The following is a 115,343-nucleotide window of genomic DNA, read 5'->3' on the forward strand; positions in this document are numbered from 1 at the left end:
TCAGCGAAAAACTCCCCGCCCGGAAAGGACGAACACGCTTGCGCAGTTCGCACACCCCGCTCAGCCGGTGCAGAAAAAGAGCCGCCCCGTCAGGGCGAACACGCCTGCGCGGTTCGTGTCCCCCGCAGAATCGGTGCAAGGAAAAAAACGCAGAGGAAACCCTCTGCGTTTCGCATTAAAGCAATTTGAGCTGCTTATCCGGCAGATCCTCATCGGTAAGCAATGCGCCGATGGACGGAATACTGCGGCAGCGGTAGCGCGCGTTATCGCTGAGCGCGGCGTCCTCGGTGCGGCACGCCCGCGTAATGGTATGCTTGCCGCGCAGCACCATGGTCTGCACGCCCTGCGTGGAACGGCTCGCCTTGACATCAAGCATGCTCGCGCGGAACGTGAGCGCACGGTTGGCGGTCGAGAACATGGTGATCTCGCTCTCCTCCTCGATTGGGTGGAAGAACGCCACAGCCGGCGCCTTATCCGAGTACGCGCCTGTCAGGCGGCGTCGGTTGGTCTTGGTCTCGAAGGATTCCATAGAAAACCGGGCTGCCTTGCCGTTTTTGAACACAACGACCATACTGCCCTTGTAATCTCCCGGCAGAACCGCATAAACCGGCATTTCGCCCTCGTCCATCTCGAGCTTAGACGCAAGGTAATCACCGAGCACAGACGCCTTGCTGTCCTCAAAATCGTACAGGTGCGCCTTGTACGCCTGCTGCATATTGGTGAAAAAGATAATTTCGTTCTTGTTAGTCGCCTCGGCAGTCCAGAACACCTCATCGCCCTCTTTGAGCTTATGGTCCTGCGACATGCGCCACGACTGCGGCGTAATCTTCTTGAAGTAGCCCTCGCGGGTGAGGAACAGCAGCACCGGATAATCCTCGATGTGGTCCTCCTCGTCGAACTGCTGCACGTTATCCGCGGTGATGATGCGCGTGCGGCGCTCGGACGGGTACTTCTTGATGATCTGCTCCAGCTCCTTGATGATGATATTGCGGATCTTCGCCTTGGATTTGACGATTTCCTCCAGCTTTTTAATCTCGTTTTCAAGTGCTTCGGTCTCCTGCGTGCGCTTCAGGATATACTCCTTGTTGATGTTGCGCAGGCGGATATCCGCAATAAATTCAGCCTGGATTTTGTCGATGCCGAAGCCTTCCATCAGGTTCGGGATAACATTTGCGTCCTCTTCGGTCTCGCGGATGATTTTAATCGCCTTGTCGATATCGAGCAGGATTTTGCGCAGACCGAGCAGCAGATGCAGCTTGTCCTTCTTCTTGTTGAGGTCGAAGAACACGCGGCGGCGAACGCATTCGGTGCGCCACGCTGTCCACTCATCGAGCAGCTCGGCTACGCCGAGCACGCGCGGCATGCCTGCGATCAGCACGTTGAAGTTGCAGGAGAAGCTGTCCTGCAGGGTGGTCATCTTCATCAGCTTGGCCATCAGCTTTTCCGGGTCGGTGCCGCGCTTGAGGTCGATGGCGATCTTCAGACCGGAAAGGTCGGTCTCGTCGCGCACATCGGCAATCTCGCGGACCTTGCCGTTCTTGACCAGCTCGGCGATCTTGTCGATGATAGCCTCGATGGTGGTCGTGTACGGAATCTCCGTGATCTCGATCAGGTTGTCCTTCTTGTTGTACGCCCATTTTGCGCGTACCTTGAACGAGCCGCGTCCGGTGCGGTAGATGGCACGCATTTCCGCTTCATCGTAGATGAGGTCGCCGCCGGTCGTGAAGTCCGGCGCGGGCAGCGTGGAAAGGATGTCGTGCTCGGGGTTTTTGATAAGCTCGATGGTCGTGCGGCAGACTTCCGCGAGGTTAAAGCCGCAGAAATTGGACGCCATGCCGACCGCAATACCGGTATTCGCGGACACGAGGATATTCGGATAGGTCGTCGGCAGCAGGGTCGGCTCCTTCATCTCGCCGTCATAGTTATCCACAAAATCCACCGCGTCGGTGTCGATATCGCGGAACAGCTCGGCACAGAACGCATCCAGCTTGGCCTCGGTATAACGCGGCGCGGCGTATGCCATATCGCGCGAGTATACCTTGCCGAAGTTGCCCTTGCTGTCCACAAACGGCATGAGAAGCGCCTCATTGCCGCGTGTCAGGCGCACCATGGTCTCGTAGATAGCCGCATCGCCATGCGGGTTCAGCTTCATGGTCTGACCCACGATGTTCGCGGATTTGGTGCGGTTGCCGTTCAGCAGGCCCATCTTGTACATGGTGTACAGCAGCTTGCGGTGGGACGGCTTGAAGCCGTCAATCTCCGGGATCGCGCGGGACACGATAACGCTCATCGCGTACGGCATGTAGTTCTCGCGCAGCGTGTCCGTGATGCGCTGATCGACCGAAGGGTGTTCTTTATATACTTTTGGTTCGTCGGTTTTCTTTTTTGCCATTATGCTCTCCTTTGCAGGATTTTCTTTCTACGTTTTGCGCCGCCCAGATACTCGCCGAACGGCAGATAAGACAGTATGACCGCAATCGCCAATCCGCCCGCAAGCGCAAGCGCAAACATCTGCCACAGCCGCAGATAAGTAACCTGTGGCTGCCGTGTCGTCCATTCGTTCCACAGGCGCAGCACCAGCGGATGTGCCAGATACAGTCCGAAGGAATGCCGCGCAATAAACTGCAGCGGCTTCGGAATCTCCGGCAGCCTGCTGAACAGCGACCACAGCACGGCCCATGTCAGCAGCGTGTAAACCGTTGCGTCCGGCCGCAGACCCATTTTATAGGCTGCCGCAGAATGTTCTTCCGTCAGCAGCACCAGCACCGCCGAAAGCACCCACAGCGGCAGACAGACGCGCAGACGCAGTCGGTCGCTCAGGCCAGATTTCGCCAGCCATGCACCGATGTTGTAGAACAGCGGCCAGCACACGAACAGACTGATCGGCGCCACCGGAAACTGCCACTGCAGCTGACCGACGGTCAGCAGGTAAATGACAATCTCCATACCGAAGGTCAGGCCTGCGGACAGGAGCAGCGTCACCGCCGGATGCCGCTCTACCGCACGGCAGAACAGCTCGCTGAGCAGGATCAGCTGCACCAGTATGAATATGTAATACAGGTGGACGTAACTGCCGCCTGTCAGAATGTTTTTGATCGGATGTGCATGCGGTTTGCCAAACACGGCGTCCACCGCAAGGTAAAGGACCGACCAGATCAGATATGCCGGCAGCACGCGTTTCAGCCGCCGCTTTGCTGTCTGCACCGCAGACTGACCGCTATGCTGCAGCCACGAGTACATGTGTCCGTAGCCGGACAGCATGATAAACAGCGGCACAGCAAACCGCGCTATCTGATTGCAGGATACACCGACCGGGTTCATGCGGCCTGCCGAAACGTGTATCATCACCACGGCCAGCGCCGCAACTGCCCGCAGGCCGTCCATTTGCCGAATCCGCATGTTGCTATCCCCCATTTTTGCCCTTACGAAATATCCGCCAGCTCGAGATAATCCGCGCCGTTCTCGGCAATATACTCCTTGCGTCCGGCGAGGTTGTCGCCGAGCAGCAGGTCGAACATTTCGCTCGTGGCAGCCGCTTCATCCGGCGTAATGCGGATCAGGCGGCGGTTTTCGGGGTTCATGGTGGTCTCCCACATCATTTCGGGCTGGTTCTCGCCGAGACCCTTGGAGCGCTGGATAAGAATCTTTTTGCCCTCCAGCTTTTTGAGGATAGCCGCTTTTTCGCTCTCATCGAACGCAAAATAGCTCTTGTCACGGTAGGTGATCTCATACAGCGGCGACTCCGCAATATAAACGTAGCCCTGTTCGATGAGCGTCGGCACCAGACGGTACAGCATGGTCAGAATGAGCGTACGGATCTGGAAGCCGTCCACATCGGCATCGGTGCAGATGATGATACGGTGCCAGCGCAGGCTTTCGAGGTCGAACGCAGACAAATCCTTTGCCGCCTTGCCGCGCACCTCGACACCGCAGCCGAGGACTTTGAGGAGGTCGGTGATGATATCATTCTTAAAGATTTTATCGTAATCCGCCTTGAGGCAGTTGAGGATTTTGCCGCGCACCGGCATGATGGCCTGAAATTCACTGTCGCGGCCCTGCTTTACCGAACCGAGCGCGGAATCACCCTCGACGATATACAGCTCACGGCGGGACGCATCCTTGGTGCGGCAGTCCACGAACTTCTGCACACGGTTAGCGAGGTCAATATTGCCGGACAGCTTCTTTTTGATATTCAGACGCGCCTTTTCCGCCTGTTCGCGGCTGCGCTTGTTGATCAGGATCTGCTCGGCGATCTTGTCGGCCTCGGCCTTGTTCTCGATAAAGTAGATCTCGAGTCCTTCCTTGAGGAACTCGGTCATGGCCTCCTGGATGAACTTGTTGGTGATGGCCTTCTTGGTCTGGTTCTCGTAGGAGGTCTGGGTGGAGAAGCAGTTGGTGACAAGCACGAGGCTGTCGAAAATATCCTGATAAGTGACCTTGCTCTCGCTCTTGTTGTACTTGTTGTTCTGCTTGAGATACGCATCAATGGCGGACACGAACGCCGAGCGAACGGCCTTGTCCGGTGCACCGCCGTGCTCCAGCCACGAGGAGTTGTGGTAGTACTCGATCTGCGACACCGCCGAGGAGAAGCAGAACGCGCACGACAGCTTCACCTTGTACTCGGCCTTGTCGGCGCGGTCGCGTCCGCGTCGTTCGCCCTCGAGGAACTGCACCGAGGTCAGCGGATTTTCGCCTGCCAGCTCGGTCACATAGTCCACAATGCCGTTCTGGTAGAGGAATTCGGTGGTCTCGTACCTGCTGCCCACCTGATTTTTCAGCACAAACTTGATGTGGCTGTTGACAACCGCCTGCCGCTTGAGCGTATCCAGATAATAATCCACAGGGATGTTGATATCCGTGAATACCTCCAAATCGGGCTTCCAACGGATGGTCGTGCCGGTTTTGCGCGCGTTCGTCGCCTTCTTGGTGTAGCCTTCCTTGGTGCCGGTCTTGTTTACGCCCTTTTCAAAGTGCAGGCCGTACTCGAAGCCGTCACGGATGACGGTGACGTCCATGTACTCCGAGGAATACTGCGTCGCGCAGGTGCCCAGACCGTTAAGGCCAAGTGAAAACTCATAGTTTTCGCCGGTGTCGTTCTTGTACTTGCCGCCTGCGTACAGCTCGCAGAAGACCAGCTCCCAGTTGTAGCGCTGCTCGTTTTCGTTCCATTCGATCGGGATACCGCGGCCATGGTCAGCGACTTCGATCGAGCCGTCCGCATAGCGTGTGGTGATGATCTCGGTGCCGTGTCCCTCTCGTGCCTCGTCGATCGAGTTGGACAGAATCTCAAAGACCGCGTGCTCGCAGCCCTCCAGTCCGTCCGAGCCGAAGATAACGCCCGGGCGCTTGCGCACACGGTCCGCACCCTTCAGCGAGGAGATGCTTTCGTTGCCGTATGACGGCTTTGCTTTGCTCATATATACTTTAACTCCCAATTTCCGAAGTTTTACTTACTTTATTATATCTGTTCAGATATGAAATAGTCATTTATAGCAATTTTACACCATATCATTGTTCATGTCAACGAAAAGCAGAACAATTGTTCCGTTTTCGCAAGCCATAGAAATGCTAAAACCAGACAAATCACTGCCTTGCCCCCCATTTTGCCCGAACGCAAAAATGCGCGCTCTCAGTTCCTGCTGAAAGCGCGTTGTATGGGGCAACACCGCGCAATTAAAGCAGCGGCTTCTTACACAGGCTCCGGCCGCGCTGCCGCGGTACTTTGCGGAAATTGTGTGGTATTGCCTAATGGGTGTCTTGCACCTCTTGTTTTTGGACTGTCCGGGAGCCTGCGCGGTATTCCGTCCCACAGGGCCAGACAGATTTTTGAAGGATTGACTGCTCACACAGTCGGAGAAAAAGATTCCCTATGAAGTATCTATTTCAAAAGGGATGGCAAGTGTTTTTATCACTCAGCTTGCTGTTCCCTTGCTGTGATTACAGGATACAGGAATCCCATGTCTAAAGTATGTAGAAAGTTTGAAGAAACCGTAAACATACCGTTTCTAAATTGAAAATGACGTGACCGCAAACCCGATACGTTCATTCTCAATTCAAAAGTGCTGTAACCTCTTCCAAGGTGTTCGCAAAATAGATTTTCTTCTGCCGTTCTTTGGTGGACAGCTCCATCTCGATCATGTGGTCGAGCAGTGCCTTCATATGGTCGTAATAGCCGTTGAGATTATAGAAAATGCACGGTGCATCCAGCTGGTTCAGTGCCAGCTTGCTCATCACCTCGGCGATTTCCTCGAGCGTGCCCGTACCGCCCGGAAAGGCGATGAACGCGTCTCCAAGCTCGATCATTTTGGTTTTGCGATCGGTCATATCCTCGGTGACGATCAGCTCGGTCAGACCGTCCAGCTGCAGCTCCTGCTCGATAAAAAAGCGCGGCTCTACGCCGATGACCTTACCGCCTGCAGCCAGTGCGCTCTCCGCGACCGCGCCCATCAGACCGACCCGTGAGCCGCCGTAGACCAGTGTATGGCCGTGCTCGCCAATCCATGCGCCAAGCTCGCGCACGGCGGTTTTAAGGGCAGGCTCGCGGCCCTCGTTTGCACCCAGATATACGGTTATATTCATAATTTTGTCCTCCATTATACAGGTGTATGCAGGGTTATCGGCGGTAATGCCGGAAATTCTGATTTGCTAATTTGCACCAGCTAATCGGGGTACGCAAACTGCGTAAGCGGGTTCGTGCGCCCTGCTGGGGCGGTGCAGAAAAAAGAAAAGAGCAGACGTTTAACCATCTGCTCTCTGGAAATTCTATTTTAGCGGAACTTCTTCTTCTTTGCGCGTGCAGCCTCAGACTTCTTGCGGCGCTTTACGCTCGGGCTTTCATAATGCTCACGCTTGCGGAGCTCGGAAAGCGTACCCGCCTTGGCACACGAACGCTTGAAGCGACGCAGTGCGCTGTCAATAGACTCATTTTCCTTGATGCGGATCTCCGACACAGTTTTCCCTCCCTCCGCACGTTCCCCTCATGGGGATCGCTTAGCACAGTTTGTATACATTCGTACACAAAACCGTAAGGATATTATATCGAATTTCCGCGTCAATGTCAACTACTTTTTCCCGTAGTTTTCGATTTTTTCTTTTTGACGCGGAAATCCGGCATTCCTTCTTACTTTACGACAAGGTTTACGATCTTGCCCGGAACAACGATCTGCTTTACGATCTGCTTGCCCTCGATGGCGTGCTGTACCTTTTCCTCTGCCAGTGCGGTGTCAATCGCAGTCTGCTTGTCCGCATCGACTGCCAGCTTAATAGTGCACTTCAGCTTGCCGTTTACCTGTACCGCCAGTTCTACCATGCTCTCGACGGTCTTGGCCTCGTCGTAGGTCGGCCACGGTGCTACAGAGAGCAGACCGGTCTCGCCCATCTGCTGCCACAGCTCCTCGGTGATATGCGGTGCAAACGGATTGAGCAGTGCCAGGAAGGTCTTGTACTCAGCCTTGTTTACGCCCTTGTCGTAGAACTCGTTGAGCATGGTCATCAGCGCTGCGATAGCGGTGTTGGCCTTGAGGTTGTCTGCATCCTCGCCGACCTTCTTGATGGTACGGTTCATAAGAACCTCGTGCTGCTCGGAGTAGGTGTCGCCGTCCTGCACCTTGTCAGCCAATGCCCATACACGCTCGAGGAAGCGGCGGCAGCCCTTGATGGACTTCGGGCTCCACGGAGCAGCCTTCTCAAAGTCGCCGATGAACATCTCGTACAGACGCATGGTATCTGCGCCGTAGGTGTCAACGATCTCGTCCGGGTTGACGACGTTGCCGCGGCTCTTGGACATCTTCTCGCCGTTCTCGCCGAGGATCATGCCGTGGCTGGTGCGCTTTGCATACGGCTCCTTGGTCGGCACTACGCCGATGTCATACAGGAACTTATGCCAGAAACGGCTGTACAGCAGATGCAGCGTGGTGTGCTCCATGCCGCCGTTGTACCAGTCAACCGGAGACCAGTATTTCAGTGCTTCCGGCGAAGCAAGCGCCTTGTCGTTGTGCGGGTCCATATAGCGCAGGAAGTACCAAGAGGAACCGGCCCACTGCGGCATGGTATCGGTCTCGCGCTTTGCCGGACCGCCGCAGCACGGACAGGTGGTGTTTACCCAGTCGGTCATGTGCGCCAGCGGAGACTCGCCGTTATCGGTCGGCTCATAGCTGGTTACGTTCGGCAGCTCAAGCGGCAGCTGATCCTCCGGCAGAGCCACATAGCCGCACTTGTCGCACTTGACGATCGGAATCGGCTCGCCCCAGTAACGCTGACGGGAGAATACCCAGTCACGCAGCTTGTACTGCACCTTGGCATGACCGATGCCCTTTTCACCCAGCCACTCGATCATAGCCGGGATAGCGTCCTTAACGGTCTTGCCGTTCAGGAAATCGGAATTTACCAGAATGCCGGTTTCGTCCTTTGCGGTGAATGCAGCCTTCTGGACATCCTCGCCGCCGGAAACAACCTCGATGATCTCACAGCCGAACTTCTTAGCAAACTCCCAGTCGCGGTCATCGTGCGCCGGGACAGCCATGATGGCACCGGTGCCGTAGCCCATCAGAACATAGTCGGAAACGAAGATCGGGATCTGCTTGCCGTTTACTGGATTGATTGCGGCAACGCCGTCCAGCTTAACGCCGGTCTTGTCCTTGTTCAGCTCGGTACGCTCGAAGTCGGACTTGCGGGCAGCCTCCTCGCGGTACGCGCGAATGTCCTCGATGTTGTTCAGCTTGTCTGCCCACTGCTCGATCATCGGGTGCTCCGGGGAGATTACCATGTAGGTCGCGCCGAACAGGGTGTCCGGACGGGTGGTGTAAACGGTCAGCGTATCGCCCTCAGTGGTCTTGAAATCCACCTCGGCACCGGTGGAACGGCCGATCCAGTTGCGCTGCTGAATCTTAACGCGTTCAATATAATCCACATCTTCCAGATCGTCGATCAGGCGCTGTGCGTACTTGGTGATGGCGAGCATCCACTGGCTCTTGGTCTTGTGAACGACCTCGCTGCCGCAGCGCTCACAAACGCCGTTGACAACCTCCTCGTTCGCCAGAACGCACTTGCAGGAGGTGCACCAGTTTACGCTCATTTCCTTCTTGTAGGCCAGGCCCTTCTTGAACAGCTGCAGGAAAATCCACTGGGTCCACTTGTAGTAGCTCGGGTCGGTGGTATTGATCTCACGCGACCAGTCGAACGACAGACCAAGGCTCTTGAGCTGGCTCTTGAAGCGTGCGATGTTCTTCTTGGTAACCTCTGCCGGATGAACATGGTTCTTGATGGCAAAGTTCTCAGTCGGCAGACCGAATGCGTCCCAGCCCATCGGATACAGCACGTTGTAGCCCTGCATGCGCTTTTTGCGCGCAACGATATCCAGTGCGGTGTAGGAGCGCGGATGGCCTACATGCAGACCCTGACCGGACGGATACGGGAACTCTACGAGCGCGTAGAACTTCTCCTTGTCCGAGTCATTCTCGGCATGGAAGCACTGCTTCTCGTCCCAGATGTCCTGCCATTTCTTTTCTACTTGTTTATGATCGTACTTCAACGGATTCTCCCCCTAAAGTGAGTTTTGGATTTTGAGCGCGACAACGCGGCGGACGTCGTTCCCGGCGCCGCCGCATGTCGGTATTTTACTTGTCCTCGATGCCCAGCTCTTCAAGCGTTACCGGCGTGCCGTCCTTCCACAGGTTCTCCAGATTGTAGAACTTGCGTGCCTCCGGCATGAATACATGCAGTACAGCGCAGCCGTAGTCCAGCAGCATCCACTGTGCGGATTCATAACCCTCGGTGTGGTGCGGCATCTCGTCATGGTCATACTTCAGGTGCCACTCTACATTGTCCGCCAGTGCCTTAACCTGCGTAGTGGAGGACGCAGAGCAGATGACAAAATACTCGGTCAGCTCGGTCAGGCGCTCAACATGCAGCACCTCAATGCCCTGAGCCTTTTTCTCGATCAGCGCTTCGCAAATCGCCTTTACAGTTTCTTTTGCAGTCAAAGTATAAACTCCTTTTGTGCGGCAGAAAAGGGTTTGCCTTTCTGCCGATTATGGTATATTGCCTTTATTATGCCTCGGGATCGTACGTTCCGCCGTCGTCCCCGCCGGAGGAAGCACCGCTGTCCTCTCCGCCGCCGGTGTAATCGCCGCCGGAGTAGTCGCCGCCGCTCTCCTCACCGGAGCCGCTGCCGTTGTCGCCGCCGGAAGAGTCTCCGCCGCTGTCGCCGCCCGAGTAGTCATTGTTATCCGAATAATCGCCGTCCGAGCCGCTGTTGTCGTAGGATGGCTCATCGTAGCTGTAATCCGGTTCTTCGTAATAATCCTCGCTGTAATCGTACGAGCCGGAGGTGTCACCCCATACATTATCTTCCTCGCCCGAGCTTACATAGCCGCCCGAGTAAGTAGTGGTATCCGGTCCGCCGACAATGTCCAGCTTGGAGATCGACTCCTCGTAGGGGTTGAAATACTTGTTTACCAGTTCCAGCGTCTGGTCGTAATACGGGAAGAAGAACGAATACTGCACCGAGGTGCCCGCCGTGCTCATCTTTCCGTAGCCGGGCAGTGTAAAGAACTGAATGCTGCTGTTGTCGATCTGCATGGCCTGCATGCCCATCCACAGCAGCTCTCCGGCGCTGAAGTCGGTCTTGACGTTCTTGAACACGGCCTCTGCGATTGAGCGGATCTTGGTCACGTTCTTGATCTGCAGCACCTGACCTGCCAGCGACTTGAGGAACTTCTGCTGATTCTCTACACGGCCTTCGTCGCCGTTGGTGTACTGTACGGTGTAATCGTTGTTGTGTCTCCAGCGCAGGAAGCCGACGGTCTGCTTGCCGTCCAGATGCTGCTGGCCTTTTTTCAGGTCGATGTGCAGATTCTGTGACGGATCATCGTACTTCATATCGAACGGCACGTCATAATCCACGCCGCCGATCGCATCCACGATGGCTGCAATGCCGTCAAAGTTGACGATAACGTATTTATCCGGCCGGAAGCCCATCAGACGCTCGATTTCCTTGCCCATCTGCTCGATGTTGCCGCCCTTGCCGCCGGTATCCATGCCGTAGGCCGCGTTGATTTTCTTGCTCGCGCCGGTCGCCGTGTTGTTGCACATGGTGTCGCGCGGGATGTTCATGACGTTGATGGTCTTATCCTTGGTATCCATGGTTGCGACCATCAAAGCGTCTGTTCGTGTTTCGTCCTCATCAACTGCACCGACCACGAACGTAAACACATCGTCAATGCGGGTGCCCGAGTTGAGCAGGCTGCTCACATCGACCTTATCGCCGTTTTCCTTGTCCTTGATCGTCGCCTGCGGCGAACGGACGAACCACACCGCTGCAGCAGCTGCACACGCGAACAGCACCAGCACAACCGCCATAACGATGGCAATGCGCTTGCCCTTCTGTCTGGGTGTCAGCTTTTTTTTCTCCTTCGGAGCCTTTCCCTTTTTGCCGCCCGGCTTGGGCGCCGAGATCGGCTGGTGGTTCCCTTCCGGCTTGGGCGCTGCCTGCTGTGCCGGAGTGCTGTCTCCGTTGCGGTTTTTCCTGCCGCCGCTTCCTCCGAATAGTTTCAAACGATTCCTGCCTCCATTTTACTTGTCCCGCCAACTGACACCCTGCCGGATCATATCATTATAAGCGGCAATGGTATCGCTGTGGATGAGTTTTCCGCGTGCGACCAGCTCGGTCAGCGTCTGGTCATAGCAGTAGAGCAGGGCACTGTCGATGTCGATCTGCGCCAGCTCACGCGCCTTGTCCACGCCGGAAAAATCACGAGTTTCTTCGATGTAATCCGCCAGATACAAGATCTTGTCAAGCAGCGTCATATGGTTCTTGCCGGTGGTGTGGCAGGCGATGGCATCGCAGATATCCTCGGGCATGTGGTATTCGGCCCGCGCGATGGCTGCCGCCGTCTTTCCGTGCAGCATTTTCGGCTCGCTTTTTTCGACGGTACAGGGTATTATACCGTATTTCTCGCATAAATTCAACTGTTCTTGCGGAGAAAGATATTTTGTTATGTCATGCAGAATGCCTGCGGTACCCGCTTTTTCCGGGTCCTCGCCGTACTTTTCTGCCAGCATGATCGCCGCACGCTCCACGCCGAGCGAGTGCTCATAGCGGTAACCCTGCAGTCTGGAAAGGATACTTTTACGCATTTCTTCATTACATAACATAACTTTTTCCCGCCTTTCTCTGTATTTCTTGCCGCAAAACTGCAGCTTTGCCGACAAGGAGGAACGAGCCGCAGGCTGTTCCTAAACTACTGATTTTGAACAAGCTGCTGTATTTATCTGTCAAACCTGTATTTTACAGGCTTAATAGCCGTACAAATGCTTTTCTTCGATGTAATCCGCGACCGACTCTGGTGTATAGCATCGCAGTGCACCGCCCTGCCGCAGCTCGGTTGAGGAAATGGTCAGGCTGTCGCCCTGCACCAGTTCTACGGTTGCACCGAGCGAGTCCTTGAGCGCCGCCGCCTTTTCACGCAGCGCGTCCCAGTCCTCATTTTCGCGGGCGCAGACAGCAAGCGAAGCCAGCCGCGCGATCTCGTCCGGCGCACGCCAGATCCTGTCAAACGAGAGCAGCATATCCGTGCCGACGATCAGGTGCAGGTCGGTCTCACCGCGTGCATGAAGCGCGCGGAGCGTGTCCACCGTGTAGCTTGCGCCGCCGCGGTCGATCTCGATGGTGTCCAACTGTGCCCACGGCATATCTGCCGTCAGGCGGCGCACCATTTCGCACCGGTCCTCTGCGGAAGCGGTGTTCTCCGGCAGAGCCTTGTGCGGCGGAATGTTAGTCGGAATGAACAGCACCCGATCTAAATTCAGCGCACGGTGCGCGAGTTTCGCCGCGTGCAGATGTCCCAGATGCGGCGGATTGAACGTGCCGCCGAGAATCCCTGTCCTCATTTTACCAGAACGATCTTGCGCTTGTCCTCATCGCTGGACTGACGGTACAGCACAAACTTGGAGCCGATGCACTGTACAGCGTCCGCGCCGGTGGCCTCGCAGAGCGCCTCGGATACCGTGCGCGGCGTCAGCATCGCACTCTCGAGCACCTTGCCCTTGACCAGTTCATGGGATTCGAGCAGCGCGTCCAGTTCGCGTTCTACCGCGTCGGTTACGCCTTCCTTGCCGATGATCAGCGTGACCGCCAGCGGGTTTGCCATTGCACGAAGCTGTGCGCGTTGTTTTGTGTTAAGCATAAATGTAAACTCCTGTAATTTCGTTATATTTTTTTCGTAGGGCGGGGTGCCCTACGGATTCGCTTATATTTTATCCTTTAAGACTTCTTTCAGCTTATTCAAAGCATTTGCCCGATGAGAGATTGTATTCTTGACCTCTGCGGGCAGTTCGCCGAAGGTACAGCCGTATTTCTCGACATAGAACAGCGGGTCATAGCCGAAGCCGCCTGCACCGTGGTTCTCGCGGAGCAGTTCTCCTTCACATTCACCGCGCACGGTGAGCGTTTCGCCGTCCGCGAGCACACACGCGATTGCGCACACGAAACGGCAGGCGCGGTTTTCCTTATCCTGCATATTTTTCAGCAGGAAGGCATTGCGGTCCTCGTCCGTACCCTCGCAGTAGCGCGCGGAGTAGATACCGGGAGCGCCGTCCAGCGCATCCACGCACAGGCCGCTGTCGTCCGCGAGAGCGGGCAGACCGGTAAATTCTGCGGCGGATTTTGCCTTGATCATGGCGTTTTCCTCGAAGGTTTTGCCGTTTTCCTCGGGTTCGGGCGCACCCTCCGGCAGCGGGATGATTTCAATGCCGAGGCTGCTCACGATAGCGGACAGCTCTGCCAGCTTTTTCTTGTTATGGGAAGCAAGTACAAACTGCATTACAGACTTTCCCCCATCACCTTGGCCTGTTTGCGGCACAGCGTCAGGCAGCCGCGCTTGCCGAGTCCGAGCAGCTTGCGCAGCTCGGTATCCGTGAACGGACGGCCCTCGCCGGTGCCCTGCACCTCGATGAACTCACCCTTGCTCGTCATAACCACGTTGCAGTCCACGATGGCGTGGCTGTCCTCGGCGTAGTTGAGGTCGAGCACGGCTTCATCCTCAAAAATGCCGACCGAAACGGCTGCAACCTGTGCGGTGAGCGGCATTTTCTCGATCACGCCATCGGCCAGCAGCTTTTTGCATGCAAGCCACAGTGCAACAAATCCGCCGGTGATGGACGCGCAGCGCGTGCCGCCGTCCGCCTGAATAACATCGCAGTCAATCGTGATCTGGCGCTCACCGAGTGCTTCGCGGTCAACGACCGCACGCAGCGCACGGCCGATCAGACGCTGGATCTCACTCGAGCGGCCGTCCAGCTTGAGCGACTTGATATCACGTTTTTTGCGGGTATTGGTCGCACGCGGGAGCATCGCATACTCGGCGGTTACCCAGCCGAGGCCCTTGCCCTCGAGGAACGGCGGTACCTTTTCCTCGACCGACGCGGTGCAGATGACCTTGGTGTTGCCCATCTCGACCAGCACCGAGCCTTCCGCGTACATCGTGTAATCAGTGGTAATCTTCACCGGACGCATTGCGCCCTTGGTTCTTCCGTCAGGTCTCTGCATTTTCGTCCTCCTCGGTCTGTTCCTCATCGTTTTCTGTGTTTTCATGAACCGGCGGCAGGATGGCCTCCAGGAATGCCGCACGATCAAAGTCGATCAGATCGTCAATGCCCTCGCCAACGCCGACCAGCTTGACCGGCACGCCGAGTCCTGCCGAAATAGCGATCACGATGCCGCCCTTTGCGGTGCCGTCCAGCTTGGTGAGAATGATGCCGGTCAGCTCGGCAGCCTTGTTGAACTCCTCAGCCTGATGAACCGCATTCTGACCGGTGGTCGCATCCAATACGAGCAACGTTTCGCGCGACGCATCCGGCAGCTCACGGGAGATAACGCGGTCGATCTTCGCCAGTTCGTTCATCAGGTTGGCCTTGTTGTGCAGACGGCCTGCCGTATCCACGATGATGATATCGCTGCCGCGTGCCTTGGCCGCCGAGATGGAGTCGAACACAACAGCCGCCGGGTCTGCGCCCTCGCCGTGGCGAACGATGTCCGCACCGGCACGTTTAGCCCAGATTTCGAGCTGGTCAGCTGCCGCTGCGCGGAAGGTATCCGCCGCCGACAGCATAACCTTTTTACCCTCATTGACATAGCGGGCCGCCAGCTTGCCGATCGAGGTCGTCTTGCCGACACCGTTGACGCCGATTACCAGAATGACCGCCGGCTTGCCGTCCGTATTCAGCGGCTGGTTATCGAGCATGTTGTCGGTCAGCACCTCGCGGAGCAGGTCGCGCAACTCGTCCGCCGTGGTGGTCTTGCGCAGCTTGGCGCGCTTTTCGACCTCAGCGACGATCTTCGCCGCCGTGGATGCACCGACGTCCGACAGGATGAGTGCTTCTTCCAGTTCCTCGAGCAGATCATCATCCACCTTGACAAATGCCGCGAACACGCTGTCCAGCGAGTGGTTCACCGCATCCGATGTTTTCTTTAAGCCCTGCTTAATTTTATCAAAAAATCCCATGCTTATCTCCTTATGTTTATCTTGCAAATCAGGAATCAGTAATTATTGACCGTAGTAGTTGATACGCCAGTTCTCCCAGTCTGTGCGGTCAATCCGCTCACCCCAGAGAACATAGCCACGCGCATGTCCCCAGTGCCGAAACTCGACCGGATGCCGTGCCGCATAGCCGTCCGTCGTAAGAGAGCCGTTCGGCAATCGTCTTTCCACATCCAGCCGGTACGGATATTTTTCGCTTCGCATATCCATTGCCGCAATTCTCCATTTCCCATTCTCAATTTTCCATTACTTAATGGTATTTTTGAGCCGTTTTTCCGCCTCAGCCAGATTGAGCATCAGCATTTTGGAGACGCCCTGCTCCTGCATGGTCACGCCGTAGAGCATATCTGCTTCTTCCATTGTACCACGTCTGTGGGTAATTACAATAAATTGTGTCGAATCTGTCAGGCGGCGAATGTATTTTGCAAACCGCTGCACGTTTACATCATCGAGCGCGGCTTCGATCTCATCAAGCACGCAAAACGGCGTAGGCCGCAGCTTGAGGATCGCAAAGTACAGCGCAATGGCGACAAACGCCTTTTCACCGCCCGAGAGCAGCGTAATCGTTTTCACCGCCTTGCCCGGCGGAGACACGCGGATGTCGATACCGCAGTTCAGGATATCCGAGGTATCGGCAAGCTGCAGTTCGGCGTGTCCGCCGCCGAAGATCTCGCGGAAGGTATCGCGGAAGTACACATTCAGCTTGGCGAACTCGGACGCGAAAATCTCCTTCATACTGACGGTCAGCTGCTCGATGACCTTGCGCAGATCGGTCTGCGCGGTCTCGAGGTCGTCCTTCTGCTCCCGCAGGAAGCTGTACCGCTCCTGCACACGCTGAAATTCGTCCACCGCATCCAGATTGACGTTGCCGAGCGCCCGCATTTTCACGCGCAGCTCCTGCACGCGGCCGCGCGTTTCACCGAGGTTTTCAATCGGTCGGGCGATTTCTGCCGCCGGTGTGGGTGTTAATTCGTAGCTTTCCCACATTTTATCCAGAATCTGTGTTTCCGCGGTTTTCAGCTGGGCCGCGCGGTTTTCCAGTCGGGCGGTCTCGCGTTCGAGTTCAAGGATTTCCTCGTTGCGGCTCTGTGCCGCCTTTTCCAGACGGACCCGTTCGCTCTCGGTCTGTTCGCGTCTGCCGGTCTGCCGCGCAAGCTGTTCGCTGAGCAGCCGGGCGGTGGTGTCGCGTCCGTGCTTGGCTGCACGGACTTGGGTAAGTTCATCGGTCAGGCGTGCGATTTCCGCCGCAAAGCCTGCGATCGTCTGCTCCGCACCGGACACGCCCGCGTCGAGGTCGGCCTTGAGCCGCTCAAGCTCCGCGAGCGCGCGTGCTTCGCTGTCCTGCGCCGTGCGCGTCTTCGCAAGCGCGGTCTGCGCGGCTGTGATGCGCGAAGCCGTCTGCGTCAGCTGTTCCGCAGCGGCGTTCACTGCCGTACCGTGCTCGGCACAGACCTGCTCGGCAGCTGCAAGCGCCTGCTCTGCGGCAGACCGGCGCTCTGTGCAGGCGGCAAGTGTCTGTTTATACTTCTGCTGCGTTGCTGTGAAGTTAGTTTGTTCAGAAATCAGGCTGTCATACCGTTTCTGCAGGCTTTCCAGCAGGAATTTATGCTGTTTTACCGAAGCAGCAAGTCCGGCTCTCTCCTGCTCCGCGTGCCGGCGGTCGGTTTCGATGGCCTGCGCCTGCGCGGCAAGCGATTCCAGTTCCTGTCCTGCAGCCTGCTCGGTCTGTGCCAGCGTTTTTCGCTCCTGCTCGAGTGCGCGCACGCGCTCCTCGGCGGCGTGCAGGCGTTCCGCCCGCGCCAGTGCGCCGGTGCCGCGGGAGGCCGAGCCGCCTGTCATGGCGCCGCCTGCCTGCAGGATTTGTCCGTCTAATGTAACGATGCGAAACCGGTGCCCATACGCCTTTGCCAGCGCAAGCGCGGTGTCCATGTTCTCCGAAATGACCGTGCGTGCCAGCAGATTGCACACAATATTCTTATATTTTTCATTAAACCTGACGAGAGCATCCGCGGTGCCGAAGCAGCCGTTCTGCCGTTCCAGGCCGGTCTCCCGCAGGCTGTTTGTCCGAATGGTATCCAGCGGCAGGAAGGTCGCGCGGCCGCCGTCCGTGCGCTTGAGGTACGAAATGCACTGCTTGCCCACGCTCGTGCTGTCCACCACGATGGAGGACGCCGACGCACCGAGTGCAGTGTCGATTGCCATCACGAACCGCTTTTCGGTCGTGATGAGCGCGGAAACCGGACCGTGCACGCCGTTCATCGCACCCTTTTCGGCCTGCCGCATGACGGCTTTCACCGACCGAGAGAAGCCCTCGTACTCGTGCTGCATGTCGGTCAGCATTTTTACACGGCTCTGCATTTCGCTCAGCGAGGACTGCGCTGCTCGCAGGTCGTTCTGCGCCTGCTCGGCCTTTCGGCGGCAGGTTTCCGCCTGAGCCGCTGCCGTCTGCGCCTGCCTTGCCGTTTCGGCAAGCGTTTGCTCGCACGCGGTCAGTTCCCGCTCGAGATTGTCCTGCGCCTGCTTTTCGGTATCCAGCTGCTGTGCCGCTGCCGCGATTTCGGAATCCAGTGTCATTTTGCGATCGTTCATGCCCGCCAGACCGCTCTCGGCGGCTGTTCGGTCGAGTTCGAGCGCGTGCAGCGTGCGCTCCTGCCTGCGCTGCGCCTGCTCAGCCTGCCCAAGTGCCTGCTCGGCCTGTGTGCGCTGCTGCTCCTGCCCGGCAGACTGTTTTCGGAGTGCATCCAGTTCAGCCGACTGTGCCTTCTCCTGCTCATTCAGCGCAGAAATACGCTCGCGCCGGTCGGCAAGCTGTGCATCCATGCTCTGCACCTGCTCAGCGCGGTGTGCGCTCTCCTGCCGTGTGCGCTCGATATTCTCCTCGCAGTTGCGGATGTTCGCCTGAATAACCGCCTCGCGGCTGATCTGCTCGGCAGCAAACTGCTCGGCTTCGCGCAGCTCATTCCGCAGACGTTCGGTTTCCCTGTCAATCTCGCGCAGTGACTCGGTCAGCTGCTCGGACTGCGCATACAGCGTTCCCTGCTGCTGTTTTGCATCCGCAAGCTGCTTTTCGCAGGTTGTCTGGTCTTTATTCAACTTGGCAGTGTCATTCTTCAGCTGCTCAAGCGACAGCAGCCACAGTGAGACCTCAAGCACGCGCAGCTCATCCCGCAGCTGCAGAAACCTTTTCGCCTTGCCAGCCTGCTGCTCGAGCGGCTCGAGCCGGTTTTCCAGTTCGCCGTACAGGTCGCGGATACGCACCAGATTTTCCTCGGTGGCTGACAGTCTGCGCTCGGCTTCCTCCTTACGGTAGCGGAACTTGGTGATGCCTGCGGCTTCCTCGAAGATTTCGCGCCGGTCCTCACTCTTGAAGGACAGAATCTCATCAATGCGGCCCTGTCCGATGCTGGAATAGCCGTCGCGTCCCAGACCGGTATCCATAAACAGCTCGTGCACGTCCTTGAGGCGGCAGTGCTTTTTGTTGAGGAAATACTCGCTCTCGCCCGAGCGGTAGTACCGGCGCGTGACCATAATTTCGGTAAATTCCGAGCGGAACACATGCGCCGAATTGTCCAGAATGAGCGAAACCTCGGCAAAGCCGACCGGACCGCGCTTGGCTGTGCCGCCGAAGATCACGTCCTCCATCTTCGCGCCGCGCAGAGACCGCGAGGACTGCTCCCCCAGAACCCACCGGATGGCATCCGAAATATTCGATTTTCCCGAGCCATTCGGACCGACGATCGCCGTAATACCGCCGAGAAATTTGATCTCGGTGCGATCCGGGAACGACTTGAAGCCCTGTAAAATCAGGCTTTTGAGAACCATATGCCACCTCTTTATTATAGATAGTTTTATTTTACCACTGCAGTAGTATCTTTTCAACGACTAACTGCGTCACGCAGAAAAAAGAGGTCGATTTCTCGACCTCTTTGCAGTCTGTCGAAAAAGCTGCATTTCGACTCTTTTGCTTCGTGCGGCAGCACGCATAAAATAGAATTTGCGGAGCAAATTCATAAATTCCGAGAGCATGTATCTCGGAATTTATACAAGGGAAGAAAAAATGTGCCTGCAAGGCGCGTTTTTTCTTCGGAATTCGATCGAAAGCGTGGTTTCGATCGAGAGGCTGCTCGGAAAACGTTAGTTTTTCGACAGCCTCAAAAGAGGTCGATTTCTCGACCTCTTTGCCGTTTATCTCTATTGCGGTTTGACGATAAGCGTCAGCATCCCATATTTTCCAAGGCCTTCTTAGCCGCCATCTGCTCGGCTTCCTTTTTGCTCTTGCCGATGCCCTCGGCAAACACATTGGAATTGAGCAGCAGCTCCATCTTGAACCGCTTGTCATGGTCCGGGCCGGACTGCCCTGCCAGACGGTATTCCAGCGTTTCCTGCTTGTTCTTCTGCACGATCTCCTGCAGCATGGTCTTGTAGTCCTTGAACGCGCCGCCCGCCAGCGCAACCTCGACCTTATGCGGGATAAACCGCAGCACGAACGCACGGGCAGGCTCGATGCCGCCGTCCATAAAGATAGCGCCGAGCAACGCCTCGGTCGCATCCGCGAGAATGGACGCACGCTTGCGTCCGCCGCCCATCTCCTCACCGTGCCCCAGACGGATGGCTTCCGGGATACCGATCTCATGCGCGATCTCGTCCAGTGCGCCCTCGCAGACAACTGCCGCGCGCAGCTTGGTCAGGTCGCCCTCAGGCAGATCGGGATAGTGTGTGAACAGGTAACCCGCCGTGACAAAGCCCAGCACAGAATCGCCCAGAAACTCCAGACGTTCGTTGCACTGCAGGTGCGTGCCATGATGCTCATTCGCGTAGGACGAATGCGTCATCGCCAGCTGGAGCAGGCTTTCATCCTTGAATTTATAGTCAATTTTCAGCATTTTTGTTCCTTCTTCCTGTGGATCACTCGGAAACCGTCATGTACTGAATGTTTTCCTTTACCGCATCGATCATGCCGGACTTAGTGTACGCAATCGCCTGACGGACCGCGTTCATCACCGCAATTTCGTTGGACGAGCCGTGCGCCTTGATGACCGGCTTTGCGATGCCGAGGAACGGCGCGCCGCCAATCTTGTCCTGATTAAACACCTCGCGGAAGTCGTCCATGCCTTTTTTGCACAGCAGATAGCCGAGCTTGGTGCCAACAGACGCCATAAACACGCCCTTGATCTCCTTCGACATGAACTTGGCTACACCCTCGATGGTCTTGAGCTGCACATTGCCGGTAAAGCCGTCGCAGACGGCAACATCGCACGCGCCGAGCGGCACCATGCTGCCCTCCACGTTGCCGACAAAGTTCAAACGGCCCTCATCGCCCGCCTTTTTCAGCAGCGCGTAAGCCTCCTTGCGGAGCGGGTCGCCCTTGGTGTCCTCCGTGCCGTTGTTAACAAGGCCGACACGCGGCTTGACAACACCGTTTATCTTCTCCGCATACAGCGAAGCGAGGAACGCGAACTGGAGCAGCATTTCGGCGGTGCATTCGGTGTTCGCGCCTGCATCGCACAGCATGACCTGACCGTTCGCGCATGGCATAACCGGTGCCAGTGCACCGCGTCGGATGCCCTTGATGCGGCCGCCGTACAGTGTTGCGCCGGTGAGCAGTGCGCCGGTGTTGCCCGCGGAAACGAGCGCATCGCCCTCGCCGGCCTTGAGCAGCTTGAACGCTACCGCCATGGACGAATCCGGCTTGCGGCGGAGTACCGTTGCGGGATCGTCATGCATATCGACCAGATCGTTTGCGGGCATGATGGTAATGCCCTTGACATCGGAAAGTCCCTTCTCCTTGAGGACATTCGCTACGACCTCCGGCTTGCCGACCAGCAGCACTTCCTCGCCGTATTCCTTCGCAGCCAGCGCACCGCCCCATACAGCGGATTCGGGTGCGTTATCGCCGCCCATCGCATCAACGATGATCCTCATGTTAAAGCTCTCCCTTCAGTTTTTCGATCTGCTCGAGCGCCCGCTCGGAGATTTTGGTATTCTTCTCCCGCTTGCCCTTGATTTTATAGCCGAGCGGCTCGATAATGCCGAAGTTTACGTTCATCGGCTGGAATTTCGCCACCGTGTGGTCGGAAATATAGGTCGCCAGTGCGCCGGTGGCGGTCAGACGGTCGAGTGTCGGCATCGGTTTGCCGAGCACATCCATCGCGGTTGCCACGCCCGCCACCCAGCCGGAGGCGGTGGACTCCACATAGCCTTCTACGCCGGTCATCTGGCCCGCAAAGCGGATGCGCGGGTCGGCTTTGAGCGCGTAAGTCGCGTCCAGCAGGCGCGGAGAATCCAGAAATGTGTTGCGGTGCATGACACCGTAGCGCACGAACTCGGCGTTTTTCAGCGCCGGAATCATGGAGAACACGCGCTTCTGCTCACCGAACTTGAGGTGGGTCTGGCAGCCGACCAGATTGTACAGCGTGCCGTTTGCGTTGTCGCGGCGCAGCTGCAGGACTGCATACGGATCCTTGCCGGTTTTCGGGTCCGGCAGGCCGATCGGCTTGAGGATACCGAACCGCAGCGTATCAAAGCCGCGGCGTGCGTTAACCTCGATGGGCATGCAGCCCTCGAACACCTTGGAGTCCTCGAAGCCGTGCACCGGTGCTTCCTCGGCGGTGGTCAGCGCATTCCAGAATGCCTCGTACTCCTCGCGGGAGAACGGGCAGTTGATGTAATCCGCCGTGCCCTTGCCGTAGCGGGACGCCTCGTAGGCGGAATCCATGTCGATGCTCTCAGACGTGACGATCGGCGCGGCGGCATCGTAAAAGTGCAGGAAATCACCGCCGACCTTGGCGTGGATGGCCTCGAACAGCGTATCCGAGGTCAGCGGGCCTGAGGCAACTACAACGCGGCCTTCCGGAATCTCGGTCACTTCGCCGTAGACCACCTCGATATTCGGGTGGTTTTTGATCTTCTCGGTGACGGCTGCCGCGAAGGCTTCGCGGTCAACCGCCAGTGCGCCGCCCGCCTCTACGCGGTGCGCATCCGCACAGGAGAGGATAAGGCTGTCCAGACGGCGCAGCTCCTCCTTGAGCAGACCGGCGGCGTTCGCCAGCTCGTCCGAGCGCAGCGAGTTGGAGCACACCAGCTCAGCAAAATCGTCCGAGTGATGCGCCGGCGTATGCTGCACCGGCTTCATCTCACACAGGCGCACGGAGATGCCGCGCTGTGCCAGCTGCCATGCAGCCTCACAGCCGGCCAGTCCTGCGCCGACTACTGTTACCATTTCACTCATTCGGCGCTCTCCTTTGCCGTGGTCTTTTTCTTTGCGGCAGGCTTTTTCGCTGCTGCTTTCTTCTCAGCGGCTTTTTTCGCCTTCTCAGCCGCCTTTTCTGCTTCATACTTTGCCAGAGCCTTGGCGTACTGCTCCTGCTGCTTGGCAGTCAGCTCCTGTACAGCCTCGTCCTTCAGCTTTTTGAATTTATTGGTGGTCTTGGTCATCCACGGCAGGGTTTTCTTCGCAGTGGATTTTTTAGTCGTTGCCTTTTTCGTTGCCTTCTTGACCTTTTCCTCGGTCTCGCCGTTCTTCTCTGCGGCTTCCTTTGCGGCAGCACGTTCCGCAGCCTTGGCGGCACGCGCTTCGCGCATCTTACGGCGCTTTTCGGTCTCCTCGGGCGACAGACCCTCCTTGACCAGCTCCTTGTAGCCGCAGCCCTCACGCAGACAAACGTCCGTGACCTCCTTGGAATCGCGGTCGGTGTGGCGGAACAGCGAGGAATCGCAGTTCGGGCACTTGGTCTTGAGCGGCTTGTCCCACGTCATAAACTGGCAGGTCGGATAGGTGTCGCACGAGTAGTACACATAGCCGCGTGCGGACTTTTTCTTCACGACCTTTGCGCCGCAGACCGGGCACGCCGCGCCGGTGTCCTCGGTGATGGGCTTGGTGTTGGTGCACTCCGGGAAACCGGGGCACGCAAGGAACTTGCCGAACCGGCCGGACTTGATGACCATGTTGCGTCCGCATTTCTCGCAGATAACGTCGGTCACCTCGTCCTGAATCTTGATGCGCTTGCCCTCAAGGTCGATCTCCGCCTGCTTGAGCGCGGCTTCAAAGCCGTCATAGAAGTTATGCAGCAGCTGGATATAGTTCAGCTTGCCCGCTTCGACCTCGTCCAGCTCATGCTCCATGTTGGCGGTGAACTCGTAATCGGCAACCGACTTGAACTCGTCTACCAGCAAGCCGGTAACGCCCTCGCCGAGCGGTGTCGGACGGAGCGCCTTGTTCTCCTTGGTGACGTAATCGCGGTCAATGATGGTGGAAATCGTCGGCGCGTAGGTAGACGGACGGCCGATGCCGCGTTCCTCCATCGCGCGGATGAGCGATGCCTCGGTGTAGCGAGCCGGCGGCTGCGTAAAGTGCTGGGACGGCTCGATCTTCTCGGCGGTCAGCTTGTCGCCCTGATCGAAGCGCGGCAGCGGCTTTCCTGCGGAATCCTGCTTTTTCTCGTCGTCCGTGCCCTCCTCGTAAACCGCAGTAAAGCCTGGGAACGCGACCGTATGACCGGATGCACGGAACACCTGACCCTCGCAGACGATATCGGCGGAAACCGTATCGAGAATGGCGTCTGCCATCTGGCAGGCCACAAAACGCGACCAGATCAGGCGGTACAGCTTGAACTGATCGGGCGTCAGGTACTTGCGGATTTCTTCCGGCAGCAGCTGCACGTTGGACGGACGAATGGCTTCGTGCGCGTCCTGCGCGTTGCCCTTGGTCTTGAACACACGCGGCTTGCCCGGATAATATTCCTCGCCGTAGCGGCCGCGAATGAAGCCCGCAGCGGCAGCGGTGGCCTCGTCCGCCAGGCGGAGCGAGTCGGTACGCATGTAGGTGATAAGACCGGTCAGACCGTATTCACCGAGTTCAATACCTTCGTACAGCTCCTGTGCGATGCTCATCGTGCGGCGCGGCGTCATATTCAGCTTGCGGCTGGCTTCCTGCTGCAGCGTCGAGGTGATGAACGGAGGTGCGGCGGTACGCTTTTTCTTGCCGCGCTTGATATTGCCGACGGTGAACGGCTTGCCGGTAACAGCGTTGACAACATGCATCGCCTGCTCTTCGTTTTTCAGCTCGGCCTTGCCGTTCGCATCGCCGTAGTAGCGCGCTGAAAACTTGCCGCCGTCTGCGGTTTGCAGCAGCGCCTCGATCGACCAGTATTCCTCCGGCACGAATGCGCGGATTTCGTTCTCACGATCCACGACCAGACGGGTTGCAACGCTCTGCACACGGCCTGCGGACAGACCGCGCTTGACCTTGCGCCACAGGAACGGCGACAGCTGATAGCCAACGATTCGGTCGAGAATACGGCGTGCCTGCTGTGCATTTACCAAATCAATATCAATATCGCGCGGGTTCTCGATGCCCGAGCGGACCGCCTGCTTGGTGATCTCGTTAAAGGTCACGCGGCGGGAATTTTTGTCTTTGAGCTTGAACAGCTCCTTGATGTGCCACGAAATCGCCTCTCCCTCGCGGTCAGGGTCAGTTGCGAGATAGACGAAATCGCTCTTGCGGATTTCGCTGCGGATTTCCTTGATGATTTTATCTTTACCCTCGATCGGCACATATTCCGGCTGGAAATCGTGCTCGATATCGATGCTCATTTTCTTTTTCGGCAGATCGCGCAGATGTCCCATCGAAGCCTTGACGACATAGTCCGAACCGAGATATTTTCCGATCGTCTTTGCCTTGGCCGGGGACTCCACGATGACTAACTTAGACATAAAAACCTCCAAAAACTTACTTCGATTGCAACCACGCTTGCAATCGAAAGGCCATACCGAACTCTGTTCGGATATGGCTAAGGCTGCGAAAAGTTCCTCCTTCGTCGAAACTTTTCTCCGCACTTGTATAAAAAGGGTGATACACAAGGTGAATTGCCGCGTAGCGGCAAGAGAAGGTGGTCTGGACCATGCTCCCCCTTTTTATGAATTTCCTGCGGAAATTCTATTGAATGCGCACCCTACGGTGCGGAATGCGTGTATTTCTTTTCTTCTCTCTCCTGCTTATCACCAGGTGCCGAGGATAAGTCTGCCCTTTTCGCGGCGCAAAATCCCATCCATTTCCAGCATGGTGACAAGGCTCATCACCCGCGGTGCTGCCAGACCGCAGCGGTCGATCAGCTCCTCGGGCGTGCTCACACCGTCCCGCACGAGCGTGACGATGGTCTTTTCATCCTCATTTAAGCCGTCCGGCAGCGGTTTTGCAGCCGCAGACGGCTGTTTGGGTTCGGCCTTCGCCTTTTCTACGGCAGCGGCGCGGCGCTGTTCGGCCTGCTGCTCGCGCCTGCGAATGTCCTCCCAAGCACTTCTGGCAGCCGGTTCCGGATACTCGCCGGTCTGACGCCGAAACGCCTGCTGTACCGCCTGCTCGGGCATCATGCCGCTGTACTCGCGCACGAGCACGGTCGGACTGGTCAGCAGCGCAGCCTCGCCCTTGGCGATCAGCTCATTGCACGACTGCGACTGCGGTGCGTCGATCGGACCGGGCACGGCGTACACATCGCGGCCCTGATCGAGCGCGTGACGCGCGGTAATGAGCGCACCCGAACGCCAGTCGCTCGCCTCCACGATAACGGACGCGACCGACAGACCGCTGATAATGCGGTTGCGCTGGTGATAATTGCGTCCGTGTGGCTCAGTGCCGGGCGGATATTCGCTGATGATAGCCCCCATGAGCAGGATATCGCCCATCAGGCTGCGGTGCTGCGGCGGATAACACACATCGGGACCGCCCGCCAGCACGGCGACGGTCAGACCGCCTGCCTTCAGCGCACCGCGGTGTGCCGCGCCGTCATTGCCGAGCGCCATGCCGCTGACGGTTATCATGCCCGTCCGGGCAAGCGTTGTGCCGATCTGATCGGCGACTTTCAGGCCATACGGCGTCGCCTTGCGCGTGCCGACAACGGCTACGGCGGGAACGCTGTCGAAATCCGGCCAGCGTCCGCGCACATACAGCACGGTCGGCGGATCCGGGATCGCCCGCAGGCGGTCCGGATAAGCGCTGTCGCCAATGGTAATGATCTGGATATTCTTTTCCGTGCAGGACCGGATGACCTGCTCGGCTTCGGACGTATCCTTGTCGCACAGCAGATCGACATGGGTCTTGCGCAGCTCACACGGCGCAGCTGTCAGTGCCTGCCGGTCGGCAGCGAACACCGCCTCCGGAGAGCCGAAGGTATCGAGTACCTCGGCGGCTGTGCGCGAGCCGAGTCCGCGCTTGAGCGAAAGCCAAACATAGCTGAGTCTTGACGGCATAGTGCCCGCCTCCTCATTTTGTCATTTCGTAGATCACGATGGCCGCGGCAACACCCGCATTGAGCGATTCGGCACGGCCCTTCATGGGAATGATAACGCGCTTATCGGACAGACGGAGCGCCTGCTCGGTCACGCCCTTTCCCTCACTGCCGATGATAACGGCGGCTTTGGAAAGCGAAACCGAGGAAAGCGGCACGCTGTCCTCATGCAGCGCGGTGGCGTACAGCGGCAGACCGTTCCGGTGCAGCCGTTCGGCGGCCTCCGCAAGCGGCAGCGTCACGCACGGCAGACGGAACACCGCGCCCATCGTCGAGCGCACGACCTTGGGTGAAAACGGATCGGCGCAGCCCTCGCACAACACAACGGCGCCGAGCGCGAACGCTTCGGCGGTGCGTAAGATCGTGCCAAGGTTGCCCGGGTCCTGTAAGCCGTCCAGCAGGAGCACCTGCCCGGCTCCATCCAGCGCGTCCGCCGTCCACTGCGGCTGTGAGCAGGAGAAGATGACATTCTGCGGTGTTTGCACCTCGCTTGCGAGTTTGAACAGCGCATCCGGTGCAGAATAGAGCGATGCTCCCTGCTCTTCCGCCTCTTTGACGAGCGGACTGTCCCAGCCGTCTCTCACAAGCACGGTTTTCAGCTTCGCGCCCGAACGCAGTGCTTCTCCCAGCATTTTTTCGCCCTCGCACAGTATTTCCCCCGTGCTCCGGCGGTATTTTCGTTCCCGTCCCAGCCGCGCAAGGTGCTTGAGCGCGGCATTCTGACGGCTCTGTATCTCAATCAATCCAGTTCCACCACCCTACTCACAAATTTATTTTCGCCCATGATAAACAGAAGATCATCCGGCTCGATGGCCCTATCCGGCTTAGGACTTGCATCCAGTGTACCCTGTTCACCATGACGGACGGCGAGCACATTCACTTTATGCTTCTGCCGCACGTCAAGCTGCACCAGCGATCTGCCGACCCAGCTTTTCGGCGCGTGTATCTCCAGAATGCTGTATTCGTCCGACACGCCGATAAAATCCACCACGTTGGTATGTGCCAGGCGCTGTGCCAGCTTGCAGCCCATTTCGCTCTCCGGCAGGACAACACGGTCCGCACCGACGCGCTCGAGCACCTTGGCATGCACAGTGCTTCTCGCTTTGGCAATGATGTATTGCGCGCCCAGATCCTTGAGCATGACTGTGATGAGGATGCTCGCCTCCATATCCGTACCTACCGCAACAATACAGCAGTCGAAGTTGCGCACGCCGACGGCCCCCAGCACGGCTTCGTCCTGCGCGTCGCCCTGCATGACCTGCGTCACATCATCCGCGATGCGCTGCACGCTCTCGACGTTCTCGTCGATGGCAAGAACCTCCTGACCAAGCTCGGTCAACTCCTGCGCAACGGCGGTACCGAATCGGCCCATGCCGATCACCAGAAAGGATTTCATATCTGTCTCTCCTTTGGATAACTGCTTAATCTACTTCACCATAAAGGCATCATCACGCAAAATGCCGAAAATGTAATTGCGGAATGCTGCCTCAACCAATAAACACATCTGCGTCCGGGTATTTGAGCCTTGGCGGCTCTCTGCGGCGCATGAAAACGGCAACGCCGAGCGTCAGCACACCGACACGGCCCATATACATCATCACGATCAGAATAACGCGCGAAGCCGCCGCCAACGTCGGTGTCAGACCCATGCTCACACCGACCGTGCCGAACGCGGAGACCGCTTCAAACAGGCACTGGTGAAACGGTGCGTCCTCGATTCCGGCGATCGCACAGGCGCCGACCAGACAGAACACGCCGCCTGCCATGAGCAGGGCTACGGCGTTCATGATGCTGCGCGGCGCAATCGTCCGGCCGAACGCCGAAACCGTTGTGCGTCCGCAGAAGGCGCTGATGGCCGTGAGCACGAGCACGGCCGCCGTCACGGTCTTGATGCCGCCTGCTGTTGAGCCGGGCGATCCGCCGATGAACATGAGCAGGCACGACACCGCCTGACTCGGGCCGGTAAGCGCGCCGAGGTCGATGGTGTTGAAGCCTGCCGTGCGCAGGGTCACGGACTCAAACGCCGCCGCAAGCAGCTTGTGCGGAGTATCAAACGCACCGAGCGTTGCCGGATTGCTCCACTCGAACAGCAGCGTCCAGCCGAAGCCGAACAGCAGCAGTCCTGCCGTGGCCGTCAGCACGATTTTCGTGTGCAGGCTCAGGCGGCGGAAACTGTGCTTGTCCCACACGTCACTCCACACGAAAAAGCCGAGACCGCCGAGCACGATGAGCGCCATCACCGTAATGTTCACGAGCGGATCCTCCGCCCAGCCGATGAGCGACTGAAACGGATCGTCCGGTGTGCCCATCAGGTCAAAGCCTGCGTTGCAGAATGCCGAAACCGCGTGGAACACGCCCATTGTGATTCCCTTCGGGAAACCGTAATGCGGCACGAACCGGCAGGACAGCAGAATTGCTCCCGCTCCTTCGATGATAAACGTGCCGAACAGCACGCGCCGTGTCAGACGGACAATGCCGCCGCCGTCCGACAGATTAAGCCCCGCGCTCATCACCATGCGCTCGTGCAGCGTGATCGTTCGCCGCAGGACAAACGACGCAATAGCCGCGACGGACATAAAGCCGAGTCCGCCGATCTGAATCAGCAGCAGGATGACGCACTTGCCGAATACCGACCAGTGCACTGCCGTGCTGACCGTGACGAGTCCGGTAACACAGCTCGCCGAGGCTGCTGTAAACAGCGCGTCGAGAAACGGCGTTATCTGTCCGTCTGCCGCCGAAACCGGCAGCATCAGCACCAGCGCACCCACCAGAATCGTCAGCGCAAAGCCGACGGCAAGCACCGTCGGCGCCCGCAGTCCCAGATGCCGCTTATGCACCATAAAAATCTGCGTCTGCACGATAAATCCCCTCCTTTAACGATGCTGCAGTATGATATATACCGAAAGCCTGAACGCACTGTTCAGGCTTAGACTGTCGGCGAAACTACAATTTCGCTGACAAGCAGGAACGGACCGTGAGCCGTTCCAAAGTCGTCCGAAAGTTCCAATACAGAAACTTTCTCCCTCCAGAAGTCAAAAAAGTCAGGTACACGCCCCGACTTTTTTGCATTTGCAAAGCAAATGCTATTTTACACGCGCTGCTGCGCGAATTGGCTGAAGCTGCATGAATATTGACCTTTTCGACAAACCGAGCCTGACCATACCGTTCAGGCTTCAAACAGGCATACATTATATAATAGTATAACATCGAATTTTTGACTGTTCAATATAATCTTATACCCGAAATTTTTCGATAAGTCAAGCGATTTACGGAATTTTTCCACGCAAGAATAAGCAAGTGCTCTCTGATTTCCAACAGATCAGAGAGCCCGGAGGGGGCTGCCGCCGGCAAATACTCCAACAATCCGGCAGACAGAGATTTATTCCACAGTTCAAACGCATCTACACATGTCCCTTTTCACGGTGAGAGGGAACCGCATTGAACTGTAAAATAACACAGGCAACAAATAGTACGTTTTTTTGCGTACCCATCCAGTATAACACCATATCCTGCACAGTCAATAGTTATTTTTTGCCCAAAGCCTGCTATTCCTTACAGCAAATGAGCCTTCCGGCACAGGTGGCTGCCGGAAGGCTCAGGAGAAAGATTAAGATGCTACCAGATTCGGGAGGAAATATACAATCTGCGGGAATACCGTTACCAGAATTACCACTGCGATGATAATCAGGATGAACGGGATAACGCCGCGGTAGATTTCCTGTATTTTGACCGACGGCGGCACAATGCCCTTGATGTAGAACAGTGCGAAGCCGAACGGCGGCGTCATGAAGCAGGTCTGCAGCATAACAGCCGTAACTGCGACGATCCACAGGCGGTCAAAGCCGAACATATCCATAATCGGCAGGAAGATCGGGAATACGATCATAACGATACCCAGCCAGTCGAGGAACATGCCCATAACGAATACGATCGCCATCATGATTGCGAACGCGCCCCATTTGCCGATGCCAACGCTCGAAATCCAGGTTGCGATCAGCTGGTCACCATCGAGCGACATGAATATGCCGGTGAAGGCAGACGCGCCGAACAGGATGATGAATACCATCGCAGAGGTCTTTGCGGTGTCGATCAGCGAATCGTACAGCATTTTGAAGCTGAACTGCTTGTAGAAAATTGCGAGAATAAGCGAGAACAGTGCGCCAACGCCTGCTGCCTCGGTCGGAGTTGCCCAGCCGGTAAAGATAGAACCGAGCACGCCGACGATCAGGATGACCGGCGGGATCAGGTTGACGAGCGAACCGGTGATGCGCTCACGCAGCGGCATGGCAGCCAGCTCTTCGGTGGTCATCGCCGGACCGTAATCCGGGTGAATGTGGCAGATCACGAACACATAGACCATGTAGAACAGCGACAGGACAAGACCCGGAACGATGGCGGCGAAGAAAATCTTGCCGACCGATACATTCGCATAGGAGCCCATCGAAACCAGCATGATGGACGGCGGGATCAGGATACCGAGCGAACCGCCCGCACACACCATGCCGCACGCGAGAGACGGCTTATAGCCGCACTTCAGCAGCACCGGTACGGACAGCATGCCCATGGTAACAACGGATGCGCCGACGATACCGGTCGTGGCAGCGAACACGGTGGAAACCACGATCACTGCCAGACCGAGACCGCCCTTCAGAGGACCCAGCAGGTAGCGGATAGAGAGGAACAGCCCATCCGCAACCTTGGAATGTGTCAAAAAGTTTGCCATCAGTACGAACATCGGAATGGCGACCATAGAGTAGCTTTGCATCTGGTCGTACACCTTGGTCATGGCGATGGTGATGCCCGGGCCGCCCCAGGCGAGATAACCGATAATAACACCGGCGCCGCCGAGGACGAACGCAAGCTCCTGACCGGCCGCAAGACCGATGATCATGATAAGGAACAGTACGCCAAGCAGGATCGCGCTGAGCTGTGTTGCGCCCACGCCGGACTGCGTGACAAGATTGGTCAGCATTTCCATCATGCAGCGCCGCCTCCCTTCGTATCATCCGTGCCGGAAACGGCTTCACCGATGCCGTGCACGCACTTGAGCATCTCAGAAATGCCCTGCAGTGCGAGCAGCGTCATACCGACGAACAGCGCCAGCTTGACCGGCCATGCCGGCGGCGCCCATACCGAGTAGCCGCGCTCACCCGTGGTATACGAGCGAAGGAAAAATCCGAAGCTCTCGGGCACGAGCACGAATACGAACGGAACAAAGAACACCAGATAGGTAATCAGGTGCAGAATATTCTGCGCAAGCGGTTTAAGCCGTGCATATAGCACATCGACCGCAACAAAGGCCTTCTTCTGGAAGCCGTAGGCGCAGACCATGATAATGTAGCAGCCGAAGGTCATGCAGATGACGTCCATCGTCCAGATCTGCGGACTGTGGAACAAACGGCGCAGCACGACTTCGGTAACAATGACCGCGAGAATGCCAAGAACGGCGAAGGAAGCAATCCTGCCGATCCAGTCATTGACGAGGTCGATCACATCGCAGATGCGTTTGATCACTTTCATATATTACACCTCATCTTCTGAGGCTCCGTGCTCTCAAAAGAGAGCACGGAACACTCTGTCGGTCACTTTTCGGATTCATCGTAGTTGAAGCCCCAGCCGTAGTCACCGAGCATTGCACGGTAGGTATCGGCATGTTCACGGTAATCCTGCATAGAGCTGTATACCATGTTGAAGTTTTCATTCTTCGCAGCTTCTTCTTCGTAAACCTGACGACAGGTCTCACGGATGGTGTTCCAGTCGTCCTGGTTCATCTTGGTGACGATGCAGCCGTCCTCCTCGAGCATCTTCTTGGTGGAATCGAAATCCATCCACAGGTAGCGGGACAGCTGCTCGGAGGTGCAGATCTCAGCCGCCATCTGGATGGCGTTCTGGTACTCCTCGGGAAGCTCGTTCCACGCGTCCTTGTTGATCATAACGCCGTTGACGCCGCCGGACTGATACCATGCAGGCGAGCACCAGTACTTGGCAACCTCTTGTAATTTCAGCGAATCATCCGAGCACGGCGTGGAGAACTCGCCGCCGTCGATAACGCCGCGCTGCAGGGACTCATAAAGCTCACTTGCTGCAACGGTGGTGATGTTGATGCCCAGCTTTTCCGCTGCACGGCCGGCCATAACGCCGCCGAGGCGGATCTTCATGCTCTGCATGTCCTTGATAGAAGTGATCGGCTTGGTCGAACGGATACCGGACTCTGCGTGATTGATCATGATTGGGAAATACGTCATGTTATACTTGCCGTACATATCCTGATAGCACTGCAGACCGCCGCCCTGGGTGATCCAGATGTAGTAGTCCATGCCGGTGAAGTTATCCATCGTGGTAGAGAGCAGCTCAAAAGCGGTATCCTTGCCGCTCCAGTAGCCGCCCCAGTCACCGCCGCACTGAATGGTGCCGTTCTGGACATAATCAAACAGCTGATTTGCCGCACAAAGCGAGCCTTCCGGATAGTTGGTGATGGTGAAGCGTCCGTCGGTCAGCTGGCTGACCAGCTCGGAGAAGCGCTCGTCACAGGTGAAGTGAATGTTGCCGTCACCCCAGGTGGAACCCATCTTCCAGGTGATGACCGGCAGATCACTGCTGCCGCCTGCAACTGCATTGGCGTTTGCCGCATCCATCATGCCGCTGTCCGCGGCATTGCCGCAGCCGGACAAACCAAGGGTTGCCGCACCGACTGCACCGCAAAGCAGACCTGCCATCAATCTTTTGATTTTCATCTTTTTAGCCTCCTTGTTCGTTTCCTCTATCGAAAACGCCGTTTTGCGGGCGTTTGCGAACAAACTGATCATGCGCAAGGAGGGGATCTCGCTAATCGCTGTCGGCCAGTGCCTGCACGGCCTGCACGACCTCCTTCTGCGCATCGGAAAGGTGTTCGTAAATCGGCTGCACCGCTGCACGGAACTTTTCGGCCTGCTCCTCATCGAGCAGCGCCATGTAGCAGCCGCTGCGGGATGCATGCAGCATTGCTCGAACCTCTGCGCTCTGCCAGTGGTCGCGCTGCCACGAAGCCGCCTCAGCGGCGCACCGCTCAATGATGGTCTGCTCCTCCTGTGAGAACGTTTCCCACGTTTCCGAGGACGCGACCAGCACATCCGCGTTGTAGGAATGTCGGTCGTACGTCCAGTACGGTGCAAGCTGATAGTAGCCGCTGTCCACATAGGTAGGCAGCGTGCTCTCGGCGCCGTCAATCCGGTCGGTGCGGAGCGCGAGCGCAATCTCATCCGGCGGCAGCGTCACCGCCTCGGCGCCCCACATCGGAATGACCTGCTTCATCTGCGAGGAATCCTCGGTGCCGAGCCGCAGGTCCTTCATATCATCGAGTGAGGTGATCGCCTTTCCGGTCGTGAAAAAGCACCGGTAACCGGCGTAAAAATAGCTTAAACCGGTAAGGCCCTTGTCCTCGAGCGAGGCCATCACCTGCTGACCGACTGCGCCGTCCAGCACCCGGAACAGGTGCTTGTCCGAGGTGTACTCGTACGGCAGCTGCAGCGCCGCAAGCTGCGGTGCATACGCCGCGGCAGACGAGATTGGCGTGCGTACAAAATCAATTCCACCGTACACGCACTGCTCAAGTGCAGATGCATCGGTGCCAAGCTCGTTATCAAAGCTCGGCAGAATTTGTATCGCGCCGTCCGTTTCCCTGCGCACCTGATCGCAGAAGCGCTGACACGCCTGATTGGCGAGGTAGTTTTCGCTCTGTCCGCTGGCAAGGCGGTAATAGCGGATATGCGGCTCGTCCGTGCCGCCGGTACATGCACAGAGCATGAGCAGCAGCCATCCGGCGATCACACACCGAAAGCGTTTATTCATCTTTCCATCTCCTATTATATAGGGTGACAAGTTCCGGCAACATCGTAAATACTTGCGGTAGACAGGTAAAATCACAGCGCACTGAAAATCTTCCCATTCTTTTTTGTGACATTTGCACAAACACTTTGGCAGGAATAATAAATTTTCGTATAGATTCCGTAAATCCTGCTGCGCAGCTCGTTCAGTTTGCGTTATGATTGCGGTACTCGGTAGGCGTTACGCCCAAATGCCGCTTGAACACCTTCGTGAAGTAGTTTGCATCCGTGTAGCCGACCCGGACGGCAATTTCCCGTACCGGAATGTCTGTCTGCTGCAGCAGCTCAACCGCACGGTCGATACGGTAAGCGGTCAGGTATTCCAGGAAGGTCTGGTTGTATGAGGTGCGAAAAAAGCGTGAGAAGTAGAACGCACTCATGCCCATCGCCTCTGCCGCTTGATCAAGCGACACATCCTGCATGTAATGATGCTCCAGCCACACGGAAAACTGGGTGTAGAACGTATTTCCCGGCTTGTCCCCGCATACCGCCGGACGGCTTTCCGGCAGCAGATTCAGCTTGCGCAGGCAGGCGGTAATCTGGGCGCTGTCAAACGGCTTGACCAGATAATCCGTTCCGCCGGCCCGCATGGCGCCTACGGCGTAGTCGAAGCGGTCGAAGGCAGTCAGGAACACGATGTGCGTTTCCGGCATGGCTTTGTGAATGATGGCTGCCGCATCAAGGCCGTTCATCACCGGCATTTCAATATCCATCAGCACCAGCTGCGGCTGAATTTGACGGGCGCGTTCAACCGCCTCCCGTCCGTTCGCAACTCCCTCGATGAGGGCATCTGCGCCAAGCAAATCGCGCATCTGTCCGCTCAGATTCTGCAGGCTCAGCGGTTCGTCCTCCGCGATCAGTACCTTTAACATATATGTTCTTCCCCTTTCATGCGCAGTATGATGCGGGCGGTCGTGCCCAATCCGGGACAGCTGACAATGCGGAAGCTGCCGCCGGACAGCGCAATGCGTCCCGCGATATTCTGCAGGCCGATGGAACGATGTCCCTCGGCGGTGTTCTGTTTCATTTTGCTGCGCGAGAAGCCGCCGCCGTTGTCCGTAATCTGGATGCGGCAGCCTTCCGGTGCAAGCTGTGTCACAATGCGGATGCGGCCGCCCGCACTGCGGCTGCGCATGCCGTGCACAATGGAGTTTTCCACGATTGGCTGCAGTGTGAATTTCGGCAGTTCACAGGCCGCACAGCGGCTGTCGCAGTCCATCTCGAACGAAATACGTTCGCCGAACCGCAGCTCCTGCAGGGAAATGTAGTCGCGCAGCAGCGCAAGCTCGCGGTCGAGTGTTACCACGCTGTCGTCATGGTCGAGCGTGTAGCGGAAGAAGTTCGCCAGCCGCACCACCATGTCGCCGGTGACGGTCGCCTGCTCGATTCCGGCCATATTGGCCACGCTCTGCAGCGTGTTGAACAGAAAATGCGGATTGATCTGGCTCTGCAGCTGCGCAAAGCGGCTCTGCTCGATCAGCTGCCGCAGGCGTGCTGCCTCGCTCTCCTGCTGACGCAGGGATTTTTCCAGCTGCGCTTCGCTTTCCAGTGCGTGGATCGTCCGCGCGATCTGGTGCTTGAGGTGGTTAAACGAGTCAGCGAGCATACCGATCTCGTCCGAGCGTGCAAAGTTGAAGTCCTCAATGTCATATTCGCCATCCGCGACGCGGCGCGCACCACGGCTCATCTGCTGCACCGGCAGCAGCAGGCTGCGTGCGTAGTACAGCATCGCGCCTGCAAACAGCACGCTGCCGATCGCGGCTACGATGGTAAATACCATGTTCTGCGCGGTACCCCGCTGACCGAGGACCAGATAACCCTCGCGTCCCTCCATCAGAAAGGCCGCCGTCAGCTGGTCGGTGTATTGCGTCAGATAGCTGCCCTGTGTACGCAGAGCTTCGTAGTTCACCGCGTCAAATGTGCCGCCATGCAGCTGCGCGATGAACGTCTCCTGACGGACTCGATAGCTTTTCATCGTGCGGTCGATGACCTGCTTGAGCACCTCGCTCTGTGTGTTGCCGTCGGTCTCTGCGCTGCGCAGCCGCTCCCACGCACAGGCGGTGTCCTGCACGGCGTCCGCATATTTGTCGATCGTATCGGACCCGGGCGCCGCAAGCGTCAGCTCGCTCAGAAGCGCATTTTCCTGCTCCATGGCGTTCATGTAGTCCGTGCAGCGTGCATATTCGGACAGGATATCATTGCTTTTCTCGCGGTAATCGTAAAAATCGTTCATTAACAGTCCCACCACCAGCAGAATGGGAATGACGAATGCGCAGCTCAGCACGATCGCCTTGTTCACAATGGACAGATGCACCCACCATTGACGTACTCTGTGCACAGGCCCACCTCCTTTGTCAGATTTTATCATAAGCCAATTGATAAGCAATGTAAACCTTTTCTGGGCAAAAAAGGTAAAAAATCCGCCGCACCGGCGGTGTGCAAAGAAAAACGCAGGAAGGCATCCCTAACGGACGCTTCCTGCGTTTCCTATTCAGTCTGATCCGGCGGCTTCCTTGTCGAATAACTCGATAAAAATGAAAGCGTTACGGCGACAGCTTCTCCCGGAGCATCGTGAGCAGCTGCTGCATATCGAACGGCTTGGACAGATGGCCGTTCATGCCGGCCTTCTCTGCGTTCTGTCTGTCCTCGTCAAAGGCGTTCGCCGTCATGGCAACAATGGGCAGACCCGCCTTTTCGGCATCCGGCAGAGCGCGGATGGCACGCGCAGCCGCATAACCGTCCATGACCGGCATCTGAATATCCATCAGCACCAGATCATAGTGCCCGGGCGCGCTCTCGCGCACCTTGTCTACCGCAATCTTTCCGTTTTCCGCCGTGTCCACCTCGAACCCGCCTTCCTCGAGCATCGTCACCGCGATTTCGCGGTTGAGGGCGTTATCCTCGACGACCAGCAGCCGTTTTCCGGCAAAATCCGCCTTTTTCTCCGTCTGCTCCGCAGCCTCTGCCGAAAGAAACGGCTCAGCCAGTACGCGGCGCAGCTCGGACATGAACAGCGGCTTGGCGCAGAACGCGGTCACGCCTGCGGCCTTTGCCTCAACCTCGATATCCGTCCAGTCGTAGGCGGTCAGGATGATGATCGGGGTGTTGCTGCCGATCAGCTTGCGGATGCGGCGCACGACCTCAAGGCCGTTCAGATCGGGTATCATCCAGTCGATGATGAAGACATAGAAGCCGTCACCCTGCTCGATCGCGTCCTGCGTACGGACGACAGCCTCATGTCCCGAGGTCGTCCAGTCCGACCGCATGCCGATCATTCGCAGCATTTTGCTGACGTTCAGACAGGTGTCGGTGTCGTCATCCGCCACGAGCGCGCGCAGACCCTCAAGCTGGGGGATACGCTGCGGCACGGTCTGCTCTCCGCTGATGGGAAAGCGCAGGGAAACCGTAAATTCCGAGCCCTTCCCCGGCTCGCTCTCGACCGAAATACTGCCGCCCATCATATCGACCAGATTTTTCGTAATCGCCATGCCGAGACCGGTTCCCTGAATTTTGCTCACGGTCGAGGTCTCCTCGCGCGCAAACTGCTCGAAGATATGCTCCTGAAACGCCGAGCTCATGCCGATGCCGGTGTCACGGATATGAAATTCATAATCCACACTGCCATGCGGTGCGGTCTGCTTCTGAACGATGCGCAGGGTGATCATGCCGCCTACCGGGGTGAACTTGATGGCATTGGACAGGATGTTAAGCATGATCTGGTTGAGACGCATGGGGTCGGCAACAACATCCTCATCCTCCACATCGACCATGTCGATGAAAAGCGAAATGCGCTTGGCGGTGATGCTCGACTGGATGATATCGCGCAGATCGTGTACAAGCTCGGGCAGGTGCACCGGACGCAGCTCGAGAGAAACCTTGCCGCTCTCGATACGGCTCATATCGAGCACATCGTTGATGAGCGAGAGCAGATGCTGGCTCGCCGTCGCGGTCTTTTTCAGGTAGTCGAGCACCTGCTCACGGTTGTCGATATGGGTGGCCGCAAGCGAGGTGAAGCCGATGATCGCGTTCATCGGCGTACGGATGTCGTGCGACATATTGAACAGAAATTCGCGCTTGGCGCGGTTTGCCGCCGTTTCCTGACGGATAGCGCGTTCAAGCTCGGCGTTTTTCTGCTCAAGCGAGGTCTGATATTCCTTTTCGAGCGTTTTCTGCTGCTGGAGGAAGCTCTTTTCCGTGCCTCGGCGCACAAACAGAAGCAGCGTCAGAACGACCGCACAGGCGAGGAATGCCACGATCATATTGACCGGCGTGTTCGTGTAGAGCAGTCTGCCCGGGACATATATATAGTAGTAGAAGTTGCGCCCGTGGCTGTACATGCCGTAATATTGGGTCAGTCCCCTGCGTCCGGCATAGACCAGCCGGTCGGCATGGCCGCTCGAGCGGATGCGGCGGAGCAGATCATTTTCCGTGGTATCCGTACCGATGAGGGACAGATCGTCCGACGCGGTTACGCGGTTGCCGTCCGACAGGAGCACGGTTCCCGTGGTCTCGGCGTCGTAGCCGTCGAGCAGATTCTGCACGGAGAGCACGGATTTCTTTGCGAACGCCGCCCCGGTGTGCCGCCAGCCAAGCACCGCGCCGCGGTCGTCCGAACAGCTGCGCACGGCAACGTCGGCAAACGAGCCGTCGGTCAGCTGCACGCGCCGAACATAGGTGCTCTGCGGATGACCGATCACGGCGAGCACGCGCTCGGCTTCCAAATCGGTTTGCAGGCTGGCATAGCCGATGCCGTCCGTGCTGTACTCGCAGACCAGCCTGCCGTTCGCATCCAGCACCGAAATGCCGGTCAGCCACAGCCGCTCCGCATACTGCCGCAGCTCATCCTCGCCGCAGTCAAGCGTCACGCCCTCCAGCTCCTGAACGGCGATCGTTCCGCGCACGAGCGTCTTAGCCACGGCGGTCTCGTTATACTGCACATAGGAGGAGGACTGCTCCTTTACAAAGTCGATCAGTTCGGTCATGCGCTGCTCACAGTCCCGCATATCCGCGTGCCGGGACAGCAGGAATACCGCGCCGAGGAACAAAAGCCCCGCTGCGAAGCACAGGCACCAGAACGTCCTTCGTAAGACAATGCGTCGGGAATTATTGTTCAAGCTGCTCCACCTCCAGACTGTGTGCGGGTACCTCGAGATATTTTCCGACCAGCTGTTCCATACTGCCGTCCTCGCGCATCTGCGCGACAACCTCGGTCAGCTGCGCCGCAAGACCGCGTGTGTCGTGCCTGGAAAACGCCACGCCGATGCCGGTCGTCAGCAGCGGTTCATCCAGAATGCGGAAGTTCGCGCCGTAGTCCTTCATATACTGCCGGATAGCCTCCTCGTGTCCTGCTACCGCGTCCACATAGCCGCAGTCCAGCATGGCATACTGCACACCGCGGTCAGCGAGGCTGATGACATTTCGGAAGGCCGGGACGTTTTCGCCTCCGCTCAGAAAGATCGCCTCCGGCTTGCCGGTAGCCTGCACCGCGATGGTCTTTCCGGCAAGATCGCTCATTTGCTCGATGCCGCTCTGCGCGCCGACGGCAATGACCTGACGGCTTACCAGATACGGTCCCGCCCACTGATAGTCGTTCTCACGGCCGTCCATGGAAAAGCAGCCCCAGATGCAGTCGATTTCTCCGTTATCGACCAACTCGGTCTTTTGTTCCCAGTCGATCGTGGTGAATTCCGCGCGGTATCCCATGCGGCGGAATGCCTCCTCCGCAATATCCACGTCCAGACCGGTAATGTCGCCGTTATTATCCATATAAACATAAGGCGGATAGGTGTCGCTGCCGACGGTAATCGTCGGAAGTGCGCTGTCGGATGCCGCCTCCGAGGCGCAGCCGGACAGCAGACCCGCCGTCAGCATGGTCAAAAGCGCCAGAGCGCATTTTACCCGTTTGTGTCTGTTCATACCGATGATGGTGCCCTCTCTCTTGTTCGTTGTCTGCGCCGTAGGTCGGCACAATTTATTTTTTATTATAACATGCTGCCGCGCTCCTGCACAACAGAAATTTCCGCCGTTGGCGCTGACGGAAGTTTTCCTTTATTCTGCATCGCATTGGTAGTATAATATAATTGTGCAACCGGTCAAATTCCGGTAAACAAAGGGAGGGAGAGCGACCCGGCTGCGGTCGAACGACTATGAACCGACAGAAAATTCTGATTGTTGATGACTCAGAGCTCAACCGAGAAATGCTCAAGGCGATTCTCGGTGAGGAATATGACTACGCAGAGGCAGAGGACGGCGCGCAGGCCCTCCTCATGATCCAGCAGGATATGCACATCGACCTGCTTCTGCTGGATATCAATATGCCGAAAATCGACGGCTTCGGCGTGCTCGAGCGCATGAATCAGTTCCGCTGGATTGAGGAGCTGCCAGTCATCATGATCTCCGCCACCGAGGACCGTGCGGTTATCGAGCACTGTTACAGCCTCGGCATTACCGACTATATCCGCCGTCCGTTCGACTCCTTCATCGTGCAGCGCCGCGTCAAAAACACGCTCACGCTCTACGCCAACCAGAAGCGGCTGATGGGCATGGTCTCCGACCAGATCTATCAGAACGAGAAGGACAGCCATGTCATGATCGGCATCCTCAGTCATATCGTCGAGTTCCGCAACAGCGAGAGCGCACAGCATGTGCTTCAGGTGCAGACCGTGACCGAAATGCTGCTGCGCAAGCTGACCGAAAAGACCGATGTATACGGTCTGACCGAGGACAAGATCCGCCTCATCACCACCGCGTCCGCCCTGCACGACATCGGCAAGATCAGCATCCCCGAGAACATTCTGAACAAGGCGGGCGCACTGACGCCCGAGGAATTCAACATCATCCGCACCCATCCCGTCATCGGCGCATCCATGCTCGAGGGGTTGACGCAGTACCGCGACGAGCCGCTGGTCAAGGTCGCCATCGAGATCTGCCGCTGGCACCACGAGCGCTGGGACGGCGGCGGCTATCCGGACGGCCTGCTCGGTGAACAGATCCCGATCTCGGCGCAGGTAGTCGCACTGGCGGACGTATTTGACGCGCTGACCAGTGACCGCTGCTACAAAAAGGCATACACCCACGACACCGCCATCACCATGATCCTAAACGGAGAGTGCGGCGCGTTCAACCCGATGCTGCTCGACTGCCTGCAGGAGAGCAGCATGCGTCTCCGGAGCGCACTGCCGACGCTTGCCGCCGATCAGGTGCTCCGCCGCGACGCAAAGCGCCTGTCTGCCGAGCTGCTGCAAAAGAGCGCTGTACCGCACAGCGACCGCGCCCAGCGCGAGCTGAATTATGTCAAGGAAAAGCTGGATTTCTTTGTCTCCTGCTGCGGCGATGTGCAGTTTGAGTATGACGTTCCTGCCGGTACCATCATAATAGCCGACCGGAGCCGTCCGCGTCAGCAGCAGTGCACGATACTGGACGTGCATGAAACGGACAGTCTCCGACTGCTGCGGCCGGCCGATATTGCGCGGCTCAGAGCCGCTCTCAAGGCCACAACGCCCGAGAACAACGAGCTTTCGCTCAGCCTGCTCCTGCCGGTCGGGCGCAAGCAGCACTGGCACAATCTCCGGATGCACACGCTCTGGTCACCGTTCTCCCCCGGTCACTATGTCGGCGTGATCGGCTGTCTGACCGATGCGCAGAAGGTGCAGGGCAGCTGTGCGCCCTTCCGCTGCACAGGCAAAAGCGCAACGGACGAGCCGTCGATCATCGACGATATACAGCGTCTGAGCACGGTCTTTGATGTCGTCCGTCTGGTTGACCCGACAAAATACGCCGTGCTCGATCTCGATGCGGACGGCATTCTGCACCGCACAGGCGAGCGCTGCGCCGCGTTCTGGGATAACGATGCGGGCTGCGCCAACTGCATCTCCGCACGGGCGTTTGCTGAGCATACTACGCTCAACAAGCTCGAATTTACACGAAATGAGATGTATTTCGTCATCGCCAAGTATATTACGATCAACGGCACGCCCTGCGTGCTCGAGCTGATCTCGCGGCTCAACGAGGGCCGCTGGATTGACGCAAACGGCTCGCGTTTTCTGCTTGACCGCACGCGCGGCGAGGATATGCAGCTGTTCCTCGACCCGCTGACCAACGTCTATTCGCGCCGCTATTTTGAAACCTACCGCACCCACCTTGAGGGCATGGAGGGCGTGGCGCTGATCGACGTAAACAACTTCAAGCTCATCAACGATCGCTGCGGCCACGCCGCAGGCGATGCGGCGCTGCGCGACATTGCAAACGCGGTGCGCTCCTGCATTCGCAAGACCGATATTCTGATCCGCTACGGCGGCGACGAGTTCCTGCTGCTGTTTCCGCGCATGACCGAGGAGGCTTTCCTCGACAAGAAAAAGCAGATCCAGCAGGTCGTGCGCGGCATCCGCATGTCGGAGTTCGCGGATGTCCAGCTTTCGGTCAGCATCGGCGGCATCTGCGGCGTGCATCCGATCACAGAGGCTATCCGCAAGGCGGATTATCTGATGTATCTGGACAAGGCAGAGCAGAAGTCCTGAAAAGCGAAATCCCCTGCCGGGGAGACAGAAAATCTGTCCCCGGCAGGGGATTTTTTTGCGTTCTTTCCAAGCGGCAGCCGCGGCAGCGCGACGGAGTCTGCGCAAGGAGCCGCGGCAGCGCGACCGGAGCCTGCGCAAGAAGCCGCGTCTTTAATTTTGTGCTGCCTCCGCTTTCTCGACCGAAACGACCGTGCCGTCAAACGAATCGACCTCGGATACCGTGCCCGTATAAGTCACAGTGACCGAATCGCCCTCTGCGGCATCGTCCAGACCCTTCGGCGTATTGGAGGGATCGTAGGTAAATTCATAGGCGGCACCCTCGGCATCCGTTACAACGAACATGCCGTTCTTCTTCTCATCGAGCGAGCCGGTGAGCGTGTTTTCCTGCTGCTGTTCACTGCTCGAGGACGAGGCCGCCGCAGACGATGCTGTACCGGTATCCTTATTTTCGGCGGGCTTGCTGCCGCAGGCCGAAAGCGATGCAGCCAGCAGAGCCGTGCATGCAAATACCATCAGTGTTTTTTTCATGTAAAAAGCCTTCTTTCTAAGAGAGCATATCTGCTCTCTTTCTCTCTATTAGACGAAGCACGTCTAAAAAGGTTCCGGCTTCTGAAAAATTTTTTTCACGGATTTTTGGGGTGGTCCGCCGCACCCGGTCACATCTGTTCGACGGCTTCCTCGGTCAGCAGCCGCAGCAGCTCGCCCGGCGGCAGAGGACGGGAGAAATAATAGCCCTGAATCATGTCCACGTTCCAGCTCCGCAGCAGCTCCATCTCCTCTTTCGTCTCCACACCCTCCGCAATGATGCGGTAGCCGAGACGGCAGAAGGCGGATACGATGCTCTGGTAGAAAAGCGCGGCGTTTTTGTCCGTGCAGATATGGAACAGCAGCGAACGGTCAAGCTTGATGACCGAGAACGGCAGCTGCATGACCGTGTTCAGGTTGGCGTAACCCGAGCCGAAATCGTCCAGACACAGGCCGATGCCGACCGCCTGAAAGCTCTCCGCCACCCGGGTCAGGCTCGCGGAGTACTCGGTCGCAACCGTTTCGGTAATCTCAAACTGGAAGCAGGAGTACGGCAGTCCGTATTCGTCCAGAATGCGGATAAGGTGGCTTCCGCCATCGCTGTGAATGAGATCGAGCGGCGAAAGATTGATCTTGACGTTCGCAATGCTTGCGCGGAGCGCCGGGTTTTCGCGTAGAAAACGGCAGACGCGCCGCAGCTGAAGCTCGGTGATCTGGCTGATAAGGTGATTCTTCTCCGCAAGGCGGATAAAAATATCCGGTGAAATCCAGCCGAGTGTGGGATGCCGCAGGCGGCTGAGCGCCTCAAGGGTGACAAAGCGCTGCTGATGCAGCGAATAGACCGGCTGATAGTAGACCTCGAACAAATCCTCGTCGATCGCGCGGTGCAGGAACTGCTCGACCTGCTTGTTGTAGTAAAAGCTGTCCCTGTTCTTGCGGTCGTTCTGGATGACCTCAGTCCCGCCGCTGCGTGCTGCGAGAGATTCAAGATATTCCGCATAATCCAGCACAAGACCGCCCGTTCCCAGCTTTTCCGCGCCCACCACGCCGCACAGGATGACCGGCGAGGGCGCGGCCTGCTCGTCATCCGGCTGCGTGTGGAACACCTGCCGCAGGCTCGTCAGGCAGGCTTCGTACTCGCGCAGCGAGAACGTCAGCAGCAAAAACCGCTTGCCTGTCACGCGGAACACGTTCCTGCCCGCGATCTCCTGCATGTGCTCTGCCGCGCGGCGCAGAAATTCATCGCCGCTCTGTACGCCCGAGACTTTGTTCATGTGGTCAAGCTGGTAGGCGTAGACCGTGATGATGTGAAAAGCCTTGTGCGCGTCGGTCAGCTCGTTCATGCGGCGCAGCAGATACTGCTTGTCATTCAGTCCGGTCAGGCTGTCCATGCACGCGCAGGGATTATTGATGGTCAGATACATTGCAAGGATGCTGAGCGAAAGGCCGAAGCCGGTCGTCAGCACCGCGGGATTGACGGCCTGCGCGGCGATGCCGAAGGCGGCGAGCAAAAAGACCGTAAGCAGCGCCGTCAGATTGCGGCGGCTGACCGCATCCCGGTGCACCGCGACAAAAATCGCTGCCGCCGCGATGTGCAGCAGGGCACTGACATACAGCAGCAGATACCACGGACCGTAGCAGTAGCCGGTGCTGTCGAAATAGAACAGCTTTTCGGTGAAGGGGTTGGTCAGAATGATAAAGACCAAAGCGATAGTCGGAATGCCCATGCGCAGCACGGTTCCGGTGGAGATCACACGGCTTGAGCACAGTGTACAGACATAGTACAGCAGCATGAGCGGCAGAATCGCCTGAAACAGATAGAACACGGTGTTCGAGAGCATGCGGCCGACGCCGAAGCTGTACGGAGCGTACAGAATGAAGCATGTACTGACCAGCTCAGCAAGAACGTCCAGACTGACGACAGTCAGCAGGCGGCGGAACATGAGGCTGTTCCGGTCATCCATCTGCCGCTGATGAGAATACTGCCACAGAACAACCAGCAGCACCGCCATCCCGGCGATCAGATAATGTAGATTGGTTGTCATTCCGTGTCCCCTCCCAGTCTGGTTTCATTTCTCTTCAAATAGGCGTCCGCCTCCGCCTTCCACGCGCTGATGCTGCGCGATTTTCCGTCCTCGTCGCACAGGCGGCTGAAGCCGTAGGTCATCGTGATGCGGGCGCGCGGCGCACAGGTGCGGTTGTACCGCGCGACAATCGCGCTGAACTGCCGGTGCAGCTGCCCCGAATTTGCCCTTGGCTCGGGACGGATGAGGGCGAACTCGTTTCCGCCGGTGCGGAAGCACGATACGCTTTCGCCTCCGTCCTCGCACGCGCGGCAGAAGTCTGCAACGCATCGTGCGGCGGCGATGACCGCCTCATCCCCTGCTTGAAGGCCGAAGCGGTCATTGCGCTCGTTCAGACCCTCCAGCCGGATATAGGTCAGCACCGCATCGCGGCATCCGACCTCGCCGGTGCGGATGCGCTCCATGTATTCCTCGAACGCGCGGCGATTCGGCAGACCGGTCATACGATCCTCGCGCTGCATCAGATGGCTGATACGGTGCTCCATGTGAAAGCGCATATCCTCAGCCGCCTGTCCGATCAGTTCACGGAGGAGCAGGATGATGAACAGCAGCACACCAAACTGGAATATTGCATCGTACCAGTAGATGTGCAGCAGGCCGTACAGAACGAGCGCGGCCACGCCGAACACGCCCAGTGCGGCAAACGCCGCAATATGCAGCCGAAGCTGCTGCGAGGGCTGCTCGCGGTACGACCGGAGCAGCACGATCAGCATCGCTGCAACGCCTGCCGCCAGAATCAGGTGCGTCAGCGGCAGCATATCAATAAACCGGATGCCGAAAAGCCGGTACGCCGCGCCCTGTGCAAGCGCGTTGGCGCAGAACAGCGCAATGCATATATCGGGAACAAGCTGCTGTCTGCCGCTTACCGCATTGCGGACAAAATGCACCATCGGGATAGACATCAGCATAAAGGCGTAAAAGGAAACGACACTTCCGGCGGCAGTATCCCGTCCATAAATCTGATACAGAGCGGAATCGGTCAGGCACCACAGGCTGCACAGCAGCAGAAAGACCGCCACATCGAGGAAGCGGCGCTCGTGGATGCCGCGGCTGCTCATGTAGCAGAAGATCAGCAGCGCCAGCACGGCAAGGATGACCATGGCGAGCATCATAACCAGAGAAAACAGCGAGGTCTGGATATGATGACCGGTGATGCTCCGCACCGAGCCGAGCAGAGGCGCGTTAAACCTGCCGGTCCGGTTGGAAAGCTGCGTAAAGGTCAGGCTGAGCGTCTGTCCGCCGATGTTGTCCGGAAGTTCCGCATCCGCCCACAGGCGGCCCTTCATCTGCGTGTTTTTCGGAAAGGCGTTGTCCTCGTAGCGATAAAGCAGCGTTTCACCCGCACGGATTTCGATGCCGTATTCCACGCCACGCGCGGACAGCAGCCTTCCGGCATCGCTGTCGGTCAGCGTGTCGTTATACAAGGTAAGCGTCTGCCTCGGCTCGGCCGGAAGCGTGACCGGGAGCGCAACCTCGTGCCGCACGCCGTCCGTCAGCTGATACCAGCCGGTATCGAGAGTGGAAAGCTCCCTGTCCGGCTCGTGCTGATGCAGTCCGGCAATGAGGAACGTCAGCATTGCCACGGTCAGCAGCAGGGCGGCTGTCTCTGCGGTGCACCGCAGGGTTTTGTGTTTCATGACTGTTCCTCCGTCCGGTCGTCTTCGTGATGGTGCTGCTTTTCCGCGTACATGCGGCTGTCCGCCGTGATGCGCACCTGCGAAGCGTCACCGTCCTCCGGATAGCAGGCGCAGCCGCAGCTGACGCCGACAGAGAGCAGTTTTCCTTCGATAACGATGGGCGCAGAGAGCATTGTCTGAATGCGCTCGGCCATGCGGCCGCGCTGCTCTTCGTCCATATCGGCGCTGACGATAAGCGCGAACTCATCGCCGCCGATGCGGAAGGCATAGTCCCGGCTGCGGATGCAGCGCAGCAACCGCGCGCTGATCTCCTTGAGCAGCCGGTCTCCCATAGCGTGACCGTAGGTGTCGTTTATCGGCTTAAAGCGGTCGAGATCGAGGTAATACAGCACAAACGGCAGCTTTTTCGCCTCACAGATGTTCAGGACCCGGCTGAAATAGCGCTCGTTGAACAGGCCGGTCAGGCTGTCCGTGTTTGCCATGTTTTCCAGCTCGACCTTCTGCCCGATATCCTGCACAACCTGCATGATCACGGAGACCGTGCCGTCCGCGTGCCACTCAACCGGGAGGACGGTCATCACCATATAGGCGTTCTCCGTCCGGCTGCAATACTCGATTTTGAGATTGTCATCCGGTTTGCGGAGCACGCTGCGCAGATAGTCCGGCGTAAGCAGCCGCGAAAGCTTGGCGTTTTCCGTATCGGTCAGCGCGGCATAGCGTTTAGAGATGATTTCGACCATTTCCGAATACTGCCCGGAGGTCGGATAGATCGGCTGATCGAACCGCAGCTCATGATAGCGGTAGCGTCCGGTATCCAGATTGACGACCGCATAGCGATCGACGATGCGGCTCATGCTTTGCAGGAAACGGTCGCTCTTCATTTTTTCACGTTCGAGGTTCAGCCGCTCCGTTTCCTCGTTCTTAAGGCGCAGCCGGCTCTCCATGCCCAGCGCCAGCACCACGATGATGACGGCGAAAAAACTGAGTGCGCCGAGCATGATGAGCGAGGAATTCTGCACGTCATACAGTGCACTGTCCACCTCATCCGCCTGGATGATGCCAACGAGTGACCAGTCCGGAAACGCGGTCGGTATCGCGACCAGATAGTTTCTCGCCCCAGCGCAGGTAAACTGCGCGCTTCCGCTCTTGCCAAGCTGAATGCAGTCCTTAATATCGTCCATGCTGCCGTATTTCCAGTCAGCGTGGTTGGACAGATCGTACAGGTTGGTCATTCCCGCGCACAGCTCGGTCTGCGGTTCAAACTCCAGCACGATGTCGCCGTTCGAGCGCACCACATAGCAGTCGCTCTGTCCGCCGTACATACTGCCGTCAACCAGATCATCGACCACGTCCGTATCATAGCTGACCGCGATACCGGTGTAGGTCACGCCGTCCAGCGTCAGATTTCGGCTCATCGGCATCGCAAACGCGATCTTGGGCACACCGTAGGTTGCCGTATAGGTGGAGACGATTGGCTCGCCCTTGCTGTACATCTCCTGAAAAACGCCGTCGATGCTGTCGGCGCTGCCCTTTCGCCCATCTGCCGTTAGATACTGCGTGCTCTCGTTGAACAGATAGAGGTCGCTGTAATGCCACGACAGCTTGTTGCTCTGCGCATCCGACCAGATGCTGTCAACAGCCGCATCCTCCTTCGCATTCTTCATCAGACTGTCCCACTGGCTCAGCACGGCCCAGTTTCTCTGCACGAACAGCGTGAAGGTCTTGGAGATTTGCGCATAGCTTTCGAGCAGATGATTCGAGCTTTCCTGATAAATCTGCATTCCGATGTAGTTGCTGTAAACGCCAATGCCCGCCGCGAACACTATGGTGAGAAGTGCGGTCAGCAGAGCAATTCTTGATCGCTTTTTCATGTTCTGCCCCTCCTTCGGTAAAATTTATTCATTCCTTTTCCCATGCCATAATTATACTATTTCCCGACCCAAAAAGAAAGCGAAGATTGCGGCGCAGCGGCATTTATTTTCCTCTGCATATCCGAAAAACCCGAAGTACCGTCAGCCGTTTTCGGCCGGTACTCCGGGTTTTGATGTATCCGCATGGCGCGGTCAGTGCATAATGCCCTTCAGCGCGTCGATCAGCTCCTCAACCACGATCGGCTTGGACAAAAAGCCGTTCATGCCGCAGTCGAACGCCTGCTTTCGCTCCTCCTCAAACACGTTGGCCGTCATGGCAACGATCGGGACTGCGGCGCGCGCCGGGTCCTTCAGCGCACGAATGCGCTGGGTGGCGGTGTAGCCGTCCATGACCGGCATCTGCACATCCATCAGCACCAGATCATAGCGGCCCGGGTCCGAGGTACGGACCTTCTCCACCGCGACCGCGCCGTTCTCAGCGATATCGACCAGAAAACCGTACTCGTGCAGGATTGTCATTGCGATTTCACGGTTCAGCTCGTTATCCTCGACCAGCAGGATATGCCGTCCGCGGAAGTCGGCGTTTTTCCCGGGCAGGATGTCCTGCTCATCCGCCGTCTGCATGTGCCCGATGGCTGTCAGCAGGGTGTCGCGCAGGTCGGACAGGAACATCGGCTTGGAGCAGAAGGCCGTCACGCCTGCCGCCTTCGCCTCCGCTTCGATGTCCGACCAGTCGTAGGCGGTCAGGATGATGATGGGGGTGTCATCGTTCAGGCTGCGGATCTGGCGCGTGACCTCGATGCCGTTCATGTCCGGCAGCCGCCAGTCGATGATATAGGCGCGGCAGGGGTCGCCCAACTCGATGGACTGCCGCGCACGCAGCACGGCCTCCCGTCCGGAGAGCGTCCACTCCGCACGCATTCCCACACGGGTCAGCAGCTTTGCCACGCTGTCGCAGGTGTTGAAATCGTCGTCCACCACCAGCGCCTTGAGGCCGGCAAGCTCCGCAATCTTTTCCTCGCGGCGGCTGCCGGTCTGCACGCGCAGCGGCAGGCAGATGATAAACTCGGTGCCTCGGTTCTTCTCGGTCTGCACCTTGATCGTGCCGCCCATCATTTCGACGATATTCCGGGTGATGGCCATGCCGAGGCCGGTTCCCTGTATCCGGCTGACCGTGGAGGTACGCTCGCGTTCAAACGGCTCGAAAATCTTCTGCGCGAACTCCGGACTCATGCCGATGCCGTTGTCGCGGACGCGGAACTCGTACTGCGCACAGTCGCGCACGGTTCCGGCAAGCTGCCGGATACGCACGGAGACCGTGCCGCCCGCGGGCGTAAACTTGATGGCGTTGGACAGCAGGTTGAGCAGAATCTGTCCCAGACGTGTCCGATCACAGTAAACGTCCTCGTCGGCAACGTCAAGCACATCCATATAAAGCTCGAGCTGCTTGGCGTATATCTGTCCGCTGACGATGGTCTTGATATCGTGCAGCATCTCGGCGAGGTTGACCTCGGTTTCCTCCAGATGAAGCTTGCCGCTCTCGATGCGGCTCATGTCCAGAATATCGTTGATGAGCGCGAGCAGGTGACGGCTCGAGGAGAGGGTTTTGGTCAGATAGTCCTTCACCCGTTCCTGATTGTCGATATTGCTGACCGCAAGGGTGGTAAATCCGATGATCGCATTCATCGGTGTGCGGATATCGTGCGACATATTGGACAGGAAGGTGCTCTTGGCGCGGCTGGCGGCTTCGGCGGCCGCAACCGCCTCGGAAAGCGCCTGATTGATCTTCCGGTCAGCCGTGCGGTCGGACATCACGAGGATGTACTTGGTCCGGCCTGCGACCTCGCTGCCCATGGCGACGATGTGGAACCAGCGGCGCTCACCGGTCTGCTGATGGGCATAATCGGCATCCCATTCGCTCTGCTCGCCGCACTGAATCCCCGCGAGGAAGTTCTTATCGTGGTCGGGAGAGTCTTTCGGGTGCAGCGCCCGCAGTGCACGGATGTCCTGCTGCACCTGCTCGAGCGGCACGCCAAGCAGCCGCTCGATGTTCGGGCTGACATAGTCCGTGCGGGAGGTTTCGGCATCCAGCATGAAGAAAACATCGTCCACGTTGCGTGAGAGCCGGGTGAACAGCTCATCCTTGTACAGGATCTCAGTATCTCTCCGACGCAGCGCATCGCGGCTTCTGTGCACGATGAGCGCGATAAGCAGCACCATAAGCAGGCACGCAATAGCGGTCACGATCTCGACCGTCCGGTGCCACAGCGTATCCATGCTGGCGTTAACAACGCTGACCGGGACAAGGCTGAGCATGATCCAGTCCTGGATGCCTGTGTTCTCGTAGACCAGATAGTACCGGGTTCCATGCAGCGTCAGCATCAGACTGCCGTTCCTGCCCTGCGCGAAATCGTCACTCAGCGCGTCGAACGCTTTATCGGACAGATTGGAGCTGCTGCGCAGCTCCGCGAGGAAATTATAGACCGATTCCTCGCTGCCGTTCTCACCGTCAGCCTCGCTGTCGAGCACAACGCGCCCGTCCGGGTAGACAACATAGTTGTGGCTCGTGCCCTCGAAGGCGGAGTTGTCGATCGCGTTCAGCACCGTATCATTATAGTAGGCGATGGCGATCGCATCATAGGTGAAGCCGCGGTAGGTGCCGCTCATCTCCGGGCAGGCAAACACGAGCATCTGCGGCTTTCCGGGCAGCACCGCATTCACAACGACGTCCTCTCCGGCGAAAAGCTGCGTGTCCAGATCGGTCTGCGAGCCAAGGCTGCTCTTTTCGCCGTCCTGCGTCATGCAGCTGCCGTCCGAGGCGAGGAAGTAGAGGGCGGCGCAGCCGGTCTCCTTCTGCATCTCGTTCAGACTGGAACGGATCTGTTCTTCGCTCGAGGCGTTTTTCAGCAAACCGCCCCACAGATGCAGAATCATCTGGTTTCGGCTGACCAGATGGTTCAGCATATTGTCGGATTTACGCAGGATCTCCGACAGATGCGAGGTGCTCTCCCGATAGACCGTCTGCGACATAAACAAGAAATACCGATAGCAGATGCCGCCGAGCAGCACCGCCAAAGCCAACAGTGCGGCGGCAGGGCGGCGCCATTTTTTCAGGAAGCGATATTTTATTTTGCTTCCGCGTGTTTTATCTGCCATTTCCGTTTACCTCAATGTAATATAGTTTTCCGGCTCCGCCAGTACGGCATTCCCCTCGGAGACATACGCGCTCCAGGTGTCCCGAACTCTCGTGTCGCCGCCCTCGAAGGCACGGCTCTCGTCCACAAACAGCGGCGCCATGCTGCCCGCTGTCGCCAGACAGGTTACGGTTACGGTCTCGTCCTCGCGGAGCGGTTTGCCGTCCCGCGTGATCCCGGTCAGCGTAAAGCCGCCGTTTTCCTCCTTGACCTCGATGGCGATGCCGCTGACCACCGGCAGAGAGCCGCGGTTGAACGGCGTAAAGCCGCCCTCGCAGCCCTCGACAAAGGCGCGGACGGTCTCGGTCAGCTCCGCACCGTTCATCGTGCGCTGATACGCGCGCAGATCGTTCGGCATGATCATAGAGGCAGCCATATTCTCGGTGTAGTCTGCCGCCAGCACGCTGCCGGTAAAGCTGTTCGCCGCAGCAATGAGCACATCGGTGTCATACACGCCGCGCAGCGTGTTCGCCATTACGGAGAAGGCAGCGTTGCCGCTGTCCGCATGGAAAACGTTCGAATAGCCCTTGTCCGAGGTCAGCACAGCCGTATCCGCGGCGGGCTCATCCGCAAGCAGCTGCGCGTTGAACGCCTGATACGCCTGCTCTGCTGTGTATTCGCCCGCGATCATGCGCGAGACCACATCCTTGGAGACCGAGAAGAAATCGTTGGAGGCGATGCGGATGTACATATGGTTCTGCTCGACCACCGGGCGCACGTCCTCCAGATAATCGGTCAGACGGAGGCTGACGTTCTGGCTGTAGCTCAGAATGTCCTGTCCGTCATAGACGATGCGGTTCTGTGCTTCCTCGGAGAGCATGACACGGAGCACCTGCATCGCCTTGTCGCGGCGGTTGCTGTCCTGCTCGAGATTGCGGCTCAGCGCAACCTGAAAATACGGGGTGGTCATCAGCCACTGCTGCCCGTCCTGACCGAAGAACGGCAGGAAGGTCGTATCAATGCCCTCATCCTGCAGGATTTTAACATTAGCAGAACTGCTGAAGAACATGGCAAGCTCGCCGCTGCGCATCCGGTCCATGATGTCATCGTAGGTCAGCGTCAGGTCAGCGGCGTTCAGGCCGGTATCGTGGATGAACTGCTCGAGGTTCTTGAATGCGGTCGGCCAAACGGTGTCGTCCAGACCGACTTTCTCGGTGCTGGCCGGGTCGCTGTACGCGGTGCGCCATTTGCGGCCTTCCGCCGAGGAAAGCTCAGAGACAGAAAGTCCCTGAAGCGTTTCCATGCAGGTGTAATCGTAGAAATAGTCCGCATCAAAGCCGCGGATGCCGTGCTTTTCAAACGCTTGACAGGCGGAAACAAAGCTGTCGTAATCGGTGGGCAGCGGAATGCCGTATTTCTCGAACAGACTGCGGTTGACCACAAAGCCGTGCGCGTCCGCGCAGACCGGCAGCCAGTTTACGCTGCCGTCCTCGTTTTTGAAGCTGTTGAGGTAGGTGTTGTAGACCGCGCCCGCCTCGTTGGTCGTGGCGAGGTTCATCAGACTGTCCTTCAGCGGCGCAGCGTCATGCAGCGAGAAGCGGCAGCAGGTAATGATGTCCGGCAGGCCGCCGTTCTCGTTCAAAAATTTGTAAAAATCCAGATCGTTATTGCCGACAATGAACTCAATATTCACATCCGGCAGCTGCGACTGGATATAGGGGGCATATTTTTCGTACAGCGTGGTGTTCCACAGATAGACCTGAATGGTTTCCGCATCCTCCTGCGCTTCGCTCTTTTGTGCGCCGCAGCCGGTCAGCAGACATGCCGCTGTTACCAGTACCGCGAGCAGGAAGGACAGACCCCGCTTCCGCTTTTTCGTTTTCATCAACCAATTCTCCTTACCCGTGACAGCCGCCTCTCCCCGACAGACTGCCCTTCTTTTTCCTCATTTCTCGCCGCAAAACGGCATTATATAAGAATAGCATAGCACTTCACAGGCGGTATTTCAAGGAATTTCGCCTTTTTTCCTGCTAAAACAGGCGAAAACACAGACTATATGCCGTATCCGGAGCGCTTTTGCGGCGAATATCCCTGTAAAACAAGTTGAAATGGGATACCGGCATGAAACACTGTGCGGCTGCAAGGCTGCGAAAAGAACACACCGCCGCACCTCCGATGAGCAAAAAAAGACCCGCCGATTTCTCGACGGGTCGATTGCCCAAATTCAATCTGTACATTTCCAAGGCTTCCTTTGCTGCAAGCCTGTGGTAATTTGGTGTAAGCTATCTGCAGAATCTCGCGTATACACGGTTATTCTGCCTTGTGCACCCGCAATCAGTCCAGCGGCTTCATTGTCGGGAAATTATGACCTGAACGGACAAAGGTCTGCAAGCCCCTGTTGACCCTCTGCGGTCGCTCAACAGCGGTTAAATCGACCTCGATTAAAAGTCTGCGATTCCTTGTTGTTTACAATCCTCTCACTGGCACACGCTTTGGCATACGCGGCATACACAGCGAAGTACCGCCTGCACTCACGCTTTGTTCGCATCTGTCTTCCTTTTACTCGTTCATTATACCACTTTTTCGGCGCTCTGCTACTTGAAATTTCAACTGTACCCATTCGCTCAAAATTCAAAAACCGCTTCCCGAACGCCTCAGCCTGCTTTTCCCAAAATCGCTGATTACTTATAATTCTTATATTCGACCCATTTCCGAACAATTCCCCCTAAAATAGAGCAAACACTCAAACTGACAAGCAGCAGATTTGCAAGTTCCCCAAAAGCCAGAAAAGCGGCTGCAACAAACAGGTTCATTACAAGAACTACTCCTGTTTTTGGTATCTTTGCCACAGTATACATATACGGAATCCAGTCCATAATAAAACCGCTAACACACCGAAACAAAGGATATGTCTCTATTTTTGGTAAAACCATAGATGTAGGTTAATCATGTTTTTTTAATCAGCATTTTGATACTCACTGTCTTCCCCAAATAGCTACCGAATTTGACCTCACGATCAATTCTTCGACAGGTAGACCAATCGGGCAAATGTTATGGCAAGCTAATGATTTCCCGCATCCCTCAAAATAATTTTCCTTATATTGAGTTGAAACATCGTTTCGATGGCTTATTTCCTGTTCTTCATTCAGAATCCGAAAAGCGTTGACCGCTGCAACCGCTCCAGCAAAAGTACCCTTTGAAGAAAAGTTTGGACAAACCTCAAGGCAGCACCCGCACATCAGGCAGCGAGCCGACTGATACCTCGGTTCGTGTGTAAATTCAATCATATAGGCTTCGCTTTCCAACCAAAGGTTTAGTTTCTTCAAGTTCTCAAACAGGAATGACCGGTCAACAATCAGATCCCTGACAAGAGGAAACTTACTGAGTGGTTCCAGCGTAACGGTACTGCTCTTTAGCATATTCAGAAATGTAGAGCAGGCCAGCCGGGGAAGTCCGTTGATCAGCATGGCACACGCTCCGCATTTACGTACCATACAACTGCATTCCCATCCAATAGGAGCAGCCGTATTCCCACATGCATCTGTCAGTGGGCTACGACTATTCAATTCGTTTAAGACAGCGGCAATAGAACTATTTTCACTTCCGCCAAACTCAAATTCCTGCCAATAGCTGTCTGATTTCTGATTCTCTTGTCGCCGAATCCGTACTTTATATACCAAGTTAATCACCGCCTCTCTGGAACAGACATAAAGGAAATTTGTATCTGCTTTCCGTCAAATCGTGCCACCGTCGTTTTGAGAAAATCCCTGTTGTTGCATTCAGGATAATCCTCCCGCCAGTGCGCTCCCCGGCTTTCTTTTCGGGCAAAGGCGCTTTGGAGAACTGCAAGACCAAGCAACGGCAGAGTTCCTTTTAGTTCCTGCACTTTCCGAATCCCTTTTAACAGGGAACTTCCATTTCTAACAACCCCAAGAGAATCCTGCATAGCCTGATTTAATTGTTTTGTTCCCACAATTTCCTGTACTGGTGGAATATCTATCTGCGCCGCACAAGATAAAACTACGCCGTCAGCTTGTTCGCAGGCTGACTTTGCCGCAACACGTCCTCCGTACAATGCGCCCAACAGGGAATTACCACCCAGACGGTTTGCACCATGATATTGGGCACAGCATTCCCCGGCAGCATAAAGATTCTGAATCGACGTTCTGTGCTGCTCATCCACAAGAATACCACCCATGAAGTAGTGGATTCCTGGCAAAACAGGCACAGGTTCCTTCCGAATATCCTTATGCAGATATGTCATGCAGTCATCTGCTAAGCCAGACAGCTTATTTGAAATGACCTCCTTCGATATTTCCGTCATATCAAGAAATACCTCGGATTCATGGCTGACCTTCCATATTTCTCTGGCGGTAATATCACGGGGCATCAGATTTCCAAGCTCCGGGTATTTTTCCTCCATGAAATACCACGGCTGATTGTTTCTGAGAGCAAACAGCCTGCCGCCTTCCCCTCTGGCTGCCTCGCTGATAAGCATACGTTTCCCGCCGCATTCCACAGTAGTCGGATGATACTGGATCATTTCACCATTTGCCAGAGGAACACCAAGCCGGAACAATTCTGCGGTTACTTCTCCCGTATTGGACAGCGAACCTGTTGTATTCCCAAACAATCCGTGCATACCACCGGAGGCAACAATGACCGCATTCCCCGGTAATTCCACAATTTCCTGACTGTATTCATCCCTAATTACACAACCACAGCAAACACTGCCGCACAGTCGAAGCGTCAGGAAAGAATGGTGGCTAAACCGTTCTACCATACCAGCCCCTTCTTTTCGACGAACAGCGTCAATCATAGCGGTCATAATCTGCTTCCCGGTGTCACTCTGTGCAAAGGCAGTCCGTTTCTTTTTCTGCCCGCCAAAATTCCGCAAATCCACATCATCATATCCGCTCATATTAAATTGAACTCCAAGTTTTAACAGCCAGTGCACCAGCTCCGGTGCTGCCTGTGTCATTCCCCAAACTGCATTTGGGTCTGCCAGACCGCAAGCCACCTTTATTGTATCTGTGAAATGTTCTTCGGGACTGTCGTTTTCATCTTTTGTATTCAAAGCTGCGTTGATACCGCCCTCCGCCATAACAGACTGCGCCCGCTCTGATGGAAAGGAGGAAACCAGTTTTACATTGCATCCATTTTCCGCTGCCTGCAAAGCCGCTGAAAGTCCTGCCAGTCCAGCACCTATAATAATAATTGTCTTACTCATAGATATTGCCATCCAATATAGTATAAAATGACTGCTCCAGCAATAAATAGGAGGAGCACCGAAAGGATCAGGTAAATATCGTTCCGGCGTTCTTTATAACTGATGATTCCCAGTGATACGAGCAATGGGCGGATATTGATAAAAATATGAACAAAGATTGCCGCTACGAACAAAAGCTGAGTTACCATCTTTACAGTTGTAAAAGGGAACAGAATATATGTTCCGTTCTGCACTTTTCCAAACAAGCCGATGTGGAAGAACAGCAGAATTAGTATCGCCAGCCCGCTGGCACGTCTCGCCCAAAAGATATTGTTCTGCTTCAGATATTTTTGACCTGCTTGTTTAGCAGTTCGCAGGCTCCGAACTGTCAACAAAATGCCAATGGCGGTATGGACAACAAGAATCGCGACTCCAATCCAAGCAAGAACTTTCCCGGCGCTACTTCCTACCCCAACCAGCATAAAGCTGCCCATGATCCCATGAATCATAAAAATGAGAAGCATCAAAACAGACAAAAATGTATTCCATTTTCTCATAAGACCCACTCACCTCATTTCTTCGCTGTCCATAATTATGTAGTCCATCTGCTCAAGCGTCGTAATATCCATGAAATTATCCGATGCCAAGAACACGTCATACTTTCCGCTTATCACTCTGGACAGCAGCATGTTGTTACTGTACTCCGTCAAATCCACGGAAAAACCGGCCTGTTCCAACCTGTCGCAGAGTTTCTTAGCATAACTGACAAGCGGATAATCCGTCTCAGATACATATAACCGAAAACTAATGTCCGTTTTCATGAGATCTGTTTCATTTGTTTCCGAATCGTCCAGTGCCAATTCTTTTAATTTATTCCGGGTGTTCTCGTTGTCGAGACCATCTGACATCATATTAATACCGAGAACATAAGAGCCTTCCAACTGTGCGGAGGCTTGAGCCGCCTTTTTTGACTTCGGTGTTGCTCCTGTGATTGCATCAATCATAGAGGGCGGTGAGTGCAAAAGTGCACCGAAACCTGCAAGAAAAACAATCGTAACAACTAACAGAATCAGTTTTCGTTTCACATTGCCACCTCGTTTCTTATTTTTTTAAAATCCTCATTGCGTTCAAGACGGCAATTATGGTAACGCCTACATCACCAAATACAGCTTCCCACATTCCCGCAATACCAAGAGCGCCAAGAATCAGGAACACACTCTTAATCCCAAGAGCAATCACTATATTCTGCATGACAATCTGTTTTGTCGCTTTTGCTACTTCAATCGCGTCCACCAGCTTAGACGGTTCATCTGTCACCAGAACTACATCTGCTGCTTCAATGGCCGCATCCGAACCAAGCCCACCCATTGCGATACCAACATCCGCACGAGCAAGGACAGGAGCATCATTGATACCATCACCAACAAAAGCCAATTTGCTTCCCGGTCTCTTTTTACCATCTAAAAGCTCAACCTTTTCCACTTTTTGATCAGGAAGCAGCTGTGCATAATATTCATCCAACTGCAATTCTTCTGCAACAGACTTCCCAATTTTTTCATCATCACCGGTAAGCATGACTGTTTTTTCCACACCGATATGTTTCAAATCAGAAATTGCTTTTTTGCTGTCCGGCTTTACTTCATCTGTTATCAAAATGCATCCGGCATATTGACCATCTACTGCTACATAAACCTTTGTACCAACTTTTTCACAGGCTGTGTACTCCACATGCTCTGAATCCATAAGTTTCGTATTGCCAGCATAAACTTTCTTCTTTCCTGCCATGGCACTGATTCCATATCCGGAAATTTCCTTGTAATCAGAGATAACTGATTGGTCAATTTCTTTTCCATATGCAGAGAGAATGGATTTTGCAATAGGATGGTTAGAAAAGCTCTCTGCCTGGGCCGCATACTCCAGAACCTGTTCTTTTGAAAATCCATTTGCAGGCAGAATATCAGTCACATTGAAAACACCCTTTGTAAGTGTTCCAGTTTTATCGAACACAATAATGCTGACATTATTAAGCGCCTCTAAATAATTACTTCCTTTTACAAGAACACCTCGTTTAGATGCCGCACCAATACCTCCGAAGAAAGTCAGCGGGATTGAAATGACCAATGCACATGGGCAAGATACCACAAGGAAAACAAATCCTCTGCGAATCCACTCTGTCCAACCTCCACCAAGAAGGATCGGTGGCAGAATTGCCAGAATAGCTGCTAAGATTACAACAACAGGAGTGTAATAACGTGCAAATGTAGTAATGAAATTTTCTGTTGGTGCTTTTCTACTGGACGCATTCTCCACAAGATCAATAATCTTTGAAGCAGTAGATTCACCAAATGCTTTCGTTGTCTTAATCGTTAAAACACCCGTCTGATTCATACAACCGGAAAGTGCTTCGTCTCCTTTATGAACGCTTCTCGGAACCGATTCTCCAGTTAAAGCCCTCGTATCCAGCATAGAATCTCCATCCAATACCACACCGTCTAATGGGATTTTTTCACCAGGCTTTACAATAATAATCTCACCAATGGCAACACTTTCAGGAGATATGGTAATCAATCCTCCGTTCCTTCTGACTGTAGCACAATCCGGACGTATATCCATTAAATCTGATATAGATTTTCTGGAACGCTCAACAGCCAACGACTGGAAAAATTCACCGACTTGATAGAACAGCATAACAGCAACTGCTTCCGGATATTCACCAATGACAAAAGCACCAATCGTAGAAACGCTCATCAGGAAATGTTCATCAAACACACGTCCCTTTGAAATATTCCTCACAGCTTGCCATACAACATCCCCGCCAAGAATAATATAGGAGACAATGAGAAAAACTAACTCGACAGGCAGTGGCACTTTCGCAAAAACTGTCAATGCCATACCAATACCATAGATTGCTGCGCCAATCGCTAAACGAATCGTCAACTTCTTGTCCTCATTGTTATAGGATTCATTGGCCTCCTGCTTTTTTTCCGGTATATAAGATTCCTGTACAATTTCAGAAACTTCCACATCGGGCTCATGACTATGAACAATCGTTTCAATCTGACTGGCTATCGTATCTGCGGCTTTCTGAGTAACATTGATTGTAAGCGTCTGCTTCATCAGATTTACCACTGAGGATTGCACTCCATCCAATTCTCCGACTTCTTTTTCAATTTTTGCGGAGCAGCTCGGACAGTCCAAGCCCTTTAACAAATAACTCTTTGTAACGGGGATAATTGTTTCTTCCTGAACCTCCACACCCGGCTCATGGCTGTGGACAATCGTTTCAATCTGACTGGCTATTGTATTTGCGGCAACTGGAGCAACATTGATTGTAAGCGTCTGCTTCATCAAATTTACAACTGAGGATTGTACTCCATCCAATTCTCCGACTTCTTTTTCAATTTTATGATAATAATTTAATAGATTTCTAATTATCTCTTTAGATGTTCTTATATGCCGGTATAGCCCGTTACTTCGGGCTTTTCCGGCACTTTTCATATCGGAAGAACTTCACAAATCTTTTTATTACCCCTCATGTTTTCACTCTCAAAAGTAGTAAAAGTAGTAGTAAATTCTGCGTACTACTTATGCCGCCTTGGTTTCCTCGGCGTTTTCCGCCGCAGTTTCCGGCTTGGCCTCTGTGGTGGTTTTTGCCTTGGCTTGCAGCCGTTCCATTTCCTCCTGTGCGGAATGGAAAGTAGCGTGGGCGTAATAGTTCAGCGTCATTACAATGTTGGCGTGTCCCATGATGTACTGCAATGCTTTGGGGTTCATGCCCGCGTTTGCCATTCTGGTACAGAATGTATGCCGCATGGTGTGCGGCGTCATCACATCGGGCAGCGGCTCCTTGTGGCACTTGTTGTACTTCTTGGCAAGGCACTTGAACATGGCGTCATAGTTGACGGCGGTTTTGGGCAGGCCATCCCGGTTCAGGAACAGGAAGTCCTTATAACCATCAACCTTAATGCACCTGCCGTCCCTGCGCTTCTTCAACACGCGCTCAAACGCTTCATAGGCGGCTGCGCTCATCGGCACTTGACGGAATCCGCTTTCTGTTTTTGGCGCTTCGATATAGTAGCCGTCCTCGGTGCTTCTCAAAAGCTGGTGGTCTACATTCACAAAGCGCTTCTCAAAATTCAGGTCGGCTGGCGTCAGGCCGCAGAGTTCGGAAATACGAAGCCCGGTTTCCAGCAGGATCACCACCTCGTCATAATACTTGGCATAGACAGGATCGTTCTGCATGAAGTCCAAAAGCTCGTTTTCCTGTGTAGGGGTAAGCGGCACCTTTGGTACGGTATCGTCGTTGATAACCTCATTGATCTGGAAGTCAAAAGGATTCTTGCGGAGGCAATCGTCCTGTACGGCCATATAAAAGATGGCTTTTAAGGAACGCTTGCTGTTGCAGATGGTGTTGTAGGCAACGCCCTTTTCCTGCATACGCAAGGCCCATTCTTTTGCGTCGGACAGCTTCACGCTGTCAATGCTGGCCGCGCCCAGCTTATCTTCGGACAGAAGTTTCATTAACTGCTGGCGGCTCTTTTGGGTTCCTTTCCGCACATTCCCGCGCTGCCGGGTGTACTTTTCATAAAGCTGGCACACGGTCATTTTCTTGCCGATGGTGTCTATCCCGTCGTCAAGGTCTTTCTGTATCTGCTTGATCTTCTCGCGCAGGGAAAGACAGGGCCGTTTCCCGGCAGGTACTTTGTCGGTAGGTACTAACTTCCATGAGTAAACAAACTGGGTTTCTCCAAAGGTGTCAATGTATTTGTAAGCGTATCTTCCATCTGATCGCTGGCTCTCTCCAGACTTCAAAAGGCGGCCTTTGTTGTCCCGTCTTTTTTCATCTCGTTCTTTTCTTGGCATTTCGTCATGCTCCTTTCCATGACGGAAAGAGCCTTGACACGCTTATAACCTATTATAACACGAGCAAGGCCCTTTTTCACTATATTGTGTCAAGGGAATCAATAATTTTTTCAAACTGCTTCCGTTTGATCTGGATGCGGTTGCCGTTCAGGATCACCCAGCCAGCGGTGGGGTTTTCCTCGGCAAGCCGACGCAGTTTGTTTTCCCCGATCCGAAAATATTTAGACGCTTCCTCAATGGTGAGCGTGTATTTTTCCCAAATAGGCACATCGTTATTACTCATAACATGGCCCCCTTTCTTTTCAAAACAAAGGTTATTGTTGTGAAAGTGGGCAGAAAGTAACGGACGGCTGCTGGCACAGCTCCACGGGAATCTCACCCCTGCGTGGTTCTCACGCGGCCCTGCTCGTTGCCTGCGACGCTTCAAACGCTCGGACTACGACGGCAAGGGAGTATCATTGTCCTGTCTGCGCGTCGTCGCCCGCAGGCTGCCACACCTGCTTTACGGCCCGGTAAAATCGCTCCGCTTATCCCAATGAGGGAAAACCTCTTGGCGCACCTGCCGCCCGGCTCGGCGCAGACAGAATGTATCCGTCTGCCCTATGACGCGCCGCCATTGTCCTGCGGGCGTATTTGTCAAGGAGCAAAGGGGCCGCCGGGAAAACAGGCAGGCGGGGAAAGGGAAAGCCGCCTGTCTATGGCCGGGGCCTTAACCGTCAGTCGCCAATGGGACTAACGATGGAATGGATCAGCTTGATTTGCAATCGGCGCTTCATATACTCGTCAATGCAGATATGAGGCTGACCGCTGCCGTCATAGAGCGTCCGGGTACACAGCTTATTGATATAGCCGTCATAATGCTGCAAGACACGCTCCACGGCTTCGGCGTTACCGGCGCAGGCCGCGTCGATCACAAAATCAGGCAGAGGGCTTTTGCCCTTGTAACTGGATTGCTTCATCCGCGTTTAACCTCCCTCCGGCATGAACGCCATCAATTTTACACGCAGGTCTTTTAAGGTGCTTGTCCTGTGGCGCTGTACTGCGCTGCGGGACATTCCCATCAGGCGGCCAATTTCTTCGTCAGTCAAATCCAGAACAAAGCGGAGAATCAAAATACTCTGCTCGTCTTTTGGCAGGCTGGCAAACGCTTCGGCCACAAGCTCGTTGTCGATATGTAGGTCATAGCCATGCGAACTGAATGTAAAGCTGTCGCAGGAATACCGATCTACGGTCGAGAGCTTGTCCCAATCAGCCGGGGAAAGAGCGTCCAGCGACACTTCACGGTCGCGGCGGCACTTCATTTCCCGCAGATAATCTATCGCCTCATGGTACAGAACCAGCTTGCAGTAGCGGTCAAACTGGCCCCATTCACCGTATTTGCGGGGGATCGCTTCCATCTTCTCACCCCCTTTCTATGGGGGATGTGGTGGTTCTCTCCCTTTCCGCCAATAGAGCGAATGGAATCTCTCTGGCTGCCCGCTAAACGCCTCCTTTTTTCACTTTTTTGAAATTTCTTTTTGCGCCGGATAGCAGACCGCAGGAAATAACAAAATTCGCCCGGCAGATCAAAGACCCGCTGGGCGAAACAAAAAGCAATATGTTCTTTTCCTACATAGTATAGTACATACGCACAGCCGCTTGTCCCCGCTGCCGGGGGACGGCTTTTTTTGACAGGCTAACCCCTGTCGGAATTTGTCGAAGTAGTTTTCGTTGCATGGCGGCTCCCTCCTAAAGCCGCCATGCCAGAACACGGTGCAGGGGTCGTCGAAGCAAAAAGAAACGGCGGCCTTGATCTACTCAAAACCGCCGTATCCGTCAGTGATACAGGAAAGCGCACGAAATCCTCTGCCCGTCAGCGGTTTTTTTCTTTTCCCCGCTGTGGAGGCAGATGTTTGAATATGCAGGTATGTTTCATGCCGCAAAGGCCACAAAACATACCATGTTAGTCATTCAATTTGAATTAGAGTTCAATTCTTGCTTTCGATGGCTTATCTTCACAATAGATAACTTTAATCGTTGTTCCCTTGTCAGGGACTTTGTTTCCTGCGCCAATCCATTTTCGGCAGATGTAATCTTTGCCGTCTATCGTATATTTGACCTTGATAGTATGCGGAAAGGCTGCGCCATCCATCGCATGAACGCGGGTAGGTTTACGATTCACTTTTAACCACCATTGTTTTATAACTGAAATTACAGTTCCCATTGTTTCTTTTTCCATAAGTTATACCTCCAATGATATTTTTGATTGATGATACCTATTTTCTATTCAGCCTTTTCTTTGTTTGTAGTAAAAGCGGAACGCTGCTGCGCCGGTGGCCGCCAACTGTACCAGAATCAGCACAGCAAACAGACCGAAGCTCTCATAGTAGAACAGTTCATCCCAAAAATATAGTCTGTTCAAATGATGCCATTTATTGTATTCTAAATTTGTAGGTAAGCTGAACGGGTAACTTACCAAGGGATAGCGGCAACAGATGTCTATCTAACCATACTACCATTGAGATCGAAAAGTATGAATTGAAGAGTACAATAATAGGGTTGATTGAGGATCAACTTTTATTTTTTGTACCTTCATGTTAGAAGCCGTTGTGGACTATTACCTAAAAATAATAGATATAACACAAAGAGAATTATTCAATCTGTCCAAGCATAACAGGAAGGAAAAGATTGAAATTCCATAGGTAGTGGCTTCGTTGACGCGACTAAGTTCAATACGGAAAAATCGGTCTGCAGGTGTGTCAAACAGAAGACACTATTTTTTTATATCTGAGACCGATTGTTTCCGATACAATTTATGGAACATTCAGCACATCATGGACAAACCAAGTCTGAGCCGTGACCATAATGGCAAATGTGCAAATAGCAAAGAGAAGTACTTCAGCCACAGCATTGACACGGCTGGATTGAAGTTGCTTTTTCAGATTGGCAGGCAAGATTCTTGACAGCAGACAATAAACTAAAAATCCAATACAGGCTCCAGCGGTATTTGTCATCAAGTCATTGATGTCGGAAGAACCCCAGCCAAACATCTGGACAATTTCAACAGCCAAAGAAAACAGAAAGCCAGTCAATGCAACCGTCTTCATGTGATGATATTTCTTGTACAGCAGCGGCAGGAAAAATCCCAACGGGACAAACAGAATAATATTCAGAATGGTATCAATTGGCCCAGTTATCATACCGATAAATGGAGTCCAAGAAATGTTCGGGCGAAAGGTCATTGTGCTTGTAAAGCCGATGCCTGTGACGGTCAAAAGTCCGAATAAATAATAACCAAAAACAAACACTGCAGCGGTATGGAGAAAACTTTGTGTTCTCCCCAATTTTTTGAGCCACAAGAAATACAGTACGAAGACTGGAACCATAAACACATACCCACTAATTGAGCGGATGAGAATATCAGAAATTGGTATCATTATTATCTCCTTGTCAAATTCAAATTTATTGCCCATTCCAGCATTGAGCATTTTCTCATAAAGCAAACAGAATACTGTCATTAGTAACGACGGTATTCCCATAATGCTAATCGTAAGTCTAATTGTTCAATGTCGATTAGACATTCACTTTTACATTTTGGACAAAAGAGAGGAAAATTTTTAAGTACGGTATCTTCCCGAATTTTGTCGCGTGTTTTATTCCCGCAGACTGGGCAGCGGATGAACTCTGTTTTCTCCATATTGTTCACTCCGAATTGCGATCATTCTTTTTCTTATCCCGATATTTCCGTATGAGTTTATTACGGATAGGAACGCCAACACCAATCAAAAGCACAACTGCCAAAATTGTGAAATCCATACAATCACCTCACATTTCCTTATTCTTCATAACCCGAATGGACAAGAAGATTGAAACCGCATACATCACGACAATAGCAAAAACCGCAAGGAAAACGAGAAGTATCGGAGAAGATTCAACGACTGAAATAATTGAGTTCCCGATAGCTGGCATTTTAGAGAGAAGAAGTAAAGTCACCAAAAAACCGGCCACTGGAATATACATAAATACCCGTCCTTTGATTGAGCCGTACTTGTAATATCCCGGAATCTGGAACACGGTATAGAGTGCAAATAAGAATACTCCTGCAATAGCGGCAGTTACAATATCAAATACGCCAACTGTTTCACCCAGCACTTTCAAGACAAGCGGCTGTGCAATCAAAGAAATAATCAAGGAAAGAAGCCCCATTGCAAGGACAAAAACATAGCGTCCGATCACAAGCTCGCTTTTACGAACAGGTAAAATACCAAACAGACGATCCATGCTGTTTTTTTCTGTGATGGAAAAGGTATATCCCGTCGTCATGGCAATAAAGCACATAGCAAATGATACCCCTGTCAGCAAAGAACGATTGATTGCGGCAAACACAATCGGCAGGAGCAGGGTAAAGCAAATCGTCTTAAAATATGGTTTTACCAATGCAATATCTAATTTTGTGGATTTCAAAATATTACTCATAATCGTCACCTTTCTTGCTTGTAAACACTACAATTTCATCAATGGTGGCAGGATCAACGGTCAGGTTAGGGAAACCGCTAATATCTTCGGTTTTCATCAGAGCCTCAAATCCCGTAGGGAATGTACGAATACCAGCCGCCTTATTTTTCAGATCATCGGACAGTTCCTCAATTCCACCTTTTACAATGCGGAACATATCTACAAAATCATCTTTGCTGCCAGTAAAGTACAGCTCGCCATAACTGATGTAGGTAATATAATCGGCTGCACGCTCCAAATCGCCTGTGATATGGGTGGAGAACAAAACACTATGCTCGCCATCTTCAATATACTCTGAAAGAATTTTCAAAAGTTCATCTCTGGAAACCGGATCAAGTCCACTGGTCGGCTCGTCGAGGATCAGCAGCTTGGCGTCGTATGAAAACGCACAGGCAAGCATTAACTTCATCTGCATACCTTTGGAAAGTTCTTTTACCTTTTTGGTTGGTGCAATGTGAAATTTCCGTAACATATCCGCAAATTTCTGGCTGTCCCAATTTGGATAAAATACCGAAATGGATTTTTCAACCTGCGACACTTTCCAATCATCACTGAAATAATTTGTATCGAAAACAACGCCCAGCTCTGATTTTACTTTTTGTTCTTCTGCGATATTATCCAGCCCCATCACTTTGACTGTGCCACCGGTGCGCTTGAGCATATTCAAAATCAGTTTGATTGTCGTTGTTTTGCCAGAACCATTCGGGCCAATCAAGCCCATAATATATCCCTTTGGCAAAGTAAAGCTGATATTGTGAAGCTGAAAAGAATCAAAAGATTTTGAAAGATTCGTTACCTCTAAATAATTAGTCATCTGTTTTTACCTCCGTTAAAATGTCCAAAAGGCGATGTAATTCCTCTGTGGATAGATTTGCCATTCTTGCAGCTTTTATTGCTTCGGTGAGATTGTTTTCTACTTTGCAAATAAGCTGCTCCTTAATCAGTTCTGAACCAGACCCCATTACGAAACATCCACGCCCCTGCACATTTTTAACAAAGCCCTCTTGCTCTAATTCTGTGTATGCCTTTGTCACTGTTAAGACGCTGATCTTTAAGTCTTTGGCAAGTGTTCTAAGGGAGGGCAAAGTTTCTTCGGCTTGAAGCTCGCCAGATAAAATAGCCGCCTTGATCTGCTGTTTAATCTGCTCGTATATGGGGATGCCAGATACATTTGAAATAATCAGTTTCATTGCTGCATCCTCCGTGTGTTTTAACTGTTATGCTGTTTTGTATAACAGTATAACACGAGAGGCGTATCTTGTCAATATTTCAAAAAGGGGGGGTGGCAATAATTTCCTCTGCCTATGTTTCGGGATATGAATTATAAAGTTTAATCTTACTGCATATAGCAACATTCCATTGAGAAAATATGAAATATACAATGTAAATGGGTGGTGCTATATGGCAAATATCAAAGATTGTCCCGGCTTTGAAACTTTCGGCGCAGATGTAAAAGAGGCGCGGAAAGTCAAGCAGTTATCGCGTAAGACGCTGGCGGAACAGGTCAATATCGACTGGCGCTATCTTGCCAACATCGAAAATGACGGCACGATTCCCAGCCTGCCGGTTATCATACAGCTTATTAAAATCTGCGGGCTTCCCGTGGAACGGTATTTTAACCCGGAGATCATGCGGGAGGAAAGCGCACAGCGGCAGCGGGTCAGCCACAAGCTGAAACTCTGCCCGGAAGAATTTCTGCCGATCATCGAGGGCGCGATTGACGGGGCCATTCAAATTCAACAGAAGAATGACGAAACGGAGGGTGCATGACAACCCTCTGTTTTGTTTTTGGGAGGACGCAAGGCTGCGCCCTCTCTTTTTTTATGCGTTTTTCGGAAAAACCGGGATTTTGCGGGTATTTCTTTGGGGTCAGAACGCTTTTTAGGGGAAGAAGAACAAAGACAGCAAGCATAGGGAGTGTAGCCACACTCCCGGCAAACGGCTTCCCGTTTGTATCTTGGGGAAGTCCCCAAACCCCTGAATGAATGGAGGTGCGAAAGTGGCAAACCGAAAACGGAAGTTTGTGCTGCGCGTCCCGGTGACGCCGGAGGAACGGGCGCTGATCCAGCAGAAGATGGCCCAGCTTGGCACAAAGAACTTTTCTGCCTACGCCCGGAAAATGCTGATTGACGGCTATATCGTCCATATCGACACCGGCCCCGTCCGGGCGCAGACCGCAGAGCTGCAAAAGATCGGCGTCAACATCAACCAGATTGCAAGGCGTATCAACAGTACCGGGACTGTGTACGCGCAGGACTTAGAGGACATCAAGGGGGCGCTGGCACAGATATGGCAGTTACAAAGATCCATCCTATCAAGTCAACGCTGAAAAAGGCGCTGGACTACATCGAGAACCCGGACAAGACCGATGAAAAGCTGTTCGTTTCTTCCTATGGCTGTTCCTATGAAACGGCGGATATTGAATTTCAAATGCTATTAGATCAGGCGTACCAAAAGGGCAACAATCTGGCCCACCACCTGATACAAGCCTTTGAACCGGGGGAAACCACGGCGGAGCAGGCCCATGAGATCGGGCGGCAGCTTGCCGATGAAGTGTTGCAAGGCAAATACCCCTATGTGATTACCACCCACATCGACAAGGGCCATCTGCATAACCACATCATTTTCTGCGCCGTGGATATGGCGAACCAGCGCAAGTACATTTCCAACCGCCAAAGCTACGCCTTTATCCGGCGAACCAGCGACCGGCTGTGCAAGGAACACGGCCTGTCTGTGGTAAAGCCCGGCAAAGACAAGGGCAAAACCTATGCCGAGTGGGACGCACAGAAAAAGGGCAAGAGCTGGAAAGCAAAACTGAAACTTGCCATTGACGCGGCCATCCCGCAGGCCAAAGACTTTGATAGTTTTCTGCGGCTCATGGAGGCGCAGGGCTATGAAGTCAAACAGGGCAAGTTTATTTCATTCCGCGCTCCCGGACAGGAACGCTTCACCCGCTGCAAGACCTTGGGGGAGGATTACACCGAGGAACGGATCACCCAGCGGATCAAGGGCATTGCCATTGACCTGGGGTCGCGCAGAAGAAGCGCCGGGGAAATCTCCCTGCGGATTGCCTTGGAGGACAGTATCAAGGCCCAGCAGTCGGCGGGCTATGCGCGGTGGGCGAAGCTGCACAACTTGAAGCAGGCCGCCAATTCCTTAAACTTCATCACAGAACACCAGATTGACAGCTACGAGGGCTTGGAAAGCAGGCTGGCCGAGATCAGCGCGGCAAACGACGCGGCGGCCTCCGCCCTGAAAGACGCGGAACGCCGCCTTGGGGATATGGCGCTGCTGATAAAAAACCTCTCCGCCTACAAGCAGCTCCGGCCTGTGGCGCTGGAACTGCGAAACGCCAAAGACAAGGCCGCGTTCCGGCGGCAGCATGAAAGCCAACTGATCTTGTATGAGGCGGCGGCAAAGACGCTCAAAGAGGCCGGGGTCACAAAGCTCCCCAACCTGTACGCCCTCAAAACCGAGTATAAAAAGCTGGACGCAGAACGGGAACGGCTGTCCGCACAGTACAGCGAAGCAAAACAGAAATTGAAAGAATACGGCATTGTCAAACAGAATATAGACAGCATTTTGCGGACAGCGCCGGGAAAGGAGCATACGCAGGAACGATGAACATACCGAGAATGAGTTACCCCCAATACCGCAAGGCACGCAGGCTCACCCATGAGTGCTGCAACTACTGTAACGGAAACTGCCTCCTGCTGGACGATGGGGAGGAATGTGTCTGTGTGCAGAGTATTTCCTATTCGCTGCTGTGCCGGTGGTTCAAGGTAGCCGTCCTGCCGCTGGACGCGGCCCTGTGCGCCGAGATCACCAAAGGCCGGGACGAAATCAAACGCTGCGCCGTCTGCGGGGCGGCGTTTACTCCCAACTCCAACCGGGCTAAATACTGCCCGGATTGTGCGGTGCAGGTGCGCCGGAAGAAAGAGGCGGAACGCCAGCGGAAAAGATACCTCCTGTCTACGCATTTAAGGCGGTAAAAGTCCACGGAAATCAAGGGTTTTTCCGCATGGTCGGCAGGCAGGTGGATAAAGTTATCCTGTTCCCCTTAAAACGGGGTTCTAAATGCGGGAAAATGGACAAAAAAGAAGCGCCGGGCGCAGAGGCTTTGACACCTCCGCGCCCGGCGTTTTTTCAGCCTATTAACTGATCTACATAGGTAATCAGGGGATGCAGTTGTTTCAGGCGAAACATCTCAAATAACTTATCTGAACTTACCCATTGAACATCTACAACTTCTGTTTCCTGTAAACGCATTTCTTCAATCTTTATATCCCTATGAAACAGCCAAACATCGTAAAAATCCTGCACATTTTCCCGTCTGGTCTGATAAATCAATTTTTCACTTCCGGGAGTAAGCAGTATTCCTAATTCTTCTTTTACCTCTCGGATTGCTCCTTGCAAGCTGGTTTCCCCGGAAAATACAGAACCACCCGTACATTCCCAATAAAGAGGGTATTGCTTTTTCGGATGCCGCTGTGATAAAAGATACTGCCCCTGCTGGTTGACGATCCATACACTCACAGATAAATGATACAGCCCTTTGGGTATGATTTCTCCACGGCACATTGTTATTCCAGACTTTTCCCGTTTTGCATTATATAAATCCCATTTTTCCATTTTCATACCTCTTTGTGTGGGATCGGTGCTTGCCGAAAATCAAGTAAGTAAATATCCGCAATCCTTTCTATTTCTGTACGCTGATCTGCGGAATACTTATCATAAATCCCACCTGCTAACATACGGGCTGCCTTTGCGCTTTTAATTGCTGGAAGCACATCATCAAACACAATACAGTGTTCAGGTGCAACCCCTAATTTTCTTGCGGCCAATTCAAAGACATCCGAATATTCTTTTCCCCGCTGAACCTCATCTGTTGAACATAGAGCGTCAAATAATTCTAAAATAGAATTGTTCTTTAAGCATGGAATATAGAGCTTTTCCGGCAACCCCGTAGCAACTGCAAGTTTTATTCCATGTTCTTTTAAGCGCAGAAGATAATCAAGGGCATGGGGCAGCAGACCGACATGGTTACTGTATTCCTCGACCGCCATATTATTCCATTCCTCAATAATTCCCTCTACCGTTTCCTGCAATCCAAAAAGATCAATGGTATATTGTGCGGCTTCCTCAAAACTCCTTGCACATATTTCAGTTACATAATTTTCCGGGACGGGAAGATTTCTCTTTTTCAAAAACTGAATATCTATATGCTCCCATACATCCATTGAATCCAGAATTGTTCCATCTAAATCAAAGATTGCCGCATTAAAATCCATTTTTCTTTTCCTTTCCGCAAAATAAATCTTTCAGTTCCGCAGCAGCAGCTTTTATATCAGACTGCGCTATGATGGCAGATACAACAGCCAGCCCGTCAATTCCCATGGGCTTGAAACGCCCTGCATTTCCCTTATTGATACCGCCAATAACAACTATCGGCAAAGAAACGGCTGCGCGGATTTTCTGTAATTCTTCCATTGATACAGAATCAGCGTCGGTTTTAGTTCCAGTAGGGAACATTGCGCCAACTCCCAAATAATCTGCACCATCCTGTTGTGCCTGTATTGCTTCTGCAATGGAAGATGCAGATACTCCCAACAGCATATTTTCCCCAATTACTTTGCGGACGGCAGCCGCAGGTAAATCATGCTGTCCAATATGTACCCCCGTAGCCTGCACAGCCATTGCAATATCTATCCGGTCGTTTATGATAAGGAGAATATGGTATTTATCCGTAACCTGTTTCACGGCAACAGCCTGATTGTAAAATTCTAATGAGGACAATTCTTTTTCTCGGAGTTGTATCATTGTGCAGCCTCCTAAAATTGCCTGTTCTACCGCTTCTGTCAGGCTATCGCAGCTCATTAGTTGACGATCAGTAACAAGATAAAGTGTATAATCAAAGTTCATTTTGCACCTGCCTATTCTTTAGATAAACCATGCTGATACAATTCGTAGAAATGGTGCGTCGGGCCACAGCCTTTTCCAATCGCAAGAGAGTGTTCGATTGCCATTGTGACATAAGCCTTTGCAGATTCGACTGCAAGCGGAACACTTTTTCCCTTTGCAAGCTGGGAAGCGATTGCAGAAGAAAAGGTACAGCCTGTCCCATGAGTATTTTTCGTATCAATGCGGGATGTTTCAAAATGGTAGAAATTTTCTCCATCAAATAGGACATCAACAGCATTTCCTATATGATGTCCACCCTTGACAACAATCGCCTTACAACCCATGGCATATATTTTTCTTGCGGCAGCCTCCATATCCGAAACTGTGGAAATCTGCATATCCGCTATTTTCTCTGCCTCTGGAATATTCGGAGTAAGTACATCGGCCAGTGGAATTACTGTGTCTATCAAGGTGGAAACCGCCGTAGGATTCATCAATGGGCAGCCATTTTTGGCATACATAACCGGGTCGATTACGACATTTTGGGGCTTATATTGTAATAGTTTCTTTGCCACCGCTTTCATACATTCTGGTGTAGAAAGCATACCGATTTTTACTGCGTCCACTTCAATATCTTCAAATACGGCGTCAATCTGTTTTTCAATCATATCCGGGGTAATATCTTGGATGTCGATAACACGGCTGGTGTTCTCTGCAACAACAGAAACAATAACACTCATTCCAAATACACCGTGAGCAGAAAAAGTTTTCAAATCAGCCTGAATACCTGCACCTCCGCTGCAATCTGATCCGGCAATGGACAATACTTTTTTCATTTTGCATTTTCCTCCATTCTCTCGTTCCGATAGGCCATCTTCCAAAAAGCAAGCTCTAACAAACTTGCTTTTTCAAAAATATCAGCCAGATACTTTTTATTTGCTACTGATAACCCGGCACATTTATGCTCTGCAAAAGCAGACCATTCTTTGCAGCTTTCTGCATATTGTTCATCCGCATAATCTTTGATAAAGTCCCAATATCTTGACTGTCTGCTTGTAGGAACAGCCGCCAATTTGCGGAATATATAGCTGTAACTTAGCATACAGGGAAGAACCGCCATTAAAATTTCTTCATTCTTTCCATGTGACGCAATCTCAAACATGAAATCAATGTAATTTTGATTTTCAGGCAAAGGGGCGATCAGTTCAATATCATCATCTGTTATGCAAAATTGCTTTAGATAATCCAGCCGCACTTCCGATTCCGTATCATTTACAAAGTTCAGCATGGAGTAGTAAAGCTGAATTTCTCTTAATGTAGCAGCATGAAAAATTGCCTTTCCGTATATGCGGGCATAGTTTTTCAGATAGATACTATCCTGAATCATATATCTCTTGAATTTTTCAAGAGGTAGCTTTCCAGTTTGCACTTCCTGCACAAATGGGGTAGCTGCACATTCTTCCCAAATGGGGATGTTGTGGGTTAAGATGTCTTTCATAAATGCCATGTTTGATCCTCCTAAGATAAAAAAATAGAGCCTCTAAAACAATTAGAAGCTCTTTCAGACGCAATACGAGCGTAAGAAATTGCTTCCCTACGCCGGTATTAGCCGACAGGTCCAGAGGTCAGGTCTTACCTTTTTCAACTTGTTCAGTTCCCTCGCAAACACATATCATATCTTATTCAATTAAAAAAGGACATTCCCAAAACAGAGAATGTCCAAAAAATACGAATCTGTATTCTTCAGCTCCCTGCGTTGGTATTAGCCAACAGGTTCAAAGGGTCAGGTTTTAACCTTCTCAACTACAAGGTAGTCCCCCTGCTTGAGTATTATTATAGTTAAGAAGTCCCCAAAAGTCAAGTCTACGCATTTAGGGCGGTAAAAGTCCACGGAAATCAAGGGTTTTTCCGCATGGTCGGCAGGCAGGTGGATAAAGTTATCCTGTTCCCCTCAAAACGGGGTTCTAAATGCGGAAAAATGGACAAAAAAGAAGCGCCGGACGCAGAGGCTTTGACACCTCCGCGCCCGGCGTTTTGCTTATTCGTCTGTGAAGTGGAACCGCTGCGCCGCAAAGTCGGCGTCACTCATGGTGTCCAACTTATCGGCGGTCTGGCAGACCAGCGCTGCCATTTCCTTGTCCATGTCCGGCAAAGCTGCCCGGAGATTTGCCGCCGTCCTGCGGCGGTCGGCGTTGTGGTACAGACAGATCAGGTTTTCTTCTTCCACGGTGAAATACATTCCTCATACCTCCATTTCTTTTGATTTTTCCCGCGCCGGGGGCTTCTTTTTCTGCTCCTCCTTGGCGGCGGCAAGCTGCGCCCGGATGGACGGCTTCTTTTGTTTCTGCGTTGTCTTTTGGGTCTGCTTGGGCTTTTTGGCCTCCGCCTTGGTTGCCTCGGCCACATCCAAAAGGGAAATCTGTTCCCCGGCTTTTGCCCTTGCTTCCAGTTCCTCCATAGACGGGGCGTTGTTCATCATGCCGTCGATCATGTTGTAGTTCTGCTCGGTGGACATTTCCGCCGTCTTGATATGGCTTTCTGGCTGGGCGGGGATGGCAAAGGCTCTTGTGCCGTTTGCCATAATAAGATACCTGCCGTCCTCCGACTGGTGGTGGAATCCATACCCGGCGGCCTCCATCTGTTCCCGGCTCCTGTCGGTCAGATAGAAACGGCCTCTCGGCGTCTGGATTTGTTCGCCGGTCATGCACTCGTCCGGCGTGAGCTGCTTTTCCAGCTGGGCGAAAAACTCCGGCACCTGCCGGTAGTCGGCCCCCTCGTCCACATAGTAGGCGGTCTGTTTTCCATCCTGCCGGAACACCACAATATCCCCCATCGAGAGGGAATGTCCCTTGTAATCGGAGGGATGTTCCATGTTGAAGCGGCGGTAAATCTCGTCCAGTGTGATGTCCTTGTCCAGCGGCGCGGAGTAGATAAGCTGGTAATTCTTCCTGTCCACCGAAAGCCCATCCGCCTGCAATTCCTCATAGGAACGATAGCGGAAGTCGCGCCCCTCCGGGCCGGGCGGCACTTGGTAGATGGAAAAGTTGGGCTGCGCCGGGGCCTCATAGTCAGAGGCAACATATTCCTCCACCGTCAGCCCGGCAGCGGCGGCCTCCTGTTCCAGCTCTGCCTCGATCTGTTTTTTGTAGTCCTGCAAGCTCTGGTCGAAGTCGGCAAGCTGCGGCGGCTCCGGCAAGTGGTACTGGCCCTGATTGAGAAGCGGGCGGCACTCTTTTACATAGTCCAAAACCGCGTTGAAATAAGCGGTCTGTTCCGGCGTCAGGGTTTCCCCGGATCGCAGGGGACGCCGGGCCTCCTGCTCCATAGTGGCCAGATTGCAATGCAGCTCCATATATGGGACGAACTCATGCAGCAGCATATCCCGCTGGGCCTTGTCCGCCTCCCATGCCTCCGGCCCCTCATGGTGGAGCACATGGTTTTTCCAGCTTTCATCCTGTGCGTAGTATTCGTGGTAGCCCCGGATATGCTGGATCAGGGAACCGTCGCCGTCGCCAAAGTCCTGCCGTCCCTCGTAGCTGTCCGGCTGGCCCTGCATGGTAAAGTCAATACGGAACCTGGTCTTGTCGTACCAATGGCCCGTATAGCCCGGCTGCTCCCGTTCATGGCGTCTGGCGCTGTCCAGCTCCTTGAAAACGGCTTCGGCTTCATGCAGCGACATTTGCTGGCCGTCTTTCAGATGGGGGCTTTCACTCCAAAGGATCGTGACAACTGGCTCCGCTGCCGGATTCTGCGCGATCTGCCGCTGGGCGTTGGCAACGGCAATCTCACTTTCGATCTCGCTTTTCACAAAGGAATCCATCTGGCCCTTTTGCAGCTCGTAGCCCTGTTCACACAGACGGTTGATAAGCCCGATCACCTTGTCAGTATTGCCCACGGCCTCGGCATAGGCCACGATCAACTGCCGTTCCTCGCTGCCCAAACGCGGGGCGTTTTTCTCTGCCAGCTCAATCAGGGCGGCGGCCCGGTCAGCCGGGGACGCCTCCGGCATGAATGGCTTTCCATTCAAAAGGCCGTCGATCCCGTTCCATGCCTGCGGCTGGGGAATGGCGTTGGCCTGTTCGGTTGCTTCCAGAAAATCATCCAGCCTGTCGCCGGTCAGGGGTTCCATCGTCCCAGCCGGTAGCTCATGGATGGCAAGGATTTCTTTTCCGGCTTCCGCAAGGGACAGGTCGGGATTGTCAAGCTGGCCTCCGTCCAGTTCCTTGTAGTCGGGGCCGTACAGTGTGTAGTCATAGCCAGTTTCCGATGTCTGGATATACAGATATTCGCCGCTTTCCAGACGGTAGGCGGCCTCCTGCGGGGCTTTGGCCTGTTCCAGCGTTCCATCCCCGGCAATGGTAAAGCCCTGCGCCTGCGCTGCCTCCTTGGTTCCCTGCGACACTTCGCCGGTGGATTTCAAATCCGCTTCAATCAGGGTTTGCAGCATGGCTTTTACGCTGTCGGTCATTTCCTGCTGTTGCTCCGGGGACAGCTTGGAAAATACGCTGTCCGGGTCTGGCTGCTCGGCGGCCTGTTCCAGCGGCGCGGCCTGCGGCTGTTCCTGCTGGGCCTGCCGTTCTTTCTGAAGCTGGGCAAGGTGGCCGTCAATGGTGGTAATCAGTTCATGGGCGGTGGCCCGGATGGTTTCGAGGGAGGCTTTCAGCTCTTTCAAGTCCTTGCCGGAACTCCAACCGGCCACATAGCCAAAGGAATAGTCGGAGGTGTCCAGCCCGTAGTGCTGGCAGACGGCATAGGCCACGCTTTCAGCCTGCACCTCGCGGGTGCGGCTGTCGGGGCGGTCGGCCTGCTCAATGGCCGGGGCTTCCGGGTCGATGGCGTGGAGCTTGGAATGGGCGATCTCATGGATGGCAGTCTTTAGGGTCTGTAATTCGCTCATGCCCTCCTGAATGGCGATCCGCTTTTCCGTCAGGTGGTAGTAGCCGTGGGAACCGCCCGGAATATCCTCAAAACCAATGGGAACCGGGGAGGTCTGTTCCAGCGCCTTGAAAAATTCCCCGTAGCGTTCCACGCTGCCGGTCAGTTCTTCCACGCCGATAGAGGGCAGCGGTTCCCCCTCGGTCTGGCTCACATCAAAGACGGAAACGATCTTAAAGGCCGGAACCTGTATTTCCTGTACTTCGGTAACAGGCTTTCCGTCCTTTCCCATCACCGGCCTGCCCTGTGCGTCCAGCTTTTGCACTTCCTTTTTCGCCTTGAACGGGGCTGGGGCCAGTATCTTGATGGCCTTTTCGCCTTTCTTCACATTGCGGTGAAAATCGTCCCGCCACTTGTTGTAGCCCGCCACAAGCTGTCCGCCCTGCATGGCGATCAGGAGGGTGTTGTTGAAGCTGTAACTGTGGAACTTGGACATGGTGGTGAGATAGGCTTTGTAGCGTTCACTCTCGAAAAGCTCCTGTATGCCGGTTTCCAGCCGGTCGGTGATCTCTTTCATGCGCTCGGCGCTGTTCTGGCCGTTTAAGAGAATGGGGGTGACAGGCTGCGGGGCCTTTGCGGGGGTTGCCGCCTCCGGCTGCACCTTGCTTTCCTCCCGCAGAATTTCCGGCGCAGGATAGGCCATCACCCGGTATTCCTCCGGCACTGGCTGGCCCTCATGGACGCGCTGCCATTCGTCGCTGGTTCGCAGGATATAGCCGTAATCGGTAAAGGTTCCCTGTTCCTCGTTGGCGATAAAACTTCCCAGCCGGTCGGTGTCAATGGCCGGTTTCCACGGGTCGGGAACGACAAACAGCCCGGAATCATTCAGATAATATTCCCCCAGACTGCGGTTGTCCTTGGCGTTGATTAAGACAAAACAATCGGTGTTTTCAGCGTAGTCCAAAAGCTGCCCGATGGTCTGCATTTTCGCCGGGGACTGCATGACGGCGTTCAGCTCCGCAAGCTCCACGGCGTCCAGCTTTTGAAGCTGGGCAGCAAGGAAGTTCAGTTCGTCCACGCTGGCGGTCTTGATTAAGTCCTCCGGCAGTTCCAGCGGTTTTCCCTCCGGGGCGGAAAAGTCGCCAATGAACAAGTCCTGCTGGTTGTCGGCGGTGATATGGATTTCCTTTAAGGTTTCCTGTACCTGTTCGGCGGAAGTCGGCAGGGAAAGCCAGTACCCATGCGGCCCGCCGGTCTGCGCCTCGGCGCGGTTATCAAGAAAAATGGAAAATACTTCGTTCACGGGTTCCCTCCTTTCCGGGGTGGCTGTGGTCTGTTGCGGCTGTGCGGCTTCCTCCTGTGTGGGAAGTGCTGCGGCTTTTGCCGGTTCCTCCCCCTCGATGGTATAGCCGGGGAGCAGGCAGCCATTGACCTTAAAACAGTCGGCGTATTCCTTGGGGATGGCCGGGGAAATTTCGGTAAAGTAATGGTCGTGGGCTTTGATCCGGCCATTCAGGTACTTGTCCAGTTCTTCCCGGCTGGAAAAGACTTTCCGTTCCTGTCCGGCGATCTTTTCCATCGGGTTTCCGTGGGGCGCGTTGGTATAAAGACCCCAGCGGAGCGTCCACGAGTAGGGGACGGATTTTTGGGCGGCGCTGTCATACCGGGTGTTCTCGGAAATGGAGTAATCCATCTGGTAAACCATGTTGCTGCGGATATGGCGGTATTCGTCCGGGGCCTCCCACTGGTTTGCGGTGTGGGTGACGGGAAGCGTCCGGGCATATTCAAGGGCTTTGTCCAGAAACAGGGTTCTTCCGGCCTGTTCCTCCCATGCGGCGGCCTGTTCTTTCAGGCGGTCAAACACTTCCTGTTCTGCGGCGGCGCTTTCCGCCCGCAGGGAAAGAAGCTCCGCAAGGGGCAGCTTTACCATTTCGGAAAGATCGGCCTTGCCGCTTTCAAAGTAAATCCGACGCTCGATCCGCATAGTGCTGGCCGGTTCTAAATCGTCGTGGTCGTAGGAGCTGTAAGACATTTTGGGTTCACATCCTTTCTATGGCGGTGATCTGATACAAGGGGTTTGGGGCTTCCCCAAAGAGAAAATCCCCGGCCCGGCAGGTGCGCCGGGTCAGGGATTTTGCCGGGAGTGTGGCTACACTCCCTATGCTTGCTGTCTTTAGTTTTTGCCCCTCTGTTCCACGCGGTAGTTCACATACTTGCCGCCGGTATCGGCCAAAAGCACCGTCCCGTCATAGGTTTTGCCGGTTTTCATGGAGCGCAGACCCTTTACCTTTGCCTTTCCGTCTTTAAGGAGCGCGGCGGCGATCTTCGGGGTGAACGCCTTGCCCCGTTCCTCAAAAAATCGGTCATTCTTCCACATGACAAACTGGCAGCTCCGGTTTCCGCAGTAGTAGTTCTTTTTGCCCTCGTAGACGCTTTCCCCGCAGCGCGGACATTTGCCGATAACCACACGCTCGGTTTGAAACAACTTCTGTGCGTCCTCGCTGATCTGGGAGTAGTTTGCGATCAGGCCCCTTGTCATTTCTGCAATGTCCTGCATGAAGCCCTCCGGGTCGGCCTGCCCCTTGGCAATGGCCGTCAGCTCCGTTTCCCACTGTGCCGTAAGCTGGGGAGAGGTCAGCACCTCCGGCAGCACGCAGGCAAGGTTATGGCCGTCCTTGGTGGGAAGTAGCTGTTTTCCCCTGCGCTCCACAAAGCCCATCTGCACCAGCTTTTCTAAGATGGAGGCGCGGGTGGCCGGGGTTCCCAATCCCGGCCGCTCGGCGTCCTCCGGCAGATCGTCCGCACCGGCGCGCTCCATAGCGGAAAGCAGGGTATCTTCCGTGTAGGATTTTGGCGGTGCGGTGAAATGCTCGGTGACGGCGGCAGTTACCTTGTCAAAGGTCTGTCCCTCGGTGATCTCCGGCAGTTCCCGCGCAGACTCCGGGGCGGTGTCGTCGGCGTCTGTTTTGAACGACGCCTTAAAGCGGCGGTCAAGTTCTTTCCAGCCGGGGGTCAGGATGGTTTTTCCCTTGGCGGTAAAGGTGTTCCCGGTACAGGTGAATGTAGCGGTGACAGCTTCATACACATGGGGTGCGGCCACGGCGCACAGCAGCTTGCAGCACACAAGGGACAGCAGTTTCTTTTCGCCCTCGGCCAGCCCGTCAAAGCCTTTCTGCACAAATTCCATTGTCGGGATAATGGCGTGGTGGTCGTTCACCTTTTTGCTGTTCAGCACCCGGCCAAACTGCGGGGACAGGTCAAGCCCCGCCGCAAAGGAAAGCAGCGGCCACAGGCCGGACACAAGGCTTTCCGCCGTTGGCAGCATATCATCGGTCAAATACTGGCTGTCGGTGCGGGGATAGGTCAGCAGCTTCTTTTCGTAAAGCTGCTGGGCATAGTCAAGGGTCTGCTTGGCGGTAAATCCAAACAGGCGGTTTGCCTCCCGCTGCAAGGTAGTGAGGTCATAGAGGCGGGGCGGCTGCTCCGTCTTTTTCTCACGCTTCACCGATACACAAACGGCCTGCGCCGTTTCACAAGCAGCTTTCAGGGCCTTGGCGTCGGCAGCGTTTCCCATGCGTTCACTGGCCGCCTCCATGCCGCCCGCCGCGATCTGGACGATGTGGTATTTCTCTTTCTGAAAGCTGCTGATCTTGGCCTCCCGGTCAACCAGCATTTTCAGGGTCGGCGTCTGGACACGGCCCACGGTCAGGGTCTTGTGGTAGAGGATGGAGAAAAGTCTTGTCGCGTTGATCCCCACCAGCCAATCCGCCTGCGCCCGGCAAAGGGCCGACTGATACAGGTTGTCGTAGTCAGCCCCCGGTTTCAGGTGGGCGAAGCCGTCCTTGATGGCCGCGTCCTCCATGCTGGAAATCCAAAGGCGCTGAAACGGTTTCTTGCAGCCTGCCATCTGGTAGACGAAACGGAAAATCAATTCCCCCTCGCGTCCGGCGTCGGTGGCGCACACAAGGCCGGTGACATCGGGGCGCGCCATCAAAGAACGCAGGGTGTCAAACTGCTTTTTCTTATCGTCGGGAATGATGTACTGCCATTCCTGCGGCAGAATCGGCAGGTCGTCATAGCGCCATTTTTTGAAACGCTCGTCATAAGTCCCGGCGTCGGCAAGGGAAACAAGGTGGCCGATACACCAGCTCACCAGATAGCCGTTCCCCTCCATGTAGCCGTCCTGTTTCTTGTCCGCGCCGATCACACCCGCAATGCTGCGGGCGACGCTTGGTTTCTCTGCAATTACTAACTGATAGCTCATACTTCATCCTCCTCATTTCCATCTTCACCTGTCATATCCTCGTCCGGCTCCGGGGCTTCGTCCTCGTCGTCCTCGTCCTCTCCAAAGTCATACTCGGCCAGATCGTCATTGCCTGTGGTGTCAACTTTTTCCTTTTTGAATTTCAGGAAGTAAAGGGCTGCGCCGCCGCCCAACAGCACCACCACAAAGAACACCACAAGGCCGCCCATGCCGCTTGGCTTTTCCTCCTGCGGCTTTTCTTCCTCCGGCTGGGGTTTAGGCTCCGGCCCGTTGCAGGCGGTCAGGTTGTTTTTACAGACCGGGCAGGCCGTATTGACGGCCCCGGCTTGACACTTGGCCGTACAGTTGCAGACCTCCGGCTCTTTTTTCCCGTCCTCCAACAAGGCTTGCAGGTCGGCGTCGTCCACTTGGTTGAGGAAATGCACCGCCGTTTCCTTGTCCTCGTTGGCCCGGTCGATCAGGATATAAAAATAATTCCCGGCCTTGGTGGTGACGGTGATAAGCTGCTTATCCCCGAAAAAATCATCCACCAGCGTAGCGTTGCCCTGCGGGGTGACGGGTACGCCCACCGGCTCCATGCCGCCGGTGGTAGGTTCTTCGGTTTCCTCCGGCACTTCTGCGGGGGCCTCGGTGGTTTCCGGCAGCGGCACAGGGTCAGGGTCAGCGCCCCCGGCGTAGGCGGTAACGGTCGTGGTCGCCATGCAGAGCGCAGCGGCCACAGCCAGCGTCAAGGTGCGGAACAGTTTAGATTTCTTCATGGGCGCTGTCCTCCTGTTCAAAGTCCGGGATCGGGGCCGGGGCCGCCTGCAACGCGCCGCCGCGCACAAAGGCGGCGAACTCTTGTGGGGTCATGTTGAGGCCGCGCACAAGCTGGACGATCTGCAAGTTTTCCTGTTCGGTCTTGGCCGCTTCCAGCTCCCGAAGCTGCTTTTGCAGCTCCGCGATCTTGCCCTTGGTTTTCTCAATATCCTTTTCAATGCGCTCCAATTTGTTCATTGCCATAGTCAAAAACTCCTTTCTGGCGTTTAAGGCAAACGCCCGTAACAATAAAAATGCTGCTGCCAGTAGCTTGAATTGAGGTTTGTGTAGGAAATGGGGTCGCCGCAGTGCAGCATGACCGAATTTCCCACATACAGCCCCACATGGGACATCCCGGCAGTGTCGTAAGTGCCGACGAAAAATACAAGGTCGCCGGGCTTGGCCTGCTCCGGGGAAACGGGGGTGCAGATGTTGTAAAGCCCCTGCGCCGTCTGGCGTCCCACATTCCAGCCGGAATGATTGATAACCCAGCTAATGAAACCGGAACAATCAAAGCTGGTGCTTGGGGAGCTGCCGCCCCACACATAAGGATAGCCCACATACTTTTCCGCCTCGGCAATCATGGCGGCAAAGGCTTCGTCCTTTAGCGCCTCTGGAGGAATTTCATAGTAGGTCGGCTCTTTCGGGGTGGAGGCGTGGGGATAACTGCCGTTGGGAAACAGGTCTGGCCGGTTGCCCAAAGTCTGCATATAGGCAGCATAAAAGCCCATCTGTTCCTCGGTGAGAATGTAGATGGGCAGGTGGGACAGGTCAAAGTTTTCCAGCTTCACATTACAGATATAGTAGGTGTAGGGGACTTCCACAGTGTAGGTGTTTCCCTCGCTGTCCGTCCTCGTTTCGGTGCGGTAGCGGGTTTCCGTTTCGATGGTCTGGGTCAGGATGTACTGCTTTTCAAAGAGCATGGCAAGGTCGCCCTGTACCTCTCCCAAAGTGAACACGCCGTTATGCAGCGCGGAGAGGATGGAGGTCAGCACATAGGGGTCATGCTTGATCTCGTCCAGATCGAAACGGTATTCGTCATAGCCGGGGTGCAGGCTTTCGTAGTTGTCAAGTTCATGCTGCAAGTCTGCTTCCAGCGCGGCATAGGCGGCTTCGGCCCCCAGCATATCGCTGTCCTCGGAGAGATAGGAGGTGGCGGCAAGGCCCGTCCCGGTGCTGCCAAACATGGCGGTGCAGGATTGCAGGCCGCCCATCACCAGCAGGAGCATAAGGCCCACGCCGCCGACGATCAGCGCCCCTTTCCAGTGCCGGGCGGCAAAGGACGCGGCCTGTCTGCTTTTCTCTGCGGCTTTCTTGGCTGCGGCAGCCGTGGTCTTGGCGGTGCCTGCCGCCCCCTGTGCGGTCTGACCCGCCGCCCTTGCTGCCTTGGCATATTCCCGTTTGATGTGCTGTTTCTGCCAGAAACGGGAAACGGGGTTCTTTGCCGCCTGCGCCAGCTCCGGGTTGTCCCGCAGGGATTTTTGATACGCAAACTCGGCGTTGGCGGCGATGGACTTTCGCTCGGCCTTGGCGGCGGCCCGGTAGGGTTTGAGCTTGTGGCGATGGACGCCGCTGCGGATCATGCGGCCCGCCTGCCGTTCCGCCAGTTCCTCCCCCTTGTGGCCGCCCTCCACGCCCACATTTTCGTGTTCTACCTCATGGATTTTTCCGTGGAGGTAAAGCCCGGCTTCCTGTATGGGACGGCTGGCCGGGTTTGGTTTGAGCTGGGGAGGGGCTTTCTCCACCTTGTCAAAATACAGCCTGCTTTTGGCCTTGCCCTTGGCCTCGTCATAGACGGTTTCCTTGGTGACGACGCGCTTTTTCGGCAGAGCTTCTTTGGCCGCTTCCAGCTTATCCGCCCGTTTTTCTGCCTTTTTGATATACGGGGCCAGCTCCGGAGAGGCCCGTTCCTCGGCGGTAAACTGCAACCGGGAAACAGGACCAGTGGCCTGCGCCACAGTTTCCCCGGCGTCCTTGGCCACTTTCTTTGCCTTGTGGCGGTCGTGCAGTTCATCCGCCCGTTCCAGTATTTTTTCCGCCGCCCCCTCCGGCTGGGCGGTGTATTCCTGCTCGGCCTCCCGGCTGGACACATTGACGCTTTCGCCGGTGGTCTGGTTATCCAGCGTCAGGCCGTCGCGGGTCATGTGCTGCGTTACCTTGTCGCGGGGTTTTAAGGGTTCCATGACTTCACCTCCTTGTGCCTCATACCGTCGCCCCCTCGCCTAACCGGGTCGTCATGATCTGGTAGATCTGGGTGTTTTTCGGGATGGGGTTCTTAAAGGGCAGGATCACATTTTCGTAAATGAGAAGCCCCTCGCCGGGTTCGGAATTGTCCACATACCGTAATTGCTGGGGCGAAATGTTCAGCCGTTCCGCAAGGATTTTGCGGTCGCCGCTGGCCTGATTGAGCAGGCAGATAAAGTCGCTGTTTTCCAAAATGTTCTCAATTTCCGGGGAGGAAAGCAGGTCTTTTACATTCTGCGTCGCACCTGTGGGAATCCCGCCCCACTTACGAAAACGCTTCCAAATCTCGCAGGAAAAGGCCGCCGTCTGTTCCTCACGCAAAAGCAGGTGGAACTCATCACAGAAATACCATGTCGCCTTGCCCTTGCTGCGGTTTTGGGTGACGCGCCCCCAAATCTGGTCTTGGACAATGAGCATACCGATTTTCTTTAGCTGCTTGCCCAGCTCCTTGATGTCAAAGGCCACAATGCGGTTTTGAATGTCGATGTTGGTTCTGTGGTTGAACACATTTAGGCTGCCGGACACATACAGGTCAAGGGCCTGCGCCACCCGGTCGGCCTCCGGGATATGCTGGTCTAACAGGGCTTTGTGCAGGTCTGCAAGGATGGGCATATTTTCCGGCTTGGGGTCTGCCAGATAAGGCCGGTAGATCACCTGTACCGCCCGGTCGATCACCGTCTTTTCAATGGCTTCCAGCCCGTTCTTGCCGCCCATGACAAGCTCACAGAACGACAGCACAAAGTCGGATTTCAAGGCCAGCGGGTTTTCATCCTCGGAGTAGTTCAGGTTGATGTCCAGCGGGTTCACATAGTTTTTGCTGGTAGGCGACAGCTTCACCACCTGCCCATGCAGACGCTTCACAAGGGGGTAATACTCGGCCTCTGGATCACAGATATACACATCGTCCGGGGTGCAGAGGAACACGCTCAAAATTTCTGATTTACAGCTCATACTTTTGCCGCTTCCCGGTGTCCCCAGCTTTAGCCCGTTGGGACACCTCGCCCGTTTGCGGTCGAGCATAATCATGTTGCCGGTCTTGGCGTTGATCCCGTAATACATGGCGTCGCCGCCCTGAAAAAGCTCCTGCGTCACAAAGGGGACGAACACGGCCACGCTGGAAGTCGTCAGGGAGCGTTCAATCTGGATGTGGCTGGCCCCCAGCGGCAGGCTGCTCATAAGCCCCTGTTCCTGCTGGTAGTCCAGCCGCACAAGGGAACAGTTGTACTTCTGTGCGATCCCAGCAGCCCAGAACACATCGTTTTCCAGCTTTTGCCGGGTGTCTGCGGTGTTCAGCACCAAAAAGGTAAGCTGGAACATCCGTTCATTCCGGCTCTGCAAGGTCTTTAACAGCTCCTTGGCGTCCTGCCCGTAGGTGGCAAGGTCGCTGGGAAGTATATCCATGTCGTAACCGCTGCGGACAGCCCGTTTCTGTTCCTGAATCTTCATGGCGTCAAGGTCGGTGATCTTGCGCTTGACCGTCTTAATGGCGTCGCTCTGGTCGATGGCCTGCACATGGAGGTTCACCACAATGCCGTTTTCCGTGTTGAGAAAGTCGGCCAGCATTTCATCCGACAGCTCCGGGGAGAGGATTTGCAGGAAGCTCACCGCCCCGTATTTGCCGCCCAGCCCGAACATCCGGGCATTGCCGAAGCGGAACGAGGACGGGGCGATAAAGTCCTTGGTAGAAAACCCCGACGGGGCAAGCCACTTCCAGTCAAAGGAGAACGGTTCCCCGTCCGGGTGGAAAATGCTGTGCATGACTTCCAGCCGTTCCTTGGCGTCCAGTCCCCACGCGGAGGCCCCCATGCTCTTGAAATAGCCCAAAAGGTCGGTTTCGATCCGGCGCAGTCTGGCGCGGGCCATTTTCAGGCTGTCCGCCTCAATGGTGTAGGTCATAAATTTCCGCTTCATCAGGCCGTTGTTCCCGTTCACAAGCTGGTCTTGCAAAATGTCGGAATACTCGCTGCGGATGTCGTCGAAGTCGTCTCCTTGCGCCCGGATTTCAAAGCTCTTGGCATACTGCTTGGGGTCGATCTTGCGGTTGATAAAGGAAAACTGCACATGAATGGAGGCGTCCAGATAGTTGTAGAGGTCGCACAGGTTTTCAAAGATGGCGGTCTTGGTGTCCGCCTGCGCCAGTTGGTAGCTGATGTCCGTAAACTCAATGCACTTGGAAAAGGTGCGGGGCGTCACCCGGCATACGCCGTCCTGATACATGGCCTCATAGGGAATACTGGCCTGTGCCGAATGGGGCTTGCCGTCGCCCTTATACTTTCGGATGACGGCCTGAATCTCTTTCTTTTCGGCGCGGGTGAGCTTGACCGGCGCTTTTGCGCTCGTTTCGTTCTTTTGCTTTTTGGACAATGGCGTTGACCTCCTTTTCCATTTGGGATTGCCGCACAAGGGCGGTATAAGCGTTGTTGGTCTGGTAGGGGCGTTCCTTGGGCTGGATGAAGCAGCACTCGACGATCTGGCGCGCCACCACTTCAAGGGGCTGGCCGTGTTTTTCGTAAAGCGCCAGCAGAAAGCCCGGCAGCATAGCGAACACCATAATGAGCGCCGCCGCGCTGGTCGGGACGCGGCCCCGGATCAAAAAGAAAAGCGGGACGCCTACAAGCAGCGCACCGCCAAAACAAATGAGCTGGCGTTTCGTCAGCCCGAATACTACCTTGGATTTGACCTTGGTTAAATCCTTGGGGACAGTTACATAAGCCATAAAAAGTCACCTCGTTTCTGGTACGGACAGGGAAAAATCGCTGTCCACTTCGTTGCCCCACGCATCCCAGCCGGGGATTTTCTGTCTAGCAAACAGTTCTGCGCGGGGCAGGTCGCCCGCAAGCTCTACAATTTTCTCACGGGTAATGTCTGGTTTCTTGCTGTGTTCCTCCACCGGGGAAATGATAAACTGATGGACGCTTTTGGAGTAACGCTTGGGATGGCCCCGCTTGGCAAGCAGGCAGATTTCCGCGTTTCCTCTCGTCCAATAGCCCAGCCCGTAAAACCATGTGGGGCTTTTGCGGTTCAATTTCAGCCAGACAAAGGCCACGGTCTTAAAGGAAAAGCCCCATGCCTTAATCAGACGCAGCGCCTCCGGGAGCTGGGGGAAAGTCGCCCACAAAAACAAGAGGCAGTCTTTTTCCGCCAGCGTTTCCACCGGCAGGGCGCACAGCTCGTCAATGCTCATGGTGGGATAGTGCTTTTCTGCTGCACCCTGTACTGCTTTCTGTTCATATCGCCACGGCGGGTCGGCGTAAAGGATGTTGTAGGTTTTCTTTTGTGTTTCTTCGATGGTTGGTATTCCTCCTGTCTGTCAATGTGCGGTAAATACGGCTTTCGATATGCTGCCGGTCTTGAACAGACAGAAGCAAAGCAAAACGGTATAGCCCATACAGCCCCAGATTGCGCCGGATATGTCGTCGGCGGTTCCGATCTGCTGGATCAGCACCGCATAAATCCCGACAACCACCATGATTAAAAAGGCTTGGAAGCCCAGCGCAAGCAGGGATTTCAAGTAGTTCTGGCCCATGCCGCGCCACTCTGCATTGCCCAGCGTGGCAAGGGGGATCGGCCCCAATGCGGTCACGGCGTAAATTTCAATCATTCTTCCATAGGTCACAAGGAAAATGCAGATGGAAAGAATGTTCATCGTCAGCCCCACAACAAGGGTCTGGAACCACAGGCCCAGCAGCGGCCCGATGTCCATTGCTTCAAGGCGGCTTTCCAGATCAGGGAGCAGCGTGTCAAAATCAATGCTGGTATCTCCGATAATCACCCCGGCGCTCTGGTTGACGACCTGCTGGGTGGCGTCAAATACGCCCATGACGATATTCCATGTGTTTGTCACAATGAGGATGGCAAAGGCGCTTTTGAAAATCCAGCGGAAGAACATGGAGCTGTCGAAGTCGTGCATATTGTTCTTTTCCACAATCATGTCGATCAGCTCATAGCACATCACAAGGGCGAGAATGGCCGCCGCAATGGGGACGATCACCGTTTCGGACAGGTTTTGCAGCATGGAGAAAATGCCGCCGTTCCAGTCCTGCGGGGTACTGCCCACATCCGACGCGATTTCCCCGACTTTGGTATTGACCGTGTTAAACAGGCCGGACAGGTTGCCCATGATACCGTCGATCAGGATTCCTTTGATCCATTCCCCGATTAAATCACCGATCATGTGGGGACACCTCCTTTCCCGCGCCCTCCCCGATCAGAGAGGGCGCGGAGGGTTTTCTAACACACATGGGGGTTATCCCAGCAGCCCGGACAGCAGCGGAACAAGGGTCATACCGATCAGGGCAACACCACCTCCGGCGACAAGCTGCTTGATTCCCTGGCTCTTGCTCGCCGGGTTGTCCGCCCCGTATCCCTCCAAAAGATTGACGCCGCCCCATACGCAAAGCGCGCCGCCGAGGCCCACAACAATGGTCTGCAAAGTATCAACTGCACTATTGAAAAATTCCATAAATTTACCTCCATAAATTCAGATCGTGATGGTGTTTGGGTACAAAAAAGCCGCCATACATAGCGGCAGCCTCACAATCCGCAGACGGCCCGGAGTTACTGGCCGTCCCGCCATTTCAGCACAGCCAGCGAAAAAATCTCGCCCCATGCTTCACACAGTCTGCGGTCTATTTCCCTTACAAGTTCTTCGGCTTCCCCGTCCGTGGGCGGGGTATCATGTTCCGCAATCCACTGGCACAGAACCGCAGCGGAAATGATCGCCCGGTAGATTTCTTTCTCATACCTGAAATAATCCGCAAATGTCCATTCGTCCGAGTGTCCCATCGGTCACGCTCCTTTCTCTATGGCCGCTTTATTCTACGGCAAAATCTTCATCCGACAGCTCAATGTCGTAGAGGTCAAAGGGTTCGTCCTCCGTTATCACGCGCCGCTTTTTCCGGCGCAGGGACGACAGGTAGCTGTCCACATCAAAGGTGTTCTTTTTGTCGGCGTCCGAGAGGTATTGATAGCGGGGGTGGCGGGTGATGTCGTATTTCTCACTGAAAAACGGCCTCACGCCGCGCACCTGCAAAATACACTTGCCTCCGTCCATCGTTGCAATTTCGTCTTGGCTCATCAGCTCCTTTCCGAGTTTTTGGTAATTCAGTCCGTGGGAGGTCTGCGCGCCCCGGTTCTCGCTCTGGTTGTAGCTGTCAATGGTTTCCTTGCCCAGCACCTCCGCAATCTCCTTGGCGTTCTTGCCCCGGCCACTAAGGAACAGCGTACAGTCGCAGTTGTCGGAAATGATTTCCGCCGCGTCCTTGTAAATGGCCTTTAGCTGCGACTGGCTCTGCAAAATAATAGAAGCCGAGATTTCCCGGCTTCGTATGGTGGCAATCAGCTTGTCAAAGTTTGGAATCTGGCCGATGTTGGCGAACTCGTCCAGAATCAGCCGCACATGGACGGGCAGCCGCCCGCCGTATTTGTCGTCGGCCCGGTCGCACAAAAGGTTGATAAGCTGGCTTTGCACCATTGCCAGAATGAAATTAAAGGTCGTGTCCGTGTCCGACATAATCAGGAACAGGGCCGTTTTTTTATCCCCGATGGTATCAAGTTCCAGTTCGTCGTCCTCCATCAGCTCCCGCACCTCCCTGATGTCAAAAGGCGCTAATCTGGCTCCGCAGCTTATCAAGATGGAGCTGCGGGTCTTGCCTGCCGACAGCAGGAATTTACGGTACTGGCGCACCGCAAAATGTTCCGGGTCTTTTTCTTCCAGCCGTTCAAACATCTGGTCTACCGGGGATTGAAATTCTGGGTCGTCCTCGCGGGCTTCACTGGCATTTATCATTTCAAGCAGCGTAGTGAAATTCATTTCATCGTCCGGCGCTTCGTACCAGATATAGCCAATGAGGGCCGAATACAGCAGGCGTTCCGATTTGATCCAAAAATCTTCGGCGCTCTTTTCGCCCTCGCCCTTGGTGTTGCAGATCAGCGTGTTTACCAGCTTCAAAATGTCCTTTTCCGAATGGATGTAGCGAAACGGGTTATAGCGCATACTCTTGGAAAAGTTAATGGTATTCAGCACTTTTACCCGGTAGCCGCACCGCACAAGGAGCTGGCCCACTTCGCCGATCAGACTTCCTTTCGGGTCAGTAATCACGAATGAGGTCGGGTAGTCCTTGGACACGCACTGCATAAGGTTAGGCTTCACAAAGAACCGGGTCTTGCCGCTGCCGGAACCGCCGATCACCAGCACATTTTTGTTCCGGGCGGTCTTGGGGTCTTTGGGCCGGTTGTTCATGGTGAGGCGTTCCGTCTGGGTCAGGAGAATGTTGTTGTCAAACACCGGGTCGATGTACGGGGCTATATCTTTGGGGCCTCCCCAACGGGCGCTGCCGTACTCGACGCCCCGGCGGTATTTCTTGGCGTTCTTGCTCTTGCAGTACACCATCAGCCGCAGTGCCACCGCACCGGCCACGCCCACCGCCAGATCGAACAGGTGGAAGCTGGGGGCGGCGCTTTCAAAGGCAAGGGAAAAGCCGTCCGCAAGGTGCAGCAGCTTTTCCGACAAGTCCGCCCCAGCCGCCAGCCGGTAGGTCTGTCCCAGCTTGCCGAACAGGTACACAAACAGCAGATAGGGCAGGTTGGCGATTATCAGCTTTTTCATTTCCGGCTTCATCGTGACAGCCCCCTTTCCTTGATTTTCTCCTTGGCCTGCTGGCTGCTTCTGGCCGCTGCCTTTTCTTTCAGGACGGCAAGGGTTTTTCGGATGGAGGGGCGTTCCTGCTGTTGGAGCTTCTTGGCTGTAAACTCCTTAAACGCCTGTTCCAGATTGTCCGCCTGCTTGGATTTGAAGATCACGATATACCGGGGCGGATGGGTAGTGCGGTCTTTCCGCAGGGTAAAATCAATGTCGTATTTCTTGGCGCAGGGCTTAAACAGGCCAATGTTGGCGTCGGTGATCTCAATGTTGGACAGGGCGGAACCGTCCTTTTTGAGCTGCCGTAAGCTCTGCTGGCCGTGATGGGCCTTACCCGTCCCTTTCTGCCGGGCGGACAGATATTTTCGGATGGCCGCTTGCAGCACTTGGGCGGTGAGCTTGCCCGTCTTAACCGCTAACGCTATGGTTTTCTGGTCTACTTCTTCCTGCAACTGCTATCCCTCCTTTGGAAAGTCAGCAGGCAGGCGGATGGCTTAAATCCGCACCCGCAGGCCGGAGAGGTCGTCGGCATGGATTCCTACCAGATACCAGTTCTCGGCCATCTCAATGCGGGTCGGCCTCCATCTGCCGCCCACCATCACATCAAAAGTTTCTCCGCAGTGCAGGCCGCCGTAATAGTTCGCAAGGTCAAAGCGGATGTCGTAGCGGTCTGTCTGCTCGTCAAAAATCAAAGCACCCTGTTTCATAGGGCCGTCCTCCTTTCAGATTTTGCCAGTGTTCATGTCATGGGCCACCAGCGCCGTGTAATAGCCGTTGATGGTGCTTGGGGCGTTGAACAGAACCGCCAGCAGGTATTTTTTGATGTTCCGTATTTCCGTGGTGTTTTTGCTGATACAGTCAAAGACAAACTCAATGTGAGAGCTGTTCAGCTTCATCAGCTTGGATTTCACCAGCTCGGCGGGGTAATCGTCCCCGGCAATGCGGATGGTCTTTCGGGCGCTGCATACGGTTTCCACCAGCAAGTCCACGATCTCGTCCAGCATATCCCGGTCAATCCCCTTGGCGTACTGGCAAAGGTGTTCATACTCGATGTTGTCCTTGATGATCTCCCGGTAAATCTCTACGGCGCTCTGTGACTTCGCTCCCGTTCCTTTCCGTTCCGGCGGCGCAGCCGCTTCTTCCCCCAAAGGAGAGGGAGGGGAAAGGATAGGAATGGAATCGGTATTTGATCCATCTGTAATTGATTTCTCTTTACTTGATCTATCTTTATTTAATTGCGTTGGTTTTTCCTGCGTAGGCTTTTCCTGCGTTGGATTATCCAATGTTGGATTTTCCAATGTAGGTGAATCCGGCACAGGCTGGGGCTGTTCGTAAATGATGTAATCCGCCCCGCGCAGGCGGCCTTGGCTGTCACGCTCACGGGAACGCACGATATAGCCCGCCTGTTCCAGCTCCCGGACAGCCGCCCGGATCGCGTCGATCTGCTCCCGGTTGATAAGGGACAAGCCTTTCAGCGTAAAGTCCCAATCCTCCGGCAAGGACAGCATTTGCGACAGCAGGCCCTTGGCTTTCAGGGACAAGTCCTTGTTCCGCAGGTGGTGGTTGGACATCACTGTGTAGCCCCGGTTTTTCTCCACTCGAAAAACTGCCATCTCGTCGTCCACTCCTTTCACTTGAAATTTCACCGCGCCGTCAAGGGCGGTGAGCTTGCCCGGCTGGTAGGGACATTCCTCATACACACAAAACTGGTACTTCCAGTGCGGGCGGTAGAAACGGCAGGTACCGCAATCCTCCGGCGCTCCGGCCTCGCCGCTGTCAAAATGATCTGCGCCCGGCCTCGTCTGCATGAGCTGTTCAAAGGCCCGGTCGCTGCCGGAAGTAAAGTACATAGGCGGTCGCCTCCTTTCTGGTTTTGGGCGCAAAAAAGCGGCGTCCTGATCTCCCCAAAGGGGAAAAGAGAACGCCGCTGTCTGCGGTGTCGTATTCAATTTTCGATGTGTCACTATTTGGGCGGTGGGCTTCACGGGAGGAAGAAGCGTGTCAAAGCTCAATCCGAAAGTAGTAAATCGGTAGTAAATTCAGTTCTTATATCCCGTGAAATGCCCGTATTTCCGGGCTTTTTGGAGATAATCAGAGTTGTTTGCAGAACAATTTGGACAGTCCAACCCTTTTAATAGAAATATGCGTTTCATGATAATCTCCTTATAATTTGTTTAATTGTTCAATTACTCACTTAAACTTCCCACATAAATAGTGGGATTTGTACCTTGAAAACTCTATATTTCAGATCCTAAAAATACCACTTACGCCACCCGGAAGTCTTCACTTAGGGCGTTCTGCATGAATTCTGGCAGTCTGTTGAAGAAGTCGATATAGATTTTTTCAATCAGCTCGTCAGAAACGTGTAAGATTGCCTTGATAAACGCTCCATAGCAAGTACCTTGCCAGCCCCCAAGTGCTGCAACATGGTTTTGCAAGCAATAATCCGCAACGTTCGCTCCCCCAGTATTCACCTGTAATCTCCATACCGCCATCTTCTCATCTCCCCGCTTTCTTCTTTAGTGCTTATCCACCTTCCGCTTCGGGAACCATCCTTTTGCCACTCTTTTTTCCTGTTCTTTCAGTTCCTTAATGCTCCAAAAGCAACTGACGCCCAAAACACCCAGGGAAACCGACCAAAGTATTTCCTGCATTCTTACGGATAGAATCATACACAAAATGCCCAACAGCAAAAATACCGGCCAACAGCGGCTTCCAAAGTAATACTCCGCATATATAACAATAGGATGGAACAATCCAATCAGAAAAAAGGTAAGCACACCAATCAATATACCACTAAAATTCATCATAACTCCTTGTCCTTTTCCTTATACAAACAGCACATTATCGCAGACCGGCGCAACTTATCTTCTGCGTGCAACAGTCGCCCTCAACAACATATCCAATATGCGCAAAGAAGAAGTATTGCAATATAGAACTACAACCTTCCTCTTCCATATTTTTTTAAATATCTGACACATTTTTACGGATTGCATTTTTACACGGATCATAACCTGCAGCAATCAGCGCATCCCTACTCTATAATTTGTTTAATTGTTCAATTACTCAACTATAATATTAAAAAATATTATTTCTGCCAAAGATGCTCAAATCCCTTGTCAATAATCTCTTTCACATGATCATCTGCCAGCGAGTAGTAAACTATCTGTGCTTCTTTACGGAATTTTACCAGATTCGCAAGACGCAATGCCTTTAACTGGTGTGAGATTGCGGATTTCGTTACCCCCAGTAGCACAGCAAGATCACATACACACATCTCACTCTGTTCCAGAGCGTGTAAGATTTGTACTCTGGTACCATCTCCAAATAGCTTAAATAAAGATGCTAACTGGATATAATCATCTTTGGGTTGCATCTTGGATTTCACATCATTCACAATATCCTCATGAATTACATCGCAATTACAAATATAAGACGGTTTAGGCATACACTTACCTCGTATAATTTTAGTTGAATAGTTGTTCAACTAAAATTATATTCATTTATTTTTCTATGTCAATAAGATTAGTAAATATCTTCTTGGATTTTTGTTTTTAACTGCTTAATACTTTTATACCGCATCAAAGAATGTGTAGATGAGTTTGAATATAAATTCAAGGACTCCGAAACAGGAAAAATTAAAAAGTTCAAGATAACAGAAAAAAGGATTGTTACTTTTAATCCCAAACTGGCCAAGAAGCAGATATATGAGATTAATAAAGAAGTTGAAAAAGCAAAACTACTGAAAGCTTCACAGGCAAAGTGCTCAGAATACGGCGACTCTGCAAAATATGTGATTTTTACCACTACAGGTGAACAGCGAATAAGTTTGTAAGGCTAAATTCCACACCCAACAGGAATTTACTTTTACAAATAATTGAACAGACGATTTCTACATTCATCTATTGACTTTACTGCACAGAACGACTACAATACAGCCATATAAGGAAGTGTATTACTATGCCACAAACTGCTTTTCGCCCCAACCACATGCACATTGCGTGGCACGATTACACATCACATGATGCTACTCTACCGATCTCTGCCGCGCCCTTGCGCGAGAAGGCCTCCGTCATCGGCCGCACCGGCTTGATGCTGCTCTCATGCGGCACCGGTGCATGGCGTGTCCGCAGTTCGATGAACACGCTCGCGGAGGAGCTGGGGCTGGTCTGTGCAGCCGACATTGGTCTGACCTCGATCGAATACACCTGCTTTGACGGTGAACAGGCCTTTTCGCAAACGCTCACGCTGACCAGCACAGGCGTCAACACCTCAAAGCTCAACCGACTCGAGCAGTTCGTCGCTGAGTTTGCCGACATCTGCTCCCGTATGAGCGGCGAGCAGATGCACACCCACCTTGACGAAATCGAGCAGGTGCACGGACTGTATTCGCCACTGATGCTCGGTCTGGCGGCTGCCCTCGCCTGCGGTGCATTTACGTTTCTGCTCGGCGGCGGCTGGGTCGAGATGATACTCGCATTCTTTGGCGCGGGTATCGGCAACGCCGTGCGCTGCAAGCTGTCCAAGCACCATCTGACGCTTGTGCTCTGCACGACTGTTTCGGTCGCAGCAGCCTGTCTGGTGTACGCGGGCTGTCTCAAGATTGCCGAGATGACCTGCGGCATCAATGTCCAGCACGAAGCCGGCTACATCTGCTCCATGCTGTTCATCATTCCCGGATTTCCGTTCATCACCAGCGGCATCGACATGGCCAAGCTGGATATGCGGTCAGGTCTCGAACGGCTCAGCTACGCGGTAATGATCGTATTGATTGCCACGATGGCCGCATGGCTGATGGCGCTCGCGCTGCACCTCAAACCGGTAGATTTTCTGCCGCTGAACCTCAGCATGCTGCAGTATATCGTATTCCGCCTGCTCACCAGCTTCTGCGGTGTGTTCGGCTTTTCGATCATGTTCAACAGCCCGGTACCACTGGCGATGTCCGCCGCGGTTATCGGCGCAATATCCAACACGCTGCGTCTGGAGCTGGTTGACCTTGCATCTTTGCCGCCTGCGGCTGCCGCATTTTTCGCGGCCATGATCGCCGGACTGCTGGCTTCTGCGTACAAAAAGCACTCCGGTTTTCCGCGCATCGCGATTACAGTGCCATCTATTGTGATTATGGTGCCCGGCCTGTATCTCTACCGCGCAATTTACAATCTCGGTATGATGAACCTGAGCATTTCCGCTTCGTGGTTCGCGTCTGCCACATTGATCATTCTCGCGCTTCCGCTCGGACTGATCTTCGCCCGCATTATGACGGATAAGATGTTCCGTTACTGCACCTGATTTTCTGCAGACAAGCCAAAACCGCTGCTGTGAGTTTTCCTCATAGCAGCGGTTTTGTTATTCGTTTTACAGCGGCAGCGAGTCCTTGCCAGCCTGATGGATCATCTCCTCACGACAGCGCAGCACAATGCCGTCCACCTGCTCGAGATGGTGCAGGATGTTATGTTCAAACTCCTTAAGCGGCAGCAGAACGCCCAGTTCATCGTGGCTTTTCTGCAACTTGTAGCCGGTGTCCTGACCGTAGAATACCATCGCGGTCGGACACCTCTGCTGGATTTCATTGAATGCGTCCCAGACGATGTTGTACGCCTGTGCTTCGGTCAGACCCTGCTCGACCGTATCCGGCAGCGCGTACAGCGTCAGCACGCCGCGGCGGGACGGCGAATACATCTCCCGCACCTGCATGTCCTTGGTATACTTGTGGCGCAGATGACTGCCATCGGCCAGGTAGAGCGCCGCACGCGGTACAGACAGGTGCTGACGGTAAATATCGTGGAACTTGCGCAGTTCTCGTGCCGAGACGGCATTGCGGTATTCCTCGCGCACCTCACCGTTCGCATCGGTCAGCAGTCTGGGATTCCCGCCGTTTTTGCCATGAAAGCGATACGGAATAAGATAGGCTGTGCGCAGCAGATCGAACATCGTGTTATTGCATAGCGCAATCGTCAGCGCGGAAATATCGCGGTTCTCGTAAGCCTGCAAAAGCGCTTTCGCAAAGCTGCACTCTGCACCGCCGCCATCCTCAAACGATGCATTCTCCTGCTCCATGCAGAAGGTTTCGTACAACTGCTGCTCTGCACCCGGATTGCTCAGAATTCTGTGGAACAGTGCTTCGGCGTGTTCCTCTCTTGGAAAAAGTGATGTCATGATAATTCCTCCTCATGCACTGTCAAGAGCTTGCTTTTTTGCAATACAAGCATAGCCCTGTTTATCTCGTATGTCAATCGTATTTTTCAAATTATAACGTAACCGTCAAACCTCCCGCATCTCCTGTGGCCAACTATTAGGGTAGCATTCACAAAAGAGTCTATGAATATGAACCGTCGTTTTTACTGAGAAATTACTGCCTTTCTCGGAAAGCACGCTTTCAATATCCACTTTCGCATTTCCCATATCCACTTTTTCTTCATTCAAAAGTCCACTTATATGTATTATGAAGCTCGTTCTTCTCGTTCAAAAGCAGATTTCTTAGGAACGCTTCCAGATACTCCGTTGTTTCGTGAATACCTTCCTGCAGGTTCGTATAGTTTGCACGGACAAGTGCATTTCTGAAATACCACGCATTTTCCGCAAATATATCATTGGTAGCAGAAAAACCAAGTGTCCTCAAACAGGATTTGAGTTGCATAATTCTACTTCAGCTTCATCTTTCCCTCCATTCGCATCATCTCATTCTGGTCTTGCGCTTTGGTCACGTTTGCATAAACGCGCATGGTTGTTTCGGCATTTGCGTGCCCCATAATAATCTGAACTGTTTTCAAGTCTATTCCGCCCAGAATCATCCTCGTACAGAACGTATGCCGCAACATATGACATGTGATCGGGGGAAGAGGATTTTCCTCTCGGCCTTCTTGTTCTGCCTCGGCGTGTTCCTCCTGATTGCATTTCGCCGTAATTCTTTTAAGCTGACGGTTGATTCGATGGTTGGAGTATACGCGACCATACAGATCACGAAAGACGAAATTAGTATAGCCATCAACGACAATCTGATTATCTGCATTGAAATCATTTCTTCTTTCATACAGCGCCAGCAGCGTGTCCCGCACTTCTGTCAGCATGGGGATTTCCCGCTTTCCCGTATTACTTTTCGGTACAGTCACAGTGTACTTACACGTTCCGTCCAGAGTAGCAGTATAGTTCATCGTATGATTGATGCTGATCGTATTCTTTTTGAAGTCAATATCATCCCAGGTAAGGCCCGCAAGTTCGCCGGAGCGAATACCGGTTCCAAGAAATACGGTCAAAACAGGCAGCAATTCACGATAATCCAGCGTATGAGCAACGTAAGAAAGCAACCTATCCTGTTCTTCCTCGGTTAAGGCATCTCTGTATTTCGGCTCCCAGTCCTTTCTTTTTTGGAACTCCTGATAAACACCATCAACCGGATTAGCGGCGATATAATGCTCTCGACAGGCCAGCTCAAACACCGGATGGATTACATTGTTCAGATTTCCAAGCGTAGAAAGGCTCAAGCCATGTTTGAGCCTGCTGATATAGAACTGCTTCACATCAGAATATCGAACAGATTGGATCGGTCTTTTTCCCCACTCGTTCTTTACATGCTTGTTATAAAGATAAATGTACCGGACCAGCGTTGTTTCCGCAATCTCGCATTTCATAGAAATATATTCTTGCCAAAACGCATTGACCGTTTTCGTCTTCTTAGGCATTGCTTTTGTGCGCCGGTCGGTAATCCTGTTCTCCATGTCACGCAAACATTCCGGATTTGTATCCCCTTTTGGGGGCGGATCTTCAGGGAGCAGTTTCCAGTTGGTTATGCTTTTGCGACCCCCGTTCTCGTCCGTGTATCGGAAGGTATAGCTGCCGTTTCTGATCTGAGCTTCTCCGGTCAGAAGCAGACGTCCCTTATTATCTCTTCGTTTCCTGGCCATCTCAGCACCTCACGATTCAGTGTTGTCATTACTGAACAGCTGAACCTCATTATTCAGATATTCTTCAAACATTTTTCGTTTGAAGAATACCCGTCCGCCGTTCCAGATCAGATACTTGGCGTACTTATCCTTCGCAATGATCTGTCGAAGTCTTCTTGTACCGATGTGGAAGTATTCAGCTGCTTCGGATAATGACAAAGCGTATTTCTCCCAGATTGGAACCTTCTTCATGTTGTAAGTGACATTTTCATGAGCGGAATACATATCGCCTCTCGCTTGCTTAAAATCCTCAGCCCGCTCCTCCTTCATGGTATCTTTCATTCTTTTCGTTTTTCCTCTGCTCTCAGCTGGGGCATAATCGATTCCATCCTCCCGCTCTGCTGCCCGTTCCTTTCTGGGGTGCTGCATTTCTGGTTCTACCTCCCTCAGCTCTTGTTCCAAAAGAATCCGCAACAACAATCTCATATCTTCGGTCATCTTAATTTTCTCCTCTTCAGCAAGTTATATTTCTCCCTGCACAGCGCAATATCGTCTGCCGCAGTTGTCTTAATATGTACATGATGCTCTTTCAAAATCGTTCGGATAAATGCTGCCGCATCTTCTGCCGACTTGAATGGCTTATACAGGATATAGCGAACATCTTGCAGCTCGCAAATATACCTCTTAACCTTCTGCTCATGATTTCGCTCATCGGTACTTCTTTCTTCGATAGCCAGATTCAACTCCGGGATATACATTTCCATGCGGATTCCCGTCAAGTCATCTGTGTCGAAATTCACTTTCAAATGGTTTTGTCCTGTATACAGCATGACAAGTAATCGAGGGAGTACATAAACAAACTCCTGCTCGCACTTTGGACATGGCACTTTTCGCATCGTTCGATCATAGATTTTTGCTTTCCATTCGTGACCGCAACTGCTTTTCCACCAGTATTCCTGCTTTGACAAGGCCGAAACCTGACCTGCTGTAACCGTTCCGTTCTTCTCGCAATTCCACTCTGCTGCTATTGCCGGGTGGGTCTTTGACAGGCTGTTCAGGTTTTCTTCTACCGCTCGTCCAGTGCAGTACGGGCATCTGCTGCCATCAGTTCTTGATGAAATCCACGCGCTGTACTCTCCTCCGCAGAATGGGCAATGCCACCAGAAAAGTCCCGCTTTGCTGGATGTAACTGCATCTGCTCCGACCTTATTCTTCTCTGACCACTCCTTAGCAAGCTGCGGGTACTGTGAAGCAAAGTCGTTAAAGCCTTTCAGCAGTTTATGATCCTCGCAGTAGGGACAGCCATGCCCATCCGATCTGCTGGAAATCAGAGCATACCATTCATGCCCACATTTTCCTTTCCACCACGCTTTCTTATTGCTGAATGCTGTTACCTCGTCCGGTCTTAGAGGATAATTCTTCTCCGACCATTCTGCCGCGATCTCCGGAAACCTCGATGCAAGGTCATTAAAACCGGCAAGCACACGGTTTCCGGAACAGTACGGACAACCGGGAGAATTTTTTCCGGTTCGGCTATGAGGACTTGCCTGCCATTCGTGTCCGCACTCTCCACGCCACCAAACCTTTTTATTGGAACCATAGCTGACATCCTTCGGCAGCAAAGGAAAATTGTGCGTTGACCACTGTTTTGCGACCTCTGGGAACATAATTTCCAGGCTGTTTTTCATTTTTCTCACCTCGCTTTCCTTTAACGAGATTCAGTATAGACGAAAAAATTCAATATGAGAAATGTGCGAATTTGAAAAAGGGACCTGTCAGGCGATTTTTCATCGTCCTGGCAGATCCCGTTTTGTGCTTATATATTTTGTACCTGTCGCTCTCCCGTCCGGATATAGTTACTGTAGGTTAAAATCTCCCTCTTTTTCATTTCGTTCGACACCGTAACATAAATCTGGAGAGTGGTGGTTACATCCGCATGGCCTAGCACTGATTGTACGACCTTTACATTCAGTCCAGACTCGCACATACGCGTTGCAAAAGTATGCCGCAGTACATGACAGCTGAAACATGGGAGGAGCACCGGCTCATCGTCAATGTCATTGTTTTCAAGGATTTCGCCATTACAATCGCGCATGATTCTGCGCAGTGCCTTATTCAGTGTTCCCTGATGCTGTACCTCTCCGAATCGGTTGACAAAGAAGTTATAAACGCAAAAACCGCCGCACCAGATCACTCTGATGCGACGGTAAAACCTTTGCAAATGTGTAATTTTACAGGCATTCTGCCGACTTCGACACAGATTGGCATACGCTTGGCACACGTTGGCATACAGCCCGGCTTTTCTGTATCATAATCATGCAGAAATTCCTGCAAAAACGGCAATTTTTCGAACTTTTTAGTCCAGCGGCTTCATTGTCGGGAACAGCAGAACGTCGCGAATGGATGCAGCGTCGGTCAGGAACATAACCAGACGGTCGATGCCCATGCCCATGCCGCCCGTGGGAGGCATACCGTATTCCAGAGCGTTGATGAAATCCTCGTCCATCATGCCGGCTTCCTCGTCGCCTGCGGCGCGCAGAGCAACCTGACGCTCGAAACGCTCCTTCTGGTCGATCGGGTCGTTCAGCTCGGAGAATGCATTGCACAGCTCGCGGCCGTAAACAAAGCACTCGAAGCGCTCGGTCAGACGCGGGTCGGACGGCTTGCGCTTTGCCAGCGGAGAAATCTCAACCGGGTAATCGGTGATGAAGGTCGGCTGCATGAGGTTCTCCTCAACGTACTCGTCGTAGCACAGGCTCATCAGGTCGCCCCAGCTCTCCTTGCCCTTTTCGATTTCGAGGCCCTTCGCCTTAACGGCTTCGAGCGCCTCCTCCGGAGTGAGCGCCATAAAGTCGATGCCGGCATACTCCTTGACAGCCTCGGCCATGGTCATGCGCTTCCAGCCCTTGGTGAAGTCGATCTCGGTGCCCTGGTACATCACCTTGGTGCCGCCCAGAACCTTTTCGCAGACATGGATTACCATGTCCTCGGTAATATCCATCATGCCGTGGTAATCGGTGTATGCCTGATACAGCTCGATGGTGGTGAACTCCGGATTGTGCTTGGTGTCCATGCCCTCGTTGCGGAAAATACGACCGATCTCGTATACGCGCTCCAGACCGCCTACGATCAGGCGCTTGAGGTGCAGCTCGGTCGCAATACGCAGATACATATCAATATCCAACGCGTTGTGATGGGTGATGAACGGACGAGCCGCAGCACCGCCCGGAATGGTGTTCAGACACGGGGTCTCAACCTCCATAAAGCCGCGGGAATCCATAAAGTTGCGGATCTCGCGCACGATAGCGGAGCGCTTCTCAAAGGTATCGCGTACCTCCGGGTTGACGATCAGGTCAACATAGCGCTGACGGTAACGCATATCGGTATCCTTCAGACCGTGCCACTTCTCCGGCAGCGGTGCAAGGTTTTTGGAAAGCAGCGTCAGCTCGGTTACAGAAACCGAAATCTCACCCTTCTGGGTACGGAATACCTCGCCCTCGATACCGATGATATCGCCGATATCGAACTTCTTGTAGCCCTTGTATACGTCCTCGCCTACGTTGTCGCGCTTGATGTAAAGCTGCAGACGGCCGTAGCGGTCGCGCATATCCGAGAAGGAAGCCTTGCCCATGATGCGCTTGGACATCATGCGGCCTGCCAGACGAACGGTCTTGCCTTCCAGCTCATCAAAATGCTCATGAATATCGGTGGTATAATGATCGCGCTCAAAGCGCACCTGCTGGAACGGGTCCTTGCCCGCAGCCTGCAGCTCTGCCAGCTTTTCGCGGCGAATGCGCTTCAGCTCGTGCAGTTCCTCCGCGGTCTGCTCGTGCTGATCCTGCGCCTGATGCTGTTCTGCCATATCTTCCCCATCTTTCATATAGATTTACATTTAACGTCCGTTAGGACGAATCGAATTACTTCTCGATCTTGATGATCTCGTACTTTACGATGCCGATCGGTGCCTCGACCTCAACAACATCGCCGACCTTCTTGCCCAGCATAGCCTTGCCGAACGGAGACTCGTCAGAGATCTTGCCGTCCATCGGATCGGCCTCCTGAGAGCCGACGAAGTGGTACTCCTCTTCCTCGTCCTCCTCGAGATCCTTAACAATAAAGCGGCAGCCGGGAGAAACCTCGTCTGCAGCGTAGCTGTCACCAGTTACAACGACTGCGTGCTTGATGATCTCCTCAAGCTCAGCAATGCGGGAATACAGCTTGCCCTGCTCGTTCTTGGCTTCATCGTACTCGGCGTTCTCGGACAGGTCGCCGAAGGAGCGTGCTTCCTTCAGCTGCTCTGCAACCTCATCCGCACGGGTAGTTTTCAGATATTCCAGTTCGTCCTTATATGCGTCCAGACTTTCCTGTGTCAGTTTAATTTCTTTTGCCATGTTTGCAAACCCTTCTTACTCAGTGTCATCGGCTTTCGAGCCGTACAGTACACTATATTATAAATTAAGCACCAATGCCATGTCAAGCGATTCGACCATTTTCTGTCCGATTTTCTGCCGGAGTGCTCGATTATCCCACAGTTTCTATCGCTTTTTGAAGCTGCGGATCGGTTTCCGGCGTCAGGAAGAAAAAGTTCTGCGTCTGCTCATCGGTCAGCTTCACCTCAATGTCCGGCGCAATGCCGACATCCGCAAGGCTTTTGCCCTTGGGCGTAAAGTATTCTTCGACAGACAGATTGACCGCCGAGCCGTCGCTCAGCTGGTAGGTGCGCTGAGCGCGTCCCTTGCCGGTGGTGTGCGTGCCGACGAGTGTTGCGCGGTCGTACTCCTGCAGCGCCGCCGCGAAAAATTCTGCTGCCGAAATGCTCTGGTCGTCAATGAGCACCGCGATTGGCAGGTCAATATGGTCTGCATCCGAGGTGTAAACAGTCTCCGAGCCGTTTTTCATGCGCAGCGTCATAATGGTGCCCTCGCCGAGCAGCGGGTCGAGTGCCGCGCTCATCTCCTTGACACGGCCGCCGCCGTTGTGGCGCACATCAATGACAAGCGACTCGGCGCCGCTGTCGGTCAGCGACTGCAGCGCCGTCTTGAACTGATCGGCACAGCCGTCGTGGAAATTCTCGATACGGATGTAGCCGATTTTATCATTCAGCATTTTTCCCCATGCCATCTTCTGCGTGACAACGGCACGCTGCATGGTCAGCTCCTTGGCGGAGCCGTCTGCCTTCTTGACCGTGACGGTCACATCGGTCCCCTCTTTGCCGGAAATCGCGCTGATAACCGCGCTCGAGCCGTCCTTTTCGGTCGTCAGATCTCCCGTACCGAGAATGTAATCGCCCTTTTCGATGCCGGCCTTCGCCGCAGGCGAATCATCGTACACGAGCGTAACGCGAATACTCGTCTCAGTGCTCGTCACCGAAACGCCGATGCCGCAGCCCTTGCCCTCACCGCTCATGCGGTAGGCTTCGTAGTTTTCCGCCGGAATATACGACGACCACTTGTCTCCCAGACCGGTAATGTAGCCTGCCGCAGCGTAATCCGCAACATTGTCCGCATCCAGCTCACCAACGTATTTATCCGACACCAGCCGGTCGATCTCGCGCAGCTTTTTTCCGACCTCGTTGGTGTTCCAGCCGGTGGAAATCAGGCAGATGACTGCCGTTATCGCGCCTGCCGCGGCACACATGGTCAGCGCCATCCGCAGAGAGACCTGTCTCTCCCGCAGTTTTTTCATGGTTTGTCCTCCTCCACGAGAAAAGGGAGAGCGTTACACTCTCCCCTTTTATATGATTGCGTTAGTTGAAGTAGCTCATCGGGTTCCGCGTCGAACCGTTTACATATACCTCAAAGTGCAGATGCGGACCGGTCGAGTTGCCGGTAGAGCCTACCAGACCGATGGTCTGACCGGCGGTTACCGTCTGGCCAACCGAAACATGGATGGCAGACTGATGGCCGTAAGCCGTCATGACGCCGCCGCCGTGATTGATAACGGTATAGTTGCCGTAGCCGGAAACCCAGCCTGCGGTGGTAACCGTGCCGGATGCAGCTGCTACGATCGGTGTGCCGGTCGGTGCCGGAATATCCTCGCCCTTGTGGAACTTGCGGGTACCGAAGATCGGATGTACACGCCAGCCATAGGCACTCGAATTATTGGTATAACCCGGAAGCGGCCAGGTGAACGTGCCGCTTGTCAGCGTTGCGCTGCTCAGATTGCCCGCCGAACTGCTGCTCGACGAGGACGAGCTGCCGCCATTCTTCTTTGCGGCCGCTGCCGCTGCTGCTGCCGCAGCAGCTTCCTTGCGGGACTGCTCTGCGATCTGGTCACTTACGGTGTCCATCTCGCTGGTGATGCGCTCGTACTCGGCCTTCTGCTCCTTCTGGTACGCCTGCAGGCTCTTCTGCAGTGCCTTCTGCTGCTCCTCGCTGGATTTCAGCTCCTCAGCCTTATACTTCAGGTTTTCCTGATACTGTACCTGCTCGTCCTGGGTAGCCTGCAGATCATCGCGCTTCTGCTGAATATCCTCCTTGGCAGCGGTGTACTCCGCTACGATCTTCTTATTATCGTCCATGATCGCGGAAACAATCTCCAGACGGCTGAGAAGATCAGAGAAGTTGGACGCGTTCAGCAGAACCTCCAGATAGCTGGTCTCGCCCTGCTCATACGTCGTGCGGACAGTCTCAGAAAAACGCTCCTTCTTGCTGTCCAGCGCCTTGATCGCAGCATCCAGCTCGGTCGTCTTGACGTCGATCTGGTCCTGCAGGCGGTCGATATACGCGGTTACCGTCGTAATTTCTTCCTTGGTGAGCTTGATCTCTTTCTGCAGGGCGGCACGGGTCTTTGCAACCTCATCCACCTTGCCTGCCAGACTATCCAGCTCCGCCTTGACCGATGTCTTCTGATCCTCCAAATCGGACAGCTTGCTTTTCAGTTCCTTACTGCTCACCGCACCGGCATAAACCAGACCGGAGGCGATCATCGAGAACACCATCGCTGCAACCAGGATGCCCGCAATAATGCAGGAAATCAGGCGCACGGTTTTCTTTTTCATCATATTGAAACATTCGCTCCTTTATGCAGTCGTTATACATCCATAAACTTGCGGATACTCGTTACCGAGCCGCCGATTCCGAACAGTGCGGCTGCACCTGCGTACACGCCCAGCACCCACCAGCGCAGCACGTCGAACGAGAGCAGATGGAACGAGGACAGAGAAACCGTACCTGCCACGTTGTACAGCTCAGTGTACAGACCCCATTCCGCGAGGAATGCCAGTCCGCCGGCAACCAGACCGAGCACCATGCCTTCGATGACAAACGGCCAGCGGATAAACCAGTTGGTCGCGCCGACCATCTTCTGGATGGAGATCTCCTCACGGCGGGCAAACATAGCCAGCTTTACCGTGTTGGAGATAATGAAGATCGAGATAACGGCCAGACCAACGATCATCGCCGCCGCGATCATGTTGAACACGCGCTGAATCTGAATCAGCTTGCGGATAACATCCTCATCCGCGCGTACGCTTGCAACCCCGTCAACCGCTTCGATTTCTTTGATCGTTGCGTCCGCCTGCGTAGAATCATTCAGGGTAAACACATAGCTGTTGCGCAGCGGATTGTTGTCCGCGTTGTAATCCTCGAGGATGTCTGCGTCGTCGCCCAGCTCCTTGCGGTACTGCTCCAGCGCGACATCGCGGTCCTCGAAGGCGATCGACGCAATGTTGTCGATCTTCTCGAACTGCGTCTGCAGCGTTTTCGCCTCACGCGTGGTGAGCGAATCGTCAATCCAGACTACGATCTGGTTGGACTGCTGCAGTCTCGTAATGTTATTCGTAATGTTGTAGGCCACCAGCGTAACCGTGCCCGTCAGCAGCAGGCTTACGACCATGATCACCACGGCCGCCACGGACATGAAGCCGTGCTTGAAAATGTTGCGCAGGCCTTCCTTCCAATAGTAAGCGATTGATCTCATATCTGATAATACCCACCTGTCTGATCACTGATGACTTCACCGTTGTCGATCACAACAACGCGCTTTTCAAATTCGTCTACCAGACCCTTTTCGTGCGTTACGATCAGCACGGTCGTGCCAAGCTCGTTGATCTTTTCAAACAGGGTCATCAGCTCCAGCGAACGCGCAGGATCAAGGTTGCCGGTCGGCTCGTCCGCGATGATGAGGCGCGGGTTGTTGACCAGCGCACGCGCGATTGCGACACGCTGCTGCTCACCGCCGGAAAGATTCATCGGCTTTTCGTGCGCCTTGTCGGCCAGGCCGACCAGATCGAGCACATACGGCACGCGCTGCTTGATGGCCTTGCCCTTGGCACCGATGGCGCGCATGGCAAATGCGACGTTCTCGTAAACGGTTTTGGTGTTGATCAGGCGGAAATCCTGATAGACAACGCCCAATGTACGGCGCAGATACGGAATCTGCCGCTTTTTCATTCTGCCGATATCGTAGTTGTTGACGATAACGCGGCCTTCGCTCGGCCGAACCTCACCGGTCAGCAGCTTGATGATCGTGGTTTTACCCGAGCCGGACGCGCCGACCAGAAAGACAAATTCTCCCTCGTCTACACGCAGACTCGCCTTGTTCACCGCCCGGGTTCCGTTTTCGTAAACCACGGTGGCTTCACTCATTCGTATCACAGGCAATCCTCCTCGGTGCCAACGCAGAAGGCGTGCGAATGCCCCGGATTGGGCATTTTCGCCTTCCAGCAAACAAAAAAGACAAAGGTGTAAACATATACACCTTTGTCTATTATAACAGATATCATGTTTATGTGCAAGCCGACAAACTGTGGCATTATTGCACAATTTACGCTTTTTCTGTGTAGATTTTATGAACAGACAGCGATTATCTGGTACCTTCTTCGCGGCTTGCAAGGTATTTTCGAACCATGAGCGCTACCTTAAATACGATCGCGTGATCGAACTCACGCAGGTCCAGACCGGTCAGCTTTTTGATTTTCTCAAGGCGATACACCAGCGTATTGCGGTGTACGAACAGCTTACGCGAGGTCTCGGATACGTTCAGGTTGTTCTCGAAGAACTTCTGAATCGTGAACAGCGTCTCCTGATCGAGCGAGTCGATCGAGCCCTTGCGGAATACTTCGGACAGGAACATCTCACACAGCGTGATCGGCAGCTGATAGATCAGACGGCCAATGCCCAGATTCTCGAAGCTGATGATGTTCTTCTCGGTGTCAAATACCGCACCGACCTCGATTGCAGTCGTAGCCTCCTTGAAGGACTTTGCGATATCCTTCATCTGGGAGGATACCGAGCCGATGCCGATCAGGCACTTGACCGACAGCTCACTGAGCAGCGTCTCCTCGATAGAGCCTGCCAGCTTGATCAGATCCTTGATCTCACTGCCTGCCTTGACCTCCTTGACAACAACGATGTCCGTCTCGGAGATATGCAGCACGAAATCCTTCTGCTTGTCCGGGAACATGCCGTTTACCACGTCGATCGCGGCAACATCGGCCGGCGCCTGCTGGCGCACGAGGAATACCACGCGCGGCACGTCGTTGCCGAAGTGCAGCTCGCGGGACTTGATATAAATATCGCCCGGCAGGATATTATCCAGAATGATATTCTTTACGAAGGTAGCCTTGTCGTGCTTTTCGTCATACAGCGTCTTGATATTGTTGATCGAAACCGCAACCAGCGAGCAGATACTGCGCGCCAGCTCGTCCTCGCCCTGTACGAATACAGCGTATTCCAGACGCGACGCACGGTCGCCCGTTGTATGATAAGTATAACCGCCGAAACGAACGATCTCGCCGGCGAAGCCCAGCTCAGTGATTGCTTCCTCCCGCATTTCACCGATACGAGGCAGATCGGTACATGCTACGACCGCACCGCTTGCGTCAACAATGCCGATCGTACGATCCACCGTATCCTTCATCTGCAAAACAATCGACTGGAACAATCTCGAAGCCATTTCCATCACCTTTCCCGTCTTTTTCACGCGCCCCGGCGCTTTACTCCGCATCCGTTCGCCGAAACGCTTACTCTTTATGGTGTTCTCACCGTTAATGGTGATTCTGCCTATGACATTCTTCACAAGAACGCCAAAAGTTCCCTATACATTTTAAGTCATTATATCACATGTCCGCGCATTTTTGTACAAAAAACTCAAAAAAATTTGTAGATTTTTTAAGTTTTTCAAGTTTTCGAGGTAAGTTTTTCCAATTCCTCCTGTGTCAGTTCCCGAAATTCGCCGGGCGCGAGTATTTTATCCAGCCAGAGACCACCCAGCCGCAGGCGTTTGAGCGCCGCTACCGTACCGCCGACTGCCGCGATCATGCGCTTGACCTGATGGTATTTGCCCTCTTTGAGCGTCACACGCACGCGCAGCTCCGGCTCGGTCTCGAGGATTTCCAGCTTCGCCGGCTTGCATTCCGTGCCGTCCCGCAGGGTCATGCCCTGCTCGAAGCGTGAGACTGCATCCGCTGCCAGCGCGCCGTCCACGACCGCCTCGTACTCTTTTTCGACATGGCGATTCGGACTCATCAGCGCATGGCTGAGCGCGCCGTCGTCCGTGATGAGCAGCAGTCCCTCGGTGTCCTTGTCCAGCCTTCCCACCGCAAACAGGCCGCGCCGCAGCTCGGCCGGAAACAGCTCAAGCACGGTATCGTGACGCTCATCGCGGCTTGCCGTGATAACACCCATCGGCTTGTTGAGCATATAGTACCGCTGTGCGCGGTAGCGCTGCACGGTGCCATCCACCGCCGTCTGCGACCGGTCAGGATCGACCTTAAACGCCGGATCCTTCTGCACGGTGCCGTCCACCGAGACGCGTCCCGCACGAATGAATGCCTGCACTTCCTTGCGGCTGCCGCAGTTCAGGTGGGACAGCAATTTGTCCAATCGCATCTGTGGCATTTTGTCCCCTCCGCCAATACATTTCTTTTATAAGGATAACACTTTTTCGCAAATTGCACAATAGCTAAATGCAAAAAAAGTGCAATCCCCCGAAAGTTACCAATAGATACCATAAACCTATGATAACTTTTTCGTTGAATTGCACAGTTATGCAATTTCCAGAAGTCATTGCCAGCTGCTGTCAGGTCTGCGGAATATCCAGCAGGCCATGCACAAATCCATCCGTCTGTGCGGATGTGATATCCGCTGCGATCAGGCGGTTTCTGCGTACCAAAAGGTTGGCGGTCACACCCTGCTCTCCGGTAGGATAGGCGGTCAGCGCGTAGGTATACAGCGTGGCGCGTTTGCCCTGATACGGCGTAAGATCCAGTCCCTGCGCCTGCTGGATAGCGTTGTACTGCTCATATACCTCGTCGAAGGTGTCGGGTATCTGCACCTCCTGTGTGCCGACCGGTTCGTTCTCCACCGACCAGCCGCAGGCGGTCAGCAGAGCCACCCGGTCCTCGTTCGTTTTCAGCTTTGCACTGAGCGCTGCACCTTCAGCGCTGACCGCGGTATCCGCCTCTGCCGTTTTCGGCAGCAGTGCTGCCGCGCCCACCAGCACCAGCCCGACCGCCAGCACGCCCACTACGATTTTCCTCACCGACACCTTTGCCGCAAAAACGATCATGGCATTGTCCCTCCTGCTTTTACTTTATCCTATGTGTACAGAAGGCAAAAAAGAACGCCTCCGAGTATTTCTCGGAAGCGCAGCTTGTATCAGTCCAGATTTTTCTTCTTCAGCATCCACCATGCAAAGAAGCAGCCGACCACCGTAATGGCCAACGGCATCCACCAGACCCAGTCGCCCGGTATCTGTCCTTCGCCGATATTCATACCGAAGAAGCCAAACACGATATTCGGAATCGTCATGATGATGGTCAGGATGGTCAAAACCTTCATGATGATATTCAGATTGTTGGAAACGACGGAAGCATAAGCATCCATCGTACCCGCCATAATGTTGGAATAGATATTCGCCATCTCGATGGCCTGACGGACCTCGATCAGCGCGTCCTCCAGAATGTCGCGGTCGTCCTCATACAGCTTGAGCACGCGGCCGCGCAGCACCTTTTCCATCGTAACCTCGTTGCCCTTGAGGGACGAGGAGAAGTAAACCAGCGATTTACTCAATCCGAGCAGCTGGATCAGCTCCTCGTTTTTGAGGGAGTCGTACAGACGCTTCTCGATGCGGGTAAAGTCACGCTCGATCATACGCAGATTTTTCAGGAATCGACCTGCAATGCGGAGCAGAATCTGGAACACAAAGCGCGTCTTGAGCGAGGTATGCACGCCCTTTACCGCACCTTCCGCGATGGAGCGCAGGATGATGCTGTCCTCCAGACAAACCGTGATGACCGCATTCTGCGCCACGACAATACCCATAGGAATGGTGGTGAACATCTGTCCGCCGTCCTCGACCGAGCTTTTCTCCACCATCGGGATATCGACGATCATGAGAAGCTGCTCGTCCTCGGTATCGACACGCGAGCTTTCCTCCGGGTCGAGCGCCGCGCGAACAAACTCTTCCTCAACCTGAGCCGCCTGCGCGATCTGCTCCAGCTCGTCCGAGCTGGGATGCACCATGTTGACCCAGCAGCCCTCGGTGAACTCGCTCACTTCTGTGATGCGGCCGTCCACCGTTTTGAAAAATTCAACCATATTATACCGCCTTTCAGCAGCGGCACTCCTCGAAAATGCCACCGCGAGTAATATTCATCTGTCTACTTCCAGGGTCCGTACTCACGGTGATCACTCTCCTTTAATATGGATTTCATTTAAGGCAATACCGCATAATTGAACAAGAGCGATTTGCGAATAAATTTTGCGTACTGATGAGGCGCGGTTTCGCAGCAATACTTGCCGTATTGCAAGAAATCGCAACAAAATCAGAATACAAAATTTCCGCAAAGCGCCGCTGCTTTAATTGTGCGGTGTTGCCTTAAAATTAACCTTCCCATACCTGACAAAACAGCCCTGTTACGGGCTGTTTTGAATAGCTATCAGTTAGATTATCGGTTGTCCTTATCGAAGATGCGCATCAGCACATCAAATGCAGCATCGTCAGAGCCAACATCGGACGACGGCTTGGAAGCGGTTGCACGAGCCGGCTTCTTGTCAGCCGCTGCGGTAGCAGCCTCGGTGAACAGGCCGGTGGAGCCGGAAGCCTTGTCCTTATTGCCGTCCATGCTCATCTTTGCGGAGTTCGGAACATTGTCGAAACCGGTTGCAATTACAACAACGCGGATCTCGTCGTCCATGTTCTCGTCGATGAATGCACCGAAGATGATGTGTGCATCCGGATGAGCCGCCTGCTGAACCATGGTAGCTGCAGTCTCAACCTCGTCGAGACCGATATCATCAGAGCCGATAACGGAAACGATAACGCCGTGTGCCATGTCGATCGAGGTCTCGAGCAGCGGGCTGGAAATTGCCTCGCGTGCAGCCTCTGCAGCCTTGTCCTTGCCTGCAGCGGAGCCGGTGCCGATGTGAGCGAAGCCTGCGTCCTTCATGACGGAGGTAACGTCCGCGAAGTCCAGGTTGATGAAGCCCGGAACGGTGATCAGCTCGGAAATGTTCTTAACTGCCTGACGCAGAACGCCGTCAGCAATCTCGAATGCGTTCTTGAAGGTGATCTTCTGCTCGGATACATACTTCAGACGCTCGTTTGGGATGATAACGAGGGAGTCTACATTCTTGTTCAGCTCTTCGATGCCGCTCAGCGCCTGCTCAAGACGCTTCTTGCCCTCGAATGCGAACGGACGGGTAACAACGCCGACCGTCAGGATGCCCAGTTCACGAGCGATCTGTGCAACAACCGGAGCTGCGCCGGTGCCGGTGCCGCCGCCCATGCCGGCAGTGATAAATACCATATTGGTGTTAGCGAGAGCTGCTGCGATCTGATCCTTGCTCTCCTCAGCAGCCTTGCGGCCGATCTCCGGATTTGCGCCTGCGCCCTGACCCTTGGTCAGCTTCTCGCCGATCTGGATCTTCGTGCTGGCCTGCGAATAATTCAGAGCCTGCATATCCGTGTTGATGGAAACGAACTCAACACCCTGTACACCGTTCTCGACCATGCGGTTTACAGCGTTGCCGCCGCCGCCGCCGACACCGATGACCTTAATGTTTACTACGTTATCCAAGCCCTGTTCAAACTCAAAACCCATTGTCGTTGTCCTCCGTTTTATGATAAAGAATCGTTCTTTGATTATCAATTACCGCGTTTGAGGGCACTTCGCCCCTATTGTTTTAATTTTACCTCGATTTATTCTATTTTGCAACAGGAATTAGCGAATTCCTCAAAAAAAACTTAATCTTTTCCGTGTCTTTCCCGCAAACCGGCGGGCGATACGGAAAAAGGCTGTATTTTTTCGCGTTTTCCCTTGTGTTTTCGGTTATTTTCGCCAGTATAGGCAGGAAAAACTCAGCCTTCGCCATCGTAGCTGTCGTCATAATAGCTGTCATCGTAATACGATTCGTCGTAGGAATCGTCGTAGCTGCCGTCATCGTAGGAATCGTCATAGGACGAATCGTCCGAGTAATCCGAATCATCGGAATAATCCGAGTTATCCGAACTGTCCGAGCTGTCGCTGCTCGAATCGGTCGAGTCATCGCCGTTCGTATTGTCGGTCGTGCCGACTTCGCCGTCCGGATTGGTGTACGCCGGCGAGGTCACCGGATTGTCTCCTGCCTGATCGGTACCGGAGCGTGCTACATCCTCCGCCGTCTCCGGCACAAAGTGCAGACGGTTCTGCGCATCCCAGTACAGCCGCCCGATATCCGATGCCGAAAGGCGATCGCTGATAACGGTCTGTGCAAACCGAATACGGTACGTCAGATCGTCCAGTGCGCCTGCACGAATGTCGAATCGCTTGTCATAGCCGATGCGTACATCGGTCAGGTCGTTCAGATTGAGGAAGCTCATCTTTTCGAGCAGACCGGCAGCATCCATGTTCTCCAGCACGTTCAGCATGGCGTCAACGTGTGCATCCGTGCCGGTAGCAAGGAAATCCCCCATCTGTGCATTCAGCGTAACGCCGAGCACGATCGGCAGACCGCCGTCTGCGGCGTTGTTCTCGAGCACCTTGCCGCCCGCACTGATATAAGTGAACGTGTTATCCTCATTCCTCACGGCAGCCGCCGCTGTGCATTCGGTGACAGTCAGCACCAGTCCGTCCGGCAGCCTGCGGCGCAGCTGTGCGCTTTCCAGATACGGGAAGCTGTGCATCAGGTCGGACAATACGCGATTTTTGTTCCACAGATAGAGATTATCGCCCTTTTGAACATCCATACCGGCGATCAGCTCCTCCGAGCCGTACTGCTTGGCGCCTTCCACCGAAATGGTCTTAACCTTGAAGAACACGGTCATCGCCACCACGGCAGCCGCCAGCACAATACCGGTCAGCAGCACGCGTCCCAGCACACGAAAGATTTTCCTGCCGCGGCGCTGCTGCTCCATCCGGTCGGGTGTGTGCTTTTTTCGCCTTCTGCGTCTCATCACAGCATCCCTTCTTTGTTACTTCTTGCCATGGTTTTCGATTGCCCAGAGGATCTCCTGATAGATCTTCTCGCTTGCATCGTGCGCCGCCAGCTTTGTCGCGTCGTGCCCCATCCGGTGCAGACGGTCGCGGTCGCTCAGCAGATTCTGAATCTCGTCGTACAGCACCTGCGGGTTGGCATCCTTCTCGAGCAGAACACGGCAGCCGCCCTCCTGTTCGAGCGCGCGCGCGTTCTTCTCCTGATGGTTCTCCGCCACATACGGAGACGGCACCAGCAGTGCCGGACGGCCGAGCATGCACAGCTCACCGAGAGTGGCCGCACCTGCGCGGCACACGATCAGGTCAGCCG

The 115,343-nt window shown here is 54.2% G+C and carries 104 protein-coding genes and 1 riboswitch (1 of these 105 cut by a window edge); of the genes, 7 read left to right on the plus strand and 97 right to left on the minus strand.

Features of this window, described 5'->3' with window-relative positions:
• Positions 1-175 precede the first annotated feature (175 nt).
• From PG722_RS00860 to PG722_RS01015, 32 genes are all read right to left on the minus strand, one after another.
• Positions 176-2,392: a DNA gyrase/topoisomerase IV subunit A gene (locus tag PG722_RS00860; protein ID WP_270579377.1), complete on the minus strand. Its 2,217-nt coding sequence runs from the start codon at positions 2,390-2,392 to the stop codon at positions 176-178.
• Positions 2,392-3,399, minus strand: a complete 1,008-nt coding sequence (locus PG722_RS00865) for an acyltransferase (protein WP_270579378.1) — start codon at positions 3,397-3,399, stop codon at positions 2,392-2,394. The genes PG722_RS00860 and PG722_RS00865 overlap by 1 nt, the downstream gene beginning before the upstream one ends.
• A gap of 23 nt (positions 3,400-3,422) precedes the next feature.
• Positions 3,423-5,417: a DNA gyrase/topoisomerase IV subunit B gene (locus PG722_RS00870; RefSeq protein ID WP_270579379.1), complete on the minus strand. Its 1,995-nt coding sequence runs from the start codon at positions 5,415-5,417 to the stop codon at positions 3,423-3,425.
• Between the two features lie 631 nt (positions 5,418-6,048).
• Positions 6,049-6,579 (minus strand): TIGR00730 family Rossman fold protein, encoded by a 531-nt coding sequence (locus PG722_RS00875; RefSeq protein ID WP_270579380.1) that lies wholly within the window; start codon positions 6,577-6,579, stop codon positions 6,049-6,051.
• Between the two features lie 188 nt (positions 6,580-6,767).
• A complete protein-coding gene (gene rpsU, locus PG722_RS00880; RefSeq protein WP_031472056.1) occupies positions 6,768-6,950 on the minus strand; it encodes a 30S ribosomal protein S21 in 183 nt (60 codons plus the stop codon).
• A gap of 170 nt (positions 6,951-7,120) precedes the next feature.
• Entirely contained in the window at positions 7,121-9,529 is a 2,409-nt protein-coding gene (gene leuS / locus PG722_RS00885) for a leucine--tRNA ligase (RefSeq protein ID WP_118480385.1), read from the minus strand.
• An 85-nt stretch (positions 9,530-9,614) separates the two neighbouring features.
• Positions 9,615-9,980: a ribosome silencing factor gene (gene rsfS / locus PG722_RS00890; RefSeq protein ID WP_110436454.1), complete on the minus strand. Its 366-nt coding sequence runs from the start codon at positions 9,978-9,980 to the stop codon at positions 9,615-9,617.
• 67 nt (positions 9,981-10,047) lie between these two features.
• Positions 10,048-11,553 carry an LCP family protein gene (locus tag PG722_RS00895; protein WP_270579381.1) on the minus strand — a complete coding sequence of 502 codons (1,506 nt, stop codon included), beginning with the start codon at positions 11,551-11,553 and terminating at the stop codon, positions 10,048-10,050.
• An 18-nt stretch (positions 11,554-11,571) separates the two neighbouring features.
• Entirely contained in the window at positions 11,572-12,135 is a 564-nt protein-coding gene (gene yqeK / locus PG722_RS00900; protein ID WP_270579382.1) for a bis(5'-nucleosyl)-tetraphosphatase (symmetrical) YqeK, read from the minus strand.
• 159 nt (positions 12,136-12,294) lie between these two features.
• On the minus strand, positions 12,295-12,888 hold the full coding sequence (nadD, locus tag PG722_RS00905) for a nicotinate (nicotinamide) nucleotide adenylyltransferase (protein WP_270579383.1): 594 nt from the start codon (positions 12,886-12,888) through the stop codon (positions 12,295-12,297).
• On the minus strand, positions 12,885-13,184 hold the full coding sequence (locus PG722_RS00910; protein WP_110436450.1) for a YhbY family RNA-binding protein: 300 nt from the start codon (positions 13,182-13,184) through the stop codon (positions 12,885-12,887). Before PG722_RS00910 ends, nadD begins: the two co-directional genes overlap by 4 nt.
• A gap of 63 nt (positions 13,185-13,247) precedes the next feature.
• Positions 13,248-13,820, minus strand: a complete 573-nt coding sequence (gene rdgB / locus PG722_RS00915; RefSeq protein ID WP_270579384.1) for an RdgB/HAM1 family non-canonical purine NTP pyrophosphatase — start codon at positions 13,818-13,820, stop codon at positions 13,248-13,250.
• On the minus strand, positions 13,820-14,545 hold the full coding sequence (gene rph / locus PG722_RS00920; protein ID WP_117492600.1) for a ribonuclease PH: 726 nt from the start codon (positions 14,543-14,545) through the stop codon (positions 13,820-13,822). The genes rdgB and rph overlap by 1 nt, the downstream gene beginning before the upstream one ends.
• Positions 14,532-15,500 carry a signal recognition particle-docking protein FtsY gene (gene ftsY, locus PG722_RS00925; RefSeq protein ID WP_118564234.1) on the minus strand — a complete coding sequence of 323 codons (969 nt, stop codon included), beginning with the start codon at positions 15,498-15,500 and terminating at the stop codon, positions 14,532-14,534. Before ftsY ends, rph begins: the two co-directional genes overlap by 14 nt.
• Before the next feature lie 42 nt (positions 15,501-15,542).
• On the minus strand, positions 15,543-15,746 hold the full coding sequence (locus PG722_RS00930; protein ID WP_117752333.1) for a hypothetical protein: 204 nt from the start codon (positions 15,744-15,746) through the stop codon (positions 15,543-15,545).
• A 36-nt stretch (positions 15,747-15,782) separates the two neighbouring features.
• On the minus strand, positions 15,783-19,358 hold the full coding sequence (gene smc / locus PG722_RS00935) for a chromosome segregation protein SMC (protein WP_270579385.1): 3,576 nt from the start codon (positions 19,356-19,358) through the stop codon (positions 15,783-15,785).
• 392 nt (positions 19,359-19,750) lie between these two features.
• A complete protein-coding gene (gene rnc / locus PG722_RS00940) occupies positions 19,751-20,419 on the minus strand; it encodes a ribonuclease III (RefSeq protein WP_118646196.1) in 669 nt (222 codons plus the stop codon).
• Between the two features lie 22 nt (positions 20,420-20,441).
• Positions 20,442-21,458, minus strand: a complete 1,017-nt coding sequence (plsX, locus tag PG722_RS00945; protein WP_117489291.1) for a phosphate acyltransferase PlsX — start codon at positions 21,456-21,458, stop codon at positions 20,442-20,444.
• Between the two features lies 1 nt (position 21,459).
• The gene (gene trmFO / locus PG722_RS00950; protein ID WP_270579386.1) at positions 21,460-22,764 is read right to left on the minus strand and encodes a methylenetetrahydrofolate--tRNA-(uracil(54)-C(5))-methyltransferase (FADH(2)-oxidizing) TrmFO; all 1,305 of its coding nucleotides are present in this window, start codon (positions 22,762-22,764) and stop codon (positions 21,460-21,462) included.
• Positions 22,761-25,247: a type I DNA topoisomerase gene (gene topA, locus PG722_RS00955; RefSeq protein ID WP_188885457.1), complete on the minus strand. Its 2,487-nt coding sequence runs from the start codon at positions 25,245-25,247 to the stop codon at positions 22,761-22,763. Before topA ends, trmFO begins: the two co-directional genes overlap by 4 nt.
• A gap of 285 nt (positions 25,248-25,532) precedes the next feature.
• The gene (gene dprA, locus PG722_RS00960; protein WP_270579387.1) at positions 25,533-26,780 is read right to left on the minus strand and encodes a DNA-processing protein DprA; all 1,248 of its coding nucleotides are present in this window, start codon (positions 26,778-26,780) and stop codon (positions 25,533-25,535) included.
• Positions 26,781-26,793: 13 nt separating this feature from the next.
• Positions 26,794-27,561, minus strand: coding sequence for a TrmH family RNA methyltransferase (locus PG722_RS00965; protein WP_270579388.1), 768 nt, complete (start codon positions 27,559-27,561; stop codon positions 26,794-26,796).
• The gene (locus tag PG722_RS00970; RefSeq protein ID WP_270579389.1) at positions 27,558-28,214 is read right to left on the minus strand and encodes a potassium channel family protein; all 657 of its coding nucleotides are present in this window, start codon (positions 28,212-28,214) and stop codon (positions 27,558-27,560) included. Before PG722_RS00970 ends, PG722_RS00965 begins: the two co-directional genes overlap by 4 nt.
• A gap of 91 nt (positions 28,215-28,305) precedes the next feature.
• Entirely contained in the window at positions 28,306-29,676 is a 1,371-nt protein-coding gene (locus PG722_RS00975) for a TrkH family potassium uptake protein (RefSeq protein WP_270579390.1), read from the minus strand.
• Between the two features lie 749 nt (positions 29,677-30,425).
• Positions 30,426-31,799, minus strand: coding sequence for a TRAP transporter large permease (locus PG722_RS00980; RefSeq protein ID WP_270579392.1), 1,374 nt, complete (start codon positions 31,797-31,799; stop codon positions 30,426-30,428).
• Positions 31,796-32,338: a TRAP transporter small permease subunit gene (locus tag PG722_RS00985; RefSeq protein ID WP_270579393.1), complete on the minus strand. Its 543-nt coding sequence runs from the start codon at positions 32,336-32,338 to the stop codon at positions 31,796-31,798. Before PG722_RS00985 ends, PG722_RS00980 begins: the two co-directional genes overlap by 4 nt.
• Positions 32,339-32,400: 62 nt before the next feature.
• Positions 32,401-33,552 carry a TRAP transporter substrate-binding protein gene (locus PG722_RS00990; RefSeq protein WP_118729921.1) on the minus strand — a complete coding sequence of 384 codons (1,152 nt, stop codon included), beginning with the start codon at positions 33,550-33,552 and terminating at the stop codon, positions 32,401-32,403.
• A gap of 91 nt (positions 33,553-33,643) precedes the next feature.
• Positions 33,644-34,645: a TRAP transporter substrate-binding protein DctP gene (gene dctP, locus PG722_RS00995; RefSeq protein ID WP_118480359.1), complete on the minus strand. Its 1,002-nt coding sequence runs from the start codon at positions 34,643-34,645 to the stop codon at positions 33,644-33,646.
• 181 nt (positions 34,646-34,826) lie between these two features.
• Positions 34,827-35,552, minus strand: a complete 726-nt coding sequence (locus tag PG722_RS01000) for a response regulator transcription factor (RefSeq protein WP_270579394.1) — start codon at positions 35,550-35,552, stop codon at positions 34,827-34,829.
• Positions 35,546-37,018: a sensor histidine kinase gene (locus PG722_RS01005; RefSeq protein WP_270579396.1), complete on the minus strand. Its 1,473-nt coding sequence runs from the start codon at positions 37,016-37,018 to the stop codon at positions 35,546-35,548. Before PG722_RS01005 ends, PG722_RS01000 begins: the two co-directional genes overlap by 7 nt.
• 205 nt (positions 37,019-37,223) lie before the next feature.
• Positions 37,224-39,794 carry a hybrid sensor histidine kinase/response regulator gene (locus tag PG722_RS01010; RefSeq protein ID WP_270579397.1) on the minus strand — a complete coding sequence of 857 codons (2,571 nt, stop codon included), beginning with the start codon at positions 39,792-39,794 and terminating at the stop codon, positions 37,224-37,226.
• Positions 39,784-40,596: a substrate-binding periplasmic protein gene (locus PG722_RS01015; RefSeq protein ID WP_442867809.1), complete on the minus strand. Its 813-nt coding sequence runs from the start codon at positions 40,594-40,596 to the stop codon at positions 39,784-39,786. Before PG722_RS01015 ends, PG722_RS01010 begins: the two co-directional genes overlap by 11 nt.
• Positions 40,597-40,826: 230 nt before the next feature.
• Here PG722_RS01015 and PG722_RS01020 point away from each other — a divergent pair, with 230 nt between their 5' ends.
• A complete protein-coding gene (locus PG722_RS01020) occupies positions 40,827-43,196 on the plus strand; it encodes an HD domain-containing phosphohydrolase (RefSeq protein ID WP_270579398.1) in 2,370 nt (789 codons plus the stop codon).
• A 150-nt stretch (positions 43,197-43,346) separates the two neighbouring features.
• On the opposite strand, the gene PG722_RS01025 is transcribed toward PG722_RS01020, so the two are convergent.
• From PG722_RS01025 to PG722_RS01135, 23 genes are all read right to left on the minus strand, one after another.
• Complete coding sequence (locus PG722_RS01025; RefSeq protein WP_270579399.1) at positions 43,347-43,724, minus strand: hypothetical protein; 378 nt, start codon at positions 43,722-43,724, stop codon at positions 43,347-43,349.
• Between the two features lie 128 nt (positions 43,725-43,852).
• On the minus strand, positions 43,853-45,766 hold the full coding sequence (locus tag PG722_RS01030) for a GGDEF domain-containing phosphodiesterase (RefSeq protein WP_270579400.1): 1,914 nt from the start codon (positions 45,764-45,766) through the stop codon (positions 43,853-43,855).
• Positions 45,763-47,442 carry a sensor domain-containing diguanylate cyclase gene (locus PG722_RS01035; RefSeq protein WP_270579401.1) on the minus strand — a complete coding sequence of 560 codons (1,680 nt, stop codon included), beginning with the start codon at positions 47,440-47,442 and terminating at the stop codon, positions 45,763-45,765. The genes PG722_RS01030 and PG722_RS01035 overlap by 4 nt, the downstream gene beginning before the upstream one ends.
• On the minus strand, positions 47,439-49,313 hold the full coding sequence (locus PG722_RS01040) for a sensor domain-containing diguanylate cyclase (protein ID WP_270579403.1): 1,875 nt from the start codon (positions 49,311-49,313) through the stop codon (positions 47,439-47,441). The genes PG722_RS01035 and PG722_RS01040 overlap by 4 nt, the downstream gene beginning before the upstream one ends.
• A 192-nt stretch (positions 49,314-49,505) precedes the next feature.
• On the minus strand, positions 49,506-52,469 hold the full coding sequence (locus PG722_RS01045) for a hybrid sensor histidine kinase/response regulator (RefSeq protein ID WP_270579404.1): 2,964 nt from the start codon (positions 52,467-52,469) through the stop codon (positions 49,506-49,508).
• Positions 52,470-52,475: 6 nt separating this feature from the next.
• Entirely contained in the window at positions 52,476-54,332 is a 1,857-nt protein-coding gene (locus PG722_RS01050) for an ABC transporter substrate-binding protein (RefSeq protein ID WP_270579406.1), read from the minus strand.
• A gap of 796 nt (positions 54,333-55,128) precedes the next feature.
• Complete coding sequence (locus PG722_RS01055; protein WP_118760362.1) at positions 55,129-55,380, minus strand: MptD family putative ECF transporter S component; 252 nt, start codon at positions 55,378-55,380, stop codon at positions 55,129-55,131.
• A 42-nt stretch (positions 55,381-55,422) separates the two neighbouring features.
• Positions 55,423-56,136: a 2Fe-2S iron-sulfur cluster-binding protein gene (locus PG722_RS01060; RefSeq protein WP_442861181.1), complete on the minus strand. Its 714-nt coding sequence runs from the start codon at positions 56,134-56,136 to the stop codon at positions 55,423-55,425.
• Positions 56,133-57,677, minus strand: a complete 1,545-nt coding sequence (locus PG722_RS01065; RefSeq protein ID WP_270579407.1) for an FAD-dependent oxidoreductase — start codon at positions 57,675-57,677, stop codon at positions 56,133-56,135. The genes PG722_RS01060 and PG722_RS01065 overlap by 4 nt, the downstream gene beginning before the upstream one ends.
• Entirely contained in the window at positions 57,674-58,213 is a 540-nt protein-coding gene (locus PG722_RS01070) for a pilus assembly protein PilX (RefSeq protein ID WP_110436409.1), read from the minus strand. The genes PG722_RS01065 and PG722_RS01070 overlap by 4 nt, the downstream gene beginning before the upstream one ends.
• 9 nt (positions 58,214-58,222) lie before the next feature.
• Positions 58,223-58,741: a DUF6921 family protein gene (locus PG722_RS01075; protein WP_118753575.1), complete on the minus strand. Its 519-nt coding sequence runs from the start codon at positions 58,739-58,741 to the stop codon at positions 58,223-58,225.
• Positions 58,742-58,757: 16 nt separating this feature from the next.
• Positions 58,758-61,154, minus strand: coding sequence for a heavy metal translocating P-type ATPase (locus tag PG722_RS01080; RefSeq protein WP_330674651.1), 2,397 nt, complete (start codon positions 61,152-61,154; stop codon positions 58,758-58,760).
• Between the two features lie 87 nt (positions 61,155-61,241).
• Complete coding sequence (locus PG722_RS01085) at positions 61,242-62,519, minus strand: tyrosine-type recombinase/integrase (protein ID WP_071441245.1); 1,278 nt, start codon at positions 62,517-62,519, stop codon at positions 61,242-61,244.
• Between the two features lie 79 nt (positions 62,520-62,598).
• Positions 62,599-62,802, minus strand: coding sequence for an excisionase (locus PG722_RS01090; RefSeq protein ID WP_009296579.1), 204 nt, complete (start codon positions 62,800-62,802; stop codon positions 62,599-62,601).
• A 433-nt stretch (positions 62,803-63,235) separates the two neighbouring features.
• Entirely contained in the window at positions 63,236-63,478 is a 243-nt protein-coding gene (locus PG722_RS01095) for a helix-turn-helix domain-containing protein (protein WP_004611627.1), read from the minus strand.
• 6 nt (positions 63,479-63,484) lie between these two features.
• Positions 63,485-63,916 carry a sigma-70 family RNA polymerase sigma factor gene (locus PG722_RS01100; RefSeq protein WP_015554803.1) on the minus strand — a complete coding sequence of 144 codons (432 nt, stop codon included), beginning with the start codon at positions 63,914-63,916 and terminating at the stop codon, positions 63,485-63,487.
• 563 nt (positions 63,917-64,479) lie between these two features.
• Positions 64,480-64,737, minus strand: coding sequence for a DUF3592 domain-containing protein (locus tag PG722_RS01105; protein ID WP_270579408.1), 258 nt, complete (start codon positions 64,735-64,737; stop codon positions 64,480-64,482).
• A 48-nt stretch (positions 64,738-64,785) separates the two neighbouring features.
• On the minus strand, positions 64,786-64,920 hold the full coding sequence (locus tag PG722_RS01110) for a hypothetical protein (RefSeq protein ID WP_256186109.1): 135 nt from the start codon (positions 64,918-64,920) through the stop codon (positions 64,786-64,788).
• Between the two features lie 391 nt (positions 64,921-65,311).
• Positions 65,312-66,001 (minus strand): VanZ family protein, encoded by a 690-nt coding sequence (locus PG722_RS01115; RefSeq protein WP_223385979.1) that lies wholly within the window; start codon positions 65,999-66,001, stop codon positions 65,312-65,314.
• Between the two features lie 14 nt (positions 66,002-66,015).
• Positions 66,016-66,195 carry a cysteine-rich KTR domain-containing protein gene (locus PG722_RS01120; protein WP_074021989.1) on the minus strand — a complete coding sequence of 60 codons (180 nt, stop codon included), beginning with the start codon at positions 66,193-66,195 and terminating at the stop codon, positions 66,016-66,018.
• 128 nt (positions 66,196-66,323) lie between these two features.
• Complete coding sequence (locus PG722_RS01125; RefSeq protein ID WP_015542934.1) at positions 66,324-66,974, minus strand: ABC-2 transporter permease; 651 nt, start codon at positions 66,972-66,974, stop codon at positions 66,324-66,326.
• A complete protein-coding gene (locus tag PG722_RS01130; RefSeq protein WP_004611597.1) occupies positions 66,967-67,827 on the minus strand; it encodes an ABC transporter ATP-binding protein in 861 nt (286 codons plus the stop codon). The genes PG722_RS01125 and PG722_RS01130 overlap by 8 nt, the downstream gene beginning before the upstream one ends.
• Positions 67,820-68,203 carry a GntR family transcriptional regulator gene (locus PG722_RS01135; protein ID WP_015564335.1) on the minus strand — a complete coding sequence of 128 codons (384 nt, stop codon included), beginning with the start codon at positions 68,201-68,203 and terminating at the stop codon, positions 67,820-67,822. Before PG722_RS01135 ends, PG722_RS01130 begins: the two co-directional genes overlap by 8 nt.
• A 211-nt stretch (positions 68,204-68,414) precedes the next feature.
• Here PG722_RS01135 and PG722_RS01140 point away from each other — a divergent pair, with 211 nt between their 5' ends.
• The 4 genes from PG722_RS01140 (at position 68,415) to PG722_RS01155 (ending at position 71,005) form a co-directional block, all read left to right on the plus strand.
• Positions 68,415-68,783, plus strand: coding sequence for a helix-turn-helix domain-containing protein (locus tag PG722_RS01140; RefSeq protein WP_004070797.1), 369 nt, complete (start codon positions 68,415-68,417; stop codon positions 68,781-68,783).
• Between the two features lie 229 nt (positions 68,784-69,012).
• The gene (locus tag PG722_RS01145) at positions 69,013-69,342 is read left to right on the plus strand and encodes a plasmid mobilization protein (RefSeq protein WP_002566656.1); all 330 of its coding nucleotides are present in this window, start codon (positions 69,013-69,015) and stop codon (positions 69,340-69,342) included.
• Positions 69,303-70,637 carry a relaxase/mobilization nuclease domain-containing protein gene (locus PG722_RS01150; protein ID WP_270579409.1) on the plus strand — a complete coding sequence of 445 codons (1,335 nt, stop codon included), beginning with the start codon at positions 69,303-69,305 and terminating at the stop codon, positions 70,635-70,637. The genes PG722_RS01145 and PG722_RS01150 overlap by 40 nt, the downstream gene beginning before the upstream one ends.
• The gene (locus PG722_RS01155; RefSeq protein ID WP_112115380.1) at positions 70,634-71,005 is read left to right on the plus strand and encodes a cysteine-rich VLP domain-containing protein; all 372 of its coding nucleotides are present in this window, start codon (positions 70,634-70,636) and stop codon (positions 71,003-71,005) included. Before PG722_RS01150 ends, PG722_RS01155 begins: the two co-directional genes overlap by 4 nt.
• Positions 71,006-71,159: 154 nt before the next feature.
• On the opposite strand, the gene PG722_RS01160 is transcribed toward PG722_RS01155, so the two are convergent.
• The 24 genes from PG722_RS01160 to PG722_RS01275 all read right to left on the minus strand — a co-directional run bounded on the left by PG722_RS01160 (position 71,160) and on the right by PG722_RS01275 (position 95,183).
• Positions 71,160-71,645, minus strand: a complete 486-nt coding sequence (locus tag PG722_RS01160) for an NUDIX hydrolase (protein ID WP_233104350.1) — start codon at positions 71,643-71,645, stop codon at positions 71,160-71,162.
• A 2-nt stretch (positions 71,646-71,647) separates the two neighbouring features.
• A complete protein-coding gene (locus PG722_RS01165) occupies positions 71,648-72,304 on the minus strand; it encodes an HAD family hydrolase (protein ID WP_005361145.1) in 657 nt (218 codons plus the stop codon).
• On the minus strand, positions 72,294-72,935 hold the full coding sequence (gene thiE, locus PG722_RS01170; RefSeq protein ID WP_270579410.1) for a thiamine phosphate synthase: 642 nt from the start codon (positions 72,933-72,935) through the stop codon (positions 72,294-72,296). The genes PG722_RS01165 and thiE overlap by 11 nt, the downstream gene beginning before the upstream one ends.
• Before the next feature lie 11 nt (positions 72,936-72,946).
• A complete protein-coding gene (thiD, locus tag PG722_RS01175; protein WP_004611583.1) occupies positions 72,947-73,750 on the minus strand; it encodes a bifunctional hydroxymethylpyrimidine kinase/phosphomethylpyrimidine kinase in 804 nt (267 codons plus the stop codon).
• Positions 73,747-74,421, minus strand: coding sequence for a TenA family protein (locus PG722_RS01180; protein ID WP_112115377.1), 675 nt, complete (start codon positions 74,419-74,421; stop codon positions 73,747-73,749). Before PG722_RS01180 ends, thiD begins: the two co-directional genes overlap by 4 nt.
• 224 nt (positions 74,422-74,645) lie before the next feature.
• A riboswitch (TPP riboswitch) is annotated at positions 74,646-74,745 on the minus strand.
• A 207-nt stretch (positions 74,746-74,952) separates the two neighbouring features.
• The gene (locus PG722_RS01185; RefSeq protein WP_270579411.1) at positions 74,953-75,153 is read right to left on the minus strand and encodes a transposon-transfer assisting family protein; all 201 of its coding nucleotides are present in this window, start codon (positions 75,151-75,153) and stop codon (positions 74,953-74,955) included.
• A gap of 3 nt (positions 75,154-75,156) precedes the next feature.
• The gene (locus PG722_RS01190; RefSeq protein ID WP_270579412.1) at positions 75,157-79,821 is read right to left on the minus strand and encodes an LPD25 domain-containing protein; all 4,665 of its coding nucleotides are present in this window, start codon (positions 79,819-79,821) and stop codon (positions 75,157-75,159) included.
• A 141-nt stretch (positions 79,822-79,962) separates the two neighbouring features.
• Positions 79,963-82,053 (minus strand): DNA topoisomerase 3, encoded by a 2,091-nt coding sequence (locus PG722_RS01195; protein ID WP_270579413.1) that lies wholly within the window; start codon positions 82,051-82,053, stop codon positions 79,963-79,965.
• Positions 82,050-82,811, minus strand: a complete 762-nt coding sequence (locus PG722_RS01200) for a DUF4366 domain-containing protein (RefSeq protein WP_270579415.1) — start codon at positions 82,809-82,811, stop codon at positions 82,050-82,052. Before PG722_RS01200 ends, PG722_RS01195 begins: the two co-directional genes overlap by 4 nt.
• Positions 82,798-83,055 carry a DUF4315 family protein gene (locus PG722_RS01205; RefSeq protein WP_003509287.1) on the minus strand — a complete coding sequence of 86 codons (258 nt, stop codon included), beginning with the start codon at positions 83,053-83,055 and terminating at the stop codon, positions 82,798-82,800. The genes PG722_RS01200 and PG722_RS01205 overlap by 14 nt, the downstream gene beginning before the upstream one ends.
• Before the next feature lie 23 nt (positions 83,056-83,078).
• The gene (locus PG722_RS01210) at positions 83,079-85,034 is read right to left on the minus strand and encodes a C40 family peptidase (protein ID WP_117440190.1); all 1,956 of its coding nucleotides are present in this window, start codon (positions 85,032-85,034) and stop codon (positions 83,079-83,081) included.
• A 19-nt stretch (positions 85,035-85,053) separates the two neighbouring features.
• Positions 85,054-87,459, minus strand: coding sequence for a VirB4-like conjugal transfer ATPase, CD1110 family (locus PG722_RS01215; RefSeq protein WP_117440189.1), 2,406 nt, complete (start codon positions 87,457-87,459; stop codon positions 85,054-85,056).
• Entirely contained in the window at positions 87,362-87,811 is a 450-nt protein-coding gene (locus tag PG722_RS01220) for a PrgI family protein (RefSeq protein ID WP_117440188.1), read from the minus strand. The genes PG722_RS01215 and PG722_RS01220 overlap by 98 nt, the downstream gene beginning before the upstream one ends.
• A gap of 6 nt (positions 87,812-87,817) precedes the next feature.
• Entirely contained in the window at positions 87,818-88,354 is a 537-nt protein-coding gene (locus PG722_RS01225; protein WP_117440187.1) for an MT-A70 family methyltransferase, read from the minus strand.
• A gap of 51 nt (positions 88,355-88,405) precedes the next feature.
• On the minus strand, positions 88,406-89,269 hold the full coding sequence (locus tag PG722_RS01230) for a VirB6/TrbL-like conjugal transfer protein, CD1112 family (protein ID WP_005946756.1): 864 nt from the start codon (positions 89,267-89,269) through the stop codon (positions 88,406-88,408).
• A 72-nt stretch (positions 89,270-89,341) separates the two neighbouring features.
• Positions 89,342-89,557: a Maff2 family mobile element protein gene (locus PG722_RS01235; protein ID WP_002566673.1), complete on the minus strand. Its 216-nt coding sequence runs from the start codon at positions 89,555-89,557 to the stop codon at positions 89,342-89,344.
• 95 nt (positions 89,558-89,652) lie between these two features.
• Positions 89,653-89,880, minus strand: a complete 228-nt coding sequence (locus PG722_RS01240; protein WP_022381109.1) for a hypothetical protein — start codon at positions 89,878-89,880, stop codon at positions 89,653-89,655.
• A 28-nt stretch (positions 89,881-89,908) separates the two neighbouring features.
• On the minus strand, positions 89,909-91,714 hold the full coding sequence (locus PG722_RS01245) for a VirD4-like conjugal transfer protein, CD1115 family (protein ID WP_022381110.1): 1,806 nt from the start codon (positions 91,712-91,714) through the stop codon (positions 89,909-89,911).
• Positions 91,711-92,187, minus strand: a complete 477-nt coding sequence (locus PG722_RS01250; RefSeq protein ID WP_055200123.1) for a PcfB family protein — start codon at positions 92,185-92,187, stop codon at positions 91,711-91,713. The genes PG722_RS01245 and PG722_RS01250 overlap by 4 nt, the downstream gene beginning before the upstream one ends.
• Positions 92,188-92,229: 42 nt before the next feature.
• Entirely contained in the window at positions 92,230-92,442 is a 213-nt protein-coding gene (locus tag PG722_RS01255) for a DUF5348 domain-containing protein (protein ID WP_117440185.1), read from the minus strand.
• A 15-nt stretch (positions 92,443-92,457) separates the two neighbouring features.
• The gene (locus PG722_RS01260; protein WP_270579416.1) at positions 92,458-93,585 is read right to left on the minus strand and encodes a DUF6017 domain-containing protein; all 1,128 of its coding nucleotides are present in this window, start codon (positions 93,583-93,585) and stop codon (positions 92,458-92,460) included.
• A gap of 414 nt (positions 93,586-93,999) precedes the next feature.
• Positions 94,000-94,230 carry a hypothetical protein gene (locus PG722_RS01265; RefSeq protein WP_118360373.1) on the minus strand — a complete coding sequence of 77 codons (231 nt, stop codon included), beginning with the start codon at positions 94,228-94,230 and terminating at the stop codon, positions 94,000-94,002.
• A 24-nt stretch (positions 94,231-94,254) separates the two neighbouring features.
• Positions 94,255-94,545: a DUF4491 family protein gene (locus PG722_RS01270; RefSeq protein ID WP_442867810.1), complete on the minus strand. Its 291-nt coding sequence runs from the start codon at positions 94,543-94,545 to the stop codon at positions 94,255-94,257.
• Between the two features lie 278 nt (positions 94,546-94,823).
• Positions 94,824-95,183 (minus strand): ArsR/SmtB family transcription factor, encoded by a 360-nt coding sequence (locus tag PG722_RS01275; RefSeq protein ID WP_118360372.1) that lies wholly within the window; start codon positions 95,181-95,183, stop codon positions 94,824-94,826.
• 512 nt (positions 95,184-95,695) lie between these two features.
• Here PG722_RS01275 and PG722_RS01280 point away from each other — a divergent pair.
• Positions 95,696-97,024: a threonine/serine ThrE exporter family protein gene (locus PG722_RS01280; protein ID WP_270579417.1), complete on the plus strand. Its 1,329-nt coding sequence runs from the start codon at positions 95,696-95,698 to the stop codon at positions 97,022-97,024.
• 66 nt (positions 97,025-97,090) lie between these two features.
• Here PG722_RS01280 and PG722_RS01285 read toward each other — a convergent pair whose 3' ends face one another.
• The 5 genes from PG722_RS01285 to PG722_RS01310 all read right to left on the minus strand — a co-directional run bounded on the left by PG722_RS01285 (position 97,091) and on the right by PG722_RS01310 (position 101,734).
• Positions 97,091-97,891, minus strand: a complete 801-nt coding sequence (locus PG722_RS01285; protein WP_118564247.1) for a DUF4866 family protein — start codon at positions 97,889-97,891, stop codon at positions 97,091-97,093.
• A gap of 485 nt (positions 97,892-98,376) precedes the next feature.
• A complete protein-coding gene (locus PG722_RS01295; protein WP_270579418.1) occupies positions 98,377-99,636 on the minus strand; it encodes a site-specific integrase in 1,260 nt (419 codons plus the stop codon).
• Positions 99,637-99,645: 9 nt separating this feature from the next.
• Positions 99,646-100,113, minus strand: a complete 468-nt coding sequence (locus PG722_RS01300) for an excisionase (protein WP_270579419.1) — start codon at positions 100,111-100,113, stop codon at positions 99,646-99,648.
• Positions 100,110-101,303, minus strand: a complete 1,194-nt coding sequence (locus PG722_RS01305; protein WP_270579420.1) for a zinc-ribbon domain-containing protein — start codon at positions 101,301-101,303, stop codon at positions 100,110-100,112. The genes PG722_RS01300 and PG722_RS01305 overlap by 4 nt, the downstream gene beginning before the upstream one ends.
• Positions 101,304-101,431: 128 nt before the next feature.
• Positions 101,432-101,734, minus strand: a complete 303-nt coding sequence (locus tag PG722_RS01310; RefSeq protein ID WP_442861197.1) for a tyrosine-type recombinase/integrase — start codon at positions 101,732-101,734, stop codon at positions 101,432-101,434.
• Between PG722_RS01310 and PG722_RS14130 the strand changes: the two genes are divergently transcribed.
• A complete protein-coding gene (locus tag PG722_RS14130; RefSeq protein ID WP_442867817.1) occupies positions 101,630-101,929 on the plus strand; it encodes a hypothetical protein in 300 nt (99 codons plus the stop codon). The two genes, PG722_RS01310 and PG722_RS14130, sit on opposite strands and share 105 nt — an antisense overlap.
• A gap of 42 nt (positions 101,930-101,971) precedes the next feature.
• Here PG722_RS14130 and lysS read toward each other — a convergent pair whose 3' ends face one another.
• From lysS to murG, 13 genes are all read right to left on the minus strand, one after another.
• Positions 101,972-103,477, minus strand: a complete 1,506-nt coding sequence (gene lysS / locus PG722_RS01315; RefSeq protein ID WP_118753399.1) for a lysine--tRNA ligase — start codon at positions 103,475-103,477, stop codon at positions 101,972-101,974.
• 55 nt (positions 103,478-103,532) lie between these two features.
• Positions 103,533-104,006: a transcription elongation factor GreA gene (greA, locus tag PG722_RS01320; RefSeq protein WP_117489347.1), complete on the minus strand. Its 474-nt coding sequence runs from the start codon at positions 104,004-104,006 to the stop codon at positions 103,533-103,535.
• A gap of 130 nt (positions 104,007-104,136) precedes the next feature.
• Positions 104,137-105,300, minus strand: a complete 1,164-nt coding sequence (locus PG722_RS01325; protein WP_270579422.1) for a S41 family peptidase — start codon at positions 105,298-105,300, stop codon at positions 104,137-104,139.
• Between the two features lie 61 nt (positions 105,301-105,361).
• Entirely contained in the window at positions 105,362-106,618 is a 1,257-nt protein-coding gene (locus PG722_RS01330) for a murein hydrolase activator EnvC family protein (protein ID WP_270579424.1), read from the minus strand.
• A gap of 29 nt (positions 106,619-106,647) precedes the next feature.
• Positions 106,648-107,535, minus strand: coding sequence for a permease-like cell division protein FtsX (gene ftsX / locus PG722_RS01335; RefSeq protein ID WP_118360337.1), 888 nt, complete (start codon positions 107,533-107,535; stop codon positions 106,648-106,650).
• On the minus strand, positions 107,532-108,212 hold the full coding sequence (ftsE, locus tag PG722_RS01340) for a cell division ATP-binding protein FtsE (protein WP_110436343.1): 681 nt from the start codon (positions 108,210-108,212) through the stop codon (positions 107,532-107,534). The genes ftsX and ftsE overlap by 4 nt, the downstream gene beginning before the upstream one ends.
• A gap of 208 nt (positions 108,213-108,420) precedes the next feature.
• Positions 108,421-109,512, minus strand: coding sequence for a PucR family transcriptional regulator (locus PG722_RS01345; protein WP_270417587.1), 1,092 nt, complete (start codon positions 109,510-109,512; stop codon positions 108,421-108,423).
• Positions 109,513-109,736: 224 nt separating this feature from the next.
• Positions 109,737-110,456 (minus strand): pseudouridine synthase, encoded by a 720-nt coding sequence (locus PG722_RS01350; RefSeq protein WP_270579425.1) that lies wholly within the window; start codon positions 110,454-110,456, stop codon positions 109,737-109,739.
• A 181-nt stretch (positions 110,457-110,637) separates the two neighbouring features.
• Positions 110,638-111,126: a DUF4830 domain-containing protein gene (locus PG722_RS01355; protein ID WP_270579426.1), complete on the minus strand. Its 489-nt coding sequence runs from the start codon at positions 111,124-111,126 to the stop codon at positions 110,638-110,640.
• Positions 111,127-111,215: 89 nt separating this feature from the next.
• Positions 111,216-112,157: a magnesium transporter CorA family protein gene (locus tag PG722_RS01360; RefSeq protein WP_110436341.1), complete on the minus strand. Its 942-nt coding sequence runs from the start codon at positions 112,155-112,157 to the stop codon at positions 111,216-111,218.
• Positions 112,158-112,507: 350 nt separating this feature from the next.
• Complete coding sequence (gene ftsZ, locus PG722_RS01365) at positions 112,508-113,662, minus strand: cell division protein FtsZ (protein WP_118360333.1); 1,155 nt, start codon at positions 113,660-113,662, stop codon at positions 112,508-112,510.
• 257 nt (positions 113,663-113,919) lie between these two features.
• The gene (locus PG722_RS01370; RefSeq protein ID WP_270579427.1) at positions 113,920-114,993 is read right to left on the minus strand and encodes a cell division protein FtsQ/DivIB; all 1,074 of its coding nucleotides are present in this window, start codon (positions 114,991-114,993) and stop codon (positions 113,920-113,922) included.
• A gap of 18 nt (positions 114,994-115,011) precedes the next feature.
• Positions 115,012-115,343 carry the 3' portion of an undecaprenyldiphospho-muramoylpentapeptide beta-N-acetylglucosaminyltransferase gene (gene murG / locus PG722_RS01375; RefSeq protein WP_270579428.1) on the minus strand. 808 nt of this gene lie beyond the right edge of the window, so the window shows 332 of its 1,140 coding nt (coding positions 809-1,140); its start codon lies off the right edge, out of view — the gene reads right to left on this strand; its stop codon occupies positions 115,012-115,014.

It is taken from the genome of Butyricicoccus sp. OF27-2pH9A, from assembly GCF_027693185.1.
GTDB classification, from domain to species: domain Bacteria; phylum Bacillota; class Clostridia; order Oscillospirales; family Butyricicoccaceae; genus Agathobaculum; species Agathobaculum butyriciproducens.

Coding starts and splice junctions, on each gene's coding strand:
- PG722_RS00860 (WP_270579377.1), bottom strand. CDS start 2,392: ATGGCAAAAAAGAAAACCGACGAACCAAAAGTATATAAAGAACACCCT.
- PG722_RS00865 (WP_270579378.1), bottom strand. CDS start 3,399: ATGCGGATTCGGCAAATGGACGGCCTGCGGGCAGTTGCGGCGCTGGCC.
- PG722_RS00870 (WP_270579379.1), bottom strand. CDS start 5,417: ATGAGCAAAGCAAAGCCGTCATACGGCAACGAAAGCATCTCCTCGCTG.
- PG722_RS00875 (WP_270579380.1), bottom strand. CDS start 6,579: ATGAATATAACCGTATATCTGGGTGCAAACGAGGGCCGCGAGCCTGCC.
- yqeK (WP_270579382.1), bottom strand. CDS start 12,135: ATGCGTAAAAGTATCCTTTCCAGACTGCAGGGTTACCGCTATGAGCAC.
- nadD (WP_270579383.1), bottom strand. CDS start 12,888: ATGAGGACAGGGATTCTCGGCGGCACGTTCAATCCGCCGCATCTGGGA.
- PG722_RS00910 (WP_110436450.1), bottom strand. CDS start 13,184: ATGCTTAACACAAAACAACGCGCACAGCTTCGTGCAATGGCAAACCCG.
- rdgB (WP_270579384.1), bottom strand. CDS start 13,820: ATGCAGTTTGTACTTGCTTCCCATAACAAGAAAAAGCTGGCAGAGCTG.
- rph (WP_117492600.1), bottom strand. CDS start 14,545: ATGCAGAGACCTGACGGAAGAACCAAGGGCGCAATGCGTCCGGTGAAG.
- ftsY (WP_118564234.1), bottom strand. CDS start 15,500: ATGGGATTTTTTGATAAAATTAAGCAGGGCTTAAAGAAAACATCGGAT.
- PG722_RS00930 (WP_117752333.1), bottom strand. CDS start 15,746: ATGGATATGCGAAGCGAAAAATATCCGTACCGGCTGGATGTGGAAAGA.
- smc (WP_270579385.1), bottom strand. CDS start 19,358: ATGGTTCTCAAAAGCCTGATTTTACAGGGCTTCAAGTCGTTCCCGGAT.
- rnc (WP_118646196.1), bottom strand. CDS start 20,419: ATGCTGAAAATTGACTATAAATTCAAGGATGAAAGCCTGCTCCAGCTG.
- plsX (WP_117489291.1), bottom strand. CDS start 21,458: ATGAGGATCATCGTTGATGCGATGGGCGGCGATAACGCACCCGAATCC.
- trmFO (WP_270579386.1), bottom strand. CDS start 22,764: ATGAGTGAAATGGTAACAGTAGTCGGCGCAGGACTGGCCGGCTGTGAG.
- topA (WP_188885457.1), bottom strand. CDS start 25,247: ATGTCTAAGTTAGTCATCGTGGAGTCCCCGGCCAAGGCAAAGACGATC.
- dprA (WP_270579387.1), bottom strand. CDS start 26,780: ATGCCGTCAAGACTCAGCTATGTTTGGCTTTCGCTCAAGCGCGGACTC.
- PG722_RS00970 (WP_270579389.1), bottom strand. CDS start 28,214: ATGAAATCCTTTCTGGTGATCGGCATGGGCCGATTCGGTACCGCCGTT.
- PG722_RS00980 (WP_270579392.1), bottom strand. CDS start 31,799: ATGATGGAAATGCTGACCAATCTTGTCACGCAGTCCGGCGTGGGCGCA.
- PG722_RS00985 (WP_270579393.1), bottom strand. CDS start 32,338: ATGAAAGTGATCAAACGCATCTGCGATGTGATCGACCTCGTCAATGAC.
- PG722_RS00990 (WP_118729921.1), bottom strand. CDS start 33,552: ATGAAAATCAAAAGATTGATGGCAGGTCTGCTTTGCGGTGCAGTCGGT.
- dctP (WP_118480359.1), bottom strand. CDS start 34,645: ATGAATAAACGCTTTCGGTGTGTGATCGCCGGATGGCTGCTGCTCATG.
- PG722_RS01000 (WP_270579394.1), bottom strand. CDS start 35,552: ATGTTAAAGGTACTGATCGCGGAGGACGAACCGCTGAGCCTGCAGAAT.
- PG722_RS01015 (WP_442867809.1), bottom strand. CDS start 40,596: ATGAACAGACACAAACGGGTAAAATGCGCTCTGGCGCTTTTGACCATG.
- PG722_RS01020 (WP_270579398.1), top strand. CDS start 40,827: ATGAACCGACAGAAAATTCTGATTGTTGATGACTCAGAGCTCAACCGA.
- PG722_RS01025 (WP_270579399.1), bottom strand. CDS start 43,724: ATGAAAAAAACACTGATGGTATTTGCATGCACGGCTCTGCTGGCTGCA.
- PG722_RS01030 (WP_270579400.1), bottom strand. CDS start 45,766: ATGACAACCAATCTACATTATCTGATCGCCGGGATGGCGGTGCTGCTG.
- PG722_RS01035 (WP_270579401.1), bottom strand. CDS start 47,442: ATGAAACACAAAACCCTGCGGTGCACCGCAGAGACAGCCGCCCTGCTG.
- PG722_RS01040 (WP_270579403.1), bottom strand. CDS start 49,313: ATGAAAAAGCGATCAAGAATTGCTCTGCTGACCGCACTTCTCACCATA.
- PG722_RS01045 (WP_270579404.1), bottom strand. CDS start 52,469: ATGGCAGATAAAACACGCGGAAGCAAAATAAAATATCGCTTCCTGAAA.
- PG722_RS01050 (WP_270579406.1), bottom strand. CDS start 54,332: ATGAAAACGAAAAAGCGGAAGCGGGGTCTGTCCTTCCTGCTCGCGGTA.
- PG722_RS01055 (WP_118760362.1), bottom strand. CDS start 55,380: ATGGTTTTACCAAAAATAGAGACATATCCTTTGTTTCGGTGTGTTAGC.
- PG722_RS01065 (WP_270579407.1), bottom strand. CDS start 57,677: ATGAGTAAGACAATTATTATTATAGGTGCTGGACTGGCAGGACTTTCA.
- PG722_RS01070 (WP_110436409.1), bottom strand. CDS start 58,213: ATGAGAAAATGGAATACATTTTTGTCTGTTTTGATGCTTCTCATTTTT.
- PG722_RS01080 (WP_330674651.1), bottom strand. CDS start 61,154: ATGAAAAGTGCCGGAAAAGCCCGAAGTAACGGGCTATACCGGCATATA.
- PG722_RS01085 (WP_071441245.1), bottom strand. CDS start 62,519: ATGCCAAGAAAAGAACGAGATGAAAAAAGACGGGACAACAAAGGCCGC.
- PG722_RS01090 (WP_009296579.1), bottom strand. CDS start 62,802: ATGAGTAATAACGATGTGCCTATTTGGGAAAAATACACGCTCACCATT.
- PG722_RS01095 (WP_004611627.1), bottom strand. CDS start 63,478: ATGAAGCAATCCAGTTACAAGGGCAAAAGCCCTCTGCCTGATTTTGTG.
- PG722_RS01100 (WP_015554803.1), bottom strand. CDS start 63,916: ATGGAAGCGATCCCCCGCAAATACGGTGAATGGGGCCAGTTTGACCGC.
- PG722_RS01105 (WP_270579408.1), bottom strand. CDS start 64,737: ATGGAAAAAGAAACAATGGGAACTGTAATTTCAGTTATAAAACAATGG.
- PG722_RS01120 (WP_074021989.1), bottom strand. CDS start 66,195: ATGGAGAAAACAGAGTTCATCCGCTGCCCAGTCTGCGGGAATAAAACA.
- PG722_RS01125 (WP_015542934.1), bottom strand. CDS start 66,974: ATGAGTAATATTTTGAAATCCACAAAATTAGATATTGCATTGGTAAAA.
- PG722_RS01130 (WP_004611597.1), bottom strand. CDS start 67,827: ATGACTAATTATTTAGAGGTAACGAATCTTTCAAAATCTTTTGATTCT.
- PG722_RS01135 (WP_015564335.1), bottom strand. CDS start 68,203: ATGAAACTGATTATTTCAAATGTATCTGGCATCCCCATATACGAGCAG.
- PG722_RS01140 (WP_004070797.1), top strand. CDS start 68,415: ATGGCAAATATCAAAGATTGTCCCGGCTTTGAAACTTTCGGCGCAGAT.
- PG722_RS01150 (WP_270579409.1), top strand. CDS start 69,303: ATGGCAGTTACAAAGATCCATCCTATCAAGTCAACGCTGAAAAAGGCG.
- PG722_RS01155 (WP_112115380.1), top strand. CDS start 70,634: ATGAACATACCGAGAATGAGTTACCCCCAATACCGCAAGGCACGCAGG.
- PG722_RS01160 (WP_233104350.1), bottom strand. CDS start 71,645: ATGGAAAAATGGGATTTATATAATGCAAAACGGGAAAAGTCTGGAATA.
- PG722_RS01165 (WP_005361145.1), bottom strand. CDS start 72,304: ATGGATTTTAATGCGGCAATCTTTGATTTAGATGGAACAATTCTGGAT.
- thiE (WP_270579410.1), bottom strand. CDS start 72,935: ATGAACTTTGATTATACACTTTATCTTGTTACTGATCGTCAACTAATG.
- thiD (WP_004611583.1), bottom strand. CDS start 73,750: ATGAAAAAAGTATTGTCCATTGCCGGATCAGATTGCAGCGGAGGTGCA.
- PG722_RS01180 (WP_112115377.1), bottom strand. CDS start 74,421: ATGGCATTTATGAAAGACATCTTAACCCACAACATCCCCATTTGGGAA.
- PG722_RS01185 (WP_270579411.1), bottom strand. CDS start 75,153: ATGTATTTCACCGTGGAAGAAGAAAACCTGATCTGTCTGTACCACAAC.
- PG722_RS01190 (WP_270579412.1), bottom strand. CDS start 79,821: ATGTCTTACAGCTCCTACGACCACGACGATTTAGAACCGGCCAGCACT.
- PG722_RS01195 (WP_270579413.1), bottom strand. CDS start 82,053: ATGAGCTATCAGTTAGTAATTGCAGAGAAACCAAGCGTCGCCCGCAGC.
- PG722_RS01200 (WP_270579415.1), bottom strand. CDS start 82,811: ATGAAGAAATCTAAACTGTTCCGCACCTTGACGCTGGCTGTGGCCGCT.
- PG722_RS01205 (WP_003509287.1), bottom strand. CDS start 83,055: ATGGCAATGAACAAATTGGAGCGCATTGAAAAGGATATTGAGAAAACC.
- PG722_RS01210 (WP_117440190.1), bottom strand. CDS start 85,034: ATGGAACCCTTAAAACCCCGCGACAAGGTAACGCAGCACATGACCCGC.
- PG722_RS01220 (WP_117440188.1), bottom strand. CDS start 87,811: ATGGCTTATGTAACTGTCCCCAAGGATTTAACCAAGGTCAAATCCAAG.
- PG722_RS01230 (WP_005946756.1), bottom strand. CDS start 89,269: ATGATCGGTGATTTAATCGGGGAATGGATCAAAGGAATCCTGATCGAC.
- PG722_RS01235 (WP_002566673.1), bottom strand. CDS start 89,557: ATGGAATTTTTCAATAGTGCAGTTGATACTTTGCAGACCATTGTTGTG.
- PG722_RS01240 (WP_022381109.1), bottom strand. CDS start 89,880: ATGGGACACTCGGACGAATGGACATTTGCGGATTATTTCAGGTATGAG.
- PG722_RS01245 (WP_022381110.1), bottom strand. CDS start 91,714: ATGAAGCCGGAAATGAAAAAGCTGATAATCGCCAACCTGCCCTATCTG.
- PG722_RS01255 (WP_117440185.1), bottom strand. CDS start 92,442: ATGAAACAGGGTGCTTTGATTTTTGACGAGCAGACAGACCGCTACGAC.
- PG722_RS01260 (WP_270579416.1), bottom strand. CDS start 93,585: ATGTACTTTACTTCCGGCAGCGACCGGGCCTTTGAACAGCTCATGCAG.
- PG722_RS01265 (WP_118360373.1), bottom strand. CDS start 94,230: ATGGCGGTATGGAGATTACAGGTGAATACTGGGGGAGCGAACGTTGCG.
- PG722_RS01270 (WP_442867810.1), bottom strand. CDS start 94,545: ATGATGAATTTTAGTGGTATATTGATTGGTGTGCTTACCTTTTTTCTG.
- PG722_RS01275 (WP_118360372.1), bottom strand. CDS start 95,183: ATGCCTAAACCGTCTTATATTTGTAATTGCGATGTAATTCATGAGGAT.
- PG722_RS01280 (WP_270579417.1), top strand. CDS start 95,696: ATGCCACAAACTGCTTTTCGCCCCAACCACATGCACATTGCGTGGCAC.
- PG722_RS01285 (WP_118564247.1), bottom strand. CDS start 97,891: ATGACATCACTTTTTCCAAGAGAGGAACACGCCGAAGCACTGTTCCAC.
- PG722_RS01295 (WP_270579418.1), bottom strand. CDS start 99,636: ATGGCCAGGAAACGAAGAGATAATAAGGGACGTCTGCTTCTGACCGGA.
- PG722_RS01300 (WP_270579419.1), bottom strand. CDS start 100,113: ATGACCGAAGATATGAGATTGTTGTTGCGGATTCTTTTGGAACAAGAG.
- PG722_RS01305 (WP_270579420.1), bottom strand. CDS start 101,303: ATGAAAAACAGCCTGGAAATTATGTTCCCAGAGGTCGCAAAACAGTGG.
- PG722_RS14130 (WP_442867817.1), top strand. CDS start 101,630: ATGACAGCTGAAACATGGGAGGAGCACCGGCTCATCGTCAATGTCATT.
- lysS (WP_118753399.1), bottom strand. CDS start 103,477: ATGGCAGAACAGCATCAGGCGCAGGATCAGCACGAGCAGACCGCGGAG.
- greA (WP_117489347.1), bottom strand. CDS start 104,006: ATGGCAAAAGAAATTAAACTGACACAGGAAAGTCTGGACGCATATAAG.
- PG722_RS01325 (WP_270579422.1), bottom strand. CDS start 105,300: ATGAAAAAACTGCGGGAGAGACAGGTCTCTCTGCGGATGGCGCTGACC.
- PG722_RS01330 (WP_270579424.1), bottom strand. CDS start 106,618: ATGATGAAAAAGAAAACCGTGCGCCTGATTTCCTGCATTATTGCGGGC.
- ftsX (WP_118360337.1), bottom strand. CDS start 107,535: ATGAGATCAATCGCTTACTATTGGAAGGAAGGCCTGCGCAACATTTTC.
- PG722_RS01345 (WP_270417587.1), bottom strand. CDS start 109,512: ATGGCTTCGAGATTGTTCCAGTCGATTGTTTTGCAGATGAAGGATACG.
- PG722_RS01350 (WP_270579425.1), bottom strand. CDS start 110,456: ATGCCACAGATGCGATTGGACAAATTGCTGTCCCACCTGAACTGCGGC.
- PG722_RS01355 (WP_270579426.1), bottom strand. CDS start 111,126: ATGATCGTTTTTGCGGCAAAGGTGTCGGTGAGGAAAATCGTAGTGGGC.
- PG722_RS01360 (WP_110436341.1), bottom strand. CDS start 112,157: ATGGTTGAATTTTTCAAAACGGTGGACGGCCGCATCACAGAAGTGAGC.
- ftsZ (WP_118360333.1), bottom strand. CDS start 113,662: ATGGGTTTTGAGTTTGAACAGGGCTTGGATAACGTAGTAAACATTAAG.
- PG722_RS01370 (WP_270579427.1), bottom strand. CDS start 114,993: ATGAGACGCAGAAGGCGAAAAAAGCACACACCCGACCGGATGGAGCAG.